Below are 109,492 nucleotides of genomic sequence, written 5' to 3' on the forward strand. Positions count from 1 at the left end.
GGGTGTCCTTCGCAACCTTCTCCTACCTGCGCAACTACATGTGGCACACGGTCTGGAGATGGGTCCAGCGCAAGCACCCCAAGACGGGCCGGAAGGAGTTGTTCAACCCGATCACGGTAGGCACCACTCGCTACCGCTACCGGGGCCTGACGATCCCCACTCCCTGGGACGCCACGGGATGAGAACAACCACCACGAACCCCTTCGGGGCTCGTGGAGAGCCGGGTGCGGCGCCAAGTCGCATGCCCGGTTCGGGAAGCGGCTCCGGGGAAACGGGCCGGTCGAAAGACCGGAACCGCGCCCCGGGCCGACTTCACCGATCGACACGCGGCCCAGTCCGCCACCTGCTCCGCGGGCCCCAGCCCCTCCAGCCTGAGCCGCAGGTCGTGCAGCGCCGCCCCGTAGCGGTCACGGAAGACCACCTCCTCGGGCACCTCCACCGAGCACTGCAGCAACCCCAGGGCGCGGGCAAACCGCCCCGGGGCGCGACCCAGCTCACGTCGCAGTACTCGTCGCCGAACGCAACGTTCCACGTCGCGAAATCGGCGATCACCTGCAGCCGCTCCCGGTACGCGCCGGGGCCAGGTACCCGCCCAGCAGGCCACACTCCGCCGATACCAGCCGCTCCCGGTGCGCTGCATCGGCATACAGACCAAAGCGGTCCATCCTCGCCACCGACGCCGCCTGTGCCTCCTCGGCTCTGGGATTCCGGCGTGTTGGAAACGGCATGTACAGCACCACTTCGCCCAGCTCCATGTCCCACACTTCCCACCTGGTTGCTCTGTGCCGCGGCTTCTCGGCAACTACCTGCGCCCGCACCACCCTCGTGCGCTGCGTCATGCCTTGTACCAGCAGCATCGCCGTACCCGAGAACAGCAGCGCGTCCGCGCCGCCGACCAGCGGTACCTCAACGACAGCGAGACCAACACCGCCTGACGCACAGAATCACAAGGCAGTGCCGTCCTCGGCGACCTGACGGTCACCCAGCTGATGTGACGGTGGGCCCGCGCGCACCCCGCCGCGCGGACCCTTCGCCTGTCAGCCCGTCCGGCGCCGGAAGGCGGTGCGGTAGTCGCGCGGGCGTCGTCCGGTGTGCCGGGCGAAGAGGGCTGCGAAGGTGCCGGAGTCCCGGTAGCCGACCGTGGCGGCGATGGCGGCGACGGTGCCGTCCGTGGTCTCCAGGAAGTGGCGGGCGCGGCGGACGCGGGAGGTCTGCAGATACTCCAGCGGGCTCTGTCCGGTCTCCTGCGCGAAGCGGCGCAGCAGCGTCCGGGTGCTGACGTTGAAGGTCTCCGACAGTGCTGCGAGGTCGTATCGGGCGGCGAGGTTCTGGTCGAGCCGGCGCATCACCCTGCGGGAGAACTCGTTCCCCGGCTGCGGGAGAAGCCCGGCGTCGACGTAGGGGGCCTGGGACGATCGTGCGTCGTCGACGAGCGCCACCCGCGCGGTCCTCCGCGCTACGCCGGCGCCGCTATGGCGGCGGATCAGCTCCAGCGCGAAGTCGTACATGGCGCTGAAAGCGGCGGTCGTCGTCACCCCCGTGTCGGTGACGACCATCTGTTCGGGCCGGACGTCGGCGTCCGGGCAGCGCCGTGCCAGTTCGTCCGCGAAGAGCCACGCCGTCGTCGCCCGCCGCCGCTCGAGCAGGCCCGCCTCGGCCAGCAGGAACGCCCCGACGCAGATCGCGACGACGGCCTCGCCCGCGGCGGCGTGGGAGCGGATCGCCGCGATCTCGGGGGCCAGAGACGCCAGTTTCACGTCCACATCAAGGCCGGGCGCGAGTTCGAAGCCGGGCACAACCAGGACATCGACGTCGCGCAGCGGAGACACGGCCAGCACAGCGCCACCGGATGCGGCGACGCGACGGCGGGGCGAGACGATCGACACCTCGTAGCCGTCGCGGTCCGGGCCGGCGATGTGCGCGGCCATCGTCAGGAGATCGGGGATGCCGAACACCTCGGACGCGAAGCACCCCGGATAGGCCAGCACTCCGACCCGCAACGCGCTCATATCCGCCTCCTCGCCCGTGGCGAGATTACCCTTATAAATGGCGATCCGGCCTATCCCGGTGAATGGGAGCGGCAGTCCAGGCTTGTCCCCATGAACGCAGCCAACGGGCGTCTCGACGACGCGATCACGGACTTCTCCCGCCGACGGGTGGACGTTGACGGGGTGGTGAAGACGGTGTACGTCTCGGGGGCCGGACCTGGTGTCGTACTGATGCCGGAGATGCCCGGCATCAGCCCGGACGTCCTCCGGCTGGCGCGGTGGGTGCGGGACGCGGGGTTCACCGTGTACGTCCTCGCTGTTCGGCGTCGACGGGGCCTACCCCACGGCCGAGGACGGGGAGAAGGTCGTCCGACGCGCGTGCGTCAGCGCCGAGTTCCGCGCGTTCGCCGGGGGCGGCAGCAGCCCCGTCACCACTTGGCTGCGCGGCCTCGCGCGGCAGGCGCACGGCGAGTGCGGCGGTCCGGGAGTCGGCGCGATCGGTCTGTGCTTCACCGGCAACTTCGCCCTGACCATGACGCTTGAGCCGTCCGTCATCGCGCCGGTGGTCAACCACCCGTCGCTGCCCCTGGACGACCCCGCGGGGCTTGAGCTCAGCGACGAGGACGCCCGCGCCGTCCAGGATCGCGTCGAGCGCGACGGGCTCACGGTCCTTGCCTACCGGTTCGACAACGACCGCTGGTGCACCGGCCAGCGCTTCGCCGCCTACCGGGCGCTGCTCGGCGACGCCTTCGACGGTTGCGTCCTACCGGGCGGCGCCGCCAACACGGACCCGCCCCCGTTCTTCCGTGACGTCGTCGGAACCCCCCACAGCGTCACCACCGCCCACCTGGTCGACGAGGACGGCCACCCCACCCTGAAAGCAAGGGACGAGCTCCTCGCCCACTGACCGCCCGCCTGCACCCCTAGCTCGCCGCACGCTTGATCAGGCGGCGGGACACGGGCGGCTGGTTCGCCGGGCCGCCTCAGTACGACGGAGTTGCGGGCAGCGGCATAGGGAGAACCCTCGATACCGCTGTCCGAGAAACACATGGCCTCAGCCAGCCGGCCCGGGCCCGGTGGAACGCGGACGGTTCGACGCCCCCCCGCCGCCTCCCGGATGCTCCTCGGTCAAGCACACCAGGTGCGCCGGAGCGCGGCGCCGCACTCCCGTATTCCCGCGCGGATCCCGCCGCCGCGATCGGGCGGGCAAGGTTCCAGGCCCCTGACGACAGCGACGGTCACCAGCGCGTAGGCGACGTGCGGAACGATGTCGGCGACCCAGTCGGAACGGGACCACGTGCGCGGGTCGGTCACGCGCAGCACGGTCATCGGGCCATTGGTCCCGATCAGCGCCCCCGCGGTCGCCGTGGCGGTCAGGACCGCGTTGCCCGGCCGCCAACCACAGGACAGAGCGAGGCCGAGCAGGCCACCCATGCCCACACCCGCTGCCATACCGGTCAGGGGGCCCAGACCTTTGACGCGGTTCTCCCGTACGTTGTCGTCGCCCGGGATCCGAACGTGCAGGGTCTGCGACAGCCGCTCCACGGTGACCTCGGGTGTCGTACTCGCTCCCCGGCCGCGGATCACCATGTCCAGGTAACCGACCGTGTCCAGGACCGTGGTCCCGGCAGCGCCCGCGGCGGCCCCGGCCAAAAACCCACGCAAGTGCCGGGCGGGACCGCTGGCTCCTGTCATAGGCCGCTCATCCCTTCACGAAGTCCAGCAGCGCGCGGTCGACATCCTTCGGGTGTGTTCGGGCGAAACCGTGCAGACCGTCAGCCCTGCCGCGTTGGCCGGTGAGCCGGCGGGGCTCCGCACCGTCTCAGTAAATACATCGCACGGCTCACTCCGCGACCGGAGGGGGCCGGGCTGCCCCTGCCCCCTCCGGTCGCGGAGGCTATATGCCATGCCCCTCAGGGAGTCAGGTCCAAGGTCCGGACCGGCTGGCCTTCCCATCGCTTCGGCGCGGTCGTGGCGATGATGGCGCCATCTGGCCTGTCGGCGGTCGGCTGGGCCGCGTACTGGGCATGAGCGACGCCCCAGGTCTCCTGCCGGGCCACCGCAAGGGCGGCAGAAAGGTCAAGGTCGAGGACTGTGACACCGGGCAGGGCAGCAATGTGTTCGGCCGTGCCCGGCCTGCCCCGGTCCGCCTCGACCAGGACACACGCCGGGGCATACAGGAACCAGTCCGGCTCGGCATGCGCGCGGTGGATGAGACGGGAAGCCAGGACGTTGCCCTGGCCGGCGGCGGCGACCGCACTCTCGTCCAGGACGATGTGCATGGCCTGGCTCACCGGCCGGTCACCTGCGCCAGGCGCCGGTCCAGCTCACTGTCGAGATCCCGCTCCTCGGCGGCCGTCGGCGCATAGCCGCTCCACTGCTCGAGGGCGGCCCGCGCCAGTTCGGCACGCTCGGCCCGCTCCTGCGGCGTCAGCAGCGTCTCGGCCAGGCGCGCCAGGTAGGCCCGCAGCGACAGGCCCTCGCTGGCCGCGATCGCCGCGAGGCGGTCCTTGGCCTCCTCGGGGATACGGACATTGGCATCAGACATCGTCCCGCTCCTTCCCACACCGCCAGCCTACGGGTACGTACCCGTACCCGTGTGCTGGTTTCCGCTCTGTGGGATCCAGGAGCGTGTGCGGAAGCTGCAGCTGGGGCACGGGTCAGCTTGCGAGCGTGACCTTGACCGGCGCGTTGGGGCAGCGGGTCGCGTTCTCGGCGAGAGCCACTTCCTCGGACGGGTCGATGGCGAGCTGCCAGCGGACCTTCACGGCGATCCAGTCGGTGATGTACGCGCACCGGTCGCCTTCGAACGGCGGCATCCACGTGGACGGGTCCTGGTCCGTCTTCGACCGGTTCGTCTTCGACCGGTTCGTCTTCGACCGGTTCGTCTTCGCGGAGACCGCGATCAGAGAGCGGTCGTCGCCGAGATCGTTGGCGTACTCCTCGCGCTCGTTCGCGCTCCGCTGCCTGGCACCGGGGTCCCACGCTTCGGCGAGCGGGACACGGTGATCAACATCCAGCTTGCCGGGGGCGTCGAGGTTCTGGTTGTCGTAGGCGGAATACCACTCGCCGCAGCAGGCAACTGACGAGGCCACGCGCGCGTGCGGGCGTTGCAGGAACGGTTCGGCCCGCCCTCGCAGGAGGGCGGCTGGAGCGAGGAACAGCACGCCGAATACGACACGACATGGAAGGCGTGGCGGGACGCCGCCTTGGAGGTCCACGCCGCGATCGGCCAGGACGAGAGCGGAACGCGCTACGAAGTGGAGGCTGCTGCCAACGCCCCGGGGACTAGAGTCCCGGGCTTGCACAACGGGCGCCACTGGCTGTGGCGCTGCGTTTGCGTCCTGTCCCGTGCCCGGTGTTCGGGGGTGGGTCTGGGGCGGTTGACTGCGCCCCGCGTCGCCACAACTCTTCCGCACGGTGGCGGATGTTGCGGGAGCCGTTCCAGTCCGCGGACGGCGGCGAGGTTCACCTCGATGCCGGCGCTCCACGAGCAGACTTCCAGAGACGACAAGTAGCCGGCCTGGGCGAAGACCAAGACCTCCCCAACAGCGAGATGGCCGCGTCAGCGATGGCGTCGCGCGTCCGTGCCTTCTTGCGGCCCGCAGCCCCGTCGGCTCATATATCTGACCTCGGTAGCATTTGCGATCAAGTTGCTTTTTTAACTGAGTAACGTTTCCATGGTGGCGTGAATCAGACAGACATTCCTCCCGTGCTCGTAGCCGGGGCGACGGGCCGGGTTGGCCGCGTCGTCATCGACCAACTCCTCAACGCGGGCGTGCCAGTCCGCGCCCTCGTCCATCGCTCCGAGGCGGCGACGCTGCCGGCGAAGGTCGAGGTCTTCACCGGCGACCTCACCGTGCCCGAGTCGCTCGACCCGGCATTGAATGGCGCCGGTGCGGTCTTCCTCGTCTGGACCGCCCCGCCTCAGACCGCCGCGGCAGTCGTCGAGCGGCTGGCAGCCCACGTGCGGCGGGTCGTCTTCCTCTCCTCCCCGCACCAGACGCCGCACCCTTTCTTCCAGCAGCCCAATCCCATGGCGGTTCTGCACGCCGACATCGAGCGGCTCATCGCGGCCACCGGACTCGAGTCGACGATCATCCGGCCGGGGATGCTCGCGTCGAACTCGCTGGCCTGGTGGGCGCCCGCGATCCGGGCCGGCGAGGTCGTCCGGTGGCCTTACGGCACTGCCGAGACGGCACCGGTCGACGACCGCGACGTCGCAGCTGTCGCGGCGCTGACGCTTTATCAGGACGGATACATCGGAGGCGACTACGTCCTTACGGGCCCCGAGTCGCTGACCCAGGCCGCTCAGGTGGGCGTCATCGGTGACGCCCTGGGGCTCCGGATCGCATTCGAGGAGATGACACCAGACGAGTTCCGGAGCCTGTCGGAGGGTACGGCACCCAGCTCGGTCGTCGACATGCTGCTCGCCGCGTGGAGCGCGGCGGTCGGACAGCCCGCGCACGTCACCACTGCGGTGGCCGACATCCTTGGGACGGCGCCGCGAACGTTTCGCCAGTGGACCACCGACCACGCCACCTCGTTCACGGAGGGTTCCTAACCTCGTTGACCGCGACCTGCGCCCCCGGCCGCAACCCTCACTGCCCGCGTGCGAGGCGACTGGGATACAGCCGAAAAGCGAGGACAGGAGGCCGGGCGGCGAGGCCCCGGAGGCCTACGCCTGGTAGTCGCGCCTGCCCCAAGTGAGACGGGCGTCGCGTTCAGCTGAGTGCGATGCCCGTCTCCTTGGCCAATGCCTGTAGTAGCTGGTCCTGGAACGTCTCGTCGTGGACGGCGGGATGCGGTTGCTGCCGCCGACGGTGGAACCAGTACCCGCCGGTGGTCCGAGCCTCGGTCGCGTCGCTGACGGCCAGCCACTCCTGGGTCTGGTGGCCGAGTTCGAGGTCGTCCGTTGCGCCCGGTCCGCCCATTTTGGTGGGCACCCAGCCCGGATCCACCGCGTTGCTCAGTACCTCGGGGCGCAGGCGGGCCACAGCGGCCGAGAGCGTCGTGACGAACAGCTTGCTGTCGGAGTACGAGCCCGCGCTCTTGCCACGCCAGTCGACCCCGGCGAGCGAGGGGCGCCCGCCGAAGTGGTCACTGCTGCTCAGATACACCACGCGGCGCGGCCCAGGCAGAAGGGCCGACAGCAGGTATGGCGCAACGACGTTGACGGGCATGACGGCCGGGCCGCGCCATACTCCGGCGTTGTGGATGACCGCGTCGAGTGGCTCGGCGTCGTTCAGGCCGTCGGCGAGGTGTTGTACGGCATCAGGGTCGGCGAAGTCTCCCACCACCAGCTGCGCCCCGCGGCCCACCAGAGCGTCGAGGGTCGCCGCCCGCTCCCGGTTTCGGGCGTGAACCACGACATCGTGACCCTCGGACAGCAGGGCGTCCGCCGCGGCGCGTCCAAGGCCGTCCGCGGAACCGGTCACCAGGACTCGACTCACAATCCCTCCGTCTGTCATCGTCTGTCACTTTCTGTACGTCCTCCGGCGGCTGCCGCACCGGCGAAGGAGATCAGCATGTGGCGCGATCTTCGTCGAGGGCCTCAGGCCGTTGCCCCCGCCCTCAGGCGGGGTCGCTGTCGCCAGCGGGTTGCGCTTCGCGGTGTCGGGTCGCCGCCCAGCTGGCGAGGAGCTTGAGCCGGTCCTCGTCCGGGGTGCCCGGCTCGGCGGTGTAGATGGTCAGGGAGTGTGCATCACGGGGGGAAATAGGCAGGTCCAACGGCTGGTAGGTGAGTTTCAGCGGCCCCGCGACGGGGTGCTGGTACTGCTTGACCCCGCCGTGGTGGATGCGTACGTCGTGGGTGGCCCAGCGGGTGCGGAATTCGGCGCTCACCGTGCACAGTTCACCGATCAGCGCGCGCAGCTCCTTGTCCTGCGGGTAGCGCCCGGCTTCGGCGCGCAGCAGGGCGACCGTGATGGCGGCGGCGTCGTCCCATTCCTCGACGAAGTCGGGTGCGCCGGGGTCGAGGAACCAGTACCGGCCGAAGTTCGGGCGGCCGCGCTCGTCGGTGGTCTCACTGTTGAAGATCGGCGCGAACAGGGCACGGGCCAGTGGGTTGGTGGCGACGATGTCCAGGCGGCCGTTGGTGACGAATGCCGCGGACAGCGTCATGGAGTCGAGCAGCCACTGGACGCGGGGCGGGATGTCGACGGCCTTGCGGCGGCGCGGCGTGCGGCTGGGTGGCTGTGCGGCCCTGGCCAGGTCGAAGAGGTAGGTGCGTTCGTCCTCGTTCAGCTGCAGCGCGCGGGCGACCGAGTCGAGGACATCTTCGGACACGCCGCCGATGTTGCCCTTCTCCAGCCGCGTGTACCACTCGGTGCTCACGCCGGCGAGGACGGCAACCTCCTCGCGGCGCAGCCCAGGGACCCGCCGTCGGCCGCTGCTGGGCAGCCCGGCCTGTTCGGGGGTGACCCGGGCGCGCCGACCAGCAAGGAAGTCACGGATGTCGGCGCGGTTGTCCACGGGGCGTTCCATGCGTCCCACGCTACGACTCGTACCGCCGGAAAGGGGGGTCGAGCTTGTCCCCCCGATAAACGCAGCCTCCCGCGCCTGCGACATAGCCGGTTTCCTGAGGTGCACACCCAGATCTAGACCCGTTGCGGAGATGAAGCATGACGACGCGAGGAGCGACCCTCCACGCCCCCGCCGACTTGAGAGGCGGTGACGACACGCATTCGCCCACCCGGCTTCCGCCTGTCGTGTACGTGCTCGCTCTCGGCACGTTCCTGATGGGCACGACCGAGTTCGTGGCTGCGGGCCTGCTGCCGGAGATCGCTGGTGACATGCAGGTCAGTGTGGCCCAGACCGGGCTGATGATCACGATCTTCGCGGTCGGGATGATCGTCGGAGCGCCGTTGATGGCGATGCTGACGCTGCGGCTGCCCAGGCGGCTGACGCTGATCCTCGCGCTGGGGATCTTCGCGGTCGGGCACGTCGTTGCCGCTGTCAGCTCCAACTTCGCGCTGCTCCTCGGCGCCCGGTTCGTGACCGCCTTGGCGACCGGCGCTTTCTGGGCGGTGGCGAATGTGGTGGCCGCACGCGCCGCTGGTCCGGCGGCGAGCTCCAGGGCGTTGGGCGTCGTGGGCTCGGGCGCGATGCTCGCCAACGTCGTCGGTGTGCCGCTGGGCGCTTTCGTCGGGCAGATCATGGGCTGGCGGGGGCCGTTCTGGGCACTCGCGGCCCTGGCCGCGGCCGCCATGCTGCTGATCGCCCGCCATGTCCCGCAGGACGGCCCCGGCCAACCGGTGGTGTCGATCCGCTCCGAGCTCTCGGGCCTTCGTTCGGGGCGCCTGTGGCTGATCCTTGCCGCCTGCGCGACCACGACCGGCGGCGTGTTGTCGACGTACTCCTACATCTCGCCGCTGCTCACCGACCGGGCCGGTGTGGACGCTGCTCTCGTGCCGCTGGTCCTGGTCGGCTTCGGCGCCGGCGCCCTGGCAGGTTTCCTCGTGGGGGGCCGCCTGGGCGACCGCCGCCCGTACGTGACGATGATCGCGGCCGCTGCGGTGACGGCCCTCCTGCTGCTGGCGATCTGTCTGCTGTCCGGCTCCGCCGCGCCCACGATCGTGCTGGTCGTGCTGCTCGGACTGTTCGGCCTCGGCGCCAACCCGGTGCTGATCGCCCTGGGCGTCCGCTTCGCGGGCCAGGCACCCACCCTGGGCTCCGCCCTCACCGTCTCGGCGTTCAATTTCGGCACTGCCGTCGGATCCTGGATCGCTGGGCTTGCCCTTGGTTCGTCCCTTGGCGCCACGGGTCCCGCCGCCGTGGGCACCGCCATCGCGGCGCTCACGCTGATCCCCACGATCGCCATCGCACTTATCCAGCGGCACCGATCCACGACAGCCATGGTGCGCGCGTCGAACGCGTCGCCGGAGCGCGAGAGTTCCCGGACGACTGCTTGACCGACGCAGACATGGGCGACGGACAGGAGGCTTGCCCGGCGTGGGCACTCGGGTGACGTAGGAGCGACCCCGGTCTCACCACACCGGGGCGCTTATCCGAGTCCGTTCAACGCCAGTGCCCGACACGAGCGCGGCCGCCTGATCGGCCGCGCAGAACAGAAGGAGTATCCCCATGCGCGCTGCTGTACTGCACGCTCCCGGCGACGTCCGGGTCGAAGAAGTCGCCGACCCGAAGATCACCGCCCCCACGGATGCGGTCATCCGGTTGTCGGCGACCTGTGTCTGCGGCTCCGATCTGTGGCCCTACCGCGGCATCGACTCCGTCACCGAACCCATGCCGATGGGCCACGAGTACGTCGGCGTCGTCGAGGAGATCGGCAGCGAGGTGACGAGCGTCCAGCCCGGCCAGTACGTCATCGGCTCCTTCGTCGCCTCCTGCGGCACCTGTGAGATCTGCCGCTCCGGCTACCCCTCCTCCTGCGTCAATCGCGTGTTCATGGCCCAGGTCGGCACTCAGTCCGAGCGGGCCCTGATCCCCCACGCCGACGGCACGCTCGTCCCTCTGCCCGGCACACCCGACGCCGAGATGCTCCCCGACCTGCTCGCCGCCTCGGACGTCCTGGGCACCGGATGGTTCGGCGCCGTCGCCGCCGAGGCCGGCCCCGGCAAGACGGTCGCGGTCGTCGGTGACGGCGCGGTGGGCCTGCTCGCCGTCCTGGCCGCGAAGCACCTCGGCGCGGAGCGGATCATCGCGATGAGCCGCCACGAGCCGCGCCAGCAGCTCGCCCGCGAGTTCGGCGCCACTGACATCGTCACCGAACGCGGCGACGAAGGCGTGGCGAAGGTCAAGGAGCTGACCGGCGGTCTTGGCGCCCACTCCGTCGTCGAGGCGGTCGGCACCCAGGAGTCGATGCAGCAGGCCCTCCGCTCCACCCGGCCGGGCGGGCACATGGGCTTCGTTGGTGTCAACCACGACGTCGCCCTCGGCGGTGATGAGCTCTTCTTCTCCCAGGTCCATGTGCTCGGGGGACCTGCCCCGGTGCGCAACTACCTGCCCGAGCTGATCGACCTGATCTGGCAGCGCAAGATCAACCCCGGCAAGGTCTTCGACCTCGCCGTCCCGCTCGACCAGGCCGCCGAGGCATACCGGGCCATGGACGAGCGCCGCGCCATCAAGGCCATGCTCACCGTCTGACCCCTTTTCGAGTCGCGGTCGCACGGCTCCTTGTGAGGCCGGGCGACCCGGGCCCCCGTCCGCGTTATCCGTTACAGCCGTACACCACCGACCCAATTGCCCACCCCACGCCGCACACGCGGTTCTTACCAACAGCCGCCCCGCGTCCTGGACGAACGGGCGGCGCTGTGTCACGGCGCAGGTGGCCCTGCCGCGCCCGCGCCGGCACGTACGACTGATTCGTCCACGACACGAAGGCGTACACATGTCACCGGAACCCGCAGTCCCACCCCCTTACGCCTCCCCGACGTCCTCCGCGTCACCGACCAGACGGACCTTCATAGCCACCGGCACGGCAGTCGGGGGCGTGGTCGTCGCAGGCGGCGTGATCGGAGGGACGTTGGTCGCGGGCTCGAGCGAGGCGGCCGCCGAGGCTCCGCCCGAGAGCCGCGTCGCCCTCACGGTCAACGGCACCCGCCGGACCGCGAAGGTCGACAACCGGACCTCGCTGCTTGATCTGCTGCGCGAGCACTTCGGCCTCAACGGCTCCAAGAAGGGCTGCAACGCAGGGGCTTGTGGAGCGTGCACGGTGCTCGTCGACGGGCGCCGCGTCAATGCCTGTCTGACGCTCGCCGTGCGTATGGAGGGCGCCGAGGTCACCACGATCGAAGGGCTCGCCGACGGCGAGCAGCTCCATCCGCTGCAGCAGGCGTTCATCGACGAGGACGCCTTCCAGTGTGGCTACTGCACACCTGGTCAGATCATGTCCGGCGTGGGTTGCATCAAGGAAGGCCACACCAACTCGCCGGAGGAGATCCGGGAGTGGATGAGCGGCAACATCTGCCGCTGCGGCTGCTACGTCAACATCGTGCGCGCGGTCGGTCAGACCGCGGGCCGGAAGTGAGAGCCTGCGATGCATCCCTTTGCCTTCACCAAGGCGTCCGACACCCGTGCGGCCCTCAACGCCGGGCAGCGTGGCGGCCGTTACATCGCCGGGGGCACCACCCTGGTCGACCTGATGCGTGAGACCGTCGAACAGCCCGAGACCCTGGTCGACATCACCGGCCTGCCGCTGCGCGAGGTCACCGCCACCGAACGCGGCGGGCTGCGCATCGGGGCCCTGGTCACCATGGCCGAGGCCGCCACCCACCCCAAGGTGCGCACTCTGTACCCGGTCGTCTCCCAGGCCTTGGAGCTGAGCGCCTCCGCGCAGCTGCGCAACATGGCCACCATCGGCGGCAACATCATGCAGCGCACCCGATGCACGTACTTCCGCGACGTGAGCGCCGACTGCAACAAGCGCGACCCCGGCTCTGGTTGTGCCGCACGGCACGGCCACAACCGAACCCACGCGATCCTCGGCACCTCCGAGGACTGCGTGGCCACGCATCCGTCCGACGCCGCCGTGGCCTTCGCGGCATTGGAGGCGCAGGTGCACCTGCTCGGACGCGACGGAGAGCGCAGTGTCGCCTTCGCTGACTTCCTGCTCCGGCCGGGGAGCACCCCGGAGCGCGAACAGGCTCTCCGGAAGGGTGAGTTGATCACGGCGGTGGAGATCCCGGCGCTGCCGCGGCCGCTCGCCTCCGGCTATCTGAAAGTACGTGACCGCCAGTCCTACGAGTTCGCGCTGACCTCCGCGGCTGTCGCCCTGCACGTGCGCGGCGGGGTGATCCGTGAAGCCCGCGTCGCCGCCGGCGGGGTGGGCACCGTGCCGTGGAAGCTGCCCGCGGTGGAGGAACACCTCGTCGGGGAGCGGCCCTCCGAGGCGCTGTGGTCGGCCGCGGCCCGGAAGGCTTCGAACGGAGCCCGCCCGCTCACGCACAACCATTTCAAGGTCGAGCTGCTCAAGCGGACCGTGGAACGCCAGCTGCGTATCGTAGGAGGCACGAAGTGAGTCCCCAACCGCAGTCAGCCGTGGGCGCGCCGCTGTCGAGGGTGGACGGGCGGCTGAAGGTGACCGGCCAGGCACGATACGCCGCCGAGCACGACGTCGAGGGGGCCGTGCACGGCGTCATCGTGGACAGCAGCATCGGACGCGGCCGCATCACAGGCATCGACACCCGCGCCGCGCTGGCCCATCCCGGCGTCCTCACGGTGATCAGTCATCGCAACGCGCCGAAACTGCCCTACCGCGACAACCGCGAGTCGAACAATCCAGAGGGCCGCCGGCTGCGTGTCTTCCAGGACGACAAGGTGCTCTTCCACGGCCAGCCGGTCGCCGTCGTCGTCGCCACCACCCTGGAGGCCGCCCAGCACGGCGCGAGCCTGGTGAAGGTCGACTACGACGCCGCGAAGCCCTCCACCGACCTCACCGAGGCCGAACCGGACAAGCCGACCAAGTACGCGCGCGGCGACGCGGACGCCGCACTGCGCGACGCGGCGGTGCGGCTCGCCGTGACGTACCGCACCGCGCGCAACCACCACAACCCGATGGAACCGCATGCCACCATCGCCCGCTGGGACGGCGGCAAACTCACCGTCTGGGACAAGACCCAATGGGTCGTGGGCACGCAGACCGAACTGTCCACCGTGTTCGGACTGCCCCTGAAATCCGTACGCGTCATCTCCCCGTTCGTCGGCGGCGGCTTCGGCAGCGGGCTGCGCTGCTGGCCGCACGTGGTCGTCGCCGCGATGGCCGCACGCGAGACGAAGCGCCCGGTCAAGGTGGTCCTCAGCCGCAAGCAGCAGTACTTCGGCACCGGATTCAGGCCCTCGTACCAGTACCGGCTGAGCCTCGGCAGCGACCGGCGCGGCAGACTGACGGCCGCGGTTCACAACATCGACGCGGAGACCTCGTCGTACGAGAAGTTCAACGAGACCGTCATGCCGGCCGGTCAGATGCTCTACAGCATGCCGAACGTCCGCCAGGCCTATCGGATGGTCCCGCTGGACGTGAACACACCGCTGTGGATGCGCGGTCCAGGCTTCGCGACGGCGTCCTTCGTCATCGAGTCGGCCATGGACGAGCTGGCACACCGGCTCGACATGGACCCGATCGAGCTGCGTCGGCGCAACGAACCCGATGAGGACGAGGCACAGAACCTTCCGTTCTCCAGCCGCCGACTGCGCGAGTGCTACACCACAGGTGCCCGTGAGTTCGGCTGGCATCGGCGCAACCCCAAGCCGCGCTCAACTCGTGAGGGCGACTGGCTCATTGGTATGGGCATGGCCACCGGGATCTACGACCCTGGACGCGCCCCCGCGCAGGCCCGGGCACGCCTGGAGGCTGACGGCACCGCAGTGGTCGAAGCGGCCGCCACGGACATGGGCCCTGGCACCTACACCTCCCAGACTCAGGTCGCCGCCGACGCGCTCGGCCTGACCATGCGCACGGTCACCTTCCGGCTCGGCGACTCGCTCTATCCGCCGACCCCGCCGCACGGTGGCTCGATGACCATGGTCAGTGTCGGCTCCGCCGTCGTCGACGCCTGCGACAAGGTCCGCCGGCAGGCGATCAAGCTAGCCGTCGAGGACACGGAATCACCCCTGTACGGCGTCAAGGCCGAGGACGTCGTGGTCCGTAGCGGGCGACTCCACGTGCAGGGCACCCCGTCCCGCGGCGAGACCTACCAGCGACTCCTTGCCCGCAACAACCGCGCCCGCCTCGAAGCGGACGGCTCCTACGGCGGACCGTCGACGCCCGCACGGCACGCGTACAACGCCTACAACGCGACCTTCGCCGAGGTCGCCGTCGACGCCACCCTGGGGCTTGTGCGGGTGCGGCGCATGCTGGGCGTGTACGACGCGGGCCGCATCATCAGCCCCAAGTTGGCCGAGAGCCAGGCCATCGGCGGGATCGTCGGCGGGATCGGCACGGCCCTTCTGGAGCACACGGTCACGGACCACCGCGACGGACGGATCGTGAACGCCAACCTCGCCGACTACCTCGTCCCGGTCAACGCCGACGTCCCCGACATCAAGGCGATCTACGTGGACGGCGACGACAGTGAGGGCGGACCGCTCCGCGCCAAGGGACTCGGCGAGGTCGTACACGTCGGAGTGGCGCCCGCCATCGCCAACGCCGTCTTCAACGCCACCGGCCGACGGATCCGCGAACTGCCCATCACCGCCGAGGCGTTGATCTGAGCCAAGTGCCCGGGCCGCTGTGGAGCGGCCCAGCGGTCCGGGCACTCCACCCATGCCCGGCAGACGGTCCCCGTCCGACTGCCGGACCTCCCAGAGCCGCCGCGCAGAGACACGCACCACGGCGGCGCGGCGGCGGCCCGCCCACACCCCTCCACCAAGGAACGTCCATGGTCAACGACCCGGGACTGAAAGTCCCGGGCTTGCACAACGGGCACCACTGGTTGTGGTGCTGGGTTTGCGTCCTGTCCCACGCCCGGTGTTCGGGTGTGGGTCTGGGGCGGTTGACTGCGCCCCGCATCTCCACAACTCTTCCGCACGGTGCCGGATGTTGCGGGAGCCGTTGCGGTCTGCGTGATCAACGAATCCGCAGGACCGGCATGCGAAGCGGGCCTGACTGGCCCGGTTCGCTTTGTCGATGTGCCCGCATTCGGCGCATGTGCGGGAGGTGTACGCCGGATTGACGTGCACCACCGGTACTCCTGCCTTGCGGGCCTTGTACGCGATGAACTGCCCGAGCTGGGCGAAGCTCCAGCTGGAGTGGGTGGCCCGTTGGGGCTTGCGAAGCCGTACCCGTGCGCGGATGCCGGTGAGGTCTTCCAGGGCGATTCCGCGTCCGGTGCGTTCTGCCTCGGCCACCACATGTTTCGCGATCTTGTGGTTGATGTCCTTCACCCGCCGCGCCTCCTTGCGGCGCCGCTTCTTCAGGCGCCGTTTGGCGGACGGGGTGTTCTTACGCTGGAGTTTCGTACGCAGTGTGCGCTCGCGCAGGCGCCCACGGTTGAGCTGGCGTCCGGCCATGATCTGACCGTCTGAGGTGGTGGCGATGTTCACGATTCCGAGATCGATCCCGAGGAACTGGGTGACGCTGGTGTTGAGTTCGGCTTCGGGGACCTCGCAGGTGGCGGTCAGGAACCACATGCCGTCGCGGTACAGCAGGTCGGACTCGCCCTTGCGATACAGGGTCAGGCGGGCCAAATGTTCGGGCGAGGCGGTGAACGCCACCTCTTTCATCCGGCCCGACAGGGTCCAGATCGACACCGTGCGCTGCGTGTACTGCCAGGACAGCATCCGGTCGTCGTACGGCTGCGCGCCCTTCGGCCGGAAGGCGATCGGTTTCTCGACCGCCCGCCGGTAGCGCCCGGAGGAGGGCTTGCCGAGGTTTCCTGCCGTCAGGTTCGACTTGAGCGTGCGGTAGGCGTCGCAGGTCTTCTTGATGACGTGCTGGGCGGCCTGCGCTCCGAGCCCCCACCGGTCCTTGACCGCCGTGTAGGTGTGCTCACGCAGCGCGAAGTTGCGTTTGATTGCCTTCTCGAACGCCACGGACGACACCCAGGTCGCGGCATCGTTGCAGGCATGCAGGGTCTCCTCAAGTGCCGCCGCCTGCACGGGCGTCGGCAGGAGTTTCACCTGCACGGTCAACTTCACGACCGTGACGTTACCTGCCGCCCGACGTACCGGCATTCGAACAGCGCACATTCCTCACCGGGCACTTCGGCCCGGTTTTCTTGCGGACGCTCCGCGGCCGTTGTCGCGGCGATGCTCCGCATCGCCGTCACCGGATGCGATTCCTCCCGGGGGTGAACCCCCGGGGTTCCTCGCAAGAGCCCGCTGAACATCGCGGAGACACTCGATCGTTGGTGCCGTGACGCCCGCTCCTTCGCCCTGGCCACCGTCGTTGACGTCACCGGCAGCGCCCCCCTGCCCACCGGCACGTCGGTCGCGGTCGACGAGGACGGCAACGCGGTCGGCAGCATCTCCGGCGGTTGCGTCGAGGGCGCGGTCTACGACCTGTGCCAACGGGTGCTGCAAGAATGGAGCGCCCCGCAGCGCGCCTGGTTCGGCTACTCGGACGACGACGCCTTCGCCGTCGGACTGACCTGCGGCGGCGAACTCGACGTCCTCGTCCAGTGGATCGATCCCTCGGCCCAGCCCCACCTCGCAGCTGCGCTTTCCGACACCGTCCAGGGGCGGCCCACCGCCGTGGCACAGGTTGTGGACGGCCCGAGCGATTTCCTCGGCCCGATCCTGAGCATCCTTGGCGACGGCAGCGTCACCCACGGGGCCTCGCGGGGCAGCCCGCCCGGCCCACTGATCGCGGAAGAAGCGAGGGCCCTGTTGCACGCCGGGCGCACCGCCCGCGTCACGGTCGGCGAAAACGGCACCGACTGCCCCGAACCGCTGACCCTTCTCATCCACGTCCACGCGTCCCGCCCCCGCATGCTGATCTTCGGCGCCGTCGACTGCGCCGCCGCCCTCAGCGAGGTCGGACACTTTCTCGGCTACCAGGTCACCGTCTGCGACGCCCGACCCGTCTTCGCCACTGCCGCCCGCTTCCCGCACGCGGACGAGATCGTCGTCGACTGGCCTCACCGCTACCTGGAGAACAGCTCGCCCGGCTGCGCTCACCGATCGGCCTCGACCTCGGCGCCCGCACACCCGAGGAGACAGCCGTCTCCATCACCGCGGAGATCATCTCCCACGCCAACCACGCCACCGGCCTGCCCCTGTCCGACGGCACGGGGCCGATTCATCGACCGCTCGTCCGACGACAGGCCGACGGCCGGAGCACCCCCTACCTTGCCGCACGCGTCGGCGTGGACCGCTGAGGCCAACCGGCCGGCCTGCGCACGGCGGGGCCGAATGCCTTCTCGGGGAGGGGCCCACGTCCCGCTATGGCATGCCTGAAGTCTTCCGCCCCCAGGGCTGATGCGTTCTCAGGGTGCGAGATGAAGCAGGTCGAGCGCGTGCTCGGTCCGTGACCGATAGTGGCCGGCGGCAGCGGTGAAGTTCGCCCAGTCGGTTTGGCGAAACCGCCCAGCAGCCGCCGGTCAGGGGAGCGCGGTGGCGGTACGGCGGCCACCTGTGGCGCGAAGAAGGTCCAGTTTCCCCGCGTCGCTGCTTCCGGCCGCTGCCGTGTAGGTGACCATGCGCAGGTCCGCGCCGGGGACGATGAGGACGTCACAGTCGAGCAGGATGTCGCCGATCTCCGGATGCCGGATCGTCTTGCGGTCAGTCGTGTGTGGGGCGGCGGTCGTCTGCGTGGCCCAGTGATGAGCGAAGGCGTCGGATATTTCTCGCAGTTCCTGCACGAGACGATCGAGCTGGACGTCCGCGGGATAGCGGGACACGGCGTCCTTGAGGTCGGCGACGACCGACGCCTGGAAGGCGTCTGGTCCGCGCTCGGACCGGACGGGAAGCATCGAGGCGTGTGCGGCGCCGTTGCCGAAGAGTGCGCGGGCAAGGTTCCGTTCAGCGGTCGGGATGACGGCGGGGTCGCCGTGCAGGGCGCTCCACGTGGTGTTCCACCACACCAGGGTCCAGTCGGCGGTGAACACTCCGATCGGGACGTCGTTCAGGCGCGCGGCGAGCCGTTGGATCCCCGCGGGGACGTGGGTGCTGACCGTCCCATCCTGGGGCGGCAGGAGCCTGGCGTTTCGGTACAGCTGGTCGCGCTCGGTGCGGGAGAGCTGAAGGGCCCGGGCGAGGGCGCCGACGACCTGGGCCGAGGGGCTGGTCGCGCGTCCCTGTTCCAGGCGCAGGACGTAGTCGACGGAAAGCCCGGCCAGCTGCGCCAGCTCCTCGCGGCGCAGTCCCGGGGCACGCCGGCCGTCGGTCACGGTGAAGCCGGCGTCGGCCGGGGAGAGGCGGTCGCGCCAGGCGCGCAGGAGGGCGGCGAAATCGGAGCGGGAGGCAGCCATGGGTTCATTCTCGCCGTGCGGCGCCGTATCAGCCTGGGTACTGCCGGTCCTAGTGACAGGGACGGCACTGGTTGGCGCTGGCGCAAACAGCGAACGTGGGGCTGCGCCCAAGCCGGGCTACATCGGCTGACCAGTGAAGGAGCCTTCCATGAAGCACACCATCGTGATGACGGGCGCGAGCCGCGGGATCGGCCGCGTCGCCGCGGAGCAGATCCTGCGCCGGTCACCGAACGCACACCTCCTCGTCGTCGCCCGCGAATCCTCCGGCGCACGGCTCGCTGCGGAACTCGCTACGGGCGGGCACACGGTCTCGCACGTCCCGGCGGACCTCGGCTCGCTGGACAGCGTCCGCCAGGCCGCCACCGAGATCCGCGACCGGCTAGACCGCGCTGACCTGCCGCCACTGCGCGGCTTCGTGGGCAACGCGGGTATCCAGTACACGAACGCGCTCACCGAGGGACCCGACGGACTGGAAGCCACGTTCACGGTCAACGTGCTCGCCAACCACCTGTTCGTACGCCTGCTCCAGGACCGCTTCGCCGCCCCCGCCCGGATTGTGATCACTGTCAGCGACACCCACTTCGGCGACTTCAAGCACAACATGGGCATGGTGCCGGGCCCGGCCTGGAAGTCCCCGGACGCCCTCGCCCGCACGGGCGCCTTCCCCAAGCCGAGCACCACGGTCGCCGGGCGCACCGCGTACTCGACGAGCAAGCTGGCAGCCATCTACCTGGTCCACGAGTACGCGCGCCGCCTGCCGAGCGGGATCGACGCGGTCGCCTACAACCCGGGATTCGTCCCCGGCACCGGCCTCGCCCGCAACGCCGACGCCGTCTCCCGGTTCGCGATGCGCCGCATCCTGCCAGCGATGACCCTCACCCCGTTCGCCACCAGCCGCAAGGCGGCGGGCCGCTACCTCGCCGACGTCGTCTCCGGCACGACCCAGGCGCCGACCGGCTCCTACGTCGACCGCAGCCGTGCGGACCGCTCGTCGGAGGAGTCCTACGACCCGCGGCGTGAAGGCGAACTCTGGGATGCCGCTGAACGGTTCACCGCGGCGTGAGCAGCCAGGGCGGATGCGATGAGCGGTTCACCCCGATAGATCGAGCAGTGACCGAATGGCCCGGCTGGCAGCAGTGAACGCGACTCCTGATGATCAAGGTTGTCGAAGCCTTTGATCACGAACAGGGGTCGCGTTCCCGTGTCATCCTCCCTGATCGGTGTCCTGCGGCGCCACTGCGCAGACATCGACTCCACCTGCCCGGATCCGGACCCGCCGCAGCTCACCTGCCTGACGGACGTGCTGGGCCGGATACCCGATCCCCGACGGGTCCGGGGCCGCCGCTACCGCCTGGGCTCCCTGTTCACGCTGTGCCTGGTCGCCGTCCTCGGCGGAGCCACCTCCCTGGCCGCCATCGCCCGCTTCGCCGCCAATACCGACTGCGACCTGCGTGAACGGCTCGGGCTGACTGCCGGCACACCGAACGCCTCCACGCTGGGACGGCTCCTGGCCCGCCTGGACGGCGACGCCCTGGACGACGCGGTGGGCGCCTGGCTCGCCCGGCACACCGCCGACCCGGTCGACGAACCGGGCGACCGGCTGATCGGCCTGGCCGTCGACGGCAAGACCGTGCGGGGGTCTCGCACCGACATCGGCGCCGTGCACCTGCTCGCTGCCGCGCTCCACGCCTGCCAGACCGTGATCACCCAGCGCCAAATAGCCGCGAAGAGCAACGAAATACCTGCCTTCGCCCCCCCTGCTGGACCGGATCGACCTGCGCGGCGTGGTCGTCACCGCCGATGCGATGCACACCCAGCGCGCCCACGCCGAGCATGTCGTCACCGCCGGCGGCCCCTACCTCCTGGTGGTCAAGGGGAACCAGAAGCAGCTGCGCAAGCAGGTGCGGCGCCTGCCCTGGCAGCAGATCCCGCTGCAGCACCGCACCATCAAGGCCGGGCACGGCCGCCGTGAGATCCGCCGAAGGTCTGCACCGTCCGTCCCGGGCTACTCTTCCCGCATGCCGTCCAGGCCCTGGAGATCAAGCGCCGCCACATCCACCGCAAGACTGGCAAGGCCGAGACGAAGACCGTCTACGTGATCACCAGCCTGCCGCCCGAACAGGCCGACCCGGCACAACTCGCCGAACCCATCCGGAATCACTGGTCAGTTGAGGCCCTGCACCACATCCGAGACGTCACCTATGGCGAGGACGCCTCACGCATACGCACCGGCACCGCACCCCGCGCCATGGCCACCCTGCGCAACCTCGCCATCGGACTCATGCGCCAAGCAGGCTGGACCAACATTGCTGCCGCAGCCGATCACTACCGGTCACGCCCTCAGCACGCGACGGCCATGCTCCGTATCAAAGCTTGAGAACGCATCACCCCTGCCCCCCCCCGCAACCGACTCACGCAGCGCTCGACTTGCGTCTGACGCCACAGTCAGGGTGGACGTCACGTCGCCGAGGTGCCCGGCCGCGCGGCGAGGCCAAAGCAGCCACAGGCACGATGTCGGGCGTACCGCCACCACCAGCGTCCTCGCAGCAGTGCGCAGCTTGTCACCCGAGCGGTGGGGGGCGAGGACGACGTCCGCAATGGCCAACCGGCGGCGACTGTGAAAAACGCTGTCCGATCACCCGAGCACGGTGATAGACATCCGGCGTGGAAAAGAATCTTGAGTTTCCTGACTTGCTGCGACTGATCGATGAACGGTCGACCGCCTTCCGCGCCGCGGTCGCCGCCGCGCCCAGTCTCGACGCACAGGTGCCGACCTGCCCCGAGTGGAGGCTGTTCGATCTGGTGAAGCACCTGGGTGGGGGAGACCGTTTCTGGGCCGCCATCGTCGGTGCGGGGCCTGCCGACGCTCCCCCGGCCGAGGCCACCGCTGCGCGCGCCGCTGTGGAAGTGCCGCGGGAACGTGAGGCCCTGCTGGCCTGGCTGGCCGCGTCGACGCAGCTTCTGCTGAGCGCCCTGCGCGAGGCAGGACCGGACGCCGGCTGCTGGGCGTGGTGGAGTGCCCTGCAGACGCCGCGGACCTCTGGCGGAGTCGCCCGGCACCGGGTCCAGGAGAGCGCGGTGCACACCTACGACGTCCAGCTCGCCGCGGGCGCCCCGCAGCCGCTGCCGGCCGAGGTCGCCCTCGACGGTGTCGAGGAGTTCCTGTTCACCTGCGTCGCGACGCCCAGCGCCTGGCCGCACAAGCCCACGGCCTTCGACTTCCACACCGCCGAGGGCCGCTCCTGGCGCCTCACGGTCGACGGCGACGGCGCACGCTCCACCCGCATCCCCGCACCCACTACGGCGACCGGCGAGGACTCGGACGCAGCCGGCGCCTCCATCCATGGCACGGCCAGTGAGTTGGTCCTGTACTTGTACGACCGTATCCCGGCCGAATCCTTGCACGTTGACGGAGACGCAGGGCTGCTCGACCTGCTCCGCGCCTGGGAGCCGGAGGAGTAGGACGTAGCGGGGCGGTTGGCCGCGCCTCAGCCGGGAGGCTCTGTCTACTCGCTGAGGTGCTACGACCTGAGGACGATGAAGCTGATCCGGAAGGAGACCTTCACCCTCAAGACCGCCCTGGTCAGCTTCAACACAACGGTGACGTTCCAACCGGACGGGAGAGCCGTGACCGTCAGCCCGCTCCTGGGCACGGTGGCGGTCCCCTCCGGCAAGGTCCTCGTGCCCAGCTCTGCGGGCTTTCATATCGACGGCTTCAGCCCGGACTGAGCGACGGCCTACAGCGACCCGGACAGCGAACAGAGCAACCTGACCTTCCTCGACCCGCGGACCCTCGGCCCCACGGGCGAGGCGCTGGACGTCGGCCGGCTCACCTTGGACGACGTCTCTACGTCCCACTCCCCCAACGGCCGCCTGATCGCCGCCGTCTACGACGCCCCGGCGACCACGAACCAGGGTGCAGAGCACAACGAGGTCAAGATCTGGGACCTGCGAACACGCAGGCAACTCGGCCCTGCGCTCACTTTCCCCGTCGATGACATCGCGCTGACGACCTTCACCCGCGACGACTCCACCCTCGTCACCCTGGACAGGGGTGGATCGTTCCGTACCTACACGGTCTCGCCCACCCGGCTCGTCCATGAGCTGTGCGCCACGTCGGGCGGCCTGACCGCGAAGGAGTGGAAGACCCACATCCCCGACGTCCCCTACCGCAAGACCTGCTGATGACGGCGACCTGGAACGGAAGGTGCGGCAGGACGTACTTCTCGCGGACTCCGTAGTCCCGGGCGACTGCCGCTGCGGCGGCAGCTGCGGCTTCGCCTCAGCCGGCACTAGTGCCAGGTCCTCGAGGTCGCCCGGAAGGGTCAGCTTCAGCACGTCCTCACCCACAGCCGGACCGCTGATCTCCCGTCATGGCGTGAAGCGGCGGCAGAGATCAGCACGGGAATGCGACAGGTGAAGCACTAGGTCACACCTCTAACGCGTGTCGCTGTGCGGGCGTCAGGTGGCGGTGGGCCAGGTCCGCAGCAGCGCGGCGATCTTTCCGGCGGTGCAGGCGGGGTCGAGGAGCAGGTCTTTGAGGGCGATGGCGTCCTCGCGGGCGGGCTTGACGGGAATTCCGGCGGCGTCGAGGTACATGACGCCGGTGGCGGCGGCGACGGCCAGGTTGGAGCGCTCCAGCCAGCGGCACCGGCCCAGGCTGTGCACCAGGGCGGCGGCTTTGGCGTAGGGGCCGTCGTAGACGGGCTGCTCGAACAGCTCGGCCCGGTGACGGGCCACCGCCGAAACCGGAACGCCGTAATCGTCGGGGGCTGGATCGTCTGCTCCGGCGGCCTCGGTGACCTGCAGGATCCAGGGAACGTCGATATGCAGATCCATCAGGCCGCGCGCGCTCCCCGGGCTGTCTGCTGGGCTTGTTCGGCCTCGTCGAAGACGCCTTGGTGGTCGGCCAGGAAGCGGGCGGCCGCGTCCACCGCGCGGGCGCGCAGGCCGCTGGCATCGTCCTGCACCAGCCTGGCGAGGTAGTCGCCGACACTCAGTCCCAGGTCGGCGGCACGCTTCCTCGCGAGTTCCGCGACGTCCCCATCCACTCGCGCGCCCAGCTGCTTCTTAGCCATAGGAAGATGGTAACAGCTGTTACCGCACGGCGCGGGCACAGTCGCGGCTGTGCCCCGGCGGCGGGGTGTCGGGGTACTACTCATGTATGCCGACAACGCGTGAGGCTCTGCTCGACCTGATGCGCCCGGTCGACGAGGCCGTACGGGAATGGCCCCGCAAAACGGGCCGCGCCGCACGCAATCGGATACTCCACGCAATGCGCGCCCGCGGTCTTTCCTACCAGTCATGGGACGAAGCCACCTGGGCGAAGGTATCCCGCACGGCCGGCCCGGTCCGGCTGCACATCGCGGCCCTTGGGCACCTCCTCGGCGGGCATCACCGCCTGCGCCACACCGCTGGGATCAACCAGTTGCACAGGCTCGCGGACCTGGTGTTCGCCCCGGAGCCACCGAACCCGCGCTGCGTGAAGTCGAACAGACGCTGAGTTCCTGGCAGACCTCCCCGCACCTGCTGGAGTGGCAGGTCGGCAACGCGGTCCTCGACGCCCTCCCCAGCACAGGAAGCCCTCGCCTGGAAGACCTCACCGACACCCTGGTGCGCCAGCTGGTGGCCGAGTACGACAAAGCGGACGGCCTGCACAGCCGACGCCGCGGTCTGATCAAGCTCTCCCGGGTACTCGCGGACAAGGGCATCATCCCCGCACCACTGCACAACAACGAGAGCAAAGCCGAGCCCCGTTCCGACATGCTCTCCACCGTCCCGCCAGAATGGGCCGAGTGGGCCCTACGCTGGCGGAAGTTCTCCACCCATGAGCCCGGCACCATCCGTTCGATGTTCTCCGTCATCCTCATCGCCGGACCTGACGGCGCGGTCAGCCCTTGACGATCGTGCTCTCGACACCGGGAAACCCCTTATCCCACCAGTGTCCGTAGCGGCGGTAAACGGCCGGATCACGGTCGGCGAGCAGAGCCGACAGTTGCTCCGCCTCCTCAGTCAGCCCCTGCCACACAGCCTTGCCGAGCTTGTGGAACGCGGTCAGTTCCAGTCCACCGTCGACCGCGCGCCACACTCCAGCGACCTGCCCGTCGACGAGCAGACAGGGCAGCATGTCCCCGTTGCGCCGGACGACCAGCGGCCGGTACTCCTGGGGCAGAACCCGCCCGGGGACGGCATGGGCCAGCAGAGTGCTGTCCCACATCGGCAGCAGCCTCGGCGGTGCCGGGGTGTCCTCGGCAGGCACGGCAGCGCCTGCCAGGTCGAACAGGGCAGCGCGCCCCGGACCTGCCACCCGCACCACCTGGTCTCCGAGCGCCTGCAGCGCCTGGGTGATCACTGGGCGCCCCAGCAAGGTGAACCGGGCGAAGTCCTGGGCCGACGCGGGCCCGAACGCCCGCAGGTAGGCGAGCAACAGCCGCTGCACCCCGGCTGCCGCTTCCCCCGGCGCGGATCTAAAGGCTGTCGGGGATGCGAGGTAGGCGTGCGGCTGGGTGAACGACCACGGGCCGCTGGTCGGCACATGATGTATCGGCGCGTACGTCCGCAGCGCCCACCACACGCGGTGCGCGTACTCGCCGAACCGCCCCGTAACCTCCTCCTCCACCTCGGCGCCGGTGCGGGGCTGCGCCAGGAACTCCTCAAGCTTCGGGAGCAGTGCGTCCGCGTCGGCGTGGGTCAGTTCTGTCGAGGTGAAGCGGCGGTCGTACAACCGCGACGCCCGCAAGGTGCCCAGCATGGCGGCGTGGTACGGCGCGTAGTCATCGGCGTGGACGGCGTGCAGCGCGATCCGCATGAGGGTCGCCTTCACGATCCGGCGGTCCGCGAATGCGGCGTCGAGATCCTCGGGCGCGAAATCCCGCAAGCGGTTCCACAGCGCCAGGTACGGCGACGCTGGTGTCTGCGCCTGCAGGGCGCAGACACGGCGGACCGCCTCCGCCACATCGAGGCGCCGGCGTTCGAGCAGGAGCTGACGGTCCAAGGTGGCCAGGGCAAGCCGTCGCGCAGTAAGGATCACGCCCGGATTATGTCGCCCCTGGTCGCCCCGGGCGCCGACCATCCATCCACCCGCCCCAGCACACAAGCAGCTCAGAGTCCGCGGTCCATACGCCCTCGGGGTGCGGCAAAGCCCCAGCTCTCGGGGCTTTCGTAACACGCTCAGGGGTGGGTTATGGGCAGACAGGACCGGGCGGATGCGGTGGACCGGGAGATGGCCGCGCGTCTTCTGCCTGATGCGGCCCTGCAGGTGTTGGGGCGCTGGTGGAGCGCGAACAGGGCAGAGTTCGCGGACAGGACGCCGGGCGCGCACACGGTCCGCTACACGCCCAGCCGGTGGGCACAGATCACCCCCTGGCCCTCGGCAATGGCTTCGACATCACACGTCGGCGATGCCCACGCTCGGAGCATCCCCGCGGGCACGGGCAACATCTGGCGCCTGGTGGCGCCCTCGTGTCGTCGGGCTCTCGCGGCCGCGGAAAGGGTGATCGCGCAACTTCACGATGTGGCCGCGATCAAGGGCCGTCGGGGCAGGGAATGTCCTGTTCTGCCTCAACTCGCTGTCGCCGTGCGGCAGACTGCCGCCATGAACGAGCACGAAGCCCGCGCGGAACTGGCCGAGGCGATCGACGACATCAAGCAGACGGCCCCGGGCGTCGAGATCTGGCCGGACATCGGCACACCGGATCTGCCGGCGGCTGTGCAGGACCTGGTGCTCTCGGCCACGCCGGGCGACCAGGAGGCCAACGCGCGGCGGGCGTCGCAAGCCTTCACCGTGCACCCGGGCCAGTTGTACGGGGTGGACATCGACCACCTGGCCTTCGGTACCGCGCTCCTGTCGCTGCGGCTGGCACTGGCTCACCTGGACGCCGCGCAGGGCCGGGGGTAGGGGCCGTGTCTCCACGCCGACCGCCCCGAAAGCCCGTGGGCTGGGACCTGTTCGGCGATCCGGTGTACCGCGAGAGGCAGGCCGGGCCGGTGCCCCTGCCGGCCTTCACGGGCGACACGCTGCCCTGGTACTTGCGGACACCGAAGCAGATCCGCGCCGAGGGCCTGGAGCCGGTAGGTCGTCCCGCGGGACTTCTGTCGTGGACGCCGCAGAGCGCTTACACGCCGGTCGAGTGCCCGGTGTGGGACATCCGTCAGGCGAAACGGCCACTGGATCCGGGGCCCGGCCTGGAGCTGTGAGCGCTGCCGCGGTGCTCACCGGGCTTGGGAGAGTTCGCACAAGTCGGCGAGCCGGCTGCCCTGGCCCATCAGCCGGGAGTACGCATGCTCCCTCTTGACGGACTTGATGCGGAGCGCCACGGTGCCGTTGGACCCTGACGTGCTCCTCCACATGCCGGGTCTGGCGCAGCATTTTCTTCGGCGGCATAGCGGTGCGCTGCTGCAAGCACAAGGCGTGCTGGATGTATGACGAGGGGGACATTCGGCGGGATGGGCAGGCGTTTGCGGAGTTGTGTCTGGACCTGGACGACGTCGTCGTGGTCCGCCTGCCCGCGCGCCGCACGTCCAGGAGCGCCGGACCTTCGCCGCGGAGGCGGGGGCGACGTGCCGATCGCGGTCGTGCGTGCCGAGACGTGCGGACCGTCCCCGCGGGCGTGGGGCTGACCCCGGCCTCCCGAGCTGACCCCGGCCTCCCGATCGGCACGACCGGCAACTTCCACCCATCCCCGCAGGCGCGGGCGCGACAATGTGGGGCAGGATTAGCCACGTTGTAGCGCTCCTTCCTCGGAGCGCATAGAGGCCGAGCTCTTCCAGGGTGGACGAGCTCGGGTGATGTGAAGGACAGACGTATGGCCAGCGGCACCGTGAAGTGGTTCAACAGCGAAAAGGGCTTCGGCTTCATCGAGCAGGACGGCGGAGGCCCCGATGTCTTCGCCCACTACTCCAACATCAGCGGCAACGGGTACCGCGAACTCGTCGAAGGCGAGAAGGTCACCTTCGACATCACCCAGGGCCAGAAGGGCCCCCAGGCGGAGAACATCGTCCGCAGCTGACCACGCGCCCGGTCAGGAAGGTATGGGGGTGCTCGCCAGCAACGACGGACACCCCCACACACACGTTGCACGAATCACGAGCAGCACGCGTGCACGGACACCACCCCGCAGGCACGAGGGCGACCCTGCCAGCCACACGGCGGTCCTCATGGGGCCGGACCATCCCCGCGGGCGCGGGAAGCACCGGCACTGACGCGACCTGGCCGGCCGACCACTGCGGGGCCATCCCCCCCGCAGGCGCGGAGGTTGGCGTTCGCGGTGGCACGCTCCTGGGCGAACCGACCGACGTGCGAGTCTGGGGCCGATACAGCCTCAGCGAAGGCCCGTTCCGCAGCCGGTTGCGGCCGGCGAACAGTTCGCAGGAGAGATAGGAAGTCGATGGCTCTGAAGGAAGGCCAGCGGGTGAAGCTGGCAGCCGACACCAGGCTGACCGATTCGGTTGAGGTGTCAGGGGTCGTCGTCGGGTTCCTGTCTTTGGCGGCGGGCACCGCCGGGACCATCGAGCGGGTGACCGACCACGAGGACGAAAGCGAAGACGTGCGCGAGTACGAGCGGCTCACATCACTGCTCGACGCTTTCGGACCCGATATGCCCCCGCAGAGCAGGAGACAACTCGAGGAAAAGGTGGCCTCTCTGGAACCCGCATGGACCGCCTACCAGGAACGGGCACCTCACGTGAGCGTACGGGTGCGCTTCGACAACGGATTCATCCTCGACGGAGCCGACCAGAGCGCCTTCATCCCCGCTTGACCTGCGCCAGGACGCAGTCATCGTGATCCGGTCCGTGGCCGTCACCGGTGCGCTTGCGCCGATCAGTGGTCCAGACGAGTGAACGGGTGGGCATCGGCCGATCCCTGACCCGGCGGGGTTCGGACTGACAGTGAGGAACGAGCAGCCCCCCGGAGAGTGCGAAGCCCGGCTGTAGCGTGACCGCATGCATGAACCCCGGATCACGGTGTACGGCTCAGCCACCGAAGTCACTGTGGCGGCCAACGCTGCCGGGCTGCGGGACTTGGCCGAACGACTCGTCAATCTCGCTGATCCCGAACTCCGGGACGGCTATCACGAGCATCTTGAGGGCGGCATCAACCTCGAAGTCGGCTCCATCAGCCTGATCCTTGAACGCGACGACAAGCTGTAGGCCTCGCTCCGCCTCGACGCCATGTCGCGTGCCGGAAAGCGTCCGTGCTTCTTCCGTGCCCGGGCTGGGCCGAGCTCACGATCATCGCGACGGTCGGCCAGATCGCGGCGGCGGCCGGTACGGCCAGGCGGCCTGACCACCCATGCCATGTCGCTACAGGCGCAAGCCGACAGCGCTCGTCAAGTCCTCGCCGGCGCTTGCAGGATGTCCTGCAGCGCTGTCATGCACTCCAGGCAGTGCCGGTCGGTCGAGTCATGTCCGGCGACAGCCTCACGCTGCCTGCTCTGTCCGCACAAGGTGGTGGCCGTGTCGGCCGCCACCACGTGCCACACCAGCCCATCGCCCGCGGCGTCCACTCCGACCCACATCTCGTGCATGACCAGCTCCCTGGTAGACGGCACCCCCGTCTTCCATCGCACCACCTGTCCGTCCATAAGGCCTCTCGCGGTGGTGCGGACGGGTGAGACGTCCACCCAGCCGTTTGAGCCTCCCCCCGCGGCGGGAAGGTCGGGTCGAATGGACGGCTGTCACGATGCCTCGCCATGTCGCGAACGGCCCAAGCGGTGCACGGCCCGCCATCAGGAGCATGCTGGCCGCCGTCTTGGCGGGCGTACGTACGCCCATTCCGAGTCGGGCCAGCTGAGCGGCACGTCCACGACGCTCTTGATGTGGCTGAGCGCCTCGAGGGAACACAGACCGTGGTAGTGGCCCATGCCGCTTTCGCCGACGCCGCCGAAAGGCAGGCCAGGCACGAGCACCTGCATCGCCGGCTGCCCCCAGGCGACGCCGCGGGAGGAAGTCTCGTTCACGAGGCGCGACTTGGTGGCCTCGGAGGTGGTGAGGGCGTAGAGCCCGAGCGGCTTGTCGCGTTCTCGGACCGCTGCGGCGTGGGGCCGGATCACATTCCGCTGCGGTGAGGATCTCCCTCGTCGTCGAGCCGACCGGATGCCCGAGCCGGACGAGTTCCCCCTGGATCCGTCGGCAGCCCCAGCGCGAATTCTCCTGGGCCCGCCTCAGGGCAATCAGCCTGCGCCACGCCCGCATCGTCGCGGGCGCCCCCGGGGAACACCTGCGCCCAGCGAGGCCAGCCCTGCGAACCACAGCCGATCCGCCGGCTTGTAGCGCACCGGCTTCGTGAGCTACCTGCGCAGCACTGCGTTCTCGTGCCGCAGCACCAGCAATTCCGCGTCCTTGGCCACGTCCCCGCGTGGCAGCACTGCCGGAACCGCGAGCCGTTTCCGGGCCGCCCGGTACGCCAGTGAAACGATCACCCGGACAGGGTTCCAGCAGACAGTGATAGCGCGCCAGACCGCCTCCAAGCAGTAGCGATAAGTTTCCGAACGGCACAGGATGGGGGCCTCGGTACCCCTTGACAGCCCCGTCCCGTTGCACGCAGGATCACCCACGTGAACCTGTCAGACAGCCAGACAGCTGGGTCGATGCCGCGGCGCGTCAGCGCGATGGAAGCGGTACTCACCCACCTCCGCGGCGCCATCGAGCGCGGCGAGTATGCCATCGGCGACAAGCTCCCCTCCGAGGCGGAGCTCTGCCGCCGCCTCGAAGTCAGCCGACCGGTACTCCGCGAGGCACTGCGGGCCCTGCAGGTGATGGGGCTGACCGTGTCCCGCACCGGCAAGGGCACCTTCGTGGTCGCCAACACGGTCGAGGACCCCACCTTCGGGGACTACGCGGCGAGCGACCTCCTCGAAGTGCGCCGCCACGTCGAGATCCCGGTCGCCGGGTACGCGGCGGTGCGGCGCACCTCGGAGAACCTCGACCACCTCACCCACCTCCTGGAGCGGATGGAGCGGGAGACCGACACCACCGCCTGGGTCGCCATGGACACTCTGTTCCACATCTCCGTCGCCGAGGCCTCGCAGAATCCGGTGTTCCGCCGGGTCATCGAGGAGATCCGCGATGCGCTGGGCCGCCAGTCCGCCTTCCTCAACGAACTCGGCGGGCGCCGCGAGCAGTCCAACCGCGAGCACCGCGCGATCGTCGAGGCCCTCCTGGACGGCAGCGAACACGACGCGGTGGAGGCCATGGCCCACCATCTCGACCGCGTCCAGACCACCCTCACCTCCATCGTGCGCCCCGAGCGCGCGGCCCCACCCGCGGAAGGCGGACCCCAGGCGTGAGCGAGCGATCCCTTCAGCAAGACGCCCTGCGTAGCGAGAAACCGACCTCCGGACACGTCGACGCCGGAGACGCGGGCTACAGCAAGTCCCTGAAGTCCCGGCACGTCAACATGATCGCCATCGGCGGTGCCATCGGCACCGGCCTCTTCCTCGGCGCCGGCGGCCGCCTCGCCGACGCCGGACCCTCCCTCTTCGTCGCCTACGCGGTCTGCGGCCTCTTCGCCTTCCTCGTCGTCCGCGCGCTCGGCGAACTCGTCCTGTACCGCCCGTCGTCGGGCGCCTTCGTCTCGTACGCCCGCGAGTTCCTCGGCGAGAAGGGCGCGTACATCGCGGGGTGGATGTACTTCCTGAACTGGGCCACCACCGGCATCGCCGACATCACCGCCGTGGCCGTCTACACCCACTACTGGGGCATGTTCTCCGACATCCCGCAGTGGGTGATCGCGCTCATCGCGCTCGCCGTCGTCCTCACCGTGAACCTCATATCAGTGAAGATGTTCGGTGAACTGGAGTTCTGGTTCGCCATCATCAAGGTGAGCGCGCTCGTCGTCTTCATGCTCATCGGCATCTTCCTGCTGGTCACCCAGCACCCTGTCGACGGCCACAACCCCGGCCCGTCCCTGATCACCGACAACGGCGGCATCTTCCCCAACGGCCTGCTGCCGATGCTGCTGATCGTCCAGGGCGTCGTCTTCGCCTACGCCTCCGTCGAGCTGGTGGGCGTCGCGGCGGGCGAGACCGAGAACCCCGAGAAGGTCATGCCCAAGGCGATCAACTCGATCATGTGGCGCGTCGGCCTCTTCTATGTCGGTTCCGTGGTCCTCCTGTCGATGCTGCTGCCCTGGAGCTCGTACAGCGCCGCCCAGAGCCCCTTCGTCACCGTGCTGTCGAACATCGGCATCCCCGCCGCGGGCGGCGTCATGAACCTGGTCGTGCTCACCGCGGCCATGTCGTCCCTCAATTCCGGCCTGTACTCCACCGGCCGCATCCTGCGCTCCATGGCGATGTCCGGCTCGGCACCCAGGTTCACCGGCGTGATGAGCCGCAGCCAGGTCCCCTACGGCGGCATCCTGCTCACCAGCGGCATCTGCGTCATCGGCGTCGGCCTCAACTTCGTCGTCCCCGCCGACGCCTTCGAGATCGTGCTGAACTTCGCGGCGATCGGCATCCTCTCCACCTGGGGCATGATCATGCTCTGTCACCTGATGTTCTGGCAGAAGACCCAGAACGGCGAGCTGACCAGGCCCAGTTATCGCCTGCCCGGCTCGCCGTGGACCGAGGTCGTGACGATCGTCTTCCTGGTCTCCGTGCTGGTGCTGATGTACGCCGACGGAGGCGCGGGGCGTACGACCGTGCTGTGTCTGCCGCTGATCGCGGCGGCGCTCGTCGCGGGTTGGTACGGGGTGCGCCGCCGGGTGGCGGGGATACGCGACGGAGCGGACGCGTGAACCAGGCAGTGATGTACGGAAGTTCGGTGGCCGAGGCCCCGGTGATCCGGGAACCGCTCCACGCGCCGGTCGCCCACCTCGTCCGCGGCGGTGTCATCGAGGGCATCCACTACGGCTCGGTGGTCGTGCTGGGCGCCGACGGCAGCGTGGACCTGCAGATCGGCGACATCGAGGCCGCCTTCTACCCGCGCTCGGCCCTCAAGCCCGTCCAGGCCGTGGCGATGCTGCGGGCCGGGCTGCCGCTGGACGGCGAGCTGCTCGCGCTGACCGCGGCCAGCCACTCCGGCGAGGAGCGGCACCTGGCCGGGACCCGCCGGATCCTGGAGCTGGCCGGTCTGTCGGAGGACCGGCTGCGCAATGTCACGGACCTGCCCTTCGACCCGGTCGTCCGGGAGGACTGGGTGCGCGGGGGGCGGCTGCCCTCCCGCCTCGCACAGAACTGCTCGGGCAAGCACGCGGCCATGCTCTACACGGCGCGGCTCAACGACTGGTCCCTCGACGACTACCTCGACCCGGCCCACTTGCTCCAGCAGACCATCGCGGAGATCGTCGAGGGCCTCACCGGACAGCGGATCGCCCAGGTGACCGTCGACGGCTGCGGCGCGCCCCTGTTCTCTGTCTCGCTGCACGGCCTCGCCCGCGCCGCCGCCCGCATAGTCACCGCCGCGCCCGGCACCCCCGAGGCCATGGTGGCCGACGCGATGCGCGAGCACCCCGAGATGGCCTCCGGATCGGGGCGGGACGTCTCCGCGCTGATGCGGGCCGTGCCGGGGCTGCTCACCAAGGACGGCTTCGAAGGCGTGCAGGTCGCCGCGCTCCCGGACGGCCGGGCCGTCGCCGTGAAGATCGCCGACGGCGCGGACCGGGCACGCGTCCCGGTGGCCGCGGCCGCCCTCGCGCGCTGCGGAGTCGACCCGGCCGCGCTCGCCGAGTTCGCGGCCGCCCCGCTCCTCGGCGGCGGCGAGGTGGTCGGCAGCATCCGGCCCGCCCGTGCGCTCGCCCCGCTCACCCACCCCGCGTACACCTGATCCACACACCTCCGAAAGAGGCCCGCACAGCCATGACCGCCGCATCCCACCGCAGCGAGCACGACCTGCTCGGCGACCGCGACGTCCCCGACGAGGCGTACTGGGGCATTCACTCCCTGCGCGCCAAGGAGAACTTCCCCATCACGGGAACGCCGATCTCCGCCTACCCGCACCTGATCGACGCCCTCGCCGCCGTCAAGGAGGCCGCAGCCCGCGCCAACGAGGAACTCGGCCTGCTCGCCCCGGACAAGGCGGCCGCCATCGTCGAGGCCTGCCGCGAGATCCGCGACGGCAAGCTGCACGACCAGTTCGTCGTCGATGTCATCCAGGGCGGCGCCGGCACCTCGACGAACATGAACGCCAACGAGGTCGTCGCCAACCGGGCACTGGAGCTGCTGGGCCACGAGAAGGGCCAGTACGAGTTCCTGCACCCCAATGAAGACGTCAACCTGAGCCAGTCGACCAACGACGTCTACCCGACCGCAGTCAAGATAGCGACCGTCTTCGCGGTGCGCGGGTTGCTCAAGGCGATGGCTGTACTGCAGGACGCCTTCACCGGCAAGGCCGTCGAGTTCCGCCACGTGCTCAAGATGGGCCGTACACAGTTGCAGGACGCGGTACCCATGACGCTCGGTCAAGAGTTCTCTGCGTTTGCCGTCATGATTGACGAGGATCGCAGCCGTCTGGACGAGGCCGTCGAGTTGATCCATGAAATCAACCTGGGCGCCACTGCCATCGGCACCGGCCTCAACGCCCCCGCCGGATACGCCGAGGCGGCGCGCCGCCACCTCGCCGACATCACCGGGCTGCCCTTGGTGACCGCCGCGAACCTCGTCGAGGCGACCCAGGACTGCGGCGCCTTCGTCCAGATGTCGGGTGTGCTCAAGCGGATCGCCGTCAAGCTCTCCAAGAGCTGCAACGACCTGCGCCTGCTCTCCTCCGGGCCGCGCGCGGGCCTCAACGAGATCAACCTGCCGCCGGTGCAGGCCGGTTCGAGCATCATGCCCGGTAAGGTCAACCCGGTGATTCCCGAGGTCGTCAACCAGGTCGCCTTCGAAGTGATCGGCAACGACGTCACCATCACCATGGCGGCCGAGGCGGGACAGCTCCAGCTCAACGCCTTCGAGCCGATCATCCTGCACTCCCTGTCCGAGAGCATCACGCATCTGCGCACCGCCTGCCTGACCCTGGCCGAGCGCTGCGTCGTAGGGATCACCGCCAACACCGAGGGGCTGCGCGCGGCCGTGGAGAACTCCATCGGCCTGGTGACCGCCCTCAATCCGCACATCGGGTACACGGCTGCCACCGACATCGCCAAGGAGGCCCTCGCCACCGGACGCGGCGTCGCCGAACTCGTGCTGGAGAAGGGGCTGTTGCCGGCCGAGCGGCTCGCCGAGCTGCTGCGTCCGGAAGTCCTCGCGGGCAGCGGCTCCGCGCACGCCTGAACCACGAACGCGCACCAGGACCGGCCGGGAGGCAAAATAGTGATCACGACGTCGCCGCCGGCCTTCCAGCCGGTCCTCGAACGCATCGCCGCCGAGATCGAGCAGACGCCGGGCCGCGGGCGGCCTGCCGACTACATCCCGGCGCTCGCCGCCTGCGACCCGCGCCGCTTCGGCATGGCGGTCGCGGAACTCGACGGCACGGTGTACGGCGTCGGGGACTGGCAGCAGCCGTTCTCCACGCAGTCGCTCACCAAGGTCTTCACGCTCGCCCTCGTCCTGGCCCGCGAGGGCGACGAGCTGTGGGAGCACGTGGGCCGCGAACCCTCCGGCAATCCGTTCAACTCCCTGGTGCAGCTGGAGTACGAGAACGGCATCCCCCGCAACCCCTTCATCAACGCGGGCGCCCTCGTCGTCACCGACCGCCTGCAGACCCAGACCGGTGACGCGGCCGGCATCCTGCTGGAGTTCCTGCGCGCAGAGAGCGGCAACCCGGAGCTCGCCTTCGACAGGGACGTCGCCTCCTCCGAGGCCGCGCACGGCGACCGAAATGCGGCGCTGGGCCACTTCATGGCGTCGTACGGGAACATCGACAACCCGGTGCCCGCACTCCTGGAGCAGTATTTCCGCCAGTGCTCCATCGAGGCGTCCTGTGCCGATCTCGCGCTCGCCGCCGGGTTCCTGGCCCGGCACGGCGTTCGCGCCGACGGCTCCCGGCTGCTCACCCGCAGCCAGGCCAAGCAGGTCAACGCGGTCATGCTCACCTGCGGCACCTACGACGCGGCCGGCGATTTCGCGTACCGCGTGGGACTGCCCGGCAAGAGCGGCGTCGGCGGTGGCATTGTCGCGGTCGTGCCCGGCCGCTGCACGCTGGCCGTGTGGGGCCCGGGACTCGACAAGCGAGGCAACTCGGTGGCGGGCGTCGCGGCCCTGGACCGCTTCACGACACTGACGGGGCTGTCGGTGTTCTGAGCCCGATCTCTTTGCGGGCCCGGCGTATCGCGGCGTCCGCGTTCGCCAGAGTCCGCTTGTCCTTCGGCATCATCTGCCACCACGCGTGCAGGCAGTTCCCCATCGTGCCCGCCGACCGGACTTCCCAGGTGTCCGGGGCTCCCAAATGGCCCGAGCCCGGCAGCCCCCATTCAATCCGAGGGGGTGGGTCCCCGAGCGCCCGCACCGCAGACGCATCAGTGAGGCCCGGGCACCTCCCAGGGGCAGCAGGGCGATCTACAGGCGGGCCAGTTCCTCCACCAGGTCGTCCAGGCCGAGGGAGCCCTGGGACAGGGCCGCCATGTGCCAGGACTTGGCGTCGAAGCCCGCGCCCCGCCGGGCGCGGGCGGCCTCGCGGCCCCTGAGCCATTGGCGTTCGCCGAGTTTGTAGCCGATCGCCTGGCCCGGGAGGCTCAGGTAGCGGACGACTTCGGAGTCGACGAAAGCCCCCCGATGGGGGTGGTTGTCGCGAAGGAAGCTCCCGGCGACGTCGGGTGTCCAGCGCTGTCCCGGGCCGTACGGGGCGTCGGCGGGGATGCGCAGGCGCAGGTGCACGCCGATGTCGACGACGAGTCGCATGGTCCGCTGCATCTGTGCCTGGAGGTAGCCCAGGCGGTGCGCCGGGTCGTGGAAGAAGCCGAGTTCGTCCATGAGGCGTTCCGCGTACAGAGCCCAGCCCTCGACGTTGCCGTTGACCACGCCGGCGGACGCCTGGAAGCGGGTGAGGCGGGTGGCCGCGACGTGGGTCCACTGTGCCACCTGCAGGTGATGTCCGGGTACGCCTTCGTGGTACCAGGTCGAGACGAGGTCGTGGACGGGGAAGCGGCTGCGGCCGAGGACGGGCAGCCAGGTGCGGCCCGGGCGGGCGAAGTCGTGCGAGGGGCCGGTGTAGTAGGCGGCGGTCGTGCCTGCGGGCGCGAGGCTGGTCTCGACCCGCCGGACGGGTGCAGCGAAGTCGAAGTGGACGCCGTCGAGGGCCTCGATGGTGCGCTCGGTGAGCGACTGCAGCCACTCGCGGGCCTGCTCGGCGCCCTCGATCGCCTCGCCGTGGTCTCCCAGGTGCTCGAGCGCCTGCCTGGGGTCGACGGCGTCCGGCAGCACCTGTCGGGCTGCGTCCCGCATCTCGTCGAGCAGCCGGTGGTACTCGGACCAGCCGTACGCGTAAGCCTCCTCCGGGTCCAGATCACTGCCGTTGTGGTGGCGGGACCACAGGAGGTAGCGGTCGCGGCCGACAGCGTCGGGGGACTCGGACGCGCGGGGCGCGTAGGTGTCCCGGAGCCACGTACGCAGCTCGTGCAGTGCCCTGGTGGCGCGGGCGGCGGCCGCGGTGAGCGCCGGGCGCTGTGGCTCCGGGCCGGTGGAGGCGAGTCGACGGAAGCCGCCCGCCTCGTCCGCGATCCAGGTGTCCAGCTGCCCGATGACGGCGGTCACTGCGGCCGGTCCGGCGGTCGGCCCATGGTCGAGACCGGCCGCCAGGCTGTCGCGGTAGCCGCGCAGCGCGGCGGGGACCTGGTCGAGGCGGCGCCTGACAGCGTCCCAGTCGTTCGGGGTGCGGGTCGGGGCGAGGGTGAACGCCTTACGGACCAGTTGGAGGGGCGAGCCGAGCGTGGCGATCCGGCGCAGGTGCTCCCCGGCGTCGTACAGGGTCAGTTCGCTGTTCAGACGCTCGCGAAGGAGCCGGGCGCACAGTCGCTCGCTCTCCGCGGTCGCGCCCGGCACGGTCCCCGCCCGGTCGAGTGCCTGGAGCGTGCGACGCGCCAGCTCGGCGCGGGCTGCGTGGCCGTCGGGTGAGTAGTCGGGCAGTTGTCCGTTGCAGTCGGCCTCGCCGAGATAGCCGCCGAGGATCGGGTCGAGGACGACGAGCGCGTCCATGTGAGCCTCGGCGACAGCGCGCGGCGCGGACGTAGCGCGGGTCAGGGCGACCGTCGAGTTGTCGGTGTCGGTGTCGGTGTCGGGCATCAGGTACTCCTCGGGGGAGGCGAGGCGGCGCATGAGGGCGGGTCAGTCGCGGCGCGGGGCGAGCAGCGTGAGGAGCAGTGCCGTCGTGGTCACGACCGCGCACAGCGACCACACGGTGAGGTAGGCGGACAGGGCCGGCGTCGTGGTGTCGTGCGCCAGCAGGGTGCCGAGGATCGCGGCGAAAGCGGCGCCGGCGATGCTGCCGCCGAGTGTCTTGAGGTTGTTGTAGACGGCCACCGCGCTGGCGGACCGGTCCGCGGGGCTGGCTTCGACGATCACGGTCGGCAGTCCGCCGCTGGCCATCCCCATCCCAGCTCCCGCGACGACGTAGGCGAGGGCGAACCCATGCAGCGAGGAGTGGGCCGCGGCCAGTGCGACGTTTCCGGCGGCGACGAGGCCGAAGGCGAGTACGAGCATGCGGCGCAGGCCGATCCGTGCGGCGACGGATGCACTGGTGGCGGCCGCCAGGAAGGCCGCCAGGTGCGGAATGCCGCCCCAAATACCGATCTGCCAGGCGGCGAGCCCGAACCCGTAGCCCGTGGTCTCCGGTGCGGCGTCCAGGTATGAGACGGCGACGACCGGCTCGGCGAGCATCACGACGCCGAGCACGAAGCCGGAGAGGAGGTGCGGGGCCACGGCCCGTCCGGCCGCCGACCGCACATCCACCAGCGGGTGTTCCTGGCGCAGTTCCCAGCGCACCCACAGGGCGAACAGCACGAGCGCTGTGGCGAGGCCGGCGAGCGTTCCGGGCGATGACCAGCCCCGCGTGCCGCCCTGGGAAACCGCGGCCAGGAAGAGGACGAGGGCCACGCTCAGCAGACCCGCGCCCGCCCAGTCCATTCGGCCGGAGGCCTTGTGTCGAGTCTCGGGAATACCGCGGATCGACAGCAGGACGCAGGCGGCAGCCAGCACAGCGAAGCACCACAGGGTGGGGCGGACACCGCCGAGGAGACGGTCCAGGAGTCCGGTCGTGAACGAGCCGAGCATCGATCCGAGTGCGAGGGTGGCAACGAGCAGGCCGACGGCTCGGCGACTTGCCTGCGGTCCCAGACGGTCGCGGCACAGCCCGATCTCCAGGGCCAGCAGCGCGGCCAGCGGACCGAGCAGCACGCGGCCGGCCAACAGCAGCGTCACGTCGGGGGCGAGCGCGACCAGCACGCTGCCCGCGGTGACGCATGCCAGGGCGACGCGCAGCATGAGCCGGTGCCCGTACCGGTCGCCGAGGCGCCCGAAGGCGGGCACGCACACGGCGGCGGACAGGAACTGCACGGCCGTGATCCACTGGGCCGTGCCCGAGCTGATGTCGAGCATGTCCCGGATGGCGGGGATCAGCGGTGTGATCCCTCCCTGGAGGAACCCGCTGGTCAGCTCGAACAGGACGAGCAGTCCGACGAATCCGCGAACAGTCCCGGGCGCGGGGCCGGACGGCGCCGATTGCGGCCGGGGCTGGGTGACGCTCATAGACACACCTTTCGGTTCACGAGCGGGACAGACCGTGGGCCGTGGCCGACACGGGGTGGACCAGGACGGGACTGGCCGGAGCGGGGCGGGCCCGGTCGGGGTACGACCGCTGGTCCGGGCCGGTAGGACGCCCCCCTTGCGGCGGTCTCACGTCTGGGGGGTGGCGAGCGACGAGCCGGACGTGCGGGCCAGCCGCTTCGTGGCCAGGTCCGCGAGGAACGCCGCCTGGCGCGGCAGGACAACGTCGTCGAACACCGCCTGCGGCGAGTGGTTCATGGGCGCCGCCCCCGGATCGCGTCCCTCGGGCACAGCCCCGAGCAGCAGCATCGCGCCGGGAACCTGCTCCAGGACGAGGGAGAAGTCTTCCGACCCGCTGGCGGGTATCGGCGAGAGGAACACCTGGTCGTCACCGAGCAGTTCCCGCGCGGAGTCCATGGCGAAGGCGGTCTCCCCGGGCTCGTTGACGGTCACGGGGTACTGCACCTTGTATTCGACGTCGACGTCGAGGCCGTGCGCGGCGGCAATGCCGCGGACCAGACGGGGCAGCCCCTGAGCGAGCCGCTCGTGATGGACGACGGAGTAACTGCGCACGGTGGCCTCGAAGGAGGCCGTCTCGGGGATGACATTGTTCTGGGTGCCGGCGTGGAGCTTCCCTACGGTGACCACCACCGGGTCGAAGATGTCGAACGTCCGGGTGGTCCAGCTGTGGATCGCGGTGACCATCTCGCAGGTCGCCGGGACCGGGTCCAGGGCGGAGTGCGGCGCGGAGCCGTGCCCGCCGCGCCCGCGTACGGTCACCCGCAGCACGTCGGACGCGGTCATCACGGTGCCCGGCCGACTCACCAGCATGCCCTGCGGGACCCGGTTGGCGGAGACATGGACAGCGTATGCGGCGTCCAGCGGGCGACCGGCGGCCTCCAGAACACCTTCGTCGATCATGCGCCCGGCCCCGTTGTGGCCCTCCTCTCCGGGCTGGAACATGAACACCACGTCGCCCTGCAGCTGTTCGCGCCGGGCGCTCAACAGGCGTGCGGCGCCGACCAGTCCGGCCGTGTGCAGATCGTGCCCGCAGGCGTGCATCCGGCCTGGCACCTCGGAGGCGTAGACCACCCCGGACGCCTCCTGCACCGGCAGGGCGTCCATGTCACCGCGCAGCAGCACGGCTCCTCCGGGACGCGACCCGCGCAGCACTGCCGTCACCGACGTCAGGCCCTTGCCCGTGGTGATCTCCAACGGCAACCCGTCCAGCGCCGCGAGCACCTTCTCCTGCGTGCGCGGCAGGTCAAGGCCCAGCTCGGGCTCCCTGTGCAGGGCGCGCCGCAGGGCGACCAGCTCGTCCCGCAGTTCCTCGGCATCCGCGAGTACCGACATGTTCCTTACACCTTCCCGACACGGTCAAGCCGCCCGCTGTTCGCGAGCAGTGGACCGAGCGTGAAGGCCACACGCCATGACTGGCCAGAAAGCGCCGGAAAATCGCGATAGCCTCGATCAGATGAAGGATTCCGGCCAGCTGGACGAGGCGGACTCGGTGCTCGTCCACGCTCTGCAGATCAGCCCCCGCGCGACGTGGTCCCGCCTGGCGAGCGTGCTCGACCACGATGCGGTCACCCTCGCCCGCCGCTGGAAGCGGCTCACCGACCGCGGCGCCGCGTGGATCAGCTGCTACCCGGGTCCCGCCCTGGCCGAGTCCGGGCAGGGCTGTCTCGCCTTCGTCGAAGTCGACTGCGCGGGTGGCCGGGTCCTCGAGGTCGCCGACCGGCTCAGCCGGCAGCCGATGGTCACCACCGTCGAGCACGTCACCGGGGACCGGGACCTGCTGCTCACTGTGATGCGCCCGGACCTCGCCTCGCTGTCCCGGTGGGTGACCCGCTCCTTGAGCTCGCTGCCCGGCGTCACCGCGAGCCGGACCCATGTGGCCGGGGCGATCTACACCGAGGGCAGCCGGTGGCGGCTGCGCGCGCTCAGCGCCGACCAGATAGCACGGCTGACGGAACGTCGGCCGCCGGTCGGCCGTACCGGCGGCCCACTGACCGACCTGGATCGCCGCATCATGGTGGCCCTGTCCGAGGACGGACGCGCCCCCTACACAGCACTCGCCGAGACCTGCGGCACCGGAGTCGACACGATCCGCCGACGCACCAGGCACCTGCTCGATGCGGGCGCCGTGCACCTCCGCTGCGAGACCGCACGCCCCCTGTCCCAGCGGCCGGTCGCAGCCGTTTTGTGGGCGCAGGTCCCCTCCGACAGCGTCGAAGACGCGGCCCGCCGCATCGCCGGCATGTTGGACGTACGCCTGTGCGCCGCCATCACCGGGCGCCACAACCTGCTCGTCGTCGCATGGGTCCGCTCGGTCAACGAGATCCAGCAACTCGAAACCCGCGTCATCACACAGGCACCCGGCAGCACCATCGGCGACCGGGCGGTGGCCTTGTGGCCGATCAAACTCAGCGGCCATCTGCTCGACGAGGCGGGCTACCGGCGTGGAACCATCCCCATCGACGGCTGGAGCACCCTGGCCGCCACAGAGGACACCGACGCCCCCACCGGGCATGGACCCTGACACTCAGGGGCGACGGGACCAAACGGCTCTACGGCTCTACCGGCGCCGGCCGCTCGCAAGGCGGCAGACACCTCACGGTGGCAAGGGATCCGTCAAGACATCCGCCGCTGCTCACGTTGCCCTGCATACGCAGTGGTGATCACGCCGGTAGCCAGCAGCCGGCGGGCCATCTTTTGGATCTTTCCACCCTTGTCACAGGTAGGGGCATCTTGGAGCATCCGGTGCACAAGCTCGTGGTGGCACACCGCGCGGGTATCGAACCGAGCCGGAGACGGACGAGGTCACCGTGGCCGGGAAGGTTACGGAAGAAGCCGAGCGGGTTCCGCACGAGCTGCGAGGCGTGCCCCACGGCCGCGAGCGAGCCGGGTGCGATACCCAGGGTGTATCGGACGTCTGCACGGTCGGGATCGGTCACCGCGTCCTCCAGCGACGAGACGGAAAGGGCGCGGACGTCCAGCGTTCGACGCACACGACGGATCGCCGACCTCACCGTTCGCAGCGCCTCCGCCGACCTGGGCGCTGACCGGCGGTTCGGGCCGGCGGCGAAGATGAGGCCAGCAGGGTCCTGCGTCTAGCCTGTGTGTGGTCACCACATTCGCCGAGAAGGTGCTGATTCTGCGACGAGGCAGCCGCTGACGCTGTCAGCCAGGGAACTCCGCCACTGCCTTGCCGAGGTCGCGTTCGAGATCACCAGGCGTCTGGAGGCCCCGGTTCGCAAGGTAGTCCAGGCGTTCGCGGCTTTCGGGCAGTGCGACCAGGCTGAGGAACGTGGCCGAGTCGGAGCGGACGTTCGCCGGGTGTGGCAGCGTGAGATCGTTGATTGCGCGTTTGGCGGCCTTGACCCCCGCTGGCGGGAATCCGGCGATGCGCTTGGCCAGGCGCTCGACGAAGCCGTCCAGTTCGGCGTCGGGCAGGGCGCGGTTGATCCAGCCGTAGCGCTCTGCGAGGTCGGCGTCGAAGTCGTCGGCCCCGGTGATCGCCTCGATGGCACGTGTTCTGCCGAGCCGCCGGGTCAAGTGCTGGACACCGCCGGCGCCGGGCAGGGCGCCGGTGCCGGACTCGAACTGCCCGAAGACCGCGTTCTCGCGCGCGGCGAAGATCATGTCGCAGGCCAGGGCGAGTTCGTTGCCGCCACCGCGGGCCCTGCCACGCACCTTGGCGATGGTGATCACCGGGACGTGCGCCAGCTTGTACAGGAACATGCCGAGCGAAGCGTCTCCGGGGCCACCGGCCTTGGCGGCTTCTGCGGTGTACTGCGGGATCGCCGTGAGGTCCACGTGCGCCGAGAAGAAATCGGGGGAGGCGCTGTCGATGACGACGACCCGCAGGTCGCCAGGGTCGGTGTGCAGCGTGTCGACGAGTGAGACGAGGTCACGGACGAGGTCGACACCGATGAGGTTGAGGGGGCCGGCGTCGAGGGTGGCGAACAGGACGCCGTTCTCCTCTCGGGTCCGAATCGACGAATAGGCGAAGTTCATGATCTTTCCTTTGGGGCGGGGGTGAGGGGTGAGGAAGAGAGCTGTGAAGGGGCGGAGGTTCTACTGGAGCCACTCCAGGGCCGCGGAGCGCCGGGCCTCGTCCAAAAGCCGGTCCGCTCCCACGGGACGATGTCGCCGCCGGAGTTGAAATTCGGGCCTTCGCTGCACAGGAGGCCCGCTGGGGCGCTGCTGCGGCCGAGGGCGCTTCGCGCCTTGGCGAGTTCGTGGCCATCTGCTGGGCGATGCAGTTCTGCGGCGGACTGCGAACCACCAGCGTGGCGAGACTGTCGAGCTGAGACAGCACAGATGGAGCATGGTTCTTCCTCGGATCGCGTGGGGACGCCGGGGAAGGGTGCGTTAGCCTGTCAGGCGAGGTGCTCACGGAACCAGGCGCGGGCGGCGCCGCTCGCCTGATCGAACTGGCTGGTGTACGGGTCGAAGTGGCCGCCTGGGATCAGCTGCAGCCGCTTGGGTTCGAGGGCACGTTGGTAGGCGGCGAGCGCCAGGTCGGTCACGGTGACCGCGTCGCCCAGGGCGACCACCATGAGCAGGGGTGTGGGCGAGACCCGCGTGACCCAGATCCCCGGCTCGTACATGCGCGCCGCGCGGGTTGAACGGACCGTGACTTGTTCTCCCACACGTCGTCCGGTGTGGGCTGCAGGTAGAAGTCGATGGCCTCCTGTGATCGGTAGGAGGCGGGCACCTCCGGATCGCTGCTGACGATGGCCACGGTGTGCGGGGCCTCTCCGCGGAATCGGGCCCGCTCGTCCTCTGCGAAGGACGCCTCGAGGTCCGCCACGGCGTCCGGTGCCACGCGGCGCAGGCCCTGCTCGTACCCGCTGATGGTCGGCACCTGGGAGACCACGGCGCGCAGCCGGCGGTCGGTCGCACCCAGTACGATCGCGTGCCCGCCGGCATAGCTGCTCCCCCACAAGCCGATGCGGTCGGCGTCGACCTCCGGCCGGCTCTCCAGGTAGGAGACGGCGCGCCGCCAGTCGGCGATCTGCTGCCAGGGGGCGACGTCCTGCCGGGGCTCGCCGTCGCTGGCCCCGAAGGTGCGGTGGTCGTGCACCAGGACGACGAACCCGTCCTCGGCGAAGGCTCGCGCGAACGGTTCCAGACCGTGCTCCTTCACCCCCGCATAACCGTGGGCCATGGTGATCGCCGGGTGCGGGCCCGGCCCGTCCGGCAGGAACAGCCATCCGCGAAGCGTCACCGCGCCGTCGGCTTCGAACTCGACATCCTTGCGCTCGATCACGAAAACCTCTCCAGTGCAACAGGACTCGGTCCTGGTCGAACGATCAGCCTCCATGACGCCGCGCAATGCCGCGGAAGGCCGAGATCGGGGTTGAGTGCGTCAGGTGGACAGCCGGACGGCGCCGGGGCCCAGGACCGGCTCCACCTCGGAACCGGCAACCTCATGGCCGCAAGTACAGCGCAGTTCGACGTGGACATGACCGCCGCAGCCGGAATGGCGCAGCACCACCGGCGCGGCCGCAGGGTCACCGAGGTGGGTGTCGCCGTACTGAAGCAGTGCGGCCAGGACCCATTGCAGGTCATGGGCTCGCGCGGTGAGGTGGTACTCATGGCGCGCGCGCTGGCCGGGCTCCTGGTAGCTCCTGCGTTCCAGCAGGCCGGCGTCGACCAGTTGCCGAAGGCGCTCCGTGAGGGCCCTGCGGGAGATCCCGAGGTGCTCGGCTATCTCGTCGAACCGATGCAGTCCCGCGAAGACCTCCCGCAGGATGAGCAGGGTCCATCGCTCGCCGACCAGGCTCAGTGTCGCGGCGACGCTGCAGTTGCCCAGATCAAGTTCTCGCCACTCCATGACGCCAGCGTACCTCTTGAGTTCCGGATTGGAACTCAGCCTTGACGCCTTCTGGGTTCCAGATGGAGACTTTGATGGTCGGCGCAGGCCCACGGATCCCCTTCATCCGGTGGTCGGAAGCCTGATCAGCTCCGCTTCGGCTGTGCAGGGAGCGCGGGCAGTCTCTCGGCCCCGCGTCCTCCCGCCGCCTCCACCGCGGCCGGAGCCGATCGATCCCCCCGGCTGCGCAAGCCGACATTGCAACTCCCGAGGAGCAGCTCATGCCCGTCTTCAACGCCCATATCCCCGCCAACCGCTTCTCCTCGGAACAGAAGCGCGTTCTCGCCGATGCGCTGAACCAGTCACTGGTCCAGGCCCTCGGAATACCCGAGGGCGACCGGTTCATCATGATCAGTGAGCACGGCGAGAACGAACTCTTCCTGGACCCGACGTTCATGGGCATGCAGCGCAGCAGCGACGCCATGATCATCACGCTTCAGCTCGGGGCCCACCGGCCTTTGGAGGACAAGCGGGCCGTGGCGGCGGCCATCAACAAACTGGTGGTGGAGGGACTCGGCGTCTCGCCCGATGACATCTTCATCGCGTTGATTCCGGTCCCGAACGAGAACTTCTCCTTCGGCCGGGGCGAACTTCAGCTTGCCGACGGCGCCCCACGCTGGTGAACCACGGCCGTGCGGTGCGGTTGCCGCACCCGAGCCAGCCGCCGACCGGGCTCTCGACCCGGACCGGCACGCCGGGCAAGAGTACAAATCCGATGCCGTGCTTGAAGGAGATGTGATGCAGGCAGCTGTGGTCACCTTCGACGGGTTCAACGAACTCGACAGCTTCATCGCGTCCGCGCTGATCAACCGATGCCGCAAGGATGGCCTGGAAGCCTTCATCACCACGCCGACGCCGGTGGTCACATCGATGAACGGCGTCGAGGTGACGGGGCAGCGCCCCATGGAGTTCGTGACCGAAGCCGACGTCGTGCTGATCGGCAGCGGCGTGAACACGCGAGATGTGATCGCCGACGACCAGCTGATCTCCCGGCTGCCGCTCGACTCTTCGCGACAACTGATCGGTGCGCAATGCTCCGGCGCGCTGGTGCTTGCCCGGCTCGGTCTGCTGGACGGCATGCCCGCCTGCACGGACATGAAGAGCCGGCCCTTTGTCGAAGCCTGCTCCATCACCGTGCTCGACGCGCCGTTCCATGCCGAGGGAAACATCGCTACGGCAGGAGGCTGTCTGGCGTCCCAGTACCTCGCCACCTGGGCGATCACCCGCCTGCTCGGAGAGGACGCCGCGCGCGATGTGATCGGCTACGTTGCTCCGGTCGGCGAAGATCAGGAGACCGTCGAGCGCGCCATGCGCGCCGTCCGCACAGGCGCGGTCGCGCTGCGCTGACGCCCGCGATCAGCCTGGCCGCAACGGACGGCTTGGTGATCATCGGTCCCTGAAATCCCCGGCGCGAGCGAGCCGCCTCTCCCTGGATTTGAGCGAGAGAGGCGCTTTCGGCCCCGGACTCGGATGCCTGGTATGACTTCGGCGCCGAGGTGCCGGACCACTCCGAGGACATCCGCTCCGCCATCCAGGGCGGCCAGCGGTGGGCCGCGCACTTCCGGCGGGCGGGCCTTGGCTTTTGGCTAGGCCATCGTGAGCACGTCGTGGACCAGTTGGTCCGCGTAGTCCCGGTCGGCGGCGAGGCCGAAGACCACGTGGTGATACATCGGTGCGATCACGTGGTCGAGGACCTGCTGCTCGGTCGGCGCCTGCTCCCCGCGCGCCCTTGCCCGGTCCAGCATCACTTTGGCCTGTGTGCGGCGCTGCTCCCAGCACGGGCAGGTGATCACCTCGTCCCGGGCGGCGGTCATGGCGCGCAGGTAGCGGGTCCGGCGCGGTTGGGTGATGTCGTCGATCACGATCCGGGCCCATGCCGACAGGTCACCGCGCAGTGACCCGGTGTCGGGCAGTTCGTCGCCGTCCTTGGTGAGCGCGGCGACAGCGACCTCCTCCAGCAGCGTGTCCAGGTCGCCCCAGCGGCGATAGATGCTGGTCGGGTTGACGCCTGCCCGGTTGGCCAGCAGGGGGATGGTGATGCGGTCCGCCTTGCCCTCGCCCATGAGCTGGCCGACGGCGGTGTAGACGGCGTCCCGGACCTTCGCGCTGCGCCCGCCCGGGCGCCGGGCTGGTGTGGTCGACATACGTCCATTATTGCAGAAGCCTTTGCTTTAAGGCCGACCCCCGCGTAGCGTTAGCTAAAGCAGCAGTCTTTGCTTTAACTGATGTGGGGGTACTCCATGCTGATGGCTCCGGCCACCCGGCGCATGCCGTCCGGGCTGGCCACCGTCCTGCCCGCGGCGACCATGCTGACGTTTCTCGCCGCGTCCAGCGCGCCGACCCCGCTCTACCGCGTATACCAGGCGCGCTGGGCGTTCTCCTCGGGCATGCTGACGGTGATCTTCGGCGTCTACGCGGTGTGCCTGTTGCTGGCGCTGCTGACCGTCGGATCGCTCTCCGACCACGTGGGACGCCGCCCGGTCATCATCGGCGCCATCGCGCTCGACGCGGTGGCCATGGCGGTGTTCAGCGCCGCGGACGGCGTTCCGTTGCTGATCGCGGCGCGCATGGTGCAGGGCATTGCGACCGGCGCGGCAACCGGTGCGCTGGCCGCCGCGATCCTGGATGCGGAGCGACCACACGGCCCGATCGTGAACAGTGTCGCTCCGGTGGCGGGTCTCGCCGTCGGCGGACTTGGAGCCGCGGTGCTCGTCCAGTTCCTGCCGTGGCCGCGCCAGAGCGTGTACCTGGTGCTGATCGTGTTGTTCGCCCTCGAGGCGATCGGCACGATCGTGGGGGGCGAGACCTCGCCGATGATGCCCGGCGCGCGGCAGGCGATCCGGCCGAAGGTCGGCGTCCCGGCCGCGGCGCGCTCCGCGTTCGCCGCCATCGCGCTGCTGGACATCGCGGCGTGGGCGCTGGGCGGCTTCTACCTCTCGCTCGGCCCGAGCCTGGTCCGCGTAGTCACCGGCTCGGACTCGATCCTGCTCGGCGGGTTGCTGGTGTTCACACTGGCCGGGACGGGTGCGGCGGCGATCTGGCTACTGCGCACGGTCGCGGCCGGCCGGGTGATGCGCTTCGGCGCCGCCGCACTGGCCATCGGGGTCGCGGTGACCATCGCGGCCACCCAGGACGGCTCGCAGACGCTGCTGTTCGTGGGCACGGTGATCGCCGGGACCGGCTTCGGTGCGAGCTTTCAGGGCGTCACCCGCACCGTCTTCCCGCTCGCACCGGCCACCGAACGCGGCAAGCTCGTCGCCGCGTTCTACGTGCTCAGCTACCTCGCGTTCTGCATCCCGGCCGTCGCGGCGGGCGTCATCGCGACCAGCGTCGGCCTGCTGACCACCGCGACCGGCTACGGCGTCGTACTGATCGCGCTCGCGCTCACGGCGCTGATTCCCCGGCGTTCGCGGTGAAGAAGGCGAGAGCCTGCGGCCAGGACACCGCGTACGCACGGGCGTTCACCTCGATGCCCCGCCGGGCGACCGCGCCGAAACCATGCTGCGCGCCGGGACAGACATGATGTGACGGCAAGTCAGATCGACGCGGGTAGGCGGGGTAGAGCAGCCGCTACGGGTGCGGAAACTGACCGAGCAGGAAGGCCAGAAGCAGCAGGACGCACCGGCGCCGCGCGCTCGGGGCCAGGGCCGAGGCGGTGTCTCGGCCGCGTCGGCACAGCCTCCGCAGCCGGATCCAAAGCAGCAAACCCGGGGGCCAGCGGCCGCTCATCGCGCTCGCCCTGCCCGGCCGCACCAGACCCGGTCTCCTGTGACCGCGCTCGAGCCTCCGCGCTCGCGCCTCAACGGCAAGCCGCAAGAACGGAGCCGAGACGTCCACCGACCCCCTCAGCGAGCAGCACTCGCCGGCCCTGCCACTTCGCCCTCGCTACTCTGCTCCCAACGCTCGCCGACCTCAGCAACAGCACGCCGCCAACTACGCGCCACACCACCGTGCTCAAGAGCCAGACCCGCAGCAAGACCCCGCCGCGACCCGCCCTCCGCACGCGGCACCTCGAGCGCGACCTTGACCGCCTCGTCGCGCTGCGCACGGCTATGCCGCCCACCATTCGCCCCACACCCGTCCTCCTAGTGGCTTCTGTAGCCTGCTGTGAGCTGTGTGTCGGGGGGAGCTGACGTGGTGAATATCCTGTCCGTGGCCATCGGGGCTGGTTTCGGCCTCATAGGGGCCGTGTTCGGGTCTTGGTTCACTGCGCGCCGACAGGACCGCATGTGGCTGCGCGAACAGAAGCTGAAAGCCGGGGTCGGCTTCAACACCGCCGTGGTCCAGCTCATCGACTACCTTCGGGAAACACGGCTGAGTGACGACGGCGCCGGGGCAAACGAACTGGCGGACCGGATGCAGGAAGCCCGGTCAGCCCTCTACCTACTGTGCGCCGACGACACCGTCGCTCTCGCCGCCGCTCTCGCTCGTCGGGTCTGGAGTTCCCGGCCCAGCGAGGGCAGGGACGATCGCAGGGCCGAGCACAGGGAAACGGAGGATCTCCTGCGCCGCTTCACCCATCAGCTCCGGCAAGAGATCGCCAGGACGTAGTCTCAGTTGGTTCTTCATCCGTACTGGCTCTGTCCACGAGTTGCGACAGCAGATGTACGCCTCCCCGAGCAGCGCGTGGACGGCGGCGTGTTCGATGTTCATGAGATATGGCTCTGGCACAGATTCGTGTTCGGTTACGGTGCGTGTTGGCCACTGGTGCCCGGCAGTGGTGCGCTGATGGCCAGATCTTCGTCGAGTCTGGCTGCCAGGTCTTCGGCGAGAGTCGGAACATGGCGGGTGGCCCACTGCTTGGTGAGAGACAGAAACCCTTGCAGTCCCTCCTGCACGGTACGCAGGATCTCCGGTAGGTCGCCCACCACGATCTCGATGGGCTGCCCGGAAGGACGTTCTTGAGCGTCTACGCTGTCCGGCCACAGCTGCACGACGTCGTCGGCGTGCTCAAGCCTTGGGGAGGGGTCGTGGCCGAGCCACACGGTCTCTCCGTCTGCGACGTCGAGCCACTCGCGCCAGCCTTCCAGGCCACAACAACATCCTGGCCGGACAGTGACATCGGTTCGGGTGTTGTGGACGCGCAGCCCTCCTGGTGCGATGACCTTGTCTGTCTCCAGCAGGCCGCGAATCGCCTCGCTGGCGTCCATCAGGGGGCGATCGTGGTCATCTGTACGCGAGTTGTAGTCCGCCAGCATGGCCAGCGCGCTGCCGACTTCGAGCGGGGACATACTGCCCGACAGAGCCATGAACTGGTACGGAGGTAGGTCAGCCACCGGCCAGAGAGAGAAGTCAACGGTGTCCGAGGTCTCCAGGACGGCATTCACGATCAACACCGCGTCATTCTCGCCTCGGGCGGTCCAGCCCGCCTGGCAATTTCTCCCAGGGCTCATCACGCCAAGAGAACGCGCCTCCGAAGGACGCCGAAGCCTGCCCTTCACGGGAGCGGGCCGGTATACGCCAGAATCCTGCCGCGAGGGTCAGCCTCCAACACCGTGGCCTGGGCAGGTGATCCGACAGTGCCGCCGTGGGAACGGGGGTTGTGACGGTTCTTGTGAGCCCTCGCCGTATTTCAGAGGGACACCCGCGCTGTTCTGCCAGCGGCAGAAACACCGGCCGGACCGGGCTTGACGATCACTACAGTCCAGTCTCATGACGACGATTACGACGCGTACGGTCGAGTACCCGGCCGACGGTTTGACGATGATCGGGCACCTCGCGCTCCCGGCCGGTGTCGACCGCCGGCCCGCGGTGCTGCTCGGACCAGAGGGCATGGGGCTCAGCGACGTCGAGCGCCGCCGGGCCGATGCTCTCGCCGAGCTGGGATATGTAGCGCTGGCCTTCGATCTTCACGGCGGGCGCTATTTGGGTGACCCCGAGGAGATGCTGGCCCGTTGCATGCCACTGCTCGCTGATCCCGACCGGATGCGGGGCATCGGCCATGCGGCGCTCGACGTGTTGCGCGCCGAACCGCGGACCGACCCCGACCGGATCGCCGCCGTCGGTTATGGCACCGGGGGCGCCATCGGGCTGGAACTCGGGCGTGATGGCGTCAGCCTGCGCGTAATCGGGACAGTCAACGCACTGACCACGGGCCGACCGGGCGAGGCGGCGCGCATCCGCTGCCCGGTGTGGGCCGGGGTCGGGTCGGAAGACCCGATCATGCCGCCCGCGCAGCGGGACGCGTTCACCGCTGAGATGCAGGCCGCGGGCGTCGACTGGCGCCTCGTGGTCTACGGCGGCGCCTTGCACGCCTTCCACCACCCGCCGGTCGACCATCCCGTGGTCCCCGGCGTCGGCTACCACCCACGGCACGCGCAGCGAGCCTGGCGCGACGTCGTCGACCTGCTCGCCGAGTGCCTGCCCGTGACGGAGGATCTGGGGGCATGACCCAGGTAAGGCCCAGGTAAGGATGCTGGCGCGGTTCTGGCTCATCCCGCCACGAGCTGCTCGGGTGGCTAGCCGAATACGGACTCCACCCGGAAGCCAGGGCGACGATCCGCTCCGTGCTCTCCACCGACGAAGGCCGCCCTCACGTCCGCTGAACTGCGAAAGCCCCGACCAAGTTCGAGAGTCTGCCGAGTCGTCCCCCGCTCAGCCGGACCGCAGCTTGATGGACGCGTTCACGTTCCGGGCCTGCATAGAGGTCTAGGAGTGACAGGGCGCTCGCAGCCTCGTCATACGAAAAGGTGGCGTCGCAGAGTTGACGTGTTGCAGGACACGGCCATGCCCGTCATCCTGCCCACCGTTGACGCAGTCGGCAACGGCCCGGTCCGCTCGGGAGGTTGAACGACACGCTGAGGCCACAGACCTCGCATGACTCACACCGATCGCTGCCGCAGCAGAGCACTCGCCCAGGACGGCGACCTTGGCACCGCGAGCAAGCCCTCGGCTGCCGCGTGGTGCGCAGCCGAGGGTCTACTCGCCCGTTACGGCCCGGCGGTTGGCGGTGCCGGAGGGGCCGCCGTGCCCGGAGTGCTGTCGGGAGGTGGCGACTCCCAGGAGCGCCCGGTACCCGGAGCGGGAGTGACGTGCTGCTCTTCCACCGTCGGGCGGGTCGTCCACCACATCACGCCCACAAGACCAACGGCGCACGCACCACCGACGAGCAGCCCAACCCGGGGGGCGTCACCGTGAAGCGCACACGGCGCAGGCCCAGCCAGCCGACGCATGCCCCTGCGAAAACCGCGATCGTCGAGGTGAGATCGCCGTTCCTGTAAGTGACCAGCAGGGCGTCATAGTTGGAGAACAACACCAAGAGCGTCGCGTAGAGCACGGCGACGACCGCGCACAGTGCCGCCTCTCCGACGGCCAGGCGCGGGCGCTCCTCGACGAGGCCGCGCGCCCCACATTCGACGAAGGTCTACGGGCACCGGTCCCAAAGTCGAGAGACGGCCACGGACATCGGTCCCAAGGTCGAGCGGACCTGACCGTCTGTACGTTCCGAGCTCATCGCCCGAAACGTAGCCTCAGAGATATGACTGGACGTATTGCCCGCCGTCCAGGGAGACGCCGGGCCCTTGCGCTCTTCTTCCTGGCGCCCCTTGTGGGCGAGTTCCTGCTCGGGAATACGCCGATCACCAACCCCTTTGCTCTGTTCCTGTTCGCCCCTATGTACGGCGGTGGCGCGCTGCTCATCCGCGAGGCGGCCCGGCGCGCTGGGCGCGCCTGGCCGACGGTCATCGCACTGGCCGCCGCTTACGCACTCCTGGAGGAGGGGCCCGTCGACATGATGCTGTGGAACCCCAGTTACGGCGGCTTCGATGTCGGCACGGCCTACTCCGGCACCTATCTGCCGGGCCTGGGCACCAGCCTCCAGATGCTGCAGGACGTCCTTTCGATGCACGCCGTGTGGAGCATCTGTGTCCCGATCGCCCTGATCGAAGCGTTCGACTCCGCGTCCGCGCCCCGTCCCTGGCTGAGCCGTCGGGGAACGGCCCTTGTCGCCACCGTGTTCGTGCTGGGTACCGCCCTACTGTGCGCGTTCCAAATCGCGGGGACGGGGTTCGTCGCTTCGCCCGCCCAGCTGGCGTGGTCGTCCGCGGTGATCGTGGTCATTGCCGTCGGTGCGTTCTTCATGGGGCGCCGCCCCACCGCGCCGGGCTTCGCACTCGCCCCGCGCCCCCATGTCGTGGCCCTGGCGGCGTTCGTGGCGACCAGCCTGTACTGGGCCCGCGACCTACTGCCCGAGGAGTTCCCGGCGTGGCTGCTGTGCGCGACGTGGTTCGTCCTGGTGGGCGTGTCCGTGGCGCTGTGCGTGCGCTGGGCGCGCGGTCGAGGTTGGGGCCCGGCCCACCGTCTGGCCCTCGCGAGCGGCGCACTGTTCACCTACGTCTGGGCCGGTTTCGTGCACGGTCTCGCCGTGGGCACGCCGCTCCCGCTGGCTCTGGCCACCAGCGTGCTACTCGGCGCAGGCGCGCTGTGGCTGCTGCGCGGGGCATGGCGCGCGGTACGCGCCACCTGGCAGATCCCCCTCGACCAGGGCCAGATGCAGCTCCTGGGCAAGACACACGCCGGCCAGGCACCCGTCCCGCGGACGCCGGAGTGAGGGCTGCCGGACCCGAAGGGGCCCACCCGGACCGGCCGGACCAGCAGCCTCGGTGACCGGGCAGTTCGGTCGAGGCTGCCGGCCATAAACCGGTGGTCTTCCGTGTCGGATCGTCACCAGCCGATGAGTGGCGTCGGATCGCCCGCCTCGTACCCGCGGCCGCCACGGTGGCTGCCAGTCTCACGGTGCGTGCAGCCACAAGCGAGGAGCATCGGAGGAGTTCGGTGCATCTCCATACGATCACCGCGAACGGCGGACCCTGTTCCGGGCAGGCCCGGTCGTGTTCCCGCAGTGAGTGTGTCCCGCGCTGGTCATGTCGCTTATGGCGCGGTGTCATTCCCGGGCCGTGTTGCGTTGGGGCCTCGGAGCGTGTCGCTTTGTGGTGTCCGTCGCGCCTGTGGGAGTCGGGCTGATGATGCGGCAGATGGCGTCGGCGTAGCTGCAGGACTGGGGGTCGGTCTCGGCTGCTTGCTGGGCAAGGTGACGCAGGCCGTGCCGAGGAACAGGAGGGTCCCGCCGAGCCCCCGGGCGCGCGGTCGGTCGCTGCGGCTACGAGTTGGTGGCCGATGCCGCGTCCTTGCACGGCGGGAGCCACGGCCGTCTTCGCCAACTCGAACTCGGCATCCGGATAGGCCAGGAGTGCGATGCATCCGACTACAGCTCCGCTGCCCGGCTCGCGCGCCACGAGCACGTCGCCGCGCGCGGCCACGATGCGCCCGAACGGATCGCCGAGCCCAGCTCGGTCCTCTTCCTGCAGGGTGAACAGGCGCGAGTTCCACTCCTCGTTCAGCGCGTAGAACGCATCGGCATCACTCTGTGAGGCGATTGAAGAGACCTTGATCGGGTCAGAGGCGTCCGGCGGCATGGGGCGGGTTCCCTTTCCGGTGCGGCTCCCCGTAGCCCCTGACCTCACTCACTCATATGTCCAATACAAACCCTGACGTCTATCAATAAGCTCAAGCTATGGATCAACGAATCGAGCTCCGCCATCTGCGGTACTTTCTGGCTCTCACCGAGGAGCTGCACTTCGGCCGGGCCTCCCAGCGGCTGCACATCGCTCAGCCCGCCCTGTCCCAGCAGATCAGACAGCTTGAGAAGATCGTGGGCGTCGAGCTGTTCCGGCGGACCTCTCGGAACGTCCGCCTCACAGAGGCGGGAGCGGCGTTCCAGCCACGGGCTCAGAACCTTCTGGACTGTCTGGCGGCCGACCTCGACGAGGCCAGGCGTGTCGGCCGTGGCGAGGCCGGCCGTCTGGATGTCGCCTTCATTACCTCCGCAACCGCGATCGTCAGCGAACACCTCCGTGAATTCTCCCGCCGCCGCCCCGAGGTCCAGGTCAAGCTGCACGACGGCTTCACCACCGACGTCCTGGCGGCCCTAGAGCGAGGCACAGCTGACGTCGGGATCGTCCGGGACGCTGAGAAGCGAGACGACATCGACCTCTCGCTCCTGACATCAGAACGGTTCGTCGCCGTCGTCCCCACAGAGCACCCAGCCGCCGAGAGTGGCCAGGTGGAAGCGAGGCAGCTGGCGACTGACCCGCTGATCCTGTTCCCCCGTTCAGCGGGACCCCAGGCGTTCGACACGAACACACAGCCATTGCGGAACGTCGGTATCGACGTCCAGGTCGCGCAGGAGTGCTCGAACTGGCACACCATCATCACCTTCGTCGCGGCCGGCCTCGGTGTCAGCATCGCCCCATACAGCGTCACGACACTGCTTCCCGCAGGCGCCCGAAGGCTTGAACTCGACGGACCTCCCGCAGTGAGCCAAATCTTCATGGCCACCCGCCGAGGAGACGACCGTCCCCTCGTACAAGCCTTCATTGCAGCATCTGACTCCATGACAGACCCTGACGACGACCGGACGACGAGAGTGCGCTGACCCGGAGGCGAGTACCGCAGGCAAGGGCCGCCTGAGGGGCGTACTGTGCGCAGCTTCACCACCACGCTTGGATCATTCAACCCCTGTAATTACGCCGCAGGCGATGCCGACGGCGTCAGGGTTTAGGGGCCTCGCCCTCTCCCATGCATTTGTGTGGGTCAGGCCGCGGGCTTCGCTACTTTCGCCTCTGCGGCACGGGCGAGGCGTTCGACCCAGTCCTGGTGATAACGGTAGAGCGCACCGGGGTGCTTATGACCGAGCTCCTCGAGGAAGAAGGGGCCCTGCTGCGTTTCCTCGGTCAGTACGTGACAGCCATTGTCTGTGGGCGTGATTATCCAGCCGTGGTACGCGCTCGAACCGGTTTCGTCGCCGTCGACTGTCGTCTCCCAGGAGAGCCTGGTGAAGGGCTCATACTCCGTCACGTTGAGCGTCATGGGAAATCCAACCGTCACCCGGCTGTACGTGGTTCCGAGCGCCAGTACCGACTCACCACTCAGGATCTCGACGTGATCTTCGGGAGGGAAGTAGCTGGACCAGTTCTCGGCGTCAACGAGCAGCTCCCATACCGCTTCAGGCGGCGCCTTCACGTCGATATCGTTGAGCGCGTAGAGAGCCGACAACTTCGGGTCATATCGTGCGGGCCAATTCACCTTTTCATACATCGGCTATTTCCCTTTCTGGGTGTTTTGGAGAACGCCGGCTCGATTTTCACGATCGGTCGCCACCTTGGCGAGCGCCGCGAGAAGGTTCTCGTGTGTACGCCAAAAGACTTCAGGATCCTGCTTCGCCAATTCGATCCAGAGCGGGCCCTGCATCGTCTCTTCGGTCCAGAGGTGGCTCCCCTTCGGCGTGGGTGTGATGATCCAAGCGTGGTAAGCCCTGGATGCTTCCGACACCGTGGGGTAACCGCCCCAGGCGATACGCGTCACAGGCTGGAACTCCTGTACGGATGCGAAGACGTCCTGGCCGGCCAGGTTGGTTTCGAATCGAGTTCCGAGGCGCAGTGAGCCATGGTCGTCAAGCAACTGGACATGTTCGACACCTGGGTAGAAGGCGGGCCAGGTGTGGGGGTCTACGAGCAGGGACCAGATCGTTTCAGGAGAGGCTTCGACCTCGATCTCGTTGGTGAAGTGGATCGGGGAGCGACTGGGGGCCAGGGCCTCCGGCCAATTTATTGCTTCGAACACGGAAATCTCCAGATCTTGGAAAGCAGGCGGAATGGAATGCCTAACCGGTTCGTTCAGAGTTCGCCGGGAACGGCAAACCGGTAAAACAGGCCGCCTACCGGCTGGCTGCCCATGAGCAGCCAGACCGCGTTTTCGAAGTCGCGGGCTCGGGAGAGGTCCCCGACGCGCACCGGGTCGTAGCCGGCGTCGCGGATGAGCTGCTCGGTGACGTCGAGGGCGCCCTCGTCAGCGACGTACCAGTTGCTCGGCCGCACTCGCTGCTTGTGCACTTCGCCGTACAGGGCTGCGAAGTTCATGTTGAAGCTCTTGGCCACCGGGGCGTGGGTGAAGGACTTCACCTCCTCGGCGTATGACGGAAAGGTGCCATCACGTGCAGGCATGATGTTGGTCGCGTCGATCGCGATCTTCCCCTCGAGCCCTGTCACCTTGCTCAGGGACTCCGAGATCGTTGCGCCGGGTACGGCAACCAGGACGGCGTCCGCGTCCGAGGCGTCCCCGCCTTCACGGCCGAGCTCTTCGACCTCGTGACCTGCGGCCTGCGGCCTGCCACAGGGTGGCCAGCCCTCCGCCGACCATTCCTCTTCCGATCGTGACGATCTTCATTTTGTTGTCTTCCCTCAGTTGAACGTTGACGTATGTCGGTTGAACGTGGCTCACGCTTCACGCGCGGCTGACGGCCACCGAATCTCTGACGGCGTCCAGACCGGCAGCGTGCGTAACAACGGGCTCGTATCCGAGCTCGGCTACGGCCTTGTCCGTCCGCAGGGTGCACTGCTGCCCGAGGAACCATCGAGCGGGAACGGGGACCTCGCGGGCGGCGGTTTCGGCGTCCAGGTCGGGGATCGGGACATCGACGCCGTAGATCTCGAACTGGGCCTCCAGGAACTCGCGCAGGATGACGCGCTGCCGGTCGGTGACGAAGTAGGCCTGACCTGGGCGGCCGCGCTGCCATCCGAGCATGAGTCCCTCGACAGCGTTATCGACGAACGTGACGTCAGTGGTGTGCCGGCCTCCGCCGATCCAAGCGAACTGCCCCGCCTTTGCCGCAGCTGCCAAGCCTTCGACGAGGAAGCTGCCGGGACCCCAGACGAACCTCGGGCGGATCGACACTGTGGCGAAGTCCGGGGCGTTCGCATCGAGCACGAACTTCTCGGCCACGGCCTTCACCGCGCTGTAAGCGGCTTCCGAGTCGGGCCGCAGCGGCGCGGTCTCGTCGACGTCCACGAGCGGGGCACCGGCCAGGAGGGCGGCTTCACTCCCGCAGTGGACGAACCGTGGCACCTGCGCGTAGCGGGCCGCATCGACAGCTGCCTCGGTACCGCGAACCGTCACCAGCTCATGACGCTCACGGTCAGCGGCGATGTCCGTCTCGGCAGCGAGGTGGAACACCACATCACTGCCCGTCAAATCGCTGCGCCACGTGGTCGGGTCGGTCAACTCGCCCCGCACGGGCTTGGCGCCCAGCGCCGAGACCTTTGCAGCCGAAGCCTCACTTCGAACCAGAGCACTCACTGAGTGCCCCTCGCTGAGGAGCCGGCGTACCAGTACCTGGCCGATGAACCCCGAACCGCCGGTGACGAATGCCTGAGGCATGAACTTCTCCCTTCGCTCTGCGCGAGCCCCTCTCGCCTGCCTTGAGCGAGAGGGCGTCGTGGGTTAGAGCAATCGGAGGTCCAGAGCTCTTCCCTCGATAGCATTCATGCTTCGATGGCTTGCGATAAAATTTGTGGATGGCTTCTCTTCGGGCGCTGGAGTGCCTCGTCGCGGTCGCGGACTCCGGATCGATCACACAGGCCGCGCAGCTGCTGCATTCGTCGCAACCCGCTGTCTCTCATCAGCTCGCTTCGTTGGAACGCGAGACCCGAACGGTCCTGCTTCGCCGCGAGCCCCGAGGGGTCAAGCTCACTCCTGCGGGGCGTGCCGCCGTCGCGGATGCCAGACGAGCGATCGAAGCGGCCGCCGCTGCGGTGAGGTCAGCACGTGCGGCGGGTCAAGCGGCCGGCGGGGTCCTGCGGTTGGCCTGCGCGCAGAGCCTCACGGTGCCGCTGCTCGCTGCGGTCATCCGCCAGTGGCATCGCCGCTACCCCGAGGTCGCGATCACACTGCGCGAGTCCACGGCGATGGACGAGGCGCTCGGCCTCGTCGGCACTGACGAAGTCGACGTGGCGGTGCTGACCGCTCCCTCGGCCGGCCGATTCACGATCACCCCGGTCGCCGAGGAGGAGATCGTATTGGCGGCACCGAGTAGCCACGTGCTGGCCGAGCAGTCGGCTGTACGCCTTGAGGACCTGGACGGTGTGGCGCTTGTTCACTACGCACCGGACAACGGCCTCAGCGCCTGGCTCGACCAGTCCTTCGCCCGCGCCGGAGTCCACCCGGAGACGGTGATGAGGACATCGGTCACTGCAGCGGCACCGCAGCTCGCGGCTGCCGGTCTGGGAATCGCCGTGTGCCCCGTGAGCGCGGTCAGCCACGGCTTTCCGGGAGCAGTGCGATCGTTCTCTCCGCGGTGGGTCAGGCAGCTGGCGGCGGTGACGTCCGCGGAACCGGATCCGCTCGTCGCACGGTTCATCGGCGACCTGCGCAGTCACGGCATGCGTGTGCCGCACAGCGTGCGGACTCAGCTCGCACGGGCCGCGGCAGCCGACACAGCAGGCCGAGCACGGCCGTGAACCCAGGGTTGCGCCGACACCCATCGATTCGGTGACGGTCAGACCCAAACAAATCGACAGTCGGGGCGACGGGTTCCCGGAATCTCCGTCGACGAGATCACGTCGAGCCCCGAATGACACGGTCAATCCAATCCATTCGGAAGGCTCCGTCATGTCGTCGACAACGAACGAAAGTCTCGGCCGGGAGCAGTGCCGGACCATGCTCCGTACATCCATCCCGCGAAAGTACTGAGAGGTTCTTGCGGTGTCGCAGAAGCTCATTCGCGCCATCACCGTGGACCAGTCCGCCGAGGACCGGCTGGCGGTTCGCCATGTGCAGCCGGCGGCACCGCAGCCCGGTGAGATCGCCGTCCGTGTGGCGGCGGTCTCCCTCAACCGTGGCGAGACCAAGCGTGCGCTGACGGTCAGTGAGACCGGGACGCGCCCCGGATGGGACTTCGCCGGGATCGTTGAGGACAGCTTGGACGTCCCAGGCGCTCCCGCCATCGGGACGCGAGTGGTCGGCATCGTGTCGGAGGGCGCCTGGGCGGAGCGTATTCACGCACCCCTGACGTCCGTCGCTGTGGTGCCCGACAGCATCTCGGACGCACAGGCTGCCGGCCTCCCGCTCGTCGGTCTCACGGCACTGCACGCGTTGCGCAAGGGCGGTTCGCTACTGGGACGCAAAGTGCTGATCGACGGGGCGACGGGCGGTGTCGGGCAGACGGCGGTCCAGCTCGCCTCGGTCTCCGGCGCCCGCGTCTACTCCCACGTCCGCAATGACGAGGCGCGAGCGGTGGTCGCGGCCTTGGGGCTCGGGGACATCATCGTCGGCGACACCCTGGAGGCGGCTCGTGCGCACGGCCCGTTCGACGTCATTCTCGATTCGCTCGGGGGCTCCGCTCTGTCGGCCGCCATGACCATGCTGAACAGGCGAGGCACGTGCGTGACCATCGGCACGACCGAGAGTCCGGATGTGCGGTTCGACAACAACGGTTTCCTCTTCACCCTGGGAGCCACCCTGCACGGGATGATCATCTTTGACGAACTGGCGCGCAGCGGGCCGGCCGCCGACGGGCTGGCCATTCTGCTCGGCTTGGTCACGCGAGGGCTTCTGAAGCCCTCCGTGGCTGTCGAGGCACCGTGGACGGACGTGACCGAGGTCGCCAAGGACTTCCTGGCCGGACGCATCCCGGGCAAGGCCGTTCTCCACGTTTCTTGAGGCACGCCGCGCACAAGACCCGTCGTACGGGCGGGAGTTCCCCGAGGCAGGAGGCACAGCAACCGCTCGGTGTGCGCGAGTCTCAAGATAGGTTCCCGGCGCTGGGCCGGAAATTTACAGCAATTCCATGAGGATGTCGGCGCGCGCATAGTAGTCGGACACGGGGAGTCGGTCGCGGGTGATTCTGACGAACCCAGCGTCCTCGTAGAGGTGAAGAGCGGGAGTCAGCTTCGTGTTCGTGCCGAGGAACAGGCGGGTCCCACCTAGCGCTCGGGCACGGTCGATCGCGGCGGCTACGAGCCGACGGCCGATGCCGCGTCCTTGGGTGGCGGGAGCCACGGCCATCTTCGCCAGCTCGAACACGTCATCCGGATAGGCCAGGAGTGCAATGCATCCGACGACGGCTTCACTGCCCGGCTCGCGGGCCACGAGCACGTCGCCGCCCGGGGCCACGATGCGGCCGAACGGATCACCGAGCACGGCTCGGTCCTCGTCCTGCAGGGTGAACAGGCGCGAGATCCACTCCTCGTTCAGCGCGTAGAACGCATCGGCGTCGCTCTGCGAGGCGATTGAGGAGACCGTGATGGAGGCTGAGGCGTGCGGCATGGGGCGGGTTTCCTTTCCAGTGCGGCTCCCCGCAGCCTCTGACCTCACTCACCCATATGTCCAATACAAGCCTTAGCGGCTATCAATAAACTTGAGCTATGAATCAATGAATCGAGCTCCGCCATCTGCGGTACTTCCTGGCTCTGACCGAGGAACTGCACTTCGGCCGCGTCTCCCAGCGGCTGCGCATCTCTCAGCCCGCCCTGGTGGCCGACCAGGCAGCGCGTCATGAGCAGCGTCATCGGTTTCGGCAGACCATCGACCATTGCCTGGGCACCGTGGTGCGGCGTTCGATGTGATGTTGCCAGGTGGCGGGTGCGTATCAGGCGGGTGAAGCACCGCTTGACGATCTACCCGTCAGTTCAGGTGGAATCCGGCAGCGGAGATCGTCCGCTGCGCCACGACCACGGACTGAGGAGATGCGTTGGGCAAGGCGGTACTTGAGGAGAAGTGGCTGGTGCTCGGTCGGCACGAGCGGGGGCCCGGTGGCTGCAGGTGCGGACCGATGTGGACCGGGCGCACCGGGCCATCGATGCCTGGAGCCCTGGCCGATCGAGTACCCGGGATTGAGAGCGGGGGACGTCGACCACTGGCCGCGAAGGTGACCTCAGCCTCCGAGCTAGACGACCGGTCTAATCTGATGTTACGGTGAATCCATGTCAGTCACCAAGGTGGAAACGCGGCAGAGCCTTCTGGATACCGCGCGGCGGATCGTAGCCGTGAAGGGCTACGCCGCGGTCGGCATCAACGAGATCCTCGCCGAGGCCGGCGTCCCGAAGGGGTCGTTTTACCACTACTTCGGTTCCAAGGACGCCTTCGGTGAGGCGATGTTGAAGAGCTACTTCGACGAGTACCTCACGACCATGGACGGGATCGTTGCCGACAAGGGCAAGAGGTCCGCGGAGCACCTGATGAGGTACTGGCAGAACTTCTACGACACGCAGGTCGTGGACGACTGCCAGGGCGGATGCCTTGTCGTCAAGCTCGGTGCGGAGATCGCCGACCTCTCCGAGGCAATGAGAGCGGCGACGAAAGTCGGGACCACGGCGATCGTCGACCGACTGGAGCAGATGATCACCAACGGCATTGCGGATGGGTCCGTGTCCGTCGATGACAACCCCCGCACGACGGCCGAGGCCCTCTACAGCCTGTGGCTCGGAGCGAGCGTAATGGCGAAGATCCATCGCAGCCCGGACCATCTCGACCGCGCCATGACCGTCACGCGCCAGGTCCTCCACGTCTGACAAGCCGCCGCCGCCCGCGGCGCACCAGCCTGGGCGGCATTCAATAGTAGACCGGTCTAGTTAGGGGGATCGTCATGACCACCGACCTCATCTACTCCGACGCGAGCGAACTCGCTGAACTGATCCGCGACAGGAAGGTGTCATCCGTCGAGGTGGTGCAGGCGCACCTCGATCGCATCAAGGCCACCGATCCGAAGGTCAACGCCATCGTTACGCTCGCCGACGGTGCTCTGGAGGCCGCGAAGGCCGCGGACGAAGCGCTGGCTGCGGGCGTGGAGATAGGGCCGCTGCACGGCGTGCCGTTCACGGTCAAGGACTCGTTCGACACCGCCGGGGTGCTGACCCAGCGCGGTTCCCCGATCTTCGAGGGCCGTATCCCGGACACGGACGCCACCAGCGTGGCACGTATGAAGCGCGCCGGGGCGATCCTCCTCGCGAAGACCAACCTCCCGGAGTTCTCGTACTCGACCGAGTCCGACAACCTGCTGACGGGCAGGACGAACAACCCCTGGAACCTCGACCGCACGTCCGGCGGTTCCAGCGGCGGGGAATCGGCGGCGATCGCGGCCGGCATGTCGCCGCTCGGGCTCGGCAGCGACCTGGCCATCTCGGTGCGCGGGCCGGCTGCTCACACCGGCATCGTCGCCCTCAAGGCAACGCATGGGCGTATCCCGATGACGGGGGTCTGGCCGCGGGTACCGCGCCGTGACTGGCATGTCGGCCCGATGGCCCGCACCATCCGCGACCTCGCACTGGCGTACTCGGTGCTTTCCGGCCCGGACGGCGCCGACGGCTTCGCCACCGTCCCGCGCGAATTCGACGCCGGCGTAGGCGCCTCGCCGGACCGGCCCGTCCGCGTCGGCTGGCTGGTCGACTCCGGACTCGGCCCGATCGACTCGGAGGTCGCTGCCACCGTGCAGAAGGCCGCCGAAGCGCTGCAGGGCGCTGGGGTTCAGGTCGAGGCTGTGAGCATCCCGGCGCTCGAGCGGGACAATCCTCTCGACCTCTTCTACCGGCAGCACGTCATGGAGGTGAAGCCGGCCTTCCGGGACGTCACCGCCGGTCACGAGGACCAGATGGCCAAGGTCTCCACGTCCATGCTCGCCGGCCCCGACACATCCGTAGAGGACTACGTCCTGGCCGAACAGGGCATCGAACGTCTCCGGGACGCATTCACCGAGTACTTCCAGCAGTACGACGTCCTGCTGCTCCCGGTTCTGCCCATCCCTGCCCATGAACACGGACTCACGCAGTTCACCATCAACGGTCAGACGGTGGACGCCGCCCACATCCAGACAGCGACGATTCCGTTCAACCTGACCGGACTCCCGGCGCTGTCCATGCGGTTCGGCACGAGCAGCGACGGCATGCCGATCGGTGTGCAGCTGGCAGCCAACTGGCACTCCGAGTCGACGATCCTGCACATCGCGTCGCTGCTGGAGTCGCTCAGCCCCGTCCGTGACCAGCACCCCACCGTCTGACAGACGCGAAAGGCTCCAAGCGCTTCGAGGGGCGCGACAACCATCGTGCCCTTCGAAGCGGTCCGTCCAGGACCGCTGGCGCGTGATCACCGGAGCCCACCTGGTCCCCTTGGTCCGGGCCGGCGCCCGGTTCGAGAACGGCGTCCTGGTCGAGCGAGTGCAGGCCACTGCCGCCTGATGGACCTTGCGATCCTGCCGTGAGCCCACAAAGGTCAGGAAGCCGCCGCCAGGAACTCAAGAGCCGCCGACACGTTGGACGACTCGTCGATGACGGCGTCCAGCACCAAGCGGTGATCGGTCCACGGAGCGAACTCCTCCCGCAGCCGTTCCACCGCCCCCCACGTCGGTTCCAGGAAGCCATCAATCCCGCGGGAGCGCCCTACCAGCCGCTGGCGGTGCACTACCGGATCCGAACACACCACCTCGATGAACGCCACCGGCACGCCATGGCGATCCGCCAGCGACCGCCACTGCTCCCGCGCTGCTTCCACGGCGTTGACCGCGTCGGCGATCACCGTCTGGCCAAGGGCGAGGACACCCCCGGCCACGGCTTCGGCCACGACATACGCCGCCAGGCCGGTGGGCTGGTTACGCGCCACCCCCGCACGCCACATCGCTGCCTCGATCGGGTCGACAGAGACGACCGGAGCAGCCAGCCTCCGCCCCAACGCCTCGGCCACCGAACTCTTCCCCGCACCGGGCAGCCCCGCCAACACGATCAACATGACGACACCCTCGCACCACCGACCGCTGCCAAGGCCAGAACCGGGCAGGCATCCCCGGCCCGGTCATCCAGGCACACCACCTCATCCACAGGATTTGACAATTGCTCCGCCGTCACTCCCTACGGGCGTACGCGGATGACTGTCTTTCCACGGCGTCGCGTGGTCGGGTTAAGGGCACCAACGGCATCATCCAAGCTCGCGACGTCACCGATGTTTGTCCGCAGCCGTCCGTCCCGCACCCGCTGCACGATCTCACCCAGTCCGGCACGATCGACCTCGACAACGAAGTCCACCGCCAGGCCGTCAGCGGGTCGCGCCTCGACCGGGCCGACGACGGACACCAGCGTTCCTCCAGCCTTGATCAGGGCAGCGGACCGCTTCTGAACGTCGCCACCGATGACATCGAAGACCAGATCGACGCCACCGACGTCTTTCAGCGCGTCATTCTCGAGGTCGACGAACTCATGCGCACCGAAGTCGAGTGCCTTCTCACGGTCGGCGGCGCGTCCGGTGCCGATGACGTAAGCGCCGGCCTCACGTGCGAGCTGGGTGACCATCGTCCCGACTGCCCCGGCCGCGCCATGGGCGAGGACGGTCTGGCCAGACTGAAGGCGGCCGTGCTGGAACAGCCCCTGCCACGCCGTCAGACCTGAGATGGGCAAGGACGCGCCTACCGTGAAGTCGACATCGCCGGGCAGCGGTGCGAGGTTGCGTGCTTCGATCGCCACGTACTCCGCCAGCGTGCCGTCACGGTGCCAGTCAGCGAGGCCGAACACCCGCTGCCCGACCGACAGCCCCGTCGTGCCGTAGCCGAGGGCGCTGACCACTCCGGCCAGCTCGTGGCCGGGGATCGACGGTGTCTTGTCACGGCCGGCGCGATCGGTCCAGGTCGATGGCCACTCCATCTCAGTCGGGACGAAGCCCGATGCATGAATCTGAACGATGACGTCGTTGATCGATGCGGACGGCTCAGGCCGCTCCGTCAGCGTCATCCCGGCCGTTCCCGCGGCCGGGTCGGTTACCACAATGGCTTTCATTGAGATCGTCCTCTTCCTCGCATGTGCTGTGGGTTTTGTTTCCGGGTGGGTGTCTAGTGGGTGCTTAGACGAAGGTGAACAGTTGGTCACCGTCGAGTCCAGCTCCGACACCCGCGCCCCCGACGGCACGGTCAGCAGGAAATCGAGGACCGCCCGCTGACCGGTGCTCAGCAGCCCGTAGAGGCTGTCCCACCGTCACCGGTTCGCCGCCTCCCGCACCGACGCGACCAGCCGGGCGAGCGTCGTCACGCCGGGCAGCAGCACCCGACGCTCGCGCAGCCACCCCACCGACGCGTCGAAGAGCGCCTTCGGCCCCTCCCCCGTAGTTCGTCACCGAGTCGCTGCGGGAGTTCGAGTCGCGCTCCATCTGATGGACGACGTCGTAGACATCGCCATGAACCAAGGGATATCGCTTGGGGATCGTGGCGGCCGCGGGCAACTACCAGAGCCGGCGGTCTAGGAACTCGGCCCAGATGAACCCGTGATAGCCATCGAAGGCAGGCGGATCGATCTTCTTGAGTTCGTCAGCGAGCATGCTGAGCTCGGCCAGGGCTTCGTCCTCGCGGTCATCCGGATCGCTCAGGATCTCGGACTCGCTGACGTGCAGGCCGTAGTGGTGCAGGGTACGCAGCCACAGGTCGATGGAGGAGTTGGCGAACCATGCCTCGCCTTGAGGAAGGACGTAGTAGACCGTCCCTGTGCCGGGTTCGACGCCGAACGACCATTGCAGTCCTGGCACGAGGTCGCCATGGTGATTCTGAGTGAGGAGGTAGAGCGCCCTACCAGCTGCCGTCTGGAGTGCTGGATCCGCCTCCACCTGGAACGATACGTACTCGATCAACTGATCAACGATAGGGATCCCGACATCGACAAGTAGTGCCTTCTGTTCCTCGGGGATCTGCCAGCCAGACACGACTGCCGAGTCTGCCCTCGTAACGTTCCCGGTGCCGGCCCAGGCAGTGAGCTCGTCGGACGTTGTCATGGGAGAGTCCTTCCACGGCTGGCTGCGATGCGGACCCTATCGAGGCGCCCAGGAGACGTCCCTCTGCAGATTCCAGGTGCCCTTGACGGTCATGAGCCCGTTCTCGCCGCCGAGGTCGGCGGTGTGTCGCGTGTGTGGGCGTACCAGAAGTGGGCGTCGAGACCGCCGCCGGTCTGGTGCAGATCGCCCTTGCCCTCTTACTGGCCGAGGCCAGGGCCGGTCGCGGCGGGGTCGGAGTTGAACGTGAACTGAAAGTTGCCGGCGTCGGTGCCGGTCGCTCCGCATGAGCCGTAGGTGTTCGTCTGGTCGGGTATGGAGTGCACGATCAGCGAGTTGGGCGGCGTGCTGCTCTCGGTGGAGCAGACGGGCATGCCGGACTGGAGCCGGGTGCCGCGACCCGGTTCGGCGACCAGGGTCTGGTACTTGATGTTCGCGAAGCCGCCAGTTGTGGCGCGCAGTCCCTCTTCCAGGTGGCGTTGAATTCGTCGAACGCAGCATGTCCTGGCTGGCCGGATACCGCCGCCTCGACCACCGCTACGAAGAGAACTCAGGCAACTACCTGGGTTCCTCGGACTCGCATCCGCCTCTGCTGATACAAACGGCTCCTCAACCGCACCGTCTAGGACACGGTCCTACTGCCGTTCGACGGCCCATCAGACGGGTCAGCCTGACTCCTGTCGAAGGACGCGGCGAGCCGCCTCAGCCTCGGCTGCCGACGGGGACACCTCGTCGAGGACATCAAGCTCGTCATCCCCCTCCAACTCCCGTTCCCAGGCTGCGGCGAGCCGCTCCTGCTCCTCCCCCGGCCTGGACGCGACGGTCTCTCGGTCCTCAGGCGCCAGAGCCGCCAGGAAGCGTGCGACTGAGTCGTTCGGCATGCTGAGCACCCCTTCGCTGGGTATGGTGCTGGTCCGGGCTCAGCATGATCAATCAGTCCGGCGATCGCGGCCCGACACAGCCGCAGCACACCCGGATGGCGCCATCTCGAGTGCCAAGCCTCGCCCGACTCGTACCGCCCCGAGCACGCCCTGCAAGCTTCCTTGCTCACGCGCTCGTGCGGGCAATCGACGAGGACTCGCCAGACCTCAAGAGCGCGGCGCGCCTCGATTGCGTAGCCGGTGCCTGTCCGGGGCAATTGCGTTCACTCGCCGGTGTGTTGCGACGGCTTTGCGTGATCCGCCGAGGTCATCGGCTTGGCACGATTCCGGTCCTTCACGGGGCGCGCCAAGCAGGCCATCTGATCTCCGCAGAGGCATAGGGTGAGGGCTTCCCAGACCTGCTTCGGAGGTGTCTGCCCGGTGGCCGATAGCTTTGTTCACCTGCACAATCACACCGAATACTCGATGCTCGACGGCGCTCAGAAGCTGAAGCCGATGTTCGCCGAAGTCGAGCGGCAGGGCATGCCTGCGGTCGCGATGAGTGACCACGGCAACATGTTCGGTGCGTACGAGTTCCACAAGGTGTCCACGGGCTTCGACGGCGTCAAGCCGATCATCGGGATCGAGGCGTACGTCGCCCCTTCCTCGCGGCGAAATCGGAAGCAGGAGTTCTGGGGGCCCGGCGGGCAGCGGGCCATGTCGGATGACGGTGAGGGCTCGAAGGACGTCAGTGGCGGCGGGCGCTTCACGCACATGACGATGTGGGCGCAGAACGTGACCGGTCTGCGCAATCTGTTCTACCTGTCCACCGAGGCGTCGTACACGGGCCAGTTCCCGGCCGGCAAGCCGCGCATGGACATGGAGTTGATCAGCGAGCATGCCGAGGGCATCATCGCGACGACCGGATGTCCTTCCGGTGCGATTCAGACCCGTCTGCGTCTGAAGCAGTACGACGAGGCCCGCGAGGTCGCCGCCGCGTACCAGGACGTTTTCGGCCGGGAGAGCTATTTTCTCGAGCTGATGGATCATGGCCTGTCCATCGAGCGGGATGTCCGCGACGGGTTGCTGCGCCTGGCCAAGGACCTGAAGATCCCGCTCCTGGCCACCAATGACGCTCACTACATCCACGCGGACCAGGCCGACGCGCACGACAACCTGCTGTGCATCGGTGTCGGTAAGAACAAGGCCGACGAGAAGCGCTTCCGGTTCTCAGGGAACGACTACTACCTGAAGTCCGCTGAGCAGATGCGTGAGTTGTTCTCCGAGATGCCTCAGGCCTGCGACAACACGCTCCTGATCGCGGAGCGCGTGGAATCGTACGACGAGGTCTTCGGCAACATCGACGAGATGCCTCAATTCCCTGACGTCCCCGAAGGGGAGACGCAGGAGTCGTGGCTGCGCAAGGAGGTCATGAAGGGCCTCGTCATGCGTTACGGCGACCCGGTTCCGGCCGAGGTCCTCGAGCGGTTCGAGACCGAGATGACGGTCATCGGCCCGATGGGGTTCTCCTCCTACTTCCTCGTGGTCGCCGACATCTGCAAGTACGCGCGCGACAACCAGGTGCCGGTGGGGCCGGGCCGTGGATCGGCCACCGGATCGATCGTGGCGTATGCGACGCGCATCACCGAGCTGTGCCCCCTGGAGCACGGTCTGCTGTTCGAGCGGTTCCTCAACCCCGAGCGCATCAACCCGCCGGATGTCGACCTCGACTTCGACGACCGCCAGCGCGACTTCATGGTCCGCTACGTCGTCGACAAGTACGGCGACGAGTACACCGCCATGGTCAACACCTTCGGCAAGATCAAAGCCAAGAACGCGATCAAGGACAGCTCGCGCATCCTGGGCTACCCCTTCCAGCACGGCGAGCGCATCACCAAGGCCCTGCCCGACGACATCATGGGCAAGTCCATCCCGCTGGACGGGATCTTCGACTCCTCGCACCCCCGCTACGGCGAGTGCGGCGAGATCCGGGCGATGTACGAGAACGAGCCGGACGTCAAGAAGGTCGTCGACACGGCCAAGGGCGTCGAGGGCCTGACCCGCGGCACCGGCGTGCACGCGGCCGCGGTCATCCTGTCCAAGACCAAGCTGACCGACCGGATCCCGCTGCACATGCGGGCCAAGGACGGCGTCAAGATCACCGGGTTCGACTACCCGAGCTGTGAAGACATGGGCCTGGTGAAGATGGACTTCCTGGGTCTTCGGAACCTGGGAGTCATCGACCACGCCATCCAGAACATCCGCGAGAACCGCGCAGTCCACCTGGCCACCGTCGATCCGGGCAACGGCGACACGAGCCAGGTCGTCATCCCGCTCGACGACAAGACCACCTACGAGCTCCTGGCCTCCGGCGACACCTTCGGCGTCTTCCAGCTCGACGGCGGCGGCATGCGGACCCTGCTCAAGGCGATGGAACCGACCCGGTTCGAAGACATCGCGGCCGCCCTCGCCCTGTACCGCCCCGGCCCGATGGCCGCGAACGCGCACATGAACTACGCGCACCGCAAAACGGGCCGCCAGGAAATCCAGCCGATCCACCCGGAGCTCGAGGAAGCCCTCGAGCCGATCCTCGGCAACACCTTCCACCTGCTCATCTACCAAGAGCAGATCATGGCGATCGCCCGGCAGCTCGCCGGATACACGCTCGGCGGCGCCGACCTGCTGCGCCGCGCGATGGGCAAGAAGAAGCCCGAGGTGCTGGCCGCCGAGTGGGAGAAGTTCCACGCCGGCATGCGGGGCAACGACTACTCCGAGGAGTCCATCAAGGCCCTGTGGGACGTCATGCTCCCCTTCTCCGGGTATGCGTTCAACAAATCCCACACCGCCGGATACGGGCTCGTCTCCTACTGGACCGCCTACCTGAAGGCCAACTATCCCGCCGAGTACATGGCCGCACTGCTCACCTCCGTCGGGGACGACAAGGACAAGGCCGGCATCTACCTGGCCGACGCCCGCAAGATGGGCGTCACCGTCCTGCAGCCGGACGTCAACGAATCGGTCGCCGAGTTCGCGGCCATCGGCGACGACGTCCGCTTCGGCCTGCGGTCGGTCCGCAACGTCGGCGACAACGTCATCGAATCGGTCATCGCAGGACGTAAAGCCGGCGGGAAGTTCAGCAACTTCGCCGACTTCCTGGACAAGGTCGACCTGCCCGCGCTCAACAAACGCGCCATCGAGTCTCTGATCAAGGCGGGTGCCTTCGACTCGCTCGGCCACAGCCGCAAAGGCCTCTCCGCGGCCCACGAGTACGCGATCGACGCGGTCGTACCCGTGAAGAAGGCCGCGGCGTACGGGCAGGACGACCTGTTCGCCGGCCTGAACGACGACGCCGGCGACGGCGACAGCCAGACCTTCGGCATCGACATCAAACTCGACGAGAGCGAATGGCCCCGAAAGCAACTCCTGTCGACGGAACGGGAGATGCTCGGCATGTACGTCTCCGCGCACCCGCTGGACGGCACCGAGAACATCCTCGCCGCCCACCGGGACACCACGATCCCCGACCTGATCGCCTCCGGCCGCACCGAAGGCGTCGTACGGCTTGCCGGACTCATCACCAGCGTGCAGCCCAAGATGACCAAGCAAGGCAACCCCTGGGCCATCGTCAACCTGGCCGACCGCGACGGCCAACTGGAAGTGCTGTTCTTCCCCGCGACGTACACACTCGTCATGGGCGCGCTCGCCGAGGACAGCGTGATCTCCGTCCAGGGCCGCATCAACGACCGAGACGGCACGATCAACCTGGCCGGGCAGGAACTCCAGGTCCTCGATGTGACCTCCGCCGAACGCAACGGCGCCGCCCCGATCCAGCTCCACCTGCCCTACCACCGGGTCAACGACCCCTCAGTACGCGAGCTGAAGCGCATCCTGCGCGCGCACCCCGGGCCCAATCCCGTCCGCCTGAGCATCCGGGGACCACGCAAGACGACGGTCTACGCACTCAAGGACACCGTTGACGCAGGATCGATCGCATCCGACATCAAGGGATCGTTCGGCCCTGACACATGGCACGGCATCGCGTGACCAACTCCCATTCGGGTTCTGATCCAACTTCTGTGGTGTGCCTACTCCCTGTGACCGTTGGCCGTGCTGGTAGGTCTCGCGAGATCGTCTAGAAACTGCCGGTGCCAACCGCGTTCGGGCTGATGATTCTGGGCTGTGCGCGAGGTACTGCTCCGGCTGGAAGAGTTGCTCTTCCTGGCGGATCCGGGGATCAGGGTGGAGTCGGTGCAGGACGATGGCGAGGTGATCCGAGTCGGTGTCAGATGCCGGACGGCCGGGGGTGGTGGTGACGGTTTTCGGCGGGCAGACCGCCGGCGGCGGGGTGGCTGACGGAGGTGACGGCGTCGGCTGCGTTGTAGGCGACGGTGGTGGTGTAGCTGCCTGCGAGTCCGGTGACGTTGCTGGGGAGGGTGAGGGTTGTCTCGGTCGGTCGTCCCCGTCCGTCGTACTTGCCGATCTTGGTGGTGTAGGCGTTCCCGCCAGTGTCGCGGCTGATGGTCTGGCTGATCTGTCCCTTGCCGCCGGTGGCTGCGTCCCACTGCCAGGAGGCGAGCTGGGTCGACCCGCTGGTGACGGCTATTTTCCGGCCGAGGTTGTCGTAGCCGTAGTTGAGGGAGGCGTGTACGGGGCGCTTCATGGGTACCCGGCGCCGCACCGGGCTAGACAGCGGCCAGTACGTCCAGTACGGAGACCACGGTCGAGTTCGCCGGTATCCCCTTCGGGGGGTGCGCGCCGTAGGCCAGGCTTGCGGGGCTGACGACCAGTACCCGGCTGCCCACCCGTTGGCCGACCAGGGCCTTGTCCCAGCCCCTGAGCACGTTGCCGCGGCCGATGGCCGTGATCAGCGGTTGGCCGGCGGCGCGCGAGCTCATGAACAGCTCACCCCTCCCGGACTTCCACGTCGTCGACGAGTGCTGGAGCACCACTGTCCGGCCGGACTTCACCACCGGCCCCGCCCCGGTTACCAGGGGTTCGACGATGAGCTTCGCGGGCGCGTCGCGGTCGGGCACCGTGATGGCCGCCGTGCCCTGCGCGTGGTCCATCCGTACCCGGGGCAGGGTGTCGGCGACCGTGGCCTGGCTGCCGGGGACGGTGGCCCGGGCGGCGATGACCCGTATCACGTCGACCACGAACACGAGCGTGTCCTTGCCGGATACGCCCAACTCGGCGTTGCCGCCGGCGCCGTAAGCGGCCGCGGGCGGAGCGACCACGAGCACCCGGCTCCCGGCGCGCTGCCCCTGCACCGCGCGGTCCAGTGCGGTCAGCATCGCGCCCCGCCCGACCGGGAAGACGCGTGGCCGGGCGTCCTTCTTGTAGGAATCGGGCAGCCGCTTGCCGGACTTCCACACCACCGCCGAATACGCGGCTATGGTCACATCACCGTTGTGTGCCGCGCGGCCGTGCCCTGTGTGCAGGGGCTTGACCACGAACTTGCCCGTAGGGGCGGCCTTGGGGATGGAGATGACGGCTCGGGCGCCGAACGGGCCGGTGGCGGTGGGCAGAACGGTGTCCGTCGCCTGCGCCTCGGGGATGTCCTGACGGACGGAGGCGACAGAGGGCGCGGGTAGCGGCCGGTGGTAGCCGTCCACGGAATGAGCGGTGGGTTTCGTACTGCTGCAGGCGGCCAGCAGCAGAGCCGGCACGAGAAGCAGCAACGTTGACTTGCGCACTGTTACTCCTGGTCTCACACGGATCCGGGGGTCCGGGTCGCCCCGGACCCCCGACGCCGCAAAGGCGACTTGAACCACGTCAGCGAACTGACGTCAGTGAACTAGTTGTGGATGTACAGGCATTGGTACGCGCGCTTGTAGCTGTTCACGAAGAACTGAGCGCAGACCTTGCCCTGGTACGGCAGCCACTGGTCGCCGGGTGCGTATCGCCTCGGCACATGGCCCCGATAGCAGGTGTAGTGCGTCGCCCCTCTGCTCAGCCGGTACTTCCGGTTGGTGGTGGTGTAGTAGGAGAAGTCGATACGGGTGTTGCAGAAGACCGCGAACATGTACCCCGCGACGGAGCAGGACACATCGGCCAGTTCGTAGTCGATGTACCGCCCGTGGCCGACGATCCAGTGCTCGAGGTAGCAGCCCGCGGGAATCGGGATGCTGCTGCCGTGGAGGTCGTAGGAGATCGTCCAGAGTGACGAACTGCCCGACCCGCTCCGGGTCCGCTGGATCGGGATCTGGACGGAGGTGTCACCGGAGAGATCCGTCAGCTGCAGTGCCATGGTGCCGCCGCTGCTGGTGACGGTGGCCTGGTCCGTGAGGTCCAGGATGTTCCGCACCTTCGACGTGGAGCCCGACTCATCGAGCGTGGCCCACGCGGGCTCGCCGCCTTCCTGCGCGTAGTGCGAGGTGGAGGTGGACGTCGTGGTCCACGTGGTGTCCGGGTTCTGGGTCTCGATGACCCGGGTGGCAAGCCGTCCCTCGGCATCGGGTGTCCAGGTCTTGCGCTGTCCGGCCGCCGTCTCCTGGCTGGTCACGTCATTCGCGAAGTACTTGGTGCTCGTGCCGTCCGGACTGCTGATCAGCCGTCCGAGGGTGTCGTAGGCGTAGCCGCTGTCGACCGGGCGGTCGGCACTGTCGTAGGTGTACGACGTGGTGGTGCCGGCAGCCGTGGCGATGCTCGCGCAATCCGCTTCGGACTTCGTCTGCTGGGTCGTGCTCCCGTCGTTGTTGTACTTGTTCACCGCGCGCGTGCAGTCCAGGTCGGTCACCTCGTCGACCTGGGCGGCGCGGCCTGCCGCGTCGAACAGGACGGTGGACGTGGTGCTCACGCCGCTGGAGTCAGTGTGCTCGCGGATGCTTCCGTGCACGGTGTAGGCGACGTTGTCCGCCAACGGCACGGACTGGTCAGCGGAGTTGGTGTACGTCCGGGCAGTGTCGGCTCCGGTCGTGTCCCGGTTGGTGGTGAGCTGGTATCCACCGGGGAGGTTCTCGGTGGCGAGGTTGCCCTCCGCGTCGTAGGAGCCGGAGAACGTACCGACGTCCGAGTCGTCGATCCGGGTGAGGAGTCCTCGGGGCTCCGCCGTGGTGTCGTAGGTGTAGGTGGTGGTGGACGGCGCCGAGTCGGCCAGCTGCGTGAGCCGGTCCAGCGCGTCGTACTGGCGGCTGGTGGTGTTCCCCGCGCCGTCCTCGTACCCGACCTCGCGCCCGAGGACGTCGTAGGTGTGGGTCACCGTGTGGCCGCCGGCGCTGACCGAGGCCACCTTGCCGGTCTGTCCGTCGTACGTGGTGGTCGTGTCAGGAACGCTGTCGCCGCCGCCGGAGACCGTCACCAGCACCACGCGCTGCGCATCGTCGAAGGTCGATGTCGTGATGCGCGTCGTCCCGTTGGCGGTGTGGGTGACCTTGGCCGCGTTGCCCCACCAGTCGTACTCGGTGGTGTCGGTGGGCAGCTGGGGCGGGTTGCTGCCGCTGCCGGTGACGGCCGCGGCCGGTCCGACGGAGCAGACGAGGTCGGCCCACTCCGGTCGTCCGTTGCACGCGCCCGTACCGGTGGCGGACCAGTAGGTGGTCACCGTGGTCCGGGCGTCCGTACCGCTGGACATGGGCGTCATCGTCTTGCTGACCCGGCCGGAGGCATCGTAGACGGTGCGCTTGGCGATGTTCAGTCCGCTGGGATCCTGGATCTCCGAGGTCTCCAGGCCCTTGACCCAGTCGTAGGTCGTGGCGATGGTGAGCGCGTCGCCGTCCGCGGGGTAGCCCTCGACATAGGCGCCGACGCGGCTGGTGGTGATCTGGTCGGAGACGGTGGCACTCCCGTCCGTGGGACGGCCCTCGTCGAAGGTGTTGGCCGTGTGCTCACGCGCCGGGACCTCGGTGCCTGCGACGAGCGGGGTTCCGCCGGCGCCGGCCGCCAGGTCCTGGTTGAGGGTCACCAGGTGCAGGGGGCCGAACTCCTCCAGTTTCCGCTGCCCGTCGGCCGAGTAGACCGACGCGGTGGACAGCTTCTGGGCCCGATCGGCCGACGGCAGGGCGTCGATGCCGAGACGGGTGAGGTCGGCGAGCTGCGTCCCGGAGGTGGCCAGAGCCAGCTCACGGTTGCTCGCGGTGAGCTCACGCACCAGGTTGCCGAGGTTGTCGAACTCGGCGACACCGATGTGCCCGCCGGGCACAGCGGTGTTGACCTGCCGGCCCGATGCGTCGACGTACGAGATGCTGGCCCGCGCATAGCTGCCGGCGGTCAGTGCGGCACCGTCGTTGGCCGCGGGAACGGCGTCCGGCGGGAAGACGGCGGTGGCATCTGTGGGGATGTCCGCCTGCCCCCAGGCCGCCACATCGCTACTCGCCATCGCATACGGCGCCTTGGTACCCGAGAGGGGCACGTCGTAGACGATGGTCGTAGCCGCGGTCCCGTTGGTCTGCGTCCGGCTCCCGGGGGTCAGAGTGGGCCGGGAGGCGCTGAGCAGCATCCCGTCACCTGCCGTGGCCGCGTTGCCGGCCTTGCCGTAGACGAACGTCCACGGCAGCTCGCCGGGCGTGGTGAGCTGGGTGATCCGGCCCGCGCTGTCGTACGTGTACTGGGTCTTGAGCGCGGGGGAGATCCCCGGGTTCCACGCTTCGCGCAGGCGCCCGGACGTGTCGTAGGTGTAGCTCTGGACCGTCTTGTACGACGCCGTGGACGCACCGGGCGCGGTCGAGTACAGCCGGATCGAGCTCACCTGGCCTGTGTAGTCGCCGAAGGTGCTCGCGGTGGCCGTGGTGGCGGTGGCGTAGACGAACTGCAGGACCCGGCATCCCTTGGTCGTCGGGGTCGAGGCGCAGGTGGCCGCGGACACCGCCGACGTCGGCGCGATCACCAGCTTGGGACGCGCCAGTGTGGTGCTGCCGGAGACGACCTTCTCGGAGACCACCGTGGTCGTGGTGTTGCTGGACGCACGGTAGGTGGTGGCCGCCTGCCAGGTGGTGGCGGCAGTGTCGACCTTCGCGAAGGTCGTGGTCGTGCCGTCGGTCTCCTTCAGCGTGAACGAGCCCGTGAAGGCGCCGGTGAGCGTGAGGTTCTCGGCTCCGGGCTGGGGCTGCCAGCCTCCCGCGGTGGTGGCGGTGAAGCCGGTCAGTCCACCGTGTGCGTCGATGACCTCGACCGAGGTGGCCGATGTCTTGCGGACGAAGGTCCAGATCGATTCGGAGGCCTCTGCCGCGGTGCCGGAGGTCCACTGCGGTCCGAAGACCGGAGCCTGTCCTTCGGCGTCCGCGCCCGCCGTGGGCCGGCGCGATGACGCGAACCGTCCGACGCTCAGCCCGAACGCCGATGCGTCGGTGGCCGAGAGCAGGTAGTCGCCCGTGAGGTGGTTCACCTGGCCGGGGCCCACCTGCTCGGCCGGGGCGGTGCCCGCGTCGCGGTCGACGATGACCGTGTTGACCGGCGAGTAGCCGGTCGTGGTGCCGTCGGTGAAGGAGGCCCGTACGTCGACCGGGCCGTCCTCGGTGAGGGTGGTGGTCAGGTTCCAGGTCAGCGCGGGAGGGTTGCCGCCCGGGGCCGCGACCGGCCACGCGGCGACGGGGGTTCCGTCGGAGTTCTTGGTGACGTCCGCCACCGGCACGTTCTGCCAGGCATCGGTCTCGCCTCGGCGGTACTGGTACGTCACCCCGGTGTACGAGGTCTTGCCGGTGGCGGCCAGGGCCACGCGGCGCGCGGGCCGGTCGCCGTCGGCGGGCGACAGGAGCGCGGAGCCGTCGGCGCCGACGCCGAAGGAGTACTTGGTGGTTGCGGTGGACACGTTGGCGCCGGAGTCGATCGTCTTGGCGTACAGGCTGTGCCAGCCGTCGCCCGGTGTGATCGACACGGTGAGGGGGTCTCCGCCGTTGCCGTCGGTGGTGTCATTGACGCGCTTGGGGGTCTTCGGGTCGTCCAGCCCCCACAGGTAGCCCTGGCCGTCGGCGGAGGTGGTGTCCAGAGTGCAGGTCACCGCCCCGGCCGCCTTGGCGGTCCAGGTGTTCGCCGGGTAGGTGGCGCAGGAGACGGTGGGCGCGACGGGCAGCGCCGTGTTGAGAACGAACGCGGAGTATCCGCTCCACGTGCCGTAGTCCGCGTTGTCGTAACCCCGCACGCGGTAGCGCAGATGCACGCCTGCCGGGAAGGCGCTGGCGGACGGGATGACCAGTTGCGCGGTCCCACCCGATGCCACGGCCGCCGAGGTCGCGGTGTAGGTGTACGTGGTGTCCGCGTAGGCCGGGTCCGGAGTGACCTCGAACTGGGCCTTGGCGGTCCCGCCGTCCGCGTCGGTCACCTTGGCGGAGAGCGTCGGAGTCAGCGAGGTGACATACCGCTTGCCGTTGTAGGCGTTGACCGCCGACGGCGAGACCGCCTGGCCGGTGGGCACGCTGGGGTAGGAGTTGTAGGTCACCGTCAGGTGCGGCTCGACGGAGTCGTCTCCGGCGATGTAGTTCGTCGAGCGGAAGCGCCGCCAGGTCAGCGGGTCGTGCTCATCAGCGCCGGCGATACGCAGGCCGTAGTTGGCCGAGCCGGATGCCCAGGCGGCCACGATGGCGTCGACGTCGAAGTTCATCGTGCCGCCGGGACAGGTGGAGTCGTAGCCCAGGGCCGCCTTGTTGACCACCGCGCCGGTGGCCGTGGTGGCCGGCTGCGCCCCCCAGGTGATGGTCGGGGAGTCCCAGGTGCCGGTGATCCGGCGCACCTCAGTGCCCGCGCCGGAGGTGGAGCAGGAGGAGGCGTAGTACGAGTACAGCGCCAGGTTGGTGTCGGTGATGTGCTTGCCGGCGAACTGCGCCACGTCGAACTTCAGATACGAGCGGGCGACGTTGGTACCGGTGTCGTACGTGCCCGACTTCAGCTCAGCCGATCCCTGCTGGGAGTCGGGGTAGTCCGGGGTCTGCACCCAGGTGTCGGTGGTCACCGCCAGCGTGGTGGTCGGGTCCACGGTCACCGGGTAGGTCAGCGCCGTGTCGGCGAGGAAGGCCGGGTCCGGAGTGAGCACCAGCGTCTGCGTGCCGTCGTCCGCGGTCTCGATCTCCGTGTCGACCCGGGCCCGGTGCTTCGACTCGCCGGACCGCCGGCCCTTGGAGGAGTCCCACATCATCGGGGCGGGCGCGTCCGCGACCACCTTGCCGTCGGAGTCCTTCAGCAGGAGGTGCCCGGCAGCGGTCTGGGAGACCTTCAGCCCCTTCAGGGCCAGCGGGATCCGGTAGACGGGGGCCTTGTCGGGTGCCCGGTCGAGGATGACGTTCTGGGACACGCCCTGCTTGAGCGCGGTGACCTTCAGGGTCTGCCCGGCGCCCACGGCGTAGGAGGCGGTGTCGCCCTTGAGCTTCGGGGTGGGCAGCTTCCGCCCCCAGCCCACGCCGAAGCTGCGGGACCCCTTCGTCACCGAGGCCAGCCGGGTGTCGCCGCCGTCGGACAGGGTGATGGCCGCGGCTGTCGCCTTGGGGTGCAGGGCGGCGCCTGTGTCGGCCAGCGACGTGTCGATGTCCTTCCAGGCGCCGTCCTTCTTCACCCGGATCGGCCCCGCGTAGCTGGTGGTCTGCAGGTCCCCCGAGGGCAGCGCCCAGGTGGAGGAGTCCGCGGTGCGCGCCGACAGCACCTCGATCCTGCGATGCTGCGCCCGTGCCGCCAGCCGCGCGGCAGCCTCATCCGGCGCCTCCGCGGGGCCGTAGGCCGGGGTGGTTTTCGCGGCGGTCTGGGTGGCGGTGTTGAGCGTCACGGCGACTGCCTCGCCTGCGCCTTGCGATATCAGCGCCGCCTCGGCCAGCAGCACAAGGGTCAACGCGCCTGCTATCCGCCGCAGTCTGCCGGGCGGACCGGTCGGCGAGGGTCTCAGCAGGCCTGGTGAACTCGACCATGCTCTGACGTGCGAACGACTCATTAATGACTCCCAGGACGGAAGTGAACAGTGAGAGGGGCCGTGCCGCGTGCAGAGGTGATCATGCACAACCGTGTACTGCCGCGCCGCCAAACACCAAAGGACGGCAAAGAACTGTTGAGGCGATCGCCAAGTTCCCCGCCCGGTAGCACCGCAGAATCGCCCGCCTCCCCGAACGGGAGGTCACCCGGGGCACCCCATGCGACGACAAGCCGGGCATGTACCCCCAACCCCTGAAAGTCGGCTCCCGGCAGTTCATTGTGCGCGACTTCGAGACTTTGCGATAACTTTACAGAATATGCCCCGCGTGCATGTCAACCCCGCGGAAGCAGCCATTCCGGCACGACTCTTCCCGGATGGGATCATGACGCCCAGGTCGCGGCATCGGGGCACCCCGCGGTCCCTGGACTACTAGCTAGGGACTGTGCCGAGTTGAGATCACGGGTATGGGTGTTTCGCTGTCCCGGCGGGGCCGGGACGATAGACCGGCGGGATGACCCGAGGCGATCTCACGGACGACGAGTGGACCGTGTTCGAACCGCTGCTGCCGCTGGGCGAACGCGGTCCCGTTCCTGACCTGCGCAGGCTCGTCAACGGTGTGATGTGGCGGGTCCGTACGGGCGGGGCGAACCGCAAGGAGTGGCGCGGGCTCGCCACCCGCTACGACAAGACCCCGGTCAGCTACCTCGCCGGACTCCACTTACGCGGCGCGGTCATCATCTGGCTCCGCAGCGACGGCACGCGGCGCCGAGCGCGGCGGCCGTGCCGGCGCCGCGCCGAGTCAACCAATCGCGCGAAGAGTGCCGGCGGGTTGGTGGCGCAGGCGCTCCATGGCCTGCCTCGTCGTCTGGTCGGCGGGTAGGAGGACGACCAGCTCTTGTGCGTCGGTGCGTGGCAGCTCCAGCCGTTCTCGCTGCCACCTCAGCTCGTGCGCAGTGGGGTGGTTGAGCCGGAGCAGGACCTGTGGTGGGGGCAGGTGGCGGTTGAGCCGCCGGGTGAACTCCTGCCCGGCGAGGGGGGCGAGTTCGGCGGTGAACCACTCGGAGGTTTCCGCGGATGGTCCGAGCCACAGGTCGAAGGCCTGTTCGTCGGCCACCTGGTCCCAGTCGGCGAAGAAACTCCGGGCCCGCGGATCGGTGAACACATAGCGCGTCAGGTTCGGCTCCTGAGCCTCAAGCAGCCCGCTTCCGCCCATCACCAACTCGAACCCGTTGGTGTGCGCGAGCACGTCGCCCAAGCGGTTGGTGACGAACGCGACTGAAGGCTCAAGGAGTTGGAGGGTCGCCAGGACCGTGGGGCGGACGTGGCGGTTGGGCGGCGCCGGCCGCCGGTGCCAGGCGCAGGTCCCGCCGGTGATCTTGGCGAGGTAGCGCAGGTGGTTGCGTTCGACGGCATCCAGGCTCAAGGCGTCGGCGAGAGCGTTGATCACGGCAGAGGACGGGTTGCGGTCCCGTCCCTGTTCGATGCGGGTGAGGTACTCGACGCTGATCCCGGCGCGCGTTGCCAGGTCTACGCGTCGTAGCCCCGGGGAGCGTCGGCGGCCGCGGTCGGGGAGCCCGAACGACTCGGGCTGGATGCTGTCGCGCTTGGCGCGGACGAAGTCGCCCAGTGGCGTGCCCATGGCCGCAGTCTAGTGACGGTGCCGGTTCGCTCGGATGCCGCAGGGTGGCCCTGTGGGGGCCACCCTGCGCCCGGCCTGGTTGCCGCTCTCGCAGCAGTGGACTGTGGAGCACATGAGCGAGAAGCAGAAGAAGCACAAGCTGGTCATCATCGTCGGGAGCGTCCGCGAGGGCCGGTTCGGGCCTGTCGCCGCCTCCTGGGTCGCCGAGCAGGCGCGCGTACACGGTGGGTTCGATGTCGAGGTCGTCGACCTCGCCGACATCGAGATCCCGCTGTCGTTGCCGGCGGCGTCACCGAAGTTCGCCGGTGACTCCTACCCGCGCCCCCCGGCAATGGCACCCCTGACGTCCCGTCTGGAGGAGGCGGAGGCGTTCATCCTGGTCACACCGGAGTACAACCACAGCTATCCCGCCTCCTTGAAGGCCGCCATCGACTGGCACTTCAGTCAGTGGACGGCCAAGCCCGTGGCCTTCGTCAGCTACGGCGGTGCAGCCGGAGGTCGTCATGCCGTCCTCCACCTGGAGAACGTGCTCACCGAACTGCACGCGGTGACCATCCGCAACGGTCTGGCGTTTCCGAACTACCCCACCGCATGGCAGAACGGGCGGCCACTGGACCCCGAGGCGCCCGGTTACGCCAGGACGTTGCTGGACCAGCTCGTCTGGTGGGCCGCCGCCCTGAGCGCGGCACGCGAAGCGACCCCGTACCTGGCCTGACAGGAGTCATCATGGAATACATCAAACTCGCTCCCCCAGGTCCGAGAGGTCGCACGGAGAGGCGTGCCGTCATGGTCGGCGGTTCGGGCGTTCGTCCCAGCGGTGAGTCGTCCATACCTGCCTCAGTGATCGACAGCCGTCACGAACCGACCTAACCCGCACCGTCAAAGATCTCTAGATGTTGCTGGCCGGGACGTTGTTGACGGGCGATGATGCGGGACCGGCCCCGTTGACGAGGGTTTCGACGACTCGGGTCGCGAGAGTGTCGGGGTCGTCGCGGTCGGAGTCTTGGGCGGCTTCGCAGATCAGGGCGTAGTAAACGCGGCGGGTCCAGTCGATGTTGACGTCAGGACGGAGGATTCCGACGTCCCTGGCCCTGGCAAGGAGTTGGTCACTGGCGTCTCGGACCTGGCCCCGCAACTGCTCGGCCTCGGCGGCTAGCGGAGCGGTGTGGTTCAGCGCGAACGACCAGGCGGCCTTGACAGACAACACGTTTGCGGTCGCCTGGTAGAGCGCGACCAACGGCGGTGCGCTGTCCGGGCGTGCAGCTTCGACCGCCTGCGCGAACTGTTCAAACCCCCACAGAATCAGTGCCGCCACCAAAGCTTCACGGGAAGCGAACCTGCGATGGATCGTGGTCCGTGCGACCCCGGCTTCGCGGGCGATCTCTTCCATGCTGGCATGTGGGTCACGACTCAGGACCCGTTCGGCGGCTTGAAGGATCACCGTCACCGTGCGCTCCGAGTCGGCACGGAGGGCCCGACCCGGCGTCGCTCCCAGTCCTCGCTTGTCCATGCACCCATCGTACCCAACTGCTACACTTGCCAACTTTGATGCAACACATATGATGCATCTCTGTAGGTAGACGCATCCCTCTTGGGGCACTTACGCGATGACAGGGAGCGGAGCTATGGACTACGTTCAGCTTGGCCGCAGCGGTTTGAGGGTGTCTCGCCTGGTGCTGGGCACGATGAACTTCGGATCCCGGATCGACGAGCGCGAGAGCCACGAGGTGATGGATCGCGCGATCGAGCAGGGGATCAACTTCATCGACACCGCGAACTCTTACGGCGGAGAGCGCGGTCCGGGCACCACGGAGTCGATCATTGGCTCCTGGTTCGCCCAGGGCGGCCGGCGGCGCGAGAAGACCGTGCTCGCGACCAAGGCGTACCAGGCGACGGGAGATTGGCCCAACGAGAGCGGCCTGTCGGCACTGCACATACGCAGGGCAGTCGAAGCCTCACTGACACGGCTCAACACCGACTACATCGATCTGTTCCAGATGCACCACATCGACCGGGCAACGCCGTGGGACGAGATCTGGGAAGCGTTCGATGTGCTGCGCCAGCAGGGCAAGGTGCTCTACTTCGGCTCCTCGAACTTCGCGGGCTGGCATATCGCCCAGGCCCAGGAGGCTGCCCGGAGTCGTCACTTCCTCGGCCTGGTCGCCGAGCAGTCGATCTACAACCTCCTCACGCGCTGGGCCGAGCTGGAGGTTCTCCCGGCTGCCCGCCATTACGGGCTGGGGGTGATCCCCTACTCGCCGCTGCACGGCGGCGTGCTGAGCGGCGTACTGCGCAAGCAGCGAGAAGGCACCACGGTGCGCAGTGGCCAAGGCATCTGGGCTGCCGCGCTCGTCGACCAGCACGTCGCCATCGAGGAATACGAGCGCCTCTGCGACGAACTGGGTCACTCGCCGGCCAACGTGGCACTCGCGTGGCTACTCGCTCAAGAAGGCGTGACCGGTCCCATCATCGGCCCCCGCACTGTCGAGCAACTCGACGACGCCGTGGGTTCCCTGGACATCAACCTGGACCAGGACATCCTCGCCAAGCTCGACGGGCTGTTTCCCGCGCCGGGGGGAAGCGGATCCAAGCCGGCTCCGGAGGCTTACGCGTGGTGATCACTCACCCGAACGCGCCGTTGACCCCAGAAGGCCGACGCCTCCTTGTCGATCGTTGCCGGACGCGACTCAGCGCCCACGTCGCCGCAGAGATGGGAACCTCGCGGGCCTGCGCTTCGAAGTGGGTCAACCGCTACCGTCGCTACGGCGAACTTGGCCTGCGCGACCGGCCTTCCACACCCCGCCGCCAACCAACCGCCACCGATGCAGCGATCGTGGCGCGGATCGAGATCATGCGCCGCACCCACCAATGGTCGGCATCTCGGATCGCCTTCGAGCTCCAGGCGGACGGGTTGAACATCAGCCGTCGCACTGTCACCCGCCACTTGGCCGCGCTCGGGCTGAATCACCGACGCTTCATAGATCCCAGCGGCGAGTCGAACCGCGAGCCACGCAAGATCATCGCCAGACGCCCGGGGCACATGGTCCACGTCGACGTGAAGAAGGTCGGACGCATCCCGACAGTGGCGGCTGCCGCGCCCGCGGACGCGGCACGGACCAAGCCAAAGCGGCCGAACAGTCAAAGAGAAGGAAGCAAGAGCGGTGGCTACGTCTACCTCCACTCCGCGATCGACGGCTACGCCCGGCTTGCCTACACCGAAGCCCTCCCCGATGGGAAGGCCGTCACGGCGAGCGCGTTCATGCACCGAGCCCGAGCCTGGTTCGCCGCCCATGGCATCACCCGTATCGAGCGGACCGTCAGCGACAACGGAGCCTGCTACCGCGCCGACGCGTTCGCACGAGCCCAGCTCGGGTCACGCCACCAGCGCATCACGCCCGTGCTGTCAGTGCCCGTTGATAACGTGCTTCGTCCATTCGTGGAGTTCATGAAGGGACGGGGTACGTGCGGAATGTGACATGCCATCAGGTCGGCGAGCAGGGGTTGGCCGAGGCGCTCGACGACATCGACGGGCGGGCCTGCACGCGGTGGCACTCGCTGCGGTACGGCAGCATCTCGCCGACGCTGATCCGGGCCATGGCGGACGAACTGCTCGACCATGTCGCCGCGCGAGCGGTGACGGAGCCGGGGCTCGACGCTGCGGCCGGCACGGTCGCCGTCACCGCCGCGGAGTGTGTGCACGGAGTGCTGAGCATCATGTGCTTCCCGAGCGGGGACCAGGAACTCCGGTTCCCCCTCGTCGGGGAGCGGATCAGCACGGACGCGGACGACGACGAGTTCGGGGACGGGCCCATCACCTTCCGGGACGTCGTCAAGGAGGCGCCCACCGCGCGGACCTGGCTCGACATGTTCGAGATGTGTGTCGTCAGCGGGCATGTGTGGGACTGGGAGCGGGTCACCGGGCTGCTGCTGCGCGGCGACTACGCGCCCGCCATCCGTGACGGCGTGCCCTACAACCGGTACACCTCCGTCTCCGACCCCGCCGACCTCGCCGCCATGGACGCCCTGTGCCCCTATCTCACCGAGGCGGCCGGGCATCTGCCCCGCGACTGGCCTACGGTTCCGCTGCGCAAGCCGGACGCCGGGGAGCGCGCGGAGGCCGCCCGGCGGCTCGACGCGGTCGGCGACGCGCTGAGCGAGGACCAGCGGCTGCTCCGCGTACTCCTCGACGACGACCAGCACGCCTTCGAGGACGCCCTCGTCGCCCGGCTGGTCGCGTACCGGGAGAGCGTCGAGGCCGATGCCGGTGATCCCGCGCCCCGGTCCCTCCTCCCCCTCGGCACCCTCGCCCTGGCCTGCCTCGCCGTCCAGGTCCACGGGTGGGAACTCGGTGTCCGGTCCGGGTATCTGCCGTACGGTCTGCTGGGATCGCCGGACGCGCCGCGCCGGGCGGCGGAGGGGAACCGGAACAATTTGGGCTGCTGGGCCCCCAAGTAGGCCACCCGGGGGTGCGGAAGTGGGTCTGGCCCGACATCCAGGACATCGTCGTGGAGACGGGTTGACCCGGTCGCCGGCGGACATCGCCTCCCCGATGCTCGTGTGCAAGCAGGCACGTAAGGCATGTTGCGTGGTCGGCAGGGTTAGGTTTTCCAGGCTGCGTCCGCTACTTCCATGTCTTCGTGGCTTCGTCCCAGTGCAGGAGTCGCCCACGAACCTCGTCGGCGGTCGGGTCGAGGTCAATGATGGCGAGGCGAGCCTCTTCGGTGAGGTCCTCGGGGAGTTCCAGTCTCGTCCAGACGCGCGAGTTCGGTACCTCCACGCCCAGGTGCCTGAGCCAGCCGGCCCATCGGAATAGCGTGATGCGGCCGAGGGCGCGACCGACGGACTCGCCCAGTTGCTCGCCGAGCTTCGTCGCGAATGTCTCGACGAACGGCCCGAGGATCTTGAGTGCGATGAACCCGGCGGCCAGTTCCGCATAGGTCGGGGACTCCATCCGATCGATGTGTATCCCGTTGCGCGCCTCCTCTTCTTTGCGGCGCTGCAGTTCACGGGCCCTTTTCTGCGTCACGGCCTCAGAGTGCCGCTGCACTTCGAGGCGGATCCGGGCGTCCGCTTCGCGTGACCGGTCGGTCCTGGACCCGGTCAGCGCGAAGTTCGTCGAGTTCTGATCGTGGGCGCGAAGGACGATGTCGAGCGCGAAGAGTTTGTCCTCGTAGAGCCATCCTTCCGAGATGAACCGCCGCAGCTCAGATCCCGCGTCGCCGGCCCGGGTCGCGAGGTCGTGGGCGCCGACTGCCTGAGCGGCCCGGGTGGCGAGATGGTAGATGAGCACTGACTCGTCCAGGCGGTCGCCTTCCTTCAGGGCGAGCGCCAGGTCATACAGGGCGTGAGCCTGGGCCGGCTGATCGTCCGACGCGTCGGCGATCAGAACGGCGTGGGTCGCTACATCGATGGCGCGGCCTGCATCCGACATGCCACCCACTGTGCCGCAGTGTGGATGGGGCCTGATGCAGGTTCGGGTGACAGGTTCGCCCACGCGGCCGGTCAGTCGAGCGCGTAAACCGTCCCAAGGTCACTCATCGGACGCACAGGGACATCATCCAGGGGCCGCACTGTGTAGGAGGTCGCGGACATGGACCGCGGGTCTATATGCAGTGCGGCCCACACCTTGGTCGTGTCCGGAAGCTTGAGAGTCCACGCGATGCGAAAGCAGCCCTCAAGAAAGACGAGATAACAGGGGGCGGGCTCGGAGCGAACCCCGGGGCGAAGGAGTTCTGCGGCATCGTCTCGTTTCGTGGAAACGACCCGGATCTTCGACGCAGTCACTGGAGAGCCGGATGAGAGGGAACCGTCATGTCCGGTTCGGCGGGAGGCCGTGCGGAAAAGGACCCGCCTTCGGCGAGCACCTCGCCGCGTGGCCCACCCATCCGCGCTGCTGCACTGGTTCCGCCGCCTGCGCATCCGCCGGGAGATCCGCGACGACCTCCACTCCACCACGCATTCGTCACCCTCGGCTGCGCCGTCATCTGCTGGCGACGACTTCGCACCGCACTTTGTTGAGCGTAAGGGCAGGCGATGCGCCCCAGCGGATGGCCTGCTCGATGCGTCAGAACGCATACGCGGCGGTCCGGCCCGCACAGCCTCACATCCGGGATCTCAGCACGTCGACCTCACAGCCCGGTGCGAAGGGGTCGAAGCCGTGCTCGATCAGCCAGCGAACCACCAGCAGGCTTCGCAACGACCACCACGCGTGGATCACGTCGAGGTCGACGTCGGTGCCATAACCGGCGATGACGTCGTCGAGGTGCTCCTCGTGTCCGAGTGTGAAGGTGGCGAGGTCGTACAGGGCATCACCCTGGCCCGCCTCGGACCAGTCGATGATGCCCGTGACCTCGTCGCCGTCGACGAAGACGTGCGCGATCTGCAGGTCGCCGTGCGTGAACGCCGGAGTCCACGGCCGGAGCGCGGCCTCGGCGACCTGGCGGTTGCGGGTGACCAGGTCGGCGGGCAGGACGCCGCTCGTCACGAGCAACTCGCACTCGTCGTCAAGTTCCGCCGCCAGCGCGACGATGCTCCGGCCGGCCCGGCCCGGCCGGGCCGGCAGCGGCGCGTCGTGCAGCTTCCGGATGGCGGCGCCCGCCGCGGCCCACGCCGCCGGCGACCCGGTCGACGGCCCGCCGAGGCGCCCAAGCGTCGTCCCCGGTAGCGCGGCGATCGCGAGCACGGGCGGCTTGCGCCACAGGACCTCCGGGGTCGGGACCGGCGCGAGAGACATCGTCTCGACCTCGACGTCGATGCGCGCCTGATCGGCGTCCACCTTCAGGAACACGTCGCCGACGCGCAGAGTCGCGCGCTCGGAATGGGCGACGACGACTTTGACCTCATCCATGGGTGACCAGTATCCCGGGGATGACCGCCGACGTCGCCGGGATTATCGCGTGCGATTACGCGGCTGACCGCGTCCCGCTACCTGGCGGCCTCGTGCACGACACCAACCTCTGACCAGGTCAAGCCCACCGGTTTTGTGAGGAGTCCTCAGTCCGTTTCTGGTAGCGGCCTCGTCCGGGTTGGGTGAGGAAGAAGCCTTGCCGGGTGAGACGTCCGAGACGGCTGCGGGGCACGTTCATGGCTGGGGCGTCGGTGGACATGCCGAGGAGAGAGCCCTCTGGATGGAATCTGCTCGGCCGCTGAGGTATCTCCAGCCGGGCAAGAAGAAGCTCAGTATCCGCCTGGCGGCTTGGCGACGTAACACTATTCAGACGCCTGCCCGATGGAGATCACCTAAGGTACGCGGCATGACGCTGCAACTTGTTCAGGTGAATTTCAAGGCCGGGGACGACTCGGCGCTCGGCCGGTTCTGGGCGGAGGTACTCGGCTGGGGTGTCTCCAGCGAAGGGCCTGGCGTCACCAACCTGGAACCCGTGGGCTTCGACTGGCCCGACCCGTCCGCCGTCTGCATCGATCTCGTGCGCGTCCCGGACCCGGAGACGGTGAGATATCGCGTGCACATCGAGCTCGCCACCACCTCCGACGCCCATCAAGCGGAGTTGGTCGCACGTCTGAAGGAACTCGGGGCGACGCCCGCCGATGTGGGCCAGGGCGACGCGCCGTGGACGGTGATGGCCGACCCGGAAGGCAATGTGTTCAGCGTCCTGGAGCCCCGGGAGCTCTACCGGGACACCGGGCCGATAGCCGCCGTGGTCGTCGACTGCGCCGACCCACGGGCCATGGTCCGGTTCTGGGGCGAGGCGATCGACTGGACCGTCCACGAACTGACCGACGACCGCGCCCTGCTGCGCTCCGTCAAGGGCGTCGGGCCGTACCTGGAGTTCCGCCGTACGCCCGACGACGAGGCCGTATGGACCCGCATCCATCTCGACGTGATGTCCGACCCCGTCGAGGACCAGACGAGGGAGGTCGCCCGGCTCGAAGGTCTCGGCGCGACACGGGTCGACGTGGGTCAGGGTGACGTCTCCTGGGTCGTCCTGGCCGACCCGGCGGGCAACGAGTTCTGCGTCCTCGGCCGGGGGTGACGCAGAACTCCGTCCGCTCCCTCATGACGGTTGACGCTCTCGAGGAACCCCATAGGTCTCGTGCTCGTGGGGCGGGATGTCGCCGACCGCGGTGTGGAGGCGCTGGTTGCTGAACCAGTCCACCCATTCCACGGTGGCGAGTTCGATGTCGGCGAGGCTGTGCCAGGGCCTGTAGGGCTTGATCAACTCCGTTTTGTAGAGGCCGATCTGAGACTCCATGAGGGCGTTGTCCAGGGCGTCGGCGACGGTGCCGATCGACTCCTCGACGCCGGCGTCGAGGAGGTCGGCGGCGAACGCGAAGGATGTGTACTGGGCGGATTCGACCGGTCGTCGCACCACCTCGACTGTGGAGGTGTGACAGGCAGGCCCGCAGGGTGGATGAAGGAGCTGATGGGTTGGTCTCCGATGAAGTCACCCGGGGCGCCGTCATTGCGGCGGGAGATCCCTCGGGTAGCCGTATGGGGTTCGTCCTCGAAGAGCCGTCCTGACCGCCGCGGACCGTCTGCTCACTCAACGGCTATCGCTGCGGTGGCAGCGCCGAAGGTTCCCCGAACGTGAAGCGCCGTCCGCGCGCTAGTTGTCCGACGGGATGCGTGCGGCGATCTCGCGGGCGAACCAGTCCGCCTCCTGCGACAGCTCGTCCGCCCCTTCGCTCGCGATGAGTTCGAGCAGGCGCAGCAGGTCGTGGGATTCGTCGAGGGTGAGAATCGCCAGACGTCGCGCTGCGTCGTCCTGAGTCGGGATGAGGTCCGCTACAGCGGTGTGCTCGTTTGCATCCATTGCATCCATTGCATCCATTGCATCCATGCTCACTTCAACGCGTACCGACGCTCAAGGGATACATCGAGCGCTGTGGACCACCCGAAGGGCAGACAACGGCGCATCGCGCGAGGGTAAGGGCAGACAACGGCGCATCGCGCGAGGGTCCTGTGAGAGCCGCTCGGGGCGTGGGACGAATGCCGGCTGGCGACGGCGGGAAGATCGGCGCGGCCCGCCCGATATCCGGCTCGAGGAGCACCAACGTGGTCGTCACCGACGGGATGTGCGGCGCGGGCCGGTCCTCGGCTCGGCTGTGGGGGCGCCAGGGCGTCACCCTCGGGTTCCACGGTCAGTGGAAGCCGAGCATGCCGGGCGCGTTGATGTCGACGGTGACGACGCCGGGCGGATATCGGTGCTCGTCTTCGGTGAGCAGGATCGACATGCCGGTGAACTCCGCGCGGGGCAGGGCGCAGTACAGGGCGTGGCAGGTGTCGGGGCTGCCGTAGCCGTCGCGGATCATCGTTCCGACGGTGGCGGCGGCCATGGTGTCGAGCGGGTCGACGACGACGGAGGAGAACGCCAGGACACGTCGGTGCAGGTGTTCCTCGTCGGCTTCGGCCTGCATGAGGCTCAGGGCGGGGATGCGGAGCTGGTCGCCTGGGGTGGTGGCCATGTTGCCGGCGAGCAGGTTCAGCGCCTTGTGCCCGGTTGCGAGGGCTTTGACGGCGCCGGTGTCGAGGATGATCACGCGGCGGTGTCCCGGGCGGTGCGGGCCTTCTCGGCGGCGATCTTGTAGATGTTGCCGAGGACGTCGGGGGCCTGGTCGAACTCCTCGTCGCTCAGGTCGATCCCGATCTGGCGCCGTACGACCTCCCGGTCCGCGGCCAGCCTCTCGGCGCGCTGCGCCGCGGTCGGCTGCTCGGCGGCGAGCGCCTCGACCAGCTGCCCCAGGCTCAGGCCCCGCTCCCGGGCCAGCTCGGCCAGATGATCACGGACTTCGCGCGGCACCTGAATCGTCGTCGTTGCCATAGGGGCACTATAGATCAGCTACGGCCCCAGCGGGTCGGGGTGCCTCGCAACCGAGCCGCTTCGAGTGAGCTCCTCGAGTCGGTCGTGGAGGTCGCGCTCAGCGCACAGGGCGCGGGCGCCGGCAAGCATGAGGCGGGGCAGCCCGTACTCGCATGCTCCCAGGAGGCAGCAGCAGGAGATATTGCCAATACCTGTGGATCTTGGGCTGCGTTCAATCCAGCGTGGGCTTACGGGCGAGGATCTGGATCCCGGTTGACTCATGCCCGTTCATGGTGGACACCGTGATGGTCCGGGTGCCGCCGGGTTCGAACCCGGCGAGCAGGGTGGAGAGCCAGTCGCGGGAGTGATGGCGGCAGACCGCGCCGTCGCCGGTTTCGAAAACGCCAAAGCTGCCGTGGTGGTTGGCATAGCGGTTGTAGCGGCTGCGGTTGCGTTCGTCGTCTTTGCAGCAGAAGGTCGCTGATGTAAAGGATCCCGCCCGGCTTGAGGATGCGGTTCAGCTCGGCGATCAACCGATGCTGGGCTTCATCGCTGGGGACGCACGTCAGCACGGCGAAGAGCAGGACTGCGTCAAAGCCTGCGTCCGGGTAAGGAGAGACCGGTGGTGCGTCAAGGGCTGCAAAATCCATGGTGGGGTGCAGCTGGCGTGCCCGGTGGATCATTCCCGGTGAGGCGTCGACGCCGGTGAGGTTGCCGAAGCCGCGCTGCTCGAGCTCCTCCATGACGCGGCCGTATCCGCATCCGTAGTCGAGGATCGCGGCATGCCTGCTGATCCCCTCAAGCCAGGGCAGATGGAGCGGGTGGGTGAACGTCTTCGTGCCGGCGGCAGCGTCCCAGTAGGGAACCTGGCTGTCGAGGTCGGACATGGCGGATGCCTCCCTGGGCGCTTTGGTCAACTTGACCCGGCCCTAAAGGACCGGGCTTGGAGGTAGTTCCCAACTGGCTGCTGGGTTGACTCCTCCGTCCAGACACCCGCTATGGGGTGGCCGGGACGCGTGACTCACGCCCCGCAGTCCACACAGCAGCGCCGCGTGCGGCGATGTTGTGGGAAGCGTTCCGGTCGGCGTGGGCAACGACCCCGCACCCCCGGCAGATGAACAGCCCCTGGTTGACACGGTTGCGCTTGTCGACGTGGCCGCACTCGGCGCACGTCTGCGACGTGTAGGCGGGATCGACGTGGACCAGGGGCACGCCTGCCCGCTTGGCCTTGTAGACGATGAAGCCTCCGAGCTGGGCGAAGGCCCAGGAGTGGAGTTGGACCCGTTGGGGCTTGCGGAGCCGTACCCGCCGGCGGATGCCCCTGAGTTCTTCCAGGGCTATGCCGTGTGCGGTGCGTTCAGCCTCGGTCACGATCGTCTTCGCGATGATGTGGTTGGTGTTCTTGACGTGCCGCGTCTCGCGGCGGGAGCGTTCTTTCAACCGGCGCTTGGCGGACTTGGTGCGCTTCTTCTGGAGCTTGACCCGCAGGGCGAGCTGACGCTTGCGGTAGCGGCCCAGGCCGCGCCCGGCGGCCTGGTAGCCGGTGGACGTGGTGGCGATGTTGACGATGCCGAGGTCCACGCCGATGAAGCCGTCCGGCTCGAACGCCTCAGCCTCGGGCACGTCACAGGTGGCGATCAGGTAAAAGACCCCGTCGCGCTCGATCAGGTCGGACTCGCCCTTGCGGTAGTCGCGGAGCGTCTTGAGCGCGTCGGTGGAACACACGAACGAGACGTTCTTGACGCGCCCGGCCATCGTCCAGATGGACACCGTCTGCGCGTCGTACTGCCAGCTCAAACACCGGTCGTCATACGGCTGCGCGGCCTCGGGGCGGAACGCGATCGGCTTGGACTGCGCCTTGACCCGGCGCCTCGACTTCGCCTTGCCGAGATTTCCGGCGCGCAGGTTGGCGTGCAGCGTGGTGTACGCGTCACGCACCTTCTTGATCACATGCTGCGCCGCCTGCGCCCCGAGCCTTCGGCCTTGAGGTGCGCATACGTGTGCTTACGCAGCTCATACTCACGCGGCACGCCGCGAGCGAACGCCACCTGGGACACCCAGCACGCCAGATCGTTGACCGTGCGCAGCGTGCAGCGCAGCGCGGCGGCCTGTTCGGCCTCCGCCATCAGCTTCACCTGCACCACGATCTTCATACCGAAACCCTATGCGGGGGCACTGACAACAATGCAGACCCGTGCGTACACGCAGGCCACCCCTATTTTGAGAAGTGATTCCTCCCGGGCCTGAAGGCCCGGGGATCCTCACTAGATCCCGCTGAAGCCGGTCATGCTGCCACGGCGCTGGATCGCTCGACGAGCCGACCGCGTTCGAAGCGGGCTCCGGCCCGGACCAGGGCGACGAGATGGGGTGCGTTCACGGCTCGCCACGAGCCTGAGCGGACTCGACGTGCTTGAAGACCATCGCCAGGGCGGCGGTGCGGGAGCCGGCACCGCGGGTGACCTTGGCCCGCAGCCGCACGGTGGAGAACGTGGACTCGATCGGATTCGTCGTGCGCAGGTGGATCCAGTGCTCGGCCGGGAAGTCCTAGAACGCCAGTAGCTGCTCCTGGTCGTCGGTGATCTTCTCGACGGCCTTGGGGAACTTCGCGCCGTAGAGCTTGGCGAACGTCCTGACCGCCGCCTCGGCGTGATCGCGGTCCTCGGCGCTGTAGATGTCCTGGATCGCCTTCTTGGCTCCGCAGGTTCCGCTGGGCCGGCCCGGTCGAGCAACTGCTCGGCCATGTGCAGGACGACACCCCGGTCGACGACCCGCAGGTGCAGGACCTCCTGCGGCGCTACGACGAGCTGGGCGCCCCCTTCCAGCCCGAAGGCATCACCGCCGAACAGCGCGAGCAGCTGCAAGCCGCGATCCAGCAGCTGTGGCAGGACCACCGCGGCGACTTCCTCCAGAGCCTGCCCTGGCCGGCCGAGAAGATGACCGCGCTGTACGCCTACCTGGACCGGGCGCGAGCCGCCCGGGGCGGCAGCTGACCTGCGCTCTCACAACCCCGTCGGCTCCGCCCCGTGGACGGGTTCCAGCACGAAGACGGGGATCACCCGGTCGGTCTTTGCCTGGTACTCGGCGTACGGCGGGTACGCGGCAACGGCGCGTTCCCACCACGTGGTCCTCTCGGCCCCAGCGATCTCTCGGGCCGTCATGTCCTGGCGTACGGGCCCGTCCTGGAGCTCCACGTGCGGGTCGGCCTTGAGGTTGAAGTACCAGACCGGGTGACGCGGGAAGCCGGCCTTCGAGGCCACGGCCGCGTACCGCCCCGCGTGCTCCACCCGCATCAGTGGGATCTTGCGGATCTTGCCGCTCTTCGCGCCGCGCATCGTGACAATGACGACAGGCAGGCCCGTGTCCCAGAGCGTCGTCCCCTGCCTGCCGCCCGAACTCTCTTACAGCTCGACCTGGTCGCGGATCCACTGCGCCGGACTCGGCCCGTACTCGCCCTCAAGTGGCATCGTGCTCACCCCATCGCCGCGCACCGGTTGTCTTGCGCAGTTCAGCACGAGCCCCCTGCGGAGGCGAGCCCGTCGTCCCGACACGGGCCAGGCGGCGCCGCTGTGCCGGCGCTTCGGGCCGAGAGCCAATCCGTATCGGCCGGCCCGGCGGGGCCGACCGAGACGTTGTTCTCGCTCCCAGCGCAGGGTGTCCGTCAGCAGCTCCGCCCGGGGCCGATGCCGAAGGCCCACCGCGCGGGCCACAGAACCGTTGCGGGCACTGAAGCCGGTCCAGTCCGGGTCGGCCATCCACGTGGCGAGCGACTCCGGCCCCATGAACGGCCCCGCTGAAGCGGGCAGTGGGCCCTTCTCGTGATCCACGTAGAGGAGTTTGACGAGGATACTCCCAAATGGAGAGGGGCTCCCTAGGCTGGCTTCTGTGACAGACGAAGGCCGAAGATTCGGCGCGGAGATTACTCCCTTGCCGCCCTTTCTGAAGATCACCACGGATGATGTGGGGGCGGTCTTCAAGCGTCGCCGTCGCCGGGCCGTCACGCAGCCTGGCCCCTTCCTGATCATCTCCGTGGAGTCCGGCCTCGCACTGGATACGGCCCTCAACCACGACGCCGGGACCCACCCGAACCTGTGGACCGTGCACGGCCTGCCTCACCAACTGTGGCGACTCATCCCGTCGGGTTATGACGGTGAAGTGCGTATCGCTTCGTACAGCAACAACCTGTTCCTCGACGGTCACGGCAGCCGCAATGGCGATCATCCGCAGATGCGCGAGGGGGTCGATGAGCCGCGGCAGAGGTGGCGGCTCACTCCTTCTCCCAACGGTCGCGCCCATTACCTGGAGAACGCGGCGACTGGTCTGGTGCTGGACAGGCCGAGTGAGGGGGAGTGCGGTAGCCGGCCTCAGGTGTGGCGCAAGCACTCTGGGAAGAATCAGCAGTGGCTGGTGGTGATGTCGTTCTCGCCGTTGCCAGACTCGTAAAGCTCGTCGGGGCGGCGGGCCGCATTTGTGACTGCCTGTGCCCGCCTCTCATTCCCCCGTCGAGGCGGGCGCTCGCGCGTCAGGCTTGCGGGCCGTGGTGCTTGCCGGCCCGGCCGCCGATGAACAGGACGAGCGCGGTGAGCAGGGCCAGGCCGACGATGACGGCGGCTGCCTCGATCTCCAGCACCGCGAGGACGACCACGAGGGCGATGGCCAGCAGGCCGCTGATCACGATGTGGTGATTGGTGCGGGGCATCCGCTGTGGTTCTTTCCAAGGGTTTCCCTCGTGATACGACATCGCTTACCTCCCGGCAGTCGCGTACATCTCCAGGGTGCGCCTCGCTGACAGGGTGTGCGCGCCGCGTCAATGTGCTGACGTCGGCATCCGCCTTGGCCTGGTTGTGGGATCTCACTGGCCGCGTCCTGTAGCGATGCTGTGACCTGTGACTTCAGCCTGTGTCTTACTCCGTGTCCCAGTGGATCAGTCTCACGAACGTGGCCCTTCTTGGTGCTGTGGCTGCGAGCCAGGGCTCGCCTTTTACGTGATCACGAGCTGGCGCCCTGTCCCGTGATTGCCCGGGCCGTGCGGGCGGCCTTCTCCTCGGTGTCCGAGAGGACCGCGCTTCCCACACCGAACAGGCCCTGCCGCAGGAAGACTGCCAGGCCGTGCGCGGCAGCGGCGATCCTGAGCAGCAGGTCGAACGCGGCGTCCGGGTCTGAGGCGAGCTGTCGGGCCACCGGCAGCAGGAGGCGGGCCACCTCGTCGCCCGCCGTGGCCAGTTCGGCGAACCTGGACTTGTCGAGTCCCGCATTGAAGGTCACATCGAACAAAGCGGCTCTTCCTACTTCAGGTGGGGGCTGGTGAGTCCGCCTCCGATGAGCAGCATGCGTAGTCGGTAGTGATCGCGGTTGCGGAAGCCTCGTGCGATGCGGCGTTGGAGTTCGATGAGTCCGTTGATGGCCTCTGTGCCGCCGTTGTTGGCGCGGCTGGTGTCGAAGTAGGCGAGGAAGGCTTCGCGCCATTGCTGCAGCGTCTTGCCGAGTCGCTTGATCTCCTTGATCGGGCACGTCGGGAGGGTGGCGAGGACCTTCTCGGCGATCTTGCGTCCCTCGGCGGGACTGTCGGCCTGGTAGGCGGCTCGCAGTTGCTGGGCGCAGAGCCAGGCGACGAGAACCTCGTCGTGGCGTTCGTCAGCGGCGATCGCGAGGTCGAGTCGCGCTCGTTGTCGGTCGGTGAGTTTCTCGACCCCGCAGCGCAAGATGGTGCGGATGCCGTAGAGCAGGTCGCCCTTCCTGCCCCGGTGGCCATGGATTTGTTGCTGGACGCGACGACGGACCTCGTCGACGGCCGCGGAACCGAGCTTGACGACGTGGAACGCATCCAGGACCGCAGTCGCATCCTCGAGCTTGTCATCGATGGCGTTCTTGTAGCCGCGGAACGGGTCCAAGGTCGCTTCCTTGATCCCGTCACGGAAGCCCGGTCCGCGTTCTTCGAGCCAGTCGGCGTAGGCCTGCCCGGACCGGCCCGGGACGAGGTCGAGCAGCCGGGCTCGTGTCCTTCCCTTCGCGTCGGTGGTCAGGTTGACCATCCCGGTCAGCATCTTCGGCCCGCGACCCCCTTGGTCGATGGGTCGTTCGCTGTCATGGTGCCAGACATGCTCATCGACCCCGAGCCGGGTGACCCCGTCGAACCGCGTGTCGTCATTGGCCATCGCCTTGAGCAGGGGACGGATCGAGGTCCACACCGTGTTCCATGTCGTGCCGAGCTGGCGGGCGATCCCGCGCACGGAGGCGTGCTCACGCCGCAATTGTCGGATCGCCCACCAGCACGCCCGCACGGTGAGCAGCGCCCGCGGCTCGGCCACCGTATGGTTCTGCTCGGTGAACGTGCCGACCGGGCAGGCCGGTTCGACACAGCGCCAGGTCCGCTTGCGCCACACGATCTTCACGGGCCGGTCGAAGCAAGGTGCGTCGATTAGGACCACCTCGCGTCGACCGTGGGAGTGAGCGATCGCGCCGCAGGTCCGGCAGCCCATCACCATCCGCGCCGACTCGACCCGAACAGTCAATCGGTCGCCATCACCCCGGTCGACGTCAATCACGTGGAGATCGTCGAGACCGACGAGCAGGTCGCAGTTCACGCAGTAGGCGTTGGCGTGATGGCAGCGCGCAGCGGCACGCGCCACGGGCTCAGACAACGTCGAGGCCTTCCCGAATGGCGCGCGTGTCTGATCTCGTCGGCGATGGGTCTAGTGACCAAAGGTGACCGGCTGGCCATGCCAGTCGGTCTTGCGGAGGAACTGTTCCCAGCTCAGCGTGTTGGGATCGATGCGCCGGCTCCACGTCGTGTCGCGGTCGTCTCGGAAGTATCCGAGGTCGACCGCGTACTGGACCATGCCGAGGGTCTCGTCGACCAGCAGAGGGTTCTCCCCCAGCGCGGGGAAGTAGGTCAGCAGGTCTTCGCGAGAGTAGGCGCTGCGGTATTCGGCTTTGAGTCCGGTGACGCGGGAGAACGCCTCGACCATCTCGGCTGGGGAGATGACGTCCCCCACGACCGGCAGACAGGCACCGCGGTAGGTGTCGGGGTTGGAGAACACCTCGAGGACGGCCGGCCCGGTCGCGGTGAGTGGGTCCACGAACGGGGCACGGAAGTCTTCGGGGAGGTAGAAAGGCATGAGCACCGTGTCACCATCGATGCGCGGGGGGTAGTACTCCAGCGCGTTGGTGTAGAAGAACGAGAGCATGATGAAGGTGTGCGCGATCGGCAGAGTCCGGATGTACTCCGCGATGAGCGCCTTGTCGGTGAAGTGCGGGGCGTACTTGGTGCCCGAGGACCGCTCGTCGACGTTCTCGAGCGCACTGAAGACGACGTGGCTCACTCCGGCCTCGACCGCTGCATCGGCAAGTTGGCGCCCAAGAAGGAACTCCTCGGCCTCCTCGGTGGAGGTCGGCGCGATGGGCGGGGTCATCAGGAAGGCCCCCTCGGCCGATCTGAACGCGTCGACGAGCTCGCGCTGGTGACCCAGCGCGAGAGGAACCTCGGCGATCTCCGCTCCCAGTCCTGCCAGGCTCCGGGCCTGGGCAGAGCCGGCGTCTCGGGTCAGGGCTCGCACTCGGAACCTGCCGCTCTCAAGCAAGGAGGTGGCGACGCTCCTTCCCTGCTTGCTAGTGGCACCCGCGACGACGATCAACGGCTTGCTGCTCTCAGACATCGTGTACTTCCTCTTGTGTATCCCCGGTGTTCGCGGCGGACGGCAGTTACGCGGCAGATACCGGAGGGGCGTGAACGCAAACGACCATATCGCGATATCGCGATGTGTCAATGTGTGGCTGGGGGCGAACTCGGTTCGTCACATCGAGATACGATGGTGTGTGAGAGGTGAGGAGGCGACCGTGGCGACGTCACAGGCAACGAACTCAGGAGGCGACGCGGAGAACGAGCCCCCTCTGGCTGCGGTCGAGGCCTTGAAGGCGCTGGCGAACCCTGCACGGCTGCAAATCATGGACTGGCTGCGGGACCCTCACGGCGAGTTCGCCCAGTGGGAGCCGATAGCCGACCGGGACGAGGTCGGAGTCTGCGTCAGCCATCTGCAGGCCAAGTCGGGGCTGGCGCAATCGACAGTCTCCTCGTACATGGCAACCCTCGAGCGGGCAGGCCTGGTACAGGCCACACGGGTCGGCAAGTGGATCCACTACAAACGCAACGAGGGCACGCTGTCGCGACTCGCGGAGATGCTCCGCGGCACATAGCGACGATCGCGAAAGGGCGCCGCGAGGCGACCAACGGCGCACGGCACACCAGACTCCTCGCGACATCGCGGGCGTGACTGAGGCAGGAACCAATCCCTGCCTCCGCGATCCTCGAAGCCTCGCTAGCCGCGATCATTACCCAGGCATCGACCAGGGCGGCGTGTTCCACCAGATCTATCAAGCACTTGGCGACCGTTGCCCCCACCTGAAGTAGGAAGAGCCAACAAAGCAGGTTCCTCGGCAGCAAATCTGACGTATGCCGCCGCGAAAGACGCCAGTTGTTCAGCGGGGTCCTCGATGCCGTTCACGGCTGCGGCGAAGCGATTTCGCTGCTCGCGGTAGCCCTGTGCGGCGAGTTCCGCCAGCAGTGCGTCCCGGTCGGCGAAGTGCTTGTACGGCGCCGCGACGCTCACTCCGGCCCGGCGGCTCGCTTCGGCCAGGGTGAAGCCGTGAGGACCGCGCTCGCCGACCAGCTCCAAGGATGCCCGCAGGAGGGAGTTGCGCAGGTCGCCGTGATGGTGGCCGACGGGACGTCGAGTAGCGGGAGGGGCCATGCCGGTAGGTCAACATCACTTACCAGGTAAATGGCACTAACCGCGGGAGTTGTCATGTGCGTTGCTCGCTTTCACCACGTCAGCCTCTCGGTCGCGGACCTTGCCGCACAGGAAGCCTGGTACGCCGACGCGTTCGGGCTCACGCAGGTGGAAGAGCGCCTGGAGATGCCTGAAGCGGGAGTCCGTACCGTCGTTCTGAGCGATACGGCGGGCCTGCGGGTGGAGTTCGTCGAACGGTCCGGCTCGCGCACCGTCTCGCACACCGATGCTTCTGCCGCCACCGCCGCACAGACCTTCACCCACCTGGCGCTTCAAGTCCTGGATCTCGACGGCGCGTTCGCCCGTCTGACGCAGGACTGCGGCGCCGCTGCGGTGTCGCGCCCTGCGCCCGGCGCCAGTGCAGGCATGCGCTACGCGTACGTCGCCGACCCGGAGGGCAATCTGCTGGAGCTGATCGAGACGTCATGAGCAGGGCGGGTCCGGGCCGGCGCAGCACGGCACTCATGCGGAGGGATGGGGTGTATGGGCGTCGAGTGCTGTCGCGCGGAGGACAGCGGCCACCCGTGTCACGGCCTGGGTCGGAGGGGCGGGCAGGCGGGCCAGGAGCAGGCGCCGCTGTTCTTGCGGGCCGCCGCGGACGGGGAGGACCCGCACTCCAGGGGGTGTGGCGGAGACGAGCGAGGCGGGAAGGGTGGTCAGTCCGCACCCTGCGGCGACGAGGTGGAGTTTGGCCAGCCAGTCGCGGGCGGTGTGGGCGATCTCGGGGCGCTCGTCCAGGCCGGGCCACACGCCCATCAGGCGGTCCTCTCCTGATGAGGACCCGGCGATCCAGCGCTGCCCCCGCAGATCGGTCACGTCCACGTAGGTGCCGCGGGCGAGGGGGTGCGTGGCGGGCACCGCGAGACACAGGGGGCGTTCGGTGAGTGTCTGCAGGGCCAGTGGGGGTGACTCGGTGTCCGGCGCGCGGAACGGTGGCGCCGAGGCGAGCAGGGCCAGATCCAGGCTGCCCGCCCGCAGCGCGCGGACCAGTGCCGGGGTGCCGCCCTCGCGGCCGACGACTTCGAGTCCGGGGTCGCTTTCGCGCAGTGCGGTAAGGGCTCGCGGGAGCAGCACGGCGCCGGCGCTGGGAACCCAGCCCAGGCGGACCGTCCCGGTCTGCTCCGGCAGGCCCGACAGTTCCCTGGCGGTTGCGGCGATCTCGTCGAGCACGACCGTCGCGCGGCGCATGACGATGCGCCCGGCGGGCGTGAGTCTGGCCCCGTCGCGCCGTCGCTCCAGCAGTTCCGTGCCTGCCGTGCGCTCGATCGCGGCGATCTGCCGGGAGACCGCGGACTGGGTGTAGCCGAGCGACGCCGCGGCCGCGGTGAAGGTTCCCTGTTCGGCCACGGCCCGCAGGACGCGCAACGCAGTCAGTGACACATCAGTGAAGTCCATGATGTTTACGCATGCTAGCTGTTCCAAACTTTCGTTGGACTCATGGAGGGCGGGTTTCTAGCGTGGACGCATGACCACTTCACGCATCGCCCTCGTCACGGGCGCCAACCAGGGACTCGGCCGGGCCTTCGCCGAGGGACTGGCGGCCCGCATGGATCCGCAGGACCTGGTCCTGCTCACCGGTCGCAGTCAACAGCGCGTGGCGGACGCCGCCCGGGAGGTCGCCCAGCTGTCCGCCACCCGTGCCCGTGTCGAGGGCCGGGTCCTGGATGTCACGGACTCCGACGCCATGGCCCGTCTCGCCGAGGATCTGCGGGTCCGTCACGGAGGGGTGGACGTCGTCATCTCCAACGCGGTCGCCCGGCTGCTCCCCGAGGAGTCGCAGTCGGAGCGGGCCGATGAGTTCATCGACGTCTCCAACACCGCCACGCACGCGATGCTGCGCTCCTTCGGCCCGGTGCTGCGTCCGGGTGGCCGCCTGCTCGTCGTGGCCAGCAGCCTGGGGACGCTCGGTCACCTCGACGGTCGGCTGCACCACTTGTTCGACGGCGCGAGCCTGGACCAGGTCGAGTACGCCGTGGAGTCGTGGCGCAGCGCCATCCACCACAAGACCGCGCAGGAGGCCGGCTGGCCGCTGTGGCTGAACGTGCCCTCGAAGGTGGCCCAGGTCGCCGCCGTGCGCGCCGTCGCCGCCGAACGCCGCACCCGGGATCTGGCGGATGACACGCTCGTCGCCGCCGTCTGCCCCGGCATGGTCGACACGGCGACCTCGCGCCCGTGGTTCAGCGACTACAGCCAGGCCCAGTCGCCCGCCCGGGCCGCTGAGGCCGTCCTCGATCTGGTCTTCGCCGAGCACGTCGACCCGGCGCTCTACGGCGAGCTGCTGCGCTTCGGCAAGGTCTTGCCCTGGCACGACGGCACACCTCCGGTCGAGCAGGACTCGATGCTCGTCCCCTGACCGCACCGGACCACACCGTCCGCCGCCGTCCGCCGTACCCGTGGCCGCTTCAACATCCAGCCTTTTCAGCAAGGAGTCCCCTCATGAGTGCCCTCACCACCCCGTTCGGCTTCGCCAGCACCGCAGGCGAGGTCGTGTCAGGTATCGATCTCTCCGGCCGTCGCGTGGTCGTCACCGGCGCCTCCTCCGGCATCGGGGCGGAAACGGCCCGCGCCCTGGCGGCCACTGGCGCGGCGGTCACCCTCGCCGTGCGGGACGTGGCGGCGGGCGAACGCGTTGCCAAAGACATCACCGGATCGACCGGCAACCAGGACATGCGCGCCGTGCACCTCGACCTGACCGATCCCGCGTCCATCACGGCCTTCACGGCCGCCTGGCAGGGCCCGCTGCACGTCCTGGTGAACAACGCGGGCGTCATGGCCTGCCCCGAGCAGTACACGGAGCAGGGCTGGGAGTGGCAGTTCGCCACCAACCACCTCGGCCATTTCGCCCTGGCCACCGGCCTGCACGGCGCGCTGGCCGCCGACGGCAACGCCCGTGTCGTGGTGGTGAGTTCCACCGGTCACCAGCAGTCACCGGTCGTGTGGGACGACGTCAACTTCGCCTTCCGCCCCTATGACCCGTGGCTCGCCTATGGACAGTCCAAGACGGCCAACGTCCTGTTCGCGGTGGAGGCGACCCGCCGCTGGGCCGACGACAACATCACCGCCAACGCCCTGATGCCGGGCGCCATCTACACGAACCTGCAGCGGCACACCGGCGGCCGGGGCAGCGGCCGCGTCCCCGCCGAGCTGATCAAGACCGTCGAACAGGGCGCCGCCACGTCAGCGCTCCTGGCCACCTCACCGTTGCTCGAAGGCGTCGGCGGCCGCTACTTCGTCGACTGCAACGAGACCGAGATCGTCGACCGACGATCCGGCTCGCTGCACGGCGTGGCCCGCTACGCCGTCGACCCGGTGGGCGCGCGGCGCCTGTGGGACCTGTCGCAGGACCTGATCGCAGGCGCCGCGTGATCGGGACGCATACGGCTAGACCAGCTGCACCTGCCGGTCCAGGACCGCCGAATGGATACCGGTGGACGCCTCCCGCATATAGGCCCCGCGTAGCTCATGTGCCCGCTGGTACTCCGGTGTCGCGAGCGCCTCGCGCATCGCGGACTGCGAGTCGAAGCTGATCCACACGATGGCGTCGATGGGATCTTCCACGCCGTCGCTCACCATGTCCGTGAGGTAGTAGTGCACGTACTCCCTCACCTGGGGCAGCGCCGCGTAGGTCGGTCCGTATTCGTGCTCCATGAAGCGGCGGAAGTCCTCCGTGGAGACCTCGGGCCGCTTTCGGATCACCGTCATGAGCGTGAGCATTGCCGTAGCACCTTCCTGAACACCTGTTCATTGAAGCCTACAATGAACAGGTGTTCAATGGAGTGGTGAGCAGATCCCGAGAAGTAGCCAACGCCAGAGACCGCCGCGACCTGCGCGGCGAGCTCGTCGCCGCCGCGGTGGAGATGCTGGCGCAGCCGCAACCTGTCGCCGTGCCGTCCCTGCGCTCGATCGCGCGGGCCTGCCAAGTCGCCCCGTCCGCGGTCTACTGGCACTTCCCCTCGGAGGCAGACCTGCGCTCCGCCGTACTCGACGCCGAGTACACCTCCTTGATCAGCACTGTCGAAGCGGCGCTGGACAGTGCACCCGACGGCACCGACCAGCTGGTCGTCGCGGGCGACGCGTACATCGCCTGGGCGCTGGAGCATCCTGGCGCCTACCAGCTGCTGTTCGAGAGCAATGACGAGCTCCCGGCCACCCGCGCCGAACACGGGCCCCGCCTGCAGCGGCGCATCGTGGAACTCGCCCGCCGCGTCGACCCGCAGGCACCCTTCGCCGCGGCGCTCCTGCTGTGGTCGGCCTGGCACGGCGTCGTCTCCCTGCGCCTGCACAAGACCGAGTGGGATTGGGGCATGACACCCCACGAAACCAACCGGCGACTGGTGGCCGCCCTTACTACCCGCCACTCCTCACCGGAATCCTCCGCCGAGAACGGTTCCCAGCACCATGACCGCTGACTCCCACCCCGCCAACTCACCGGCCTCGGTGTGCTCCATCAGCCGTGTCGAGCACGCCCTGGGGATCCTGCGAGGCCGATGGAAACTGCTGATCATCCATCACCTCCTGGTCCGCCGGCCGCGCCGCTTCTCCGACCTCGAACGGGCCATCCCGGAGGTGACGCAGAAGATGCTCATCCAGCAGCTGCGCGCGCTGGAGAGCGACGGCGTCGTGCGCCGCATTGTCTACGACGAGGTGCCGCCCCATGTGGAGTACGAACTGACCCCGGCCGGCGCAGAGTTGGCGACGGCGCTCTACGCCCTGCACGACTGGGCGGAACAGTCGTGCAGCGCCGCCCCTCCCCTGGCGGGCGAGGATCCCGCTTCCGGCGAGGCGGGCTGATGCACCCCGTCACACCGTGGGGAAGGTGTCCATCCAGATGATCTCCAAGGTGCGGTGAATGATGCGCCACCCCTCCGGACGCCGCTCCAGCCGGTCGACGAAGAAGCCCGTCTGGATGAGATTCCAGCCCTGTCCGTCGGTGTTGCCCTTGTGAGTGTGCAGGTGCTGGGTACGGGCCACGGCGCGGTCGCCGTCGATGTCGACGGTGGAAAACCCCTGGAAATGCTGCCACTTGAGCAGTCCGCTCATGGTCCCGTCGGGTGCGCGCATCACATCGACGAGGTCCTTGTAGGGGATGTCCTTCAGTTGCGGGCCGCCGGCCGCCGAATAGTCGACACGGGCCTCGGGCGCGAAGACCGAGTCCCACTGCTCCAGGACGTCGTTGTCGCCGTCTTCGTGCAGGTCCTGGCCGAGGCCGTACCGCACCATCAGGTCCTGGATCTCGATGCGGTCCTCCAGGTACTGAAGGCGCTGCTCCAGAGGCTGTCCGGCGTTCTGCCGGGTTGCGTTGTACGTCATGACCGCACCGTACGGCGGCATGACTTGTCGCCGGAAGTACTGACAAAAAAGTGCGTATCCGGATGAGAGACCTGTCACTCGTCGGGTCACTGCCCATCGGGAGCGCCGGCCCGCAGCAGGGCCAGCGTCGCGTCGAGGGCCGCTTCGAGGTGTGCGATGCCACCGGTGGCCATCAGGATGGCCACCCCGCCCTGCACCGCGGCGACCAGTGCGGCCGCCGTGCGGTCGGCGTTCAACCGGCGGTCGATCTCGCCGGTCTCCTGCAGGGGCCGGACGCCCTCGCGCAGGGCCGCCTGCCACGTGCTGATCAACTGGCCCGTCAGCTGCTGCGCGGCCGGAGTGGTGCGGCCCAGTTCGGTGATCAGCACCCTGAGCGGGCAGTTGACACCCTGCTGCTCAAAGCGCCGCAGCACCGCGTCGCGCCAGTCCTGCCAGGCCGACCACGTGCGCAAGTCGGAGAGATGGGGCTCCTGGTCCTCCAGGACGCGGTCGGCCTCGAGGGCGGCGACCGCAAGAAGCAACTCCTCCTTCCCGCCGGGGAAGTAGCGAAGGATCTGGCTCATGCTGGTCGCGGTGCGGGCACGGACGTCGTCGAGGGTCGTGCCAGCGGCGCCCCGCTCGCGGATCTCCTCAGCCGCGCCGTCAACGATGCGCCACCGGGCTCCCCGATTGGACTTGCTGGTCCATTTTATGCGAGGGAAGGTGGACGGCATCCGGAAGAAAGGTGCCTGACATGCGCGCCATCGTTGTGGAAGAACTCGGCGGACCCGAGCAGTTGCACATCGCCCAGTTGCCCGCCCCCGAACCCGGGCCGGGAGAGATCCGCGTGGACATCACCGCGGCCGGGGTGAATTTCATGGACACCGGGGCCCGCCGACTCGGCGCGGCCACCGGTGAACTCCCCTTCGTGCCCGGTGTGGAGGGCGCCGGCCGCATCAGCGCGCTGGGCCCGGGCGTGAACGAGTTCGCCGTCGGCGACCGGGTCGCCTGGGTGTACGCCTACGGCTCCTACGCCGAGCAGGTCGTGCTGCCCGCGGCCGACGCCGTGCCAGTGCCCGACGACATCCCCGATGACGTGGCCGCGAGCATGATGATGCAGGGCATCACCGCTCACCACTTCGTCACCGAGGCCGCCGACATCCAGCCCGGCCAGACCGCCGTGGTGCACGCCGCGGCCGGCGGACTCGGGCAGAAACTGACCCAACTCATCAAGGCCCGCGGCGGCACCGTCATCGGCGTCGTGTCCGGTGCGCAGAAGGCCGACACTGCCCGCCGCGCCGGCGCCGACCACATCGTGCTGTCCACCGGCGCCACGTTCGTGGAGCCGGTGCTGGATCTGACCGGCGGGGAGGGCGTCCATGTCGTCTTCGACGGCGGTGGTGAGACCACCTTCCGCGCGTCCATGAGCGTGCTCCGCCGGCACGGACTGCTGCTCTACTACGGGGCCGTCCTGGGCGCGGCCCCTGTGGTCAACATGCGGGAGCTGCCCCGCAGTATCAAGATCTCCTATCCGGTCTTCCGTGACCACATCCCCACCCGCGAGGCGCTCCTGCGCCACAGCGCCGACCTCTTCGACCTGGTACGGAACAAGAACCTCGACCCTGGAATCGGCCACCGCTACCCACTCGACGCCGCAGCCCAAGCCCATCACGACATCGAGTCCCGCGCCACCACCGGCAAACTCCTACTGCTCCCCTGAACTGGGAACGACCTCGAAAGGCCGGTCGGCAGGACACGGGAGGCGGCGGAACGCGCACGCCGGTCACCCAGTAAGCGATACGCAGTGCGTAGCTGGTGTTCGGTTGGCTGGCTGCCGAGATCGCACCCGGCCAGGCGCCCTTAACACCAGCGCCCTCAAGTCAATCGACGACCAGCCCCTGCCTGAAAAGACGCGAAACCACCTCGCACAGCCGCTGTCGCACAGGGAAAGATCACTCCCGCCGAGGGCGACCCGGATAGGACCCGGAGGGGCGCAGCGAGACCCTGTTCTTGAGGAACGCCAGCCGCACAGCGGCGAGGCTGGTTCCTTCGCGATCAGCGATGTCCTGCAGCGAGAAGTGGTGACATTTCGTACCAGGTTCGCCATTGCCCGATGCGGGTGACGGTGTGCTGGGTGCGGCGAAGCCTCGGCGGGCTCCAGTCGACCGGATACCTGGCTTGATTCACGAGTCGTGAAGTCAGTCGTTCACGAGCTGGTTCTCGTGAACATCGACTTCGCAGCGGATCAGATGCCTCCCATCCAGGTGAACAACTGCTGCTCAACCTCGTGGAGAAGCCACCCGGGAGGACCCGGGACCGCCAAGCTACTGGCCGCGGTGCGGCCCGGCCTTCAGAAAAAGTAGTCGCCCTGCACTTGGTCTTCCTGACAGGGTCTGGATGTGACCATGTTGTTCCTGATGATCGGGCTGCCCGGGGCCGGAAAGACCACGAGGGCTCGGCAACTCGCCCAGGAGCACAGCGCCCTACGGCTGACACCGGATGAGTGGATGAAGCCACTGTTCGGCGAGTCTGATGCGGATGGGAAGCGCGACGTGCTGGAGGGCCGGCTTCTCTGGCTCGCTCTGGAGGCGCTGCGAATTGGAACCGACGTGGTTCTGGATTTCGGATGCTGGTCCCGTGACGAGAGGTCCGCGATCCGCTGGTTGGTGGAGTCTGCGGGGGCATCCTGCCGCCTTGTGTACGTGCCGGTGGACCGTGAGACCCAACGTGCTCGCATCGCCCATCGCCAGTCGACCACCCCGGATCACACTTTCCCGATGAGCGAAGCGGACCTCGTGCACTGGAGGACGCTCTTCGAGGAGCCCGACGCCGCCGAACTTGGTGGGCATACGAGGGGAGGTCCGCCTCCGGGATGGTCGGGATGGCTGGAATGGGCTGCCGATCGGTGGCCGTCACTCGCGTGAACCCGACCTTGGCGCGGTCCAACACCAGGAGCGGGAGTCCGGGGCAGCCGTTGCGCGCACTCGGGGATTCGGCCACGAAGTCGTGCCAGGCGTGGCGAACCGAGATCCGCCGGACACGCCCTGGGCCCCGATGCTGGGCCGCAATCTCGCGCGCGCCCGGCGCTACCCGTCGCTGGCCCTGGACTTGCTGCTCACGCCGATCATGTTGCTCCTGCACGACACCGGCATCACTCCCAGCTCAACGCGAGCACGATCGCCACCGCGCACCACATCTCCGCCGACGCTCCGCATCGCCTCTTCCGAGACGAAGGCGCCGCCGTCGCCGCGTGGATCCGTCGCCGACGCCTGGAGGCCGCCCACCGCGACCTCGCCGGCCAGGCCCTCCACTGCCCCAAGTGAACGCATTGCCAACATAGCTGTGGACTCAGACCTCACGACCTGGCGGCCGAGTCCGGCACCCTGGAGAGGCGCTCGTCGGGGGGCGGGTGGCGCGGAGGAAGCGGGCACCCCACTCCTGGACGTGCGCGGCGAACTCCGGCGGTCCCAGGACCTCGAACTCGGCGCCCACGTTGCCCAGTGCCTGGGTCGGCCAGTCGAGGGAGGTCGAGGTCATGGTGAGCCGGCAGCTGTCCCGGCCGAGCCGCTCGATCGTGCCCCACTGGCCGACCGCCTGCCGCACTCGTGCGGATGGCGCGTGGACGACGGCCTCGACCGTGTACGGGGCCGGGGCCCCGCTCGCCGCCTGGACGAAGGTCACGGCGTCCTCGGCCGGGAGCGGGCGGGGCCGGAAGCGGGCGCCGGTCGCGGCCGGGTCGGTCAGCCGGTCGAGGCGGAAGCTGCGCCAGTCGTGGCGGTCCAGGTCGTAGGCGACCTGGTACCAGCGCCCGCCAAGGGCGACGACGCGGTGCGGTTCCACCTCGCGCTCGGTGGGTGCGTGGCCCCTGGATGCGTAGCCGAACCGCAGCCGCTCCTCGTCCCGGCATGCCTGGGCGACCACGGTCAGCACGCCTGCTGTGACGGCCGGCCCGGACGCGGCAGCGGAGACGGTCATCGCGCGCAGGGCGTCCACCCTGGCCCTGAGCCGGGGCGGCAGGACCCGCACCACCTTGGTCAGTGCGCGCAGGGACGCATCCTCCATCTCCGCGATCCCACTCTGTGCCGCGTCGCCGATGCCCACCGCGAGCGCCACCGCTTCCTCGTCGTCCAGCAGCAGTGGGGGCAGGACGGCGCCGGGTGCGAGCTGGTAGCCGCCGTCCGTGCCCCGGGCCGCGCTGACCGGGTAGCCGAGCTCGCGCAGCCGGTCGATGTCGCGGCGCAGGGTCCGCTCGGAGACTGCGAGCCGGTCGGCCAGTTCCAGGCCGGGCCAGTGGCGGTGGGTCTGCAGCAGGGAGAGCAGTCTGAGGGTCCGTGAGCTGGTGTTCGCCATGCCGGAATACTGCCCTGAGTTCCGGTCAGAAAGTGGCCGGAAGCGTCCC

General features: G+C 68.6%; 113 protein-coding genes and 11 pseudogenes. 61 read left to right on the forward strand and 63 right to left on the reverse strand.

Annotation, left to right across the window (positions count from 1 at the left end; all coding sequences use genetic code 11):
- On the forward strand, nt 1–182 hold a 182-nt coding region (locus ACWIGU_RS27300; RefSeq protein WP_454404338.1), incomplete at its 5' end, for a group II intron maturase-specific domain-containing protein.
- Between the two features lie 600 nt (nt 183–782).
- Nucleotides 783–935, forward strand: coding sequence for a hypothetical protein (locus tag ACWIGU_RS27305; protein ID WP_454404339.1), 153 nt, complete (start codon nt 783–785; stop codon nt 933–935).
- Nucleotides 936–1,037: 102 nt separating this feature from the next.
- On the opposite strand, the gene ACWIGU_RS27310 is transcribed toward ACWIGU_RS27305, so the two are convergent.
- Nucleotides 1,038–2,009 (reverse strand): GlxA family transcriptional regulator, encoded by a 972-nt coding sequence (locus ACWIGU_RS27310; protein ID WP_454404340.1) that lies wholly within the window; start codon nt 2,007–2,009, stop codon nt 1,038–1,040.
- Nucleotides 2,010–2,520: 511 nt separating this feature from the next.
- On the opposite strand from ACWIGU_RS27310, the gene ACWIGU_RS27315 reads away from it, so the two are divergent.
- Nucleotides 2,521–2,895 carry a hypothetical protein gene (locus ACWIGU_RS27315; RefSeq protein WP_454404341.1) on the forward strand — a complete coding sequence of 125 codons (375 nt, stop codon included), beginning with the start codon at nt 2,521–2,523 and terminating at the stop codon, nt 2,893–2,895.
- 221 nt (nt 2,896–3,116) lie between these two features.
- On the opposite strand, the gene ACWIGU_RS27320 is transcribed toward ACWIGU_RS27315, so the two are convergent.
- From ACWIGU_RS27320 to ACWIGU_RS27335, 4 genes are all read right to left on the reverse strand, one after another.
- On the reverse strand, nt 3,117–3,683 hold the full coding sequence (locus ACWIGU_RS27320) for a hypothetical protein (protein ID WP_454404342.1): 567 nt from the start codon (nt 3,681–3,683) through the stop codon (nt 3,117–3,119).
- Nucleotides 3,684–3,901: 218 nt separating this feature from the next.
- Complete coding sequence (locus ACWIGU_RS27325; RefSeq protein WP_454404578.1) at nt 3,902–4,270, reverse strand: hypothetical protein; 369 nt, start codon at nt 4,268–4,270, stop codon at nt 3,902–3,904.
- A gap of 8 nt (nt 4,271–4,278) precedes the next feature.
- Nucleotides 4,279–4,536 (reverse strand): hypothetical protein, encoded by a 258-nt coding sequence (locus ACWIGU_RS27330; protein WP_454404343.1) that lies wholly within the window; start codon nt 4,534–4,536, stop codon nt 4,279–4,281.
- A gap of 112 nt (nt 4,537–4,648) precedes the next feature.
- Complete coding sequence (locus ACWIGU_RS27335; RefSeq protein ID WP_454404344.1) at nt 4,649–5,155, reverse strand: HNH endonuclease family protein; 507 nt, start codon at nt 5,153–5,155, stop codon at nt 4,649–4,651.
- Between the two features lie 521 nt (nt 5,156–5,676).
- Here ACWIGU_RS27335 and ACWIGU_RS27340 point away from each other — a divergent pair.
- Nucleotides 5,677–6,552 (forward strand): NAD(P)H-binding protein, encoded by an 876-nt coding sequence (locus ACWIGU_RS27340; RefSeq protein ID WP_454404345.1) that lies wholly within the window; start codon nt 5,677–5,679, stop codon nt 6,550–6,552.
- A gap of 160 nt (nt 6,553–6,712) precedes the next feature.
- On the opposite strand, the gene ACWIGU_RS27345 is transcribed toward ACWIGU_RS27340, so the two are convergent.
- Together ACWIGU_RS27345 and ACWIGU_RS27350 are read right to left on the reverse strand one after the other, a co-directional pair.
- Complete coding sequence (locus ACWIGU_RS27345) at nt 6,713–7,441, reverse strand: SDR family NAD(P)-dependent oxidoreductase (RefSeq protein WP_454404346.1); 729 nt, start codon at nt 7,439–7,441, stop codon at nt 6,713–6,715.
- A 121-nt stretch (nt 7,442–7,562) separates the two neighbouring features.
- Nucleotides 7,563–8,474, reverse strand: coding sequence for a helix-turn-helix transcriptional regulator (locus ACWIGU_RS27350; RefSeq protein ID WP_454404347.1), 912 nt, complete (start codon nt 8,472–8,474; stop codon nt 7,563–7,565).
- Between the two features lie 137 nt (nt 8,475–8,611).
- Between ACWIGU_RS27350 and ACWIGU_RS27355 the strand changes: the two genes are divergently transcribed.
- The 5 genes from ACWIGU_RS27355 to ACWIGU_RS27375 all read left to right on the forward strand — a co-directional run bounded on the left by ACWIGU_RS27355 (nt 8,612) and on the right by ACWIGU_RS27375 (nt 15,161).
- Nucleotides 8,612–9,901, forward strand: coding sequence for an MFS transporter (locus ACWIGU_RS27355; protein WP_454404348.1), 1,290 nt, complete (start codon nt 8,612–8,614; stop codon nt 9,899–9,901).
- A 172-nt stretch (nt 9,902–10,073) separates the two neighbouring features.
- Entirely contained in the window at nt 10,074–11,096 is a 1,023-nt protein-coding gene (locus ACWIGU_RS27360) for a zinc-dependent alcohol dehydrogenase family protein (protein ID WP_454404349.1), read from the forward strand.
- Nucleotides 11,097–11,340: 244 nt separating this feature from the next.
- A complete protein-coding gene (locus tag ACWIGU_RS27365; RefSeq protein ID WP_454404350.1) occupies nt 11,341–11,979 on the forward strand; it encodes a (2Fe-2S)-binding protein in 639 nt (212 codons plus the stop codon).
- Between the two features lie 9 nt (nt 11,980–11,988).
- Nucleotides 11,989–12,969, forward strand: a complete 981-nt coding sequence (locus ACWIGU_RS27370; RefSeq protein ID WP_454404351.1) for an FAD binding domain-containing protein — start codon at nt 11,989–11,991, stop codon at nt 12,967–12,969.
- The gene (locus ACWIGU_RS27375) at nt 12,966–15,161 is read left to right on the forward strand and encodes a xanthine dehydrogenase family protein molybdopterin-binding subunit (protein WP_454404352.1); all 2,196 of its coding nucleotides are present in this window, start codon (nt 12,966–12,968) and stop codon (nt 15,159–15,161) included. The genes ACWIGU_RS27370 and ACWIGU_RS27375 overlap by 4 nt, the downstream gene beginning before the upstream one ends.
- A gap of 171 nt (nt 15,162–15,332) precedes the next feature.
- Here ACWIGU_RS27375 and ACWIGU_RS27380 read toward each other — a convergent pair whose 3' ends face one another.
- Entirely contained in the window at nt 15,333–16,586 is a 1,254-nt protein-coding gene (locus ACWIGU_RS27380) for an RNA-guided endonuclease InsQ/TnpB family protein (RefSeq protein WP_454404353.1), read from the reverse strand.
- Nucleotides 16,587–16,823: 237 nt separating this feature from the next.
- Here ACWIGU_RS27380 and ACWIGU_RS27385 point away from each other — a divergent pair.
- Both ACWIGU_RS27385 and ACWIGU_RS27390 read left to right on the forward strand, forming a co-directional pair.
- Nucleotides 16,824–16,913 (forward strand): annotated as a pseudogene (locus ACWIGU_RS27385) (XdhC family protein); the annotation flags it as partial.
- Nucleotides 16,914–16,961: 48 nt separating this feature from the next.
- Nucleotides 16,962–17,767: pseudogene (locus ACWIGU_RS27390) on the forward strand (XdhC family protein).
- 222 nt (nt 17,768–17,989) lie between these two features.
- Here the strand turns inward: ACWIGU_RS27390 and ACWIGU_RS27395 are convergent.
- Nucleotides 17,990–18,859, reverse strand: a complete 870-nt coding sequence (locus ACWIGU_RS27395) for a helix-turn-helix transcriptional regulator (RefSeq protein WP_454404354.1) — start codon at nt 18,857–18,859, stop codon at nt 17,990–17,992.
- Between the two features lie 148 nt (nt 18,860–19,007).
- Between ACWIGU_RS27395 and ACWIGU_RS27400 the strand changes: the two genes are divergently transcribed.
- From ACWIGU_RS27400 to ACWIGU_RS27430, 7 genes and pseudogenes are all read left to right on the forward strand, one after another.
- Nucleotides 19,008–19,922, forward strand: a complete 915-nt coding sequence (locus tag ACWIGU_RS27400) for an SDR family NAD(P)-dependent oxidoreductase (RefSeq protein WP_454404355.1) — start codon at nt 19,008–19,010, stop codon at nt 19,920–19,922.
- 237 nt (nt 19,923–20,159) lie between these two features.
- A pseudogene (locus ACWIGU_RS27405) lies at nt 20,160–20,405 on the forward strand (transposase family protein); the annotation flags it as partial.
- 259 nt (nt 20,406–20,664) lie between these two features.
- On the forward strand, nt 20,665–20,958 hold the full coding sequence (locus ACWIGU_RS27410) for a hypothetical protein (protein WP_454404356.1): 294 nt from the start codon (nt 20,665–20,667) through the stop codon (nt 20,956–20,958).
- Nucleotides 20,955–21,236, forward strand: a complete 282-nt coding sequence (locus ACWIGU_RS27415) for a hypothetical protein (protein WP_454404357.1) — start codon at nt 20,955–20,957, stop codon at nt 21,234–21,236. Before ACWIGU_RS27410 ends, ACWIGU_RS27415 begins: the two co-directional genes overlap by 4 nt.
- 287 nt (nt 21,237–21,523) lie before the next feature.
- Entirely contained in the window at nt 21,524–22,321 is a 798-nt protein-coding gene (locus tag ACWIGU_RS27420) for a maleylpyruvate isomerase family mycothiol-dependent enzyme (protein WP_454404358.1), read from the forward strand.
- A gap of 75 nt (nt 22,322–22,396) precedes the next feature.
- Nucleotides 22,397–22,588: a hypothetical protein gene (locus ACWIGU_RS27425; protein ID WP_454404359.1), complete on the forward strand. Its 192-nt coding sequence runs from the start codon at nt 22,397–22,399 to the stop codon at nt 22,586–22,588.
- Nucleotides 22,589–22,693: 105 nt separating this feature from the next.
- The gene (locus ACWIGU_RS27430; RefSeq protein ID WP_454404360.1) at nt 22,694–23,044 is read left to right on the forward strand and encodes a hypothetical protein; all 351 of its coding nucleotides are present in this window, start codon (nt 22,694–22,696) and stop codon (nt 23,042–23,044) included.
- Nucleotides 23,045–23,320: 276 nt separating this feature from the next.
- Here ACWIGU_RS27430 and ACWIGU_RS27435 read toward each other — a convergent pair whose 3' ends face one another.
- Nucleotides 23,321–23,698, reverse strand: a complete 378-nt coding sequence (locus ACWIGU_RS27435; RefSeq protein WP_454404361.1) for a fic family toxin-antitoxin system, toxin component — start codon at nt 23,696–23,698, stop codon at nt 23,321–23,323.
- Complete coding sequence (locus ACWIGU_RS27440) at nt 23,698–23,937, reverse strand: hypothetical protein (RefSeq protein ID WP_454404362.1); 240 nt, start codon at nt 23,935–23,937, stop codon at nt 23,698–23,700. Before ACWIGU_RS27440 ends, ACWIGU_RS27435 begins: the two co-directional genes overlap by 1 nt.
- Nucleotides 23,938–24,023: 86 nt before the next feature.
- Between ACWIGU_RS27440 and ACWIGU_RS27445 the strand changes: the two genes are divergently transcribed.
- Nucleotides 24,024–24,362, forward strand: coding sequence for a hypothetical protein (locus ACWIGU_RS27445; RefSeq protein ID WP_454404363.1), 339 nt, complete (start codon nt 24,024–24,026; stop codon nt 24,360–24,362).
- Nucleotides 24,363–24,472: 110 nt separating this feature from the next.
- Nucleotides 24,473–24,760, forward strand: coding sequence for a hypothetical protein (locus ACWIGU_RS27450; protein WP_454404364.1), 288 nt, complete (start codon nt 24,473–24,475; stop codon nt 24,758–24,760).
- Here ACWIGU_RS27450 and ACWIGU_RS27455 read toward each other — a convergent pair.
- Complete coding sequence (locus ACWIGU_RS27455) at nt 24,750–25,889, reverse strand: winged helix DNA-binding domain-containing protein (RefSeq protein ID WP_454404365.1); 1,140 nt, start codon at nt 25,887–25,889, stop codon at nt 24,750–24,752. The two genes, ACWIGU_RS27450 and ACWIGU_RS27455, sit on opposite strands and share 11 nt — an antisense overlap.
- A gap of 564 nt (nt 25,890–26,453) precedes the next feature.
- On the opposite strand from ACWIGU_RS27455, the gene ACWIGU_RS27460 reads away from it, so the two are divergent.
- The 5 genes from ACWIGU_RS27460 (at nt 26,454) to ACWIGU_RS27480 (ending at nt 29,008) form a co-directional block, all read left to right on the forward strand.
- A complete protein-coding gene (locus tag ACWIGU_RS27460; protein ID WP_454404366.1) occupies nt 26,454–26,756 on the forward strand; it encodes a hypothetical protein in 303 nt (100 codons plus the stop codon).
- Between the two features lie 5 nt (nt 26,757–26,761).
- On the forward strand, nt 26,762–27,055 hold the full coding sequence (locus ACWIGU_RS27465) for a hypothetical protein (RefSeq protein WP_454404367.1): 294 nt from the start codon (nt 26,762–26,764) through the stop codon (nt 27,053–27,055).
- Nucleotides 27,056–27,663: 608 nt separating this feature from the next.
- Entirely contained in the window at nt 27,664–27,867 is a 204-nt protein-coding gene (locus tag ACWIGU_RS27470) for a cold-shock protein (protein ID WP_399982301.1), read from the forward strand.
- A 378-nt stretch (nt 27,868–28,245) separates the two neighbouring features.
- On the forward strand, nt 28,246–28,617 hold the full coding sequence (locus tag ACWIGU_RS27475) for a hypothetical protein (protein ID WP_454404368.1): 372 nt from the start codon (nt 28,246–28,248) through the stop codon (nt 28,615–28,617).
- Between the two features lie 184 nt (nt 28,618–28,801).
- Complete coding sequence (locus ACWIGU_RS27480) at nt 28,802–29,008, forward strand: Imm32 family immunity protein (protein WP_454404369.1); 207 nt, start codon at nt 28,802–28,804, stop codon at nt 29,006–29,008.
- 179 nt (nt 29,009–29,187) lie between these two features.
- Here ACWIGU_RS27480 and ACWIGU_RS27485 read toward each other — a convergent pair whose 3' ends face one another.
- From ACWIGU_RS27485 to ACWIGU_RS27495, 3 genes are all read right to left on the reverse strand, one after another.
- Nucleotides 29,188–29,385 (reverse strand): hypothetical protein, encoded by a 198-nt coding sequence (locus tag ACWIGU_RS27485; RefSeq protein ID WP_454404370.1) that lies wholly within the window; start codon nt 29,383–29,385, stop codon nt 29,188–29,190.
- 201 nt (nt 29,386–29,586) lie between these two features.
- Nucleotides 29,587–29,910 carry a hypothetical protein gene (locus ACWIGU_RS27490; RefSeq protein WP_454404371.1) on the reverse strand — a complete coding sequence of 108 codons (324 nt, stop codon included), beginning with the start codon at nt 29,908–29,910 and terminating at the stop codon, nt 29,587–29,589.
- A 237-nt stretch (nt 29,911–30,147) separates the two neighbouring features.
- The gene (locus tag ACWIGU_RS27495) at nt 30,148–30,279 is read right to left on the reverse strand and encodes a hypothetical protein (RefSeq protein WP_454404372.1); all 132 of its coding nucleotides are present in this window, start codon (nt 30,277–30,279) and stop codon (nt 30,148–30,150) included.
- A 189-nt stretch (nt 30,280–30,468) separates the two neighbouring features.
- Here ACWIGU_RS27495 and ACWIGU_RS27500 point away from each other — a divergent pair, with 189 nt between their 5' ends.
- Genes ACWIGU_RS27500 through ACWIGU_RS27520 form a run of 5 tightly spaced genes read left to right on the forward strand, consistent with a single transcriptional unit; the run spans nt 30,469 to nt 36,036 of the window.
- Nucleotides 30,469–31,146, forward strand: coding sequence for a FadR/GntR family transcriptional regulator (locus tag ACWIGU_RS27500; RefSeq protein WP_454404579.1), 678 nt, complete (start codon nt 30,469–30,471; stop codon nt 31,144–31,146).
- The gene (locus ACWIGU_RS27505) at nt 31,143–32,594 is read left to right on the forward strand and encodes an amino acid permease (RefSeq protein ID WP_454404373.1); all 1,452 of its coding nucleotides are present in this window, start codon (nt 31,143–31,145) and stop codon (nt 32,592–32,594) included. Before ACWIGU_RS27500 ends, ACWIGU_RS27505 begins: the two co-directional genes overlap by 4 nt.
- Before the next feature lie 11 nt (nt 32,595–32,605).
- Nucleotides 32,606–33,622, forward strand: coding sequence for an asparaginase (locus tag ACWIGU_RS27510; RefSeq protein ID WP_454404580.1), 1,017 nt, complete (start codon nt 32,606–32,608; stop codon nt 33,620–33,622).
- A gap of 32 nt (nt 33,623–33,654) precedes the next feature.
- A complete protein-coding gene (gene aspA / locus ACWIGU_RS27515; RefSeq protein WP_454404374.1) occupies nt 33,655–35,067 on the forward strand; it encodes an aspartate ammonia-lyase in 1,413 nt (470 codons plus the stop codon).
- A gap of 36 nt (nt 35,068–35,103) precedes the next feature.
- The gene (locus ACWIGU_RS27520; protein WP_454404581.1) at nt 35,104–36,036 is read left to right on the forward strand and encodes a glutaminase; all 933 of its coding nucleotides are present in this window, start codon (nt 35,104–35,106) and stop codon (nt 36,034–36,036) included.
- A 255-nt stretch (nt 36,037–36,291) separates the two neighbouring features.
- Here the strand turns inward: ACWIGU_RS27520 and ACWIGU_RS27525 are convergent, their stop codons facing one another.
- The 3 genes from ACWIGU_RS27525 to ACWIGU_RS27535 all read right to left on the reverse strand — a co-directional run bounded on the left by ACWIGU_RS27525 (nt 36,292) and on the right by ACWIGU_RS27535 (nt 40,845).
- Entirely contained in the window at nt 36,292–38,013 is a 1,722-nt protein-coding gene (locus ACWIGU_RS27525) for a DUF885 domain-containing protein (RefSeq protein ID WP_454404375.1), read from the reverse strand.
- A gap of 42 nt (nt 38,014–38,055) precedes the next feature.
- Nucleotides 38,056–39,474 carry an MFS transporter gene (locus ACWIGU_RS27530; RefSeq protein WP_454404376.1) on the reverse strand — a complete coding sequence of 473 codons (1,419 nt, stop codon included), beginning with the start codon at nt 39,472–39,474 and terminating at the stop codon, nt 38,056–38,058.
- 147 nt (nt 39,475–39,621) lie between these two features.
- On the reverse strand, nt 39,622–40,845 hold the full coding sequence (locus ACWIGU_RS27535) for a M20 metallopeptidase family protein (protein ID WP_454404377.1): 1,224 nt from the start codon (nt 40,843–40,845) through the stop codon (nt 39,622–39,624).
- Nucleotides 40,846–40,966: 121 nt separating this feature from the next.
- Between ACWIGU_RS27535 and ACWIGU_RS27540 the strand changes: the two genes are divergently transcribed.
- Entirely contained in the window at nt 40,967–42,034 is a 1,068-nt protein-coding gene (locus ACWIGU_RS27540; RefSeq protein WP_454404378.1) for an Lrp/AsnC family transcriptional regulator, read from the forward strand.
- Nucleotides 42,035–42,675: 641 nt separating this feature from the next.
- Here the strand turns inward: ACWIGU_RS27540 and ACWIGU_RS27545 are convergent.
- From ACWIGU_RS27545 to ACWIGU_RS27560, 4 genes are all read right to left on the reverse strand, one after another.
- Nucleotides 42,676–43,512: an enoyl-CoA hydratase/isomerase family protein gene (locus tag ACWIGU_RS27545; protein WP_454404379.1), complete on the reverse strand. Its 837-nt coding sequence runs from the start codon at nt 43,510–43,512 to the stop codon at nt 42,676–42,678.
- A 365-nt stretch (nt 43,513–43,877) separates the two neighbouring features.
- Nucleotides 43,878–44,057, reverse strand: coding sequence for a hypothetical protein (locus ACWIGU_RS27550; protein ID WP_454404380.1), 180 nt, complete (start codon nt 44,055–44,057; stop codon nt 43,878–43,880).
- Entirely contained in the window at nt 44,024–44,770 is a 747-nt protein-coding gene (locus tag ACWIGU_RS27555) for an alpha/beta hydrolase (protein WP_454404381.1), read from the reverse strand. The genes ACWIGU_RS27550 and ACWIGU_RS27555 overlap by 34 nt, the downstream gene beginning before the upstream one ends.
- Before the next feature lie 99 nt (nt 44,771–44,869).
- A complete protein-coding gene (locus ACWIGU_RS27560; RefSeq protein WP_454404382.1) occupies nt 44,870–45,337 on the reverse strand; it encodes a winged helix-turn-helix transcriptional regulator in 468 nt (155 codons plus the stop codon).
- Nucleotides 45,338–45,597: 260 nt separating this feature from the next.
- On the opposite strand from ACWIGU_RS27560, the gene ACWIGU_RS27565 reads away from it, so the two are divergent.
- Both ACWIGU_RS27565 and ACWIGU_RS27570 read left to right on the forward strand, forming a co-directional pair.
- Complete coding sequence (locus tag ACWIGU_RS27565) at nt 45,598–45,999, forward strand: tautomerase family protein (RefSeq protein WP_454404383.1); 402 nt, start codon at nt 45,598–45,600, stop codon at nt 45,997–45,999.
- 115 nt (nt 46,000–46,114) lie between these two features.
- The gene (locus ACWIGU_RS27570) at nt 46,115–46,723 is read left to right on the forward strand and encodes a DJ-1/PfpI family protein (RefSeq protein WP_454404384.1); all 609 of its coding nucleotides are present in this window, start codon (nt 46,115–46,117) and stop codon (nt 46,721–46,723) included.
- A 239-nt stretch (nt 46,724–46,962) separates the two neighbouring features.
- Here the strand turns inward: ACWIGU_RS27570 and ACWIGU_RS27575 are convergent, their stop codons facing one another.
- On the reverse strand, nt 46,963–47,520 hold the full coding sequence (locus ACWIGU_RS27575) for a TetR/AcrR family transcriptional regulator C-terminal ligand-binding domain-containing protein (protein WP_454404385.1): 558 nt from the start codon (nt 47,518–47,520) through the stop codon (nt 46,963–46,965).
- Nucleotides 47,521–47,616: 96 nt separating this feature from the next.
- Between ACWIGU_RS27575 and ACWIGU_RS27580 the strand changes: the two genes are divergently transcribed.
- On the forward strand, nt 47,617–48,792 hold the full coding sequence (locus tag ACWIGU_RS27580) for an MFS transporter (RefSeq protein WP_454404386.1): 1,176 nt from the start codon (nt 47,617–47,619) through the stop codon (nt 48,790–48,792).
- A 718-nt stretch (nt 48,793–49,510) separates the two neighbouring features.
- Nucleotides 49,511–49,927: a hypothetical protein gene (locus ACWIGU_RS27585; protein ID WP_454404387.1), complete on the forward strand. Its 417-nt coding sequence runs from the start codon at nt 49,511–49,513 to the stop codon at nt 49,925–49,927.
- Nucleotides 49,928–50,061: 134 nt separating this feature from the next.
- Here ACWIGU_RS27585 and ACWIGU_RS27590 read toward each other — a convergent pair whose 3' ends face one another.
- Complete coding sequence (locus ACWIGU_RS27590) at nt 50,062–50,712, reverse strand: hypothetical protein (protein ID WP_454404388.1); 651 nt, start codon at nt 50,710–50,712, stop codon at nt 50,062–50,064.
- A gap of 316 nt (nt 50,713–51,028) precedes the next feature.
- Between ACWIGU_RS27590 and ACWIGU_RS27595 the strand changes: the two genes are divergently transcribed.
- Entirely contained in the window at nt 51,029–51,766 is a 738-nt protein-coding gene (locus ACWIGU_RS27595; protein WP_454404389.1) for a dienelactone hydrolase family protein, read from the forward strand.
- A gap of 679 nt (nt 51,767–52,445) precedes the next feature.
- Here the strand turns inward: ACWIGU_RS27595 and ACWIGU_RS27600 are convergent.
- Complete coding sequence (locus tag ACWIGU_RS27600) at nt 52,446–52,652, reverse strand: hypothetical protein (RefSeq protein WP_454404390.1); 207 nt, start codon at nt 52,650–52,652, stop codon at nt 52,446–52,448.
- A gap of 201 nt (nt 52,653–52,853) precedes the next feature.
- Between ACWIGU_RS27600 and ACWIGU_RS27605 the strand changes: the two genes are divergently transcribed.
- Nucleotides 52,854–53,924, forward strand: a complete 1,071-nt coding sequence (locus ACWIGU_RS27605; RefSeq protein WP_454404391.1) for a hypothetical protein — start codon at nt 52,854–52,856, stop codon at nt 53,922–53,924.
- Between the two features lie 586 nt (nt 53,925–54,510).
- Here ACWIGU_RS27605 and ACWIGU_RS27610 read toward each other — a convergent pair.
- Nucleotides 54,511–54,789 (reverse strand): annotated as a pseudogene (locus ACWIGU_RS27610) (hypothetical protein); the annotation flags it as partial.
- 98 nt (nt 54,790–54,887) lie between these two features.
- Between ACWIGU_RS27610 and ACWIGU_RS27615 the strand changes: the two are divergent.
- Nucleotides 54,888–55,808 (forward strand): LysR family transcriptional regulator, encoded by a 921-nt coding sequence (locus tag ACWIGU_RS27615; protein ID WP_454404392.1) that lies wholly within the window; start codon nt 54,888–54,890, stop codon nt 55,806–55,808.
- A 158-nt stretch (nt 55,809–55,966) separates the two neighbouring features.
- On the opposite strand, the gene ACWIGU_RS27620 is transcribed toward ACWIGU_RS27615, so the two are convergent.
- The 4 genes from ACWIGU_RS27620 to ACWIGU_RS27635 all read right to left on the reverse strand — a co-directional run bounded on the left by ACWIGU_RS27620 (nt 55,967) and on the right by ACWIGU_RS27635 (nt 58,588).
- A complete protein-coding gene (locus ACWIGU_RS27620) occupies nt 55,967–56,470 on the reverse strand; it encodes an SRPBCC domain-containing protein (RefSeq protein WP_454404393.1) in 504 nt (167 codons plus the stop codon).
- Nucleotides 56,471–56,473: 3 nt separating this feature from the next.
- Nucleotides 56,474–56,995: an SRPBCC domain-containing protein gene (locus tag ACWIGU_RS27625; RefSeq protein ID WP_454404394.1), complete on the reverse strand. Its 522-nt coding sequence runs from the start codon at nt 56,993–56,995 to the stop codon at nt 56,474–56,476.
- 53 nt (nt 56,996–57,048) lie between these two features.
- Complete coding sequence (locus ACWIGU_RS27630; protein ID WP_454404395.1) at nt 57,049–57,420, reverse strand: hypothetical protein; 372 nt, start codon at nt 57,418–57,420, stop codon at nt 57,049–57,051.
- Between the two features lie 235 nt (nt 57,421–57,655).
- Nucleotides 57,656–58,588, reverse strand: coding sequence for an NAD-dependent epimerase/dehydratase family protein (locus ACWIGU_RS27635; RefSeq protein ID WP_454404396.1), 933 nt, complete (start codon nt 58,586–58,588; stop codon nt 57,656–57,658).
- Between the two features lie 137 nt (nt 58,589–58,725).
- Here ACWIGU_RS27635 and ACWIGU_RS27640 point away from each other — a divergent pair, with 137 nt between their 5' ends.
- Together ACWIGU_RS27640 and ACWIGU_RS27645 are read left to right on the forward strand one after the other, a co-directional pair.
- Nucleotides 58,726–59,667, forward strand: coding sequence for a LysR family transcriptional regulator (locus ACWIGU_RS27640; RefSeq protein ID WP_454404397.1), 942 nt, complete (start codon nt 58,726–58,728; stop codon nt 59,665–59,667).
- A gap of 244 nt (nt 59,668–59,911) precedes the next feature.
- On the forward strand, nt 59,912–60,868 hold the full coding sequence (locus ACWIGU_RS27645; RefSeq protein ID WP_454404398.1) for a zinc-binding dehydrogenase: 957 nt from the start codon (nt 59,912–59,914) through the stop codon (nt 60,866–60,868).
- A gap of 114 nt (nt 60,869–60,982) precedes the next feature.
- On the opposite strand, the gene ACWIGU_RS27650 is transcribed toward ACWIGU_RS27645, so the two are convergent.
- Nucleotides 60,983–61,474, reverse strand: coding sequence for a GNAT family N-acetyltransferase (locus ACWIGU_RS27650; protein ID WP_454404399.1), 492 nt, complete (start codon nt 61,472–61,474; stop codon nt 60,983–60,985).
- Nucleotides 61,475–61,629: 155 nt separating this feature from the next.
- Here ACWIGU_RS27650 and ACWIGU_RS27655 point away from each other — a divergent pair, with 155 nt between their 5' ends.
- The 3 genes from ACWIGU_RS27655 to ACWIGU_RS27665 all read left to right on the forward strand — a co-directional run bounded on the left by ACWIGU_RS27655 (nt 61,630) and on the right by ACWIGU_RS27665 (nt 64,199).
- Nucleotides 61,630–61,773 carry a hypothetical protein gene (locus tag ACWIGU_RS27655; protein WP_454404582.1) on the forward strand — a complete coding sequence of 48 codons (144 nt, stop codon included), beginning with the start codon at nt 61,630–61,632 and terminating at the stop codon, nt 61,771–61,773.
- A gap of 357 nt (nt 61,774–62,130) precedes the next feature.
- Nucleotides 62,131–62,718, forward strand: a complete 588-nt coding sequence (locus tag ACWIGU_RS27660; RefSeq protein ID WP_454404400.1) for a TetR/AcrR family transcriptional regulator — start codon at nt 62,131–62,133, stop codon at nt 62,716–62,718.
- Nucleotides 62,719–62,792: 74 nt separating this feature from the next.
- A complete protein-coding gene (locus ACWIGU_RS27665) occupies nt 62,793–64,199 on the forward strand; it encodes an amidase (protein WP_454404401.1) in 1,407 nt (468 codons plus the stop codon).
- A 212-nt stretch (nt 64,200–64,411) separates the two neighbouring features.
- On the opposite strand, the gene ACWIGU_RS27670 is transcribed toward ACWIGU_RS27665, so the two are convergent.
- The 5 genes and pseudogenes from ACWIGU_RS27670 to ACWIGU_RS27690 form a co-directional block, all read right to left on the reverse strand.
- Entirely contained in the window at nt 64,412–64,924 is a 513-nt protein-coding gene (locus ACWIGU_RS27670) for an AAA family ATPase (RefSeq protein WP_454404402.1), read from the reverse strand.
- Nucleotides 64,925–65,043: 119 nt separating this feature from the next.
- Complete coding sequence (locus ACWIGU_RS27675; protein ID WP_454404583.1) at nt 65,044–65,961, reverse strand: NADP-dependent oxidoreductase; 918 nt, start codon at nt 65,959–65,961, stop codon at nt 65,044–65,046.
- Between the two features lie 96 nt (nt 65,962–66,057).
- Nucleotides 66,058–66,288, reverse strand: a pseudogene (locus tag ACWIGU_RS27680) (DUF4158 domain-containing protein); the annotation flags it as partial.
- Nucleotides 66,289–66,400: 112 nt separating this feature from the next.
- Complete coding sequence (locus ACWIGU_RS27685; RefSeq protein ID WP_454404403.1) at nt 66,401–66,943, reverse strand: SUKH-4 family immunity protein; 543 nt, start codon at nt 66,941–66,943, stop codon at nt 66,401–66,403.
- Between the two features lie 197 nt (nt 66,944–67,140).
- Nucleotides 67,141–67,314, reverse strand: coding sequence for a hypothetical protein (locus tag ACWIGU_RS27690; protein WP_454404404.1), 174 nt, complete (start codon nt 67,312–67,314; stop codon nt 67,141–67,143).
- A 113-nt stretch (nt 67,315–67,427) separates the two neighbouring features.
- Here ACWIGU_RS27690 and ACWIGU_RS27695 point away from each other — a divergent pair.
- Nucleotides 67,428–67,566: pseudogene (locus ACWIGU_RS27695) on the forward strand (IS5/IS1182 family transposase); the annotation flags it as partial.
- A gap of 39 nt (nt 67,567–67,605) precedes the next feature.
- Here the strand turns inward: ACWIGU_RS27695 and ACWIGU_RS27700 are convergent.
- A complete protein-coding gene (locus tag ACWIGU_RS27700) occupies nt 67,606–67,821 on the reverse strand; it encodes a hypothetical protein (RefSeq protein ID WP_454404405.1) in 216 nt (71 codons plus the stop codon).
- A gap of 420 nt (nt 67,822–68,241) precedes the next feature.
- On the opposite strand from ACWIGU_RS27700, the gene dnaE reads away from it, so the two are divergent.
- On the forward strand, nt 68,242–71,844 hold the full coding sequence (dnaE, locus tag ACWIGU_RS27705) for a DNA polymerase III subunit alpha (RefSeq protein WP_454404406.1): 3,603 nt from the start codon (nt 68,242–68,244) through the stop codon (nt 71,842–71,844).
- 238 nt (nt 71,845–72,082) lie between these two features.
- Here the strand turns inward: dnaE and ACWIGU_RS27710 are convergent, their stop codons facing one another.
- The 3 genes from ACWIGU_RS27710 to ACWIGU_RS27720 form a co-directional block, all read right to left on the reverse strand.
- The gene (locus ACWIGU_RS27710) at nt 72,083–72,460 is read right to left on the reverse strand and encodes a hypothetical protein (protein ID WP_454404407.1); all 378 of its coding nucleotides are present in this window, start codon (nt 72,458–72,460) and stop codon (nt 72,083–72,085) included.
- 22 nt (nt 72,461–72,482) lie between these two features.
- Nucleotides 72,483–73,493 (reverse strand): FKBP-type peptidyl-prolyl cis-trans isomerase, encoded by a 1,011-nt coding sequence (locus ACWIGU_RS27715; protein WP_454404408.1) that lies wholly within the window; start codon nt 73,491–73,493, stop codon nt 72,483–72,485.
- Between the two features lie 101 nt (nt 73,494–73,594).
- Nucleotides 73,595–79,537, reverse strand: coding sequence for a DNRLRE domain-containing protein (locus ACWIGU_RS27720; RefSeq protein WP_454404584.1), 5,943 nt, complete (start codon nt 79,535–79,537; stop codon nt 73,595–73,597).
- Between the two features lie 598 nt (nt 79,538–80,135).
- On the opposite strand from ACWIGU_RS27720, the pseudogene ACWIGU_RS27725 reads away from it, so the two are divergent.
- A pseudogene (locus tag ACWIGU_RS27725) lies at nt 80,136–80,369 on the forward strand (transposase); the annotation flags it as partial.
- Between the two features lie 54 nt (nt 80,370–80,423).
- Here ACWIGU_RS27725 and ACWIGU_RS27730 read toward each other — a convergent pair.
- Nucleotides 80,424–81,263, reverse strand: a complete 840-nt coding sequence (locus ACWIGU_RS27730) for a helix-turn-helix domain-containing protein (RefSeq protein ID WP_454404409.1) — start codon at nt 81,261–81,263, stop codon at nt 80,424–80,426.
- A gap of 112 nt (nt 81,264–81,375) precedes the next feature.
- Between ACWIGU_RS27730 and ACWIGU_RS27735 the strand changes: the two genes are divergently transcribed.
- A complete protein-coding gene (locus ACWIGU_RS27735) occupies nt 81,376–81,978 on the forward strand; it encodes an NADPH-dependent FMN reductase (RefSeq protein ID WP_454404410.1) in 603 nt (200 codons plus the stop codon).
- Nucleotides 81,979–82,152: 174 nt separating this feature from the next.
- Here the strand turns inward: ACWIGU_RS27735 and ACWIGU_RS27740 are convergent, their stop codons facing one another.
- Nucleotides 82,153–82,773: a TetR/AcrR family transcriptional regulator gene (locus tag ACWIGU_RS27740; RefSeq protein WP_454404411.1), complete on the reverse strand. Its 621-nt coding sequence runs from the start codon at nt 82,771–82,773 to the stop codon at nt 82,153–82,155.
- A gap of 115 nt (nt 82,774–82,888) precedes the next feature.
- Between ACWIGU_RS27740 and ACWIGU_RS27745 the strand changes: the two genes are divergently transcribed.
- The 3 genes and pseudogenes from ACWIGU_RS27745 to ACWIGU_RS27755 all read left to right on the forward strand — a co-directional run bounded on the left by ACWIGU_RS27745 (nt 82,889) and on the right by ACWIGU_RS27755 (nt 85,718).
- Nucleotides 82,889–83,881, forward strand: a complete 993-nt coding sequence (locus ACWIGU_RS27745) for an aldo/keto reductase (RefSeq protein ID WP_454404412.1) — start codon at nt 82,889–82,891, stop codon at nt 83,879–83,881.
- A pseudogene (locus tag ACWIGU_RS27750) lies at nt 83,881–84,660 on the forward strand (helix-turn-helix domain-containing protein); the annotation flags it as partial. The gene ACWIGU_RS27745 and the pseudogene ACWIGU_RS27750, both read left to right, overlap by 1 nt.
- Before the next feature lie 65 nt (nt 84,661–84,725).
- A complete protein-coding gene (locus tag ACWIGU_RS27755; protein WP_454404413.1) occupies nt 84,726–85,718 on the forward strand; it encodes an immunity 49 family protein in 993 nt (330 codons plus the stop codon).
- A gap of 166 nt (nt 85,719–85,884) precedes the next feature.
- Here ACWIGU_RS27755 and ACWIGU_RS27760 read toward each other — a convergent pair whose 3' ends face one another.
- The gene (locus ACWIGU_RS27760) at nt 85,885–86,703 is read right to left on the reverse strand and encodes a hypothetical protein (protein WP_454404414.1); all 819 of its coding nucleotides are present in this window, start codon (nt 86,701–86,703) and stop codon (nt 85,885–85,887) included.
- 660 nt (nt 86,704–87,363) lie between these two features.
- Nucleotides 87,364–88,110 (reverse strand): phosphotransferase family protein, encoded by a 747-nt coding sequence (locus tag ACWIGU_RS27765; RefSeq protein WP_454404415.1) that lies wholly within the window; start codon nt 88,108–88,110, stop codon nt 87,364–87,366.
- 406 nt (nt 88,111–88,516) lie between these two features.
- Between ACWIGU_RS27765 and ACWIGU_RS27770 the strand changes: the two genes are divergently transcribed.
- A complete protein-coding gene (locus tag ACWIGU_RS27770) occupies nt 88,517–89,254 on the forward strand; it encodes a VOC family protein (RefSeq protein WP_454404416.1) in 738 nt (245 codons plus the stop codon).
- A 21-nt stretch (nt 89,255–89,275) separates the two neighbouring features.
- Here ACWIGU_RS27770 and ACWIGU_RS27775 read toward each other — a convergent pair whose 3' ends face one another.
- The 7 genes and pseudogenes from ACWIGU_RS27775 to ACWIGU_RS27805 form a co-directional block, all read right to left on the reverse strand.
- Nucleotides 89,276–89,590, reverse strand: coding sequence for an integrase core domain-containing protein (locus ACWIGU_RS27775; RefSeq protein WP_454404417.1), 315 nt, complete (start codon nt 89,588–89,590; stop codon nt 89,276–89,278).
- A gap of 237 nt (nt 89,591–89,827) precedes the next feature.
- Complete coding sequence (locus ACWIGU_RS27780; protein WP_454404418.1) at nt 89,828–90,034, reverse strand: DUF6417 family protein; 207 nt, start codon at nt 90,032–90,034, stop codon at nt 89,828–89,830.
- A gap of 328 nt (nt 90,035–90,362) precedes the next feature.
- A complete protein-coding gene (locus tag ACWIGU_RS27785; protein ID WP_454404419.1) occupies nt 90,363–90,761 on the reverse strand; it encodes a hypothetical protein in 399 nt (132 codons plus the stop codon).
- Nucleotides 90,758–91,042, reverse strand: coding sequence for a hypothetical protein (locus tag ACWIGU_RS27790; protein ID WP_356290900.1), 285 nt, complete (start codon nt 91,040–91,042; stop codon nt 90,758–90,760). The genes ACWIGU_RS27785 and ACWIGU_RS27790 overlap by 4 nt, the downstream gene beginning before the upstream one ends.
- A 257-nt stretch (nt 91,043–91,299) precedes the next feature.
- Complete coding sequence (locus tag ACWIGU_RS27795) at nt 91,300–91,908, reverse strand: class I SAM-dependent methyltransferase (RefSeq protein ID WP_454404420.1); 609 nt, start codon at nt 91,906–91,908, stop codon at nt 91,300–91,302.
- A gap of 109 nt (nt 91,909–92,017) precedes the next feature.
- Nucleotides 92,018–93,174, reverse strand: a pseudogene (locus tag ACWIGU_RS27800) (RNA-guided endonuclease InsQ/TnpB family protein).
- Nucleotides 93,175–93,305: 131 nt separating this feature from the next.
- Nucleotides 93,306–93,718: pseudogene (locus ACWIGU_RS27805) on the reverse strand (transposase); the annotation flags it as partial.
- A gap of 44 nt (nt 93,719–93,762) precedes the next feature.
- Here ACWIGU_RS27805 and ACWIGU_RS27810 point away from each other — a divergent pair.
- The gene (locus ACWIGU_RS27810; protein ID WP_454404421.1) at nt 93,763–94,011 is read left to right on the forward strand and encodes a hypothetical protein; all 249 of its coding nucleotides are present in this window, start codon (nt 93,763–93,765) and stop codon (nt 94,009–94,011) included.
- 9 nt (nt 94,012–94,020) lie between these two features.
- On the opposite strand, the pseudogene ACWIGU_RS27815 reads toward ACWIGU_RS27810, so the two are convergent.
- Nucleotides 94,021–94,485: pseudogene (locus ACWIGU_RS27815) on the reverse strand (nitroreductase family deazaflavin-dependent oxidoreductase).
- Between the two features lie 418 nt (nt 94,486–94,903).
- Here ACWIGU_RS27815 and ACWIGU_RS27820 point away from each other — a divergent pair.
- Complete coding sequence (locus ACWIGU_RS27820; protein ID WP_454404422.1) at nt 94,904–95,461, forward strand: RICIN domain-containing protein; 558 nt, start codon at nt 94,904–94,906, stop codon at nt 95,459–95,461.
- A gap of 79 nt (nt 95,462–95,540) precedes the next feature.
- On the opposite strand, the gene ACWIGU_RS27825 is transcribed toward ACWIGU_RS27820, so the two are convergent.
- From ACWIGU_RS27825 to ACWIGU_RS27840, 4 genes are all read right to left on the reverse strand, one after another.
- Entirely contained in the window at nt 95,541–95,717 is a 177-nt protein-coding gene (locus ACWIGU_RS27825; RefSeq protein ID WP_454404423.1) for a hypothetical protein, read from the reverse strand.
- Between the two features lie 290 nt (nt 95,718–96,007).
- Nucleotides 96,008–96,292, reverse strand: coding sequence for a hypothetical protein (locus ACWIGU_RS27830; protein ID WP_454404424.1), 285 nt, complete (start codon nt 96,290–96,292; stop codon nt 96,008–96,010).
- An 11-nt stretch (nt 96,293–96,303) separates the two neighbouring features.
- Nucleotides 96,304–97,647, reverse strand: a complete 1,344-nt coding sequence (locus ACWIGU_RS27835) for an ISL3 family transposase (protein WP_454404425.1) — start codon at nt 97,645–97,647, stop codon at nt 96,304–96,306.
- A 63-nt stretch (nt 97,648–97,710) separates the two neighbouring features.
- Complete coding sequence (locus ACWIGU_RS27840) at nt 97,711–98,673, reverse strand: NmrA/HSCARG family protein (protein WP_454404426.1); 963 nt, start codon at nt 98,671–98,673, stop codon at nt 97,711–97,713.
- A 70-nt stretch (nt 98,674–98,743) separates the two neighbouring features.
- On the opposite strand from ACWIGU_RS27840, the gene ACWIGU_RS27845 reads away from it, so the two are divergent.
- Nucleotides 98,744–99,211, forward strand: coding sequence for an ArsR/SmtB family transcription factor (locus tag ACWIGU_RS27845; protein WP_383687157.1), 468 nt, complete (start codon nt 98,744–98,746; stop codon nt 99,209–99,211).
- Nucleotides 99,212–99,333: 122 nt separating this feature from the next.
- On the opposite strand, the gene ACWIGU_RS27850 is transcribed toward ACWIGU_RS27845, so the two are convergent.
- Nucleotides 99,334–99,765: a TetR/AcrR family transcriptional regulator gene (locus ACWIGU_RS27850; protein ID WP_454404427.1), complete on the reverse strand. Its 432-nt coding sequence runs from the start codon at nt 99,763–99,765 to the stop codon at nt 99,334–99,336.
- Between the two features lie 30 nt (nt 99,766–99,795).
- Between ACWIGU_RS27850 and ACWIGU_RS27855 the strand changes: the two genes are divergently transcribed.
- Nucleotides 99,796–100,233: a VOC family protein gene (locus ACWIGU_RS27855; protein ID WP_454404428.1), complete on the forward strand. Its 438-nt coding sequence runs from the start codon at nt 99,796–99,798 to the stop codon at nt 100,231–100,233.
- 33 nt (nt 100,234–100,266) lie between these two features.
- On the opposite strand, the gene ACWIGU_RS27860 is transcribed toward ACWIGU_RS27855, so the two are convergent.
- On the reverse strand, nt 100,267–101,199 hold the full coding sequence (locus ACWIGU_RS27860) for a LysR family transcriptional regulator (protein ID WP_454404429.1): 933 nt from the start codon (nt 101,197–101,199) through the stop codon (nt 100,267–100,269).
- Between the two features lie 70 nt (nt 101,200–101,269).
- Between ACWIGU_RS27860 and ACWIGU_RS27865 the strand changes: the two genes are divergently transcribed.
- Together ACWIGU_RS27865 and ACWIGU_RS27870 are read left to right on the forward strand one after the other, a co-directional pair.
- The gene (locus ACWIGU_RS27865; RefSeq protein WP_454404430.1) at nt 101,270–102,157 is read left to right on the forward strand and encodes an SDR family NAD(P)-dependent oxidoreductase; all 888 of its coding nucleotides are present in this window, start codon (nt 101,270–101,272) and stop codon (nt 102,155–102,157) included.
- Between the two features lie 83 nt (nt 102,158–102,240).
- Nucleotides 102,241–103,170 carry an SDR family NAD(P)-dependent oxidoreductase gene (locus ACWIGU_RS27870; RefSeq protein ID WP_454404431.1) on the forward strand — a complete coding sequence of 310 codons (930 nt, stop codon included), beginning with the start codon at nt 102,241–102,243 and terminating at the stop codon, nt 103,168–103,170.
- 15 nt (nt 103,171–103,185) lie between these two features.
- Here ACWIGU_RS27870 and ACWIGU_RS27875 read toward each other — a convergent pair whose 3' ends face one another.
- Nucleotides 103,186–103,506, reverse strand: coding sequence for an EthD domain-containing protein (locus tag ACWIGU_RS27875; RefSeq protein ID WP_454404432.1), 321 nt, complete (start codon nt 103,504–103,506; stop codon nt 103,186–103,188).
- Between the two features lie 77 nt (nt 103,507–103,583).
- Here ACWIGU_RS27875 and ACWIGU_RS27880 point away from each other — a divergent pair, with 77 nt between their 5' ends.
- Nucleotides 103,584–104,213, forward strand: a complete 630-nt coding sequence (locus tag ACWIGU_RS27880; RefSeq protein WP_454404433.1) for a TetR/AcrR family transcriptional regulator — start codon at nt 103,584–103,586, stop codon at nt 104,211–104,213.
- Nucleotides 104,203–104,595 (forward strand): winged helix-turn-helix transcriptional regulator, encoded by a 393-nt coding sequence (locus ACWIGU_RS27885; RefSeq protein WP_454404434.1) that lies wholly within the window; start codon nt 104,203–104,205, stop codon nt 104,593–104,595. Before ACWIGU_RS27880 ends, ACWIGU_RS27885 begins: the two co-directional genes overlap by 11 nt.
- 9 nt (nt 104,596–104,604) lie before the next feature.
- Here the strand turns inward: ACWIGU_RS27885 and ACWIGU_RS27890 are convergent, their stop codons facing one another.
- Together ACWIGU_RS27890 and ACWIGU_RS27895 are read right to left on the reverse strand one after the other, a co-directional pair.
- Nucleotides 104,605–105,114: a nuclear transport factor 2 family protein gene (locus ACWIGU_RS27890; RefSeq protein ID WP_454404435.1), complete on the reverse strand. Its 510-nt coding sequence runs from the start codon at nt 105,112–105,114 to the stop codon at nt 104,605–104,607.
- A gap of 86 nt (nt 105,115–105,200) precedes the next feature.
- A complete protein-coding gene (locus ACWIGU_RS27895; protein ID WP_454404436.1) occupies nt 105,201–105,827 on the reverse strand; it encodes a TetR/AcrR family transcriptional regulator in 627 nt (208 codons plus the stop codon).
- Between the two features lie 20 nt (nt 105,828–105,847).
- Between ACWIGU_RS27895 and ACWIGU_RS27900 the strand changes: the two genes are divergently transcribed.
- Entirely contained in the window at nt 105,848–106,813 is a 966-nt protein-coding gene (locus tag ACWIGU_RS27900; RefSeq protein ID WP_454404437.1) for a quinone oxidoreductase family protein, read from the forward strand.
- 679 nt (nt 106,814–107,492) lie between these two features.
- Nucleotides 107,493–108,017: an AAA family ATPase gene (locus tag ACWIGU_RS27905; RefSeq protein WP_454404438.1), complete on the forward strand. Its 525-nt coding sequence runs from the start codon at nt 107,493–107,495 to the stop codon at nt 108,015–108,017.
- Between the two features lie 162 nt (nt 108,018–108,179).
- On the opposite strand, the gene ACWIGU_RS27910 is transcribed toward ACWIGU_RS27905, so the two are convergent.
- A complete protein-coding gene (locus tag ACWIGU_RS27910; RefSeq protein ID WP_454404439.1) occupies nt 108,180–108,422 on the reverse strand; it encodes a hypothetical protein in 243 nt (80 codons plus the stop codon).
- 19 nt (nt 108,423–108,441) lie between these two features.
- The gene (locus ACWIGU_RS27915; protein ID WP_454404440.1) at nt 108,442–109,443 is read right to left on the reverse strand and encodes a helix-turn-helix transcriptional regulator; all 1,002 of its coding nucleotides are present in this window, start codon (nt 109,441–109,443) and stop codon (nt 108,442–108,444) included.
- Between the last annotated feature and the right edge of the window lie 49 nt (nt 109,444–109,492).

The sequence above is a fragment of the Streptomyces sp. NPDC055400 genome (assembly GCF_053644375.1).

Bases quoted from the DNA above. Each gene is read 5' to 3' on its own strand.
- ACWIGU_RS27310 (WP_454404340.1), bottom strand. From the start codon at position 2,009: ATGAGCGCGTTGCGGGTCGGAGTGCTGGCCTATCCGGGGTGCTTCGCG.
- ACWIGU_RS27315 (WP_454404341.1), top strand. From the start codon at position 2,521: ATGACGCTTGAGCCGTCCGTCATCGCGCCGGTGGTCAACCACCCGTCG.
- ACWIGU_RS27320 (WP_454404342.1), bottom strand. From the start codon at position 3,683: ATGACAGGAGCCAGCGGTCCCGCCCGGCACTTGCGTGGGTTTTTGGCC.
- ACWIGU_RS27325 (WP_454404578.1), bottom strand. From the start codon at position 4,270: ATGCACATCGTCCTGGACGAGAGTGCGGTCGCCGCCGCCGGCCAGGGC.
- ACWIGU_RS27330 (WP_454404343.1), bottom strand. From the start codon at position 4,536: ATGTCTGATGCCAATGTCCGTATCCCCGAGGAGGCCAAGGACCGCCTC.
- ACWIGU_RS27350 (WP_454404347.1), bottom strand. From the start codon at position 8,474: ATGGAACGCCCCGTGGACAACCGCGCCGACATCCGTGACTTCCTTGCT.
- ACWIGU_RS27355 (WP_454404348.1), top strand. From the start codon at position 8,612: ATGACGACGCGAGGAGCGACCCTCCACGCCCCCGCCGACTTGAGAGGC.
- ACWIGU_RS27360 (WP_454404349.1), top strand. From the start codon at position 10,074: ATGCGCGCTGCTGTACTGCACGCTCCCGGCGACGTCCGGGTCGAAGAA.
- ACWIGU_RS27365 (WP_454404350.1), top strand. From the start codon at position 11,341: ATGTCACCGGAACCCGCAGTCCCACCCCCTTACGCCTCCCCGACGTCC.
- ACWIGU_RS27370 (WP_454404351.1), top strand. From the start codon at position 11,989: ATGCATCCCTTTGCCTTCACCAAGGCGTCCGACACCCGTGCGGCCCTC.
- ACWIGU_RS27395 (WP_454404354.1), bottom strand. From the start codon at position 18,859: ATGGCTGCCTCCCGCTCCGATTTCGCCGCCCTCCTGCGCGCCTGGCGC.
- ACWIGU_RS27400 (WP_454404355.1), top strand. From the start codon at position 19,008: ATGAAGCACACCATCGTGATGACGGGCGCGAGCCGCGGGATCGGCCGC.
- ACWIGU_RS27410 (WP_454404356.1), top strand. From the start codon at position 20,665: ATGCACACCCAGCGCGCCCACGCCGAGCATGTCGTCACCGCCGGCGGC.
- ACWIGU_RS27425 (WP_454404359.1), top strand. From the start codon at position 22,397: ATGAAGCTGATCCGGAAGGAGACCTTCACCCTCAAGACCGCCCTGGTC.
- ACWIGU_RS27435 (WP_454404361.1), bottom strand. From the start codon at position 23,698: ATGGATCTGCATATCGACGTTCCCTGGATCCTGCAGGTCACCGAGGCC.
- ACWIGU_RS27440 (WP_454404362.1), bottom strand. From the start codon at position 23,937: ATGGCTAAGAAGCAGCTGGGCGCGCGAGTGGATGGGGACGTCGCGGAA.
- ACWIGU_RS27445 (WP_454404363.1), top strand. From the start codon at position 24,024: ATGCCGACAACGCGTGAGGCTCTGCTCGACCTGATGCGCCCGGTCGAC.
- ACWIGU_RS27460 (WP_454404366.1), top strand. From the start codon at position 26,454: ATGAACGAGCACGAAGCCCGCGCGGAACTGGCCGAGGCGATCGACGAC.
- ACWIGU_RS27470 (WP_399982301.1), top strand. From the start codon at position 27,664: ATGGCCAGCGGCACCGTGAAGTGGTTCAACAGCGAAAAGGGCTTCGGC.
- ACWIGU_RS27475 (WP_454404368.1), top strand. From the start codon at position 28,246: ATGGCTCTGAAGGAAGGCCAGCGGGTGAAGCTGGCAGCCGACACCAGG.
- ACWIGU_RS27480 (WP_454404369.1), top strand. From the start codon at position 28,802: ATGCATGAACCCCGGATCACGGTGTACGGCTCAGCCACCGAAGTCACT.
- ACWIGU_RS27485 (WP_454404370.1), bottom strand. From the start codon at position 29,385: ATGCACGAGATGTGGGTCGGAGTGGACGCCGCGGGCGATGGGCTGGTG.
- ACWIGU_RS27500 (WP_454404579.1), top strand. From the start codon at position 30,469: ATGGAAGCGGTACTCACCCACCTCCGCGGCGCCATCGAGCGCGGCGAG.
- ACWIGU_RS27510 (WP_454404580.1), top strand. From the start codon at position 32,606: ATGTACGGAAGTTCGGTGGCCGAGGCCCCGGTGATCCGGGAACCGCTC.
- aspA (WP_454404374.1), top strand. From the start codon at position 33,655: ATGACCGCCGCATCCCACCGCAGCGAGCACGACCTGCTCGGCGACCGC.
- ACWIGU_RS27525 (WP_454404375.1), bottom strand. From the start codon at position 38,013: ATGCCCGACACCGACACCGACACCGACAACTCGACGGTCGCCCTGACC.
- ACWIGU_RS27530 (WP_454404376.1), bottom strand. From the start codon at position 39,474: ATGAGCGTCACCCAGCCCCGGCCGCAATCGGCGCCGTCCGGCCCCGCG.
- ACWIGU_RS27535 (WP_454404377.1), bottom strand. From the start codon at position 40,845: ATGTCGGTACTCGCGGATGCCGAGGAACTGCGGGACGAGCTGGTCGCC.
- ACWIGU_RS27540 (WP_454404378.1), top strand. From the start codon at position 40,967: ATGAAGGATTCCGGCCAGCTGGACGAGGCGGACTCGGTGCTCGTCCAC.
- ACWIGU_RS27545 (WP_454404379.1), bottom strand. From the start codon at position 43,512: ATGAACTTCGCCTATTCGTCGATTCGGACCCGAGAGGAGAACGGCGTC.
- ACWIGU_RS27550 (WP_454404380.1), bottom strand. From the start codon at position 44,057: ATGGTGGTCGCCCTGGGCGACGCGGTCACCGTGACCGACCTGGCGCTC.
- ACWIGU_RS27560 (WP_454404382.1), bottom strand. From the start codon at position 45,337: ATGGAGTGGCGAGAACTTGATCTGGGCAACTGCAGCGTCGCCGCGACA.
- ACWIGU_RS27565 (WP_454404383.1), top strand. From the start codon at position 45,598: ATGCCCGTCTTCAACGCCCATATCCCCGCCAACCGCTTCTCCTCGGAA.
- ACWIGU_RS27570 (WP_454404384.1), top strand. From the start codon at position 46,115: ATGCAGGCAGCTGTGGTCACCTTCGACGGGTTCAACGAACTCGACAGC.
- ACWIGU_RS27575 (WP_454404385.1), bottom strand. From the start codon at position 47,520: ATGTCGACCACACCAGCCCGGCGCCCGGGCGGGCGCAGCGCGAAGGTC.
- ACWIGU_RS27580 (WP_454404386.1), top strand. From the start codon at position 47,617: ATGCTGATGGCTCCGGCCACCCGGCGCATGCCGTCCGGGCTGGCCACC.
- ACWIGU_RS27595 (WP_454404389.1), top strand. From the start codon at position 51,029: ATGACGACGATTACGACGCGTACGGTCGAGTACCCGGCCGACGGTTTG.
- ACWIGU_RS27605 (WP_454404391.1), top strand. From the start codon at position 52,854: ATGACTGGACGTATTGCCCGCCGTCCAGGGAGACGCCGGGCCCTTGCG.
- ACWIGU_RS27615 (WP_454404392.1), top strand. From the start codon at position 54,888: ATGGATCAACGAATCGAGCTCCGCCATCTGCGGTACTTTCTGGCTCTC.
- ACWIGU_RS27620 (WP_454404393.1), bottom strand. From the start codon at position 56,470: ATGTATGAAAAGGTGAATTGGCCCGCACGATATGACCCGAAGTTGTCG.
- ACWIGU_RS27635 (WP_454404396.1), bottom strand. From the start codon at position 58,588: ATGCCTCAGGCATTCGTCACCGGCGGTTCGGGGTTCATCGGCCAGGTA.
- ACWIGU_RS27640 (WP_454404397.1), top strand. From the start codon at position 58,726: ATGGCTTCTCTTCGGGCGCTGGAGTGCCTCGTCGCGGTCGCGGACTCC.
- ACWIGU_RS27650 (WP_454404399.1), bottom strand. From the start codon at position 61,474: ATGCCGCACGCCTCAGCCTCCATCACGGTCTCCTCAATCGCCTCGCAG.
- ACWIGU_RS27660 (WP_454404400.1), top strand. From the start codon at position 62,131: ATGTCAGTCACCAAGGTGGAAACGCGGCAGAGCCTTCTGGATACCGCG.
- ACWIGU_RS27665 (WP_454404401.1), top strand. From the start codon at position 62,793: ATGACCACCGACCTCATCTACTCCGACGCGAGCGAACTCGCTGAACTG.
- ACWIGU_RS27670 (WP_454404402.1), bottom strand. From the start codon at position 64,924: ATGTTGATCGTGTTGGCGGGGCTGCCCGGTGCGGGGAAGAGTTCGGTG.
- ACWIGU_RS27675 (WP_454404583.1), bottom strand. From the start codon at position 65,961: ATGAAAGCCATTGTGGTAACCGACCCGGCCGCGGGAACGGCCGGGATG.
- ACWIGU_RS27685 (WP_454404403.1), bottom strand. From the start codon at position 66,943: ATGACAACGTCCGACGAGCTCACTGCCTGGGCCGGCACCGGGAACGTT.
- ACWIGU_RS27690 (WP_454404404.1), bottom strand. From the start codon at position 67,314: ATGCCCGTCTGCTCCACCGAGAGCAGCACGCCGCCCAACTCGCTGATC.
- ACWIGU_RS27700 (WP_454404405.1), bottom strand. From the start codon at position 67,821: ATGCCGAACGACTCAGTCGCACGCTTCCTGGCGGCTCTGGCGCCTGAG.
- ACWIGU_RS27710 (WP_454404407.1), bottom strand. From the start codon at position 72,460: ATGAAGCGCCCCGTACACGCCTCCCTCAACTACGGCTACGACAACCTC.
- ACWIGU_RS27730 (WP_454404409.1), bottom strand. From the start codon at position 81,263: ATGGGCACGCCACTGGGCGACTTCGTCCGCGCCAAGCGCGACAGCATC.
- ACWIGU_RS27735 (WP_454404410.1), top strand. From the start codon at position 81,376: ATGAGCGAGAAGCAGAAGAAGCACAAGCTGGTCATCATCGTCGGGAGC.
- ACWIGU_RS27740 (WP_454404411.1), bottom strand. From the start codon at position 82,773: ATGGACAAGCGAGGACTGGGAGCGACGCCGGGTCGGGCCCTCCGTGCC.
- ACWIGU_RS27745 (WP_454404412.1), top strand. From the start codon at position 82,889: ATGGACTACGTTCAGCTTGGCCGCAGCGGTTTGAGGGTGTCTCGCCTG.
- ACWIGU_RS27765 (WP_454404415.1), bottom strand. From the start codon at position 88,110: ATGGATGAGGTCAAAGTCGTCGTCGCCCATTCCGAGCGCGCGACTCTG.
- ACWIGU_RS27770 (WP_454404416.1), top strand. From the start codon at position 88,517: ATGACGCTGCAACTTGTTCAGGTGAATTTCAAGGCCGGGGACGACTCG.
- ACWIGU_RS27780 (WP_454404418.1), bottom strand. From the start codon at position 90,034: ATGGATGCAAACGAGCACACCGCTGTAGCGGACCTCATCCCGACTCAG.
- ACWIGU_RS27790 (WP_356290900.1), bottom strand. From the start codon at position 91,042: ATGGCAACGACGACGATTCAGGTGCCGCGCGAAGTCCGTGATCATCTG.
- ACWIGU_RS27795 (WP_454404420.1), bottom strand. From the start codon at position 91,908: ATGTCCGACCTCGACAGCCAGGTTCCCTACTGGGACGCTGCCGCCGGC.
- ACWIGU_RS27825 (WP_454404423.1), bottom strand. From the start codon at position 95,717: ATGCCCCGCACCAATCACCACATCGTGATCAGCGGCCTGCTGGCCATC.
- ACWIGU_RS27840 (WP_454404426.1), bottom strand. From the start codon at position 98,673: ATGTCTGAGAGCAGCAAGCCGTTGATCGTCGTCGCGGGTGCCACTAGC.
- ACWIGU_RS27850 (WP_454404427.1), bottom strand. From the start codon at position 99,765: ATGGCCCCTCCCGCTACTCGACGTCCCGTCGGCCACCATCACGGCGAC.
- ACWIGU_RS27855 (WP_454404428.1), top strand. From the start codon at position 99,796: ATGGCACTAACCGCGGGAGTTGTCATGTGCGTTGCTCGCTTTCACCAC.
- ACWIGU_RS27860 (WP_454404429.1), bottom strand. From the start codon at position 101,199: ATGGACTTCACTGATGTGTCACTGACTGCGTTGCGCGTCCTGCGGGCC.
- ACWIGU_RS27865 (WP_454404430.1), top strand. From the start codon at position 101,270: ATGACCACTTCACGCATCGCCCTCGTCACGGGCGCCAACCAGGGACTC.
- ACWIGU_RS27870 (WP_454404431.1), top strand. From the start codon at position 102,241: ATGAGTGCCCTCACCACCCCGTTCGGCTTCGCCAGCACCGCAGGCGAG.
- ACWIGU_RS27875 (WP_454404432.1), bottom strand. From the start codon at position 103,506: ATGACGGTGATCCGAAAGCGGCCCGAGGTCTCCACGGAGGACTTCCGC.
- ACWIGU_RS27885 (WP_454404434.1), top strand. From the start codon at position 104,203: ATGACCGCTGACTCCCACCCCGCCAACTCACCGGCCTCGGTGTGCTCC.
- ACWIGU_RS27890 (WP_454404435.1), bottom strand. From the start codon at position 105,114: ATGACGTACAACGCAACCCGGCAGAACGCCGGACAGCCTCTGGAGCAG.
- ACWIGU_RS27895 (WP_454404436.1), bottom strand. From the start codon at position 105,827: ATGCCGTCCACCTTCCCTCGCATAAAATGGACCAGCAAGTCCAATCGG.
- ACWIGU_RS27900 (WP_454404437.1), top strand. From the start codon at position 105,848: ATGCGCGCCATCGTTGTGGAAGAACTCGGCGGACCCGAGCAGTTGCAC.
- ACWIGU_RS27910 (WP_454404439.1), bottom strand. From the start codon at position 108,422: ATGCGTTCACTTGGGGCAGTGGAGGGCCTGGCCGGCGAGGTCGCGGTG.
- ACWIGU_RS27915 (WP_454404440.1), bottom strand. From the start codon at position 109,443: ATGGCGAACACCAGCTCACGGACCCTCAGACTGCTCTCCCTGCTGCAG.